Below are 115,343 nucleotides of genomic sequence, written 5' to 3' on the forward strand. Positions count from 1 at the left end.
TGTTTGTTACCATAAAACTGATGAATGGGAAATATTTAATAGAAATAATAAAAAGTGTTTTGAGAAAAATCTGAAATCCCAAATATGAATTATTTATAATATTAAATGAACAAATATCGAAAAATATAAATATGGATAAATCAATGCAAACATCAAGGCAGCATAAATGGACGCTCATTATCACCATACTTCTATTCCTCGGAATCACAACCTGCCAAAACCTCGACCAATCGAAACACTCCCTAAGCTACTCTTCCTATCAGATCCCCTCCGACAAGATCGACACCCCAATCCGGATTTTGCAGCTGACGGATCTGCACAACAGCGAGTTTGGAGAAGATAATCAGGAGCTGATTGACTGGATAGCAAGTCAGTCCCCCGATCTGATCCTGCTTACGGGGGATCTGTTAAATTCCGGAGAGCCCGTCACAGAGATTGCTACCAATTTAATTTCTTCTCTATGCGAGATTGCTCCCGTCTATCTGTCCCTGGGAAATCATGAGATAGAATACCGGGACAATTTTGGCACAGACATCACACAATTGTATCAGGACGCCGGTGCAATCGTTCTGGAGCACCAATACCGGGATATCACCGTAAAAGGCCAGTCTCTTCGCATCGGCGGCATTTACGGTTACTGCCTGCCGGACAAATACCTGGAAACGGAGGAAGCGGATCTTAGCGAATGTATATTTCTGTGGGATTTTGAGAATACCGACCGTTACAAGATCCTGCTTAGTCATCTTCCGATTGCCTGGCTGAAAAATGATGCCCTGGAGGAATGGAACATGGACTGCGTGTTTTCCGGTCATCTTCACGGAGGGCAGGTCATTTTACCTGGGATCGGCGGTGTATATGCGCCGGATATGGGCTGGTTTCCGGGACGGCTGAAGGGTGTTTTTGATTCAAAGGATGGAAAACGGCATCTGGTGCTGTCTGCGGGGCTTGGAAATACAGAGGTGATTCCGCGGTTCAATAATATTCCGGAGATTGTCTGCGTGGATCTTGTACCGGAAGGAGGATGGTGAAAAAACTTGCACATGGATGAGGGCTGCGAATGTTACGGTTCGCTGGGAACCAGTGAACTGTAACTTAATCTGGGCATATTGGTTCACACCGTTCACAGTAACTTGCTATTTGCCTTGTCAGATGATAAAATGTAATTGTCTTTTGAACAGCTACGGTAAAATTTAAATATAGCAGGCATGGTGTACCATGCTGCCCGGGAAAGAAGCGTGATACATTATGGGAATGTTTGTTAATCCAGACAATTCTGCGTTCCAGGTTGCTTTGAATTCTGAAATTTATGTAGACAAAAGTGGACTCATTAAATATACAAACAAGGTGCTAAATACGTTACAAGGCTATATTTGCAACAGTCGTCCGAGAAGGTTTGGAAAGTCTGTTACAGCGAATATGCTAACGGCTTATTACAGCAGAGGCTGCAATTCAGAAGCAATGTTCGCTGATTTGGAAATCAGCAAAAGCACAGATTTTAAGAAGCATTTGAACCAGTATGACGTCATTCATCTTGACATTCAATGGTGTATGGAACCAGCTGGGGGATCAGAACAGGTAGTCCCTTATATTTCGGAGAGAACGATTGCAGAGCTTAAGGAGTACTATCCAGATGCTCTTCCGGTGGAGACAAAATCCCTGCCAGAAGCTTTATCGCAGATCAACGCCCTGACAGGGAAAAAGTTTATTATCATTATTGATGAATGGGATGTCCTTATTCGCGACGAAGCCTCTAATGCGAAGGCACAGGAAGACTATATCAACTTTCTCAGAGGAATGTTTAAAGGAACAGAACCAACAAAGTATATCCAGCTTGCGTACCTGACGGGCATTCTTCCGATAAAAAAGGAGAAAACACAGTCAGCACTGAATAATTTTGATGAGTTCACAATGCTAAGTCCGAGCAGACTGGCGCCGTATATTGGATTTACGGAGGAAGAAGTAAAAAGCTTAGCTGAAGAATATGATCAGGATTTTGAAGAAGTAAAACGCTGGTATGACGGCTATCTTCTGAGGGATCATCAAGTATATAATCCCAGAGCAGTTGTTAGCGTAATGCTAAGAGGAGAATATAAGAGTTATTGGTCTGAAACGGCCTCTTATGATACGGTTGTACCATTGATCAATATGAATTATGATGGTCTGAAAACCGCAATCATAGAAATGCTCTCCGGCTCAGAAGTGAAGGTGAACACGGCAACCTTTAAAAATGATACGATAAATATCAAGAGCAAGGACGATGTGTTGACCTACATGATTCACCTGGGATACCTGGGATATAATCAAAAATTGAAAACCGCTTTTGTGCCCAATGAGGAAATTCGGCAGGAACTAACGACAGCTGTCGAGAGCAAGCCCTGGAATGAGTTGCTGAAATTCCAGCAGGACTCAGAAAATTTACTGGATTCAACGCTCGACATGGATGGGGTGGCGGTTGCGGTTCAGATTGAAAAAATCCATAACGAGTATGCTTCTTCTATTCAGTATAACAATGAAAATTCACTTAGCAGTGTACTGACAATCGCATATTTGAGTGCGATGCAGTACTATTTCAAACCGATTCGGGAACTTCCGACAGGTAAAGGGTTTGCAGACTTTGTGTTTATACCGAAACCTGAGTACAAAAGTGACTATCCGGCATTGATTGTAGAACTCAAGTGGAATCAAAACGTGAGAACAGCTGTGCAACAGATCAAGGACAAAAAATATCCTTCCTCAATTCTGAGCTATAGTGGTGATATTCTGCTTGTGGGAATTAACTATGATAAGAGTACCAAGGAGCATCAGTGTTTGATTGAAAGATACGAGAAGGATTAATAGACCTGTCCACTTGTGCGGACAGCGATACAGCATTTAGGGGATTTATTTTCGGGATCGGCTGGCAGCTTGACATGCCGCCGGTCCTGTATTATAATAACGATGTTCACGAAAACGAAAGGAAAGATGTACATGAACAAACAGAAATCGGATATTTTGAACGTGATTCTGCAATACCACTGCCGGAACCAGCGTGCGCTGGCGGAGCGGTGTGGGTTTTCACTGGGAATGGTAAACCGTTCGGTGAAAGCGCTGCAGGGGCAGGGTTTTTTAACAACAGATATGGAGCTGACGGAAAAAGCCAGGCTTGAGATGGCAAAGCATCGCCCGAAAAACGCGGTGATTCTGGCTGCCGGATATGGAATGCGGATGGTGCCGATTAATATGGAAACGCCGAAAGGACTTTTGGAAGTAGAGGGGGAACCGCTGATCGAGCGGCTGATCCGTCAGCTTCATGCGGTAAAGGTGAAGGAAATTTATGTTGTCGTTGGTTTTAAAAAGGAACAGTACGATTATCTGGTTGACCGGTATGGCGTGAAGCTGGTTGTCAATATGGAGTATGCAGAGAAAAACAACCTGCATTCCCTGGCAAAGGTATTGCCGCAGCTTGGTGAAACGTATCTTATGCCGTGCGACCTCTGGTGCCGGGAAAATCCGTTTTCGGAGTATGAGTGGTATTCCTGGTATCTGGTGAGCGATGCAAAAGATCCAGACAGTACGGTTCGTGTGAGCCGGAAGTGGGAGCTTGTGCCTCAGGCGGGGAAAAAGAAGGAAATCATATGATCGGCATCAGCTATCTGACGGATTCTGTGGCACAGTCGATGGCGCGGCGAATCGAAACGATGGTACAGGATCGCCGGTATGACCATGTTTTCTGGGAGGATGCCCTTTTTGCGGAAAACGGAATGCCGGTGCAGGCAAAGCTTGTCCCGGAAGGAGCTGTGGTGGAGATCAATACCTACGAGCAGCTGCGGGAACTGGATGAAAATTCGGATCAGCTGAAGTCGGATGCGATGGCAGAAATTGAACGGGTGCTTTCGGTTTCCGGTGAGGAGATTACGGGAATTGAGGTCCTGAAAAAGGGAATGACAAACCGTTCGTTTTTATTCCGCTGTCGCGGCGGGCGGTATATTATGAGAATTCCGGGGGAAGGCACGAGTCTTCTGATCAACCGCAGGCAGGAGGCGACGGTATATCGGACACTGGACGGAAAGGGCATCTGCGATGAAATCGTGTCGATCAATCCGGAAAACGGCTATAAGATTACGAAATACCTGGAGGGTGCGCGTGTCTGCGATCCGGAAAACCCTGAGGATGTGCAGGCCTGTATGAAAAAGCTCCGTTCCTTCCATGAGGAGCATCTGAGCGTGGAGCATACGTTTTCGCTGTTTGACCAGATCGCATACTATGAAAGTCTGTGGGAGGGAGAACCGTCTGTTTATCGGGATTACAGCACGACGAAAGCGCATGTGCTGGAGCTTGAGGCTTATCTGGAAGCGCAGCCGAAGGTGTGGACGCTGACGCATATTGATGCGGTGCCGGACAATTTTCTGTTTGTGGAGAAAAACGGCGGAACGGAAATTCGTCTGATTGACTGGGAATATGCGGGCATGCAGGATGCACATGTGGATCTGGCGATGTTCTGCATTTACGCCATGTATGACCGTCCGCAGGTGGATGCGCTGATCGACAGTTATTTTACGGAAGGCTGTCCGCAGGAGGTGCGCACGAAAATTTATGCATACATTGCGGTGTGCGGGCTTTTATGGAGCAACTGGTGTGAGTATAAGAGCCGGTTAGGCGTGGAGTTTGGCGAGTATTCGCTGAAACAGTACCGATATGCTAAGGATTACTATAAACTTGTTAAGCAGGAGCTTGCCAAAAGCAAAGGTCAGGAAGAATAAGAGGGTGGAAGAATGAAAGCGATGGATGTGGGGCAGAGACCGGGAAGTGAAATTCAGCAGAAAAATCATGTAGAACGTGCAATTATCATGGCGGCGGGAACGGGAACGCGGATGCGGCCGGTAACGCTTACTACGCCGAAACCGCTGATCCGTGTGAAGGGTGTCCGCATGATTGATACGGTGATTCAGGCGCTGCATGAAAATGGAATTTATGAGATTTATGTAGTAGTGGGATATCGGAAAGAGCAGTTTGCGTGCCTTACCGCAGAATATAAAGGTGTGACACTGATCGAAAATCCATACTGGGATTCCTGCAATAATATTGCATCGCTCTATGTGGCGCGGGAACAGTTGGAAAATGCAATGATTCTGGATGGGGATCAGATTATATACAAAAAAGAAATTCTTGCACCGGAATTTACGCATTCTGGCTACAATGCTGTCTGGACGGACGAAAAGACGGATGAATGGCTGATGCAGGTGAAGGATGGAATCGTGTGTTCCTGTAGCCGGACCGGCGGTAAGGGCGGCTGGCAGCTCTTCAGTGTATCACGTTGGAACCGGGAGGACGGAAAGCGGCTGAAACGCCACCTGGAACTGGAATTTGAAAAAAAACAGAACCGCCAGATTTACTGGGATGATGTGGCGATGTTCTGTCATTTTGAAGAATATGAGCTTGGCATTTATCCTATGCAGGAAGGCGATATGCCATACTTGTTCGTGAAGAGTTCAGTTGCCTTGAATTTATCATGAACAGGGACACGATCAACTGGATTCTGAAATAACTGAATACAGGAGGTCGAACATGGAGCATTTACCAAAGAAAATCCATCAAAACGGAATCAGCTACACGCTGGTGGGAGACTACTACATCCCCGATCTGGAGCTACCGGAGGAAAGCCGCCCCATTGGGCGGTGGGGCCGGATGCACAAAGCGTTTCTGCAAGAACACCGGCCCGGCCAGTACAATGCCCTGCTTCTGTCGGGAAAACTCTGGACATATCTTGCTGACCTGAACGAACAGGCCGCTGACCGGCTGGCGTGTATCGTCTCGCAGATGCAGGAGGCGGAGGGTGTCACCGAGGAACTGAAAGCCCGTGACCAGCTTGCGTGGGTCGGGGGCATGAACAGCATTCGCAGCCGAGCAGAGGAAATCATCCTCTCTGAGATGATTTTTGTTTAAGGAGGTGCCTGTCTATGAGATACCGTATCGAATACGCCGATGGGCGTTATTGTAACTTTGCCAACGGCAGGGCTGAGCTGCTGAAATGGCTGAAACTGCTGAAGCAAGAGGAAATCTCCGACATCCGCAAAGTATATAAAAGCGGTGTGTCAGATTCCGTCCTGGAAACATACCGGAATTATATCCGCCCAGCATAAGGAGGGGCGCTTATGGGTACAGATATAGAAAAATTGGTTGATTTGATGATTCAGGAGCGGATGCAGAGCCAGTTTGCTAAGTGGCGGGAGGCAGAAACCGGCACGGAGAAAAAAGAGGACTGCCTTCGCTTGGAAAACGAGTATGAAAAAGCAATCAGCGCATTGTCTGAGGAACAGAAGGACGCTGTAAGACACTACTGTGATTCTATTTTCGATTCTGGTGCAGAAAGCGAGTGCTTCTTTTACCGGCTGGGCCTCAAAGATGGCATCCGTCTCTGGAAGTTTATGAAAAAGCTGATGAAAACGGTCAGCTAACGGATGTATAACCACATATTTTATTCCGCCCACAAACGGGTCGAAAGCCGTCCAACGGTACAGATTGGGCGGCTTTCCTGTTATCTGCGTTTCTTCCGCTTGGGCGCATAGTACGGCTGCGGCTTGGCCTTTCCTCTCATGTTGTTGGGATTTTTGAGCATTTTGGACAGGCTCAGTATCCGCAAAAATGCAGAGAAGTCCTCTGAGGAAATCTTCTCGAAGGGTATCTGCATTCTGTCGCAAAATTCGTGGATTACCACTTCCTCTTGGCTGCCCTGTTCGAGCGCCTGTTCAAACTTTTCCTTGACGTCATCCAGCGTGGGCTGCGGGTCGGCGGTGGTCTTGTCCTTGCGGTGTGCTTCCCGGATGTCCCGGACGATGCTGTCCAGATCATCGTGCATGACATGGCTGTAAAAATCGCTTTCCTGCACCTGCCCCAGTTCCAGCGTCCGCATATAGAGGTCATCTTCTCCGGGCGCATACTTGCTCATGACGGTCTGCCGGGTGGCCTCCAACACCAGATTCATCTGCTCCACCCGCATATTGGCGATCTGGTCGATGCAGATTTCCATATCTATCATCAGCCGCCGGAAATTCGGGTGGGCAGCCAGTTCGCAGAGAAGCCGGTTGTTGATTTTGCCGCTGCTCAAAAGTTCCACCATATCATCACTCAGATGCAGAGATTGAAGTTCTGTGTTTGGGTGATTTTTATTTTCCGTCAGCCCCATCAGATAGTCGGTGGACACGCCGTAAAAGTCCGCCAGCGTTGCAATCGCAAACGGGCTGATGTCCTTGTAGTCATCGGTTTCGTATTTTCCCAGCGCGGATTTAGACAGGCCGGTCTGCTCCGCCAGTTGTTCCAGCGTCAGGTGCTTGTCCACCACCCGCAGGTCTTTGAGCCGCTCCGGGATTGTCAGCTTTGCGTACATCCAAAGCCCCCTCTCTCGTTATCTTTTTCAGTGATTACACCCATTATAGCACGATTCCATAAGCGTGGAAATATGCGGATTTCGAGCGTTTTTCCGACGTTTTGGATATACGGGAAAGGGCCTCTTTTTTCGGTAAACTGGTTCTTGCAGACAGGCACAGAACCTTGAAAATCGAATGACCGGCTGCAAGGGGTATGGCCTCCGGGGAAGTGACGCCAGGACAGAAATCGAGCACACCAAAGAGGCCGATACGCCGGGAGAAATTCCGGGCAGGAGCGGCTTGCAGGCAGACCGGCGGACAGGAAACAAGTTTATCATGCGGGGCGCATGGCTCCGCAGCAAAGAAATGGAGGAAATCATTATGACACTGAGTATGAAAGAAAAGAAGATTCTCTACGCTTACGGCTGTCTCAGCCACCACAATACGGTGACACGGCTGAAATGGCTGACGGCTCTGACGGTTGACCCGGAGGCCAAACGCCGGATGCTGGGGCTGGCCCGGAAGGTGGAGACGGAGATGAACGAAAGCTGGTACGAGGATTTTTATCACCATCTGCGCATGGAGATGGACGAGTACCGCCGTCTCAAGCGCAACCTGCGTGTGCTGAAATCTTACACCGATTATGAGGAGGATCTGTATGAAGAAGCTGTCTAAGTATGAGAAAGAAACCATCATCAACTGGAACGAGGCGGAGAACCTTGCCAGCGTCTACACCTTCAACGCCAGCTTGAAGCGCAGGCTGGCTGATTTCAGCCGGAAGTACCCACTGTTGTGCCGGTTGGAGCGCAGCACGCCGGAGGGCAGCGTGACCTATGTGCTGGACAAGTCCCGGCTGTCGATCCGGCTGGTGCCTCCGTACAGCGAAGAACGGAAAGCCGCCGCAAGGGAGTACGCAAAGGAGCATGGCTTTCAGGTGGTGGTAACGGAAGAAAAAATCGCCTAAAATCGGGGTGTTTACGGGAAAAATGACGGGTCTGCACCCGATGTTTTGACCGGCAATCCCCGCAGGCGTATTCCGTATCCACTCCCCGCCTATGGGCGCAAATGTGTGGATACGGAGCCGGTGAAACTGGCAAACACCGTCCTGCGGTGGAAGCCAGCTTCGCCGGTGCGGAAGTACAGAGGGCGGCCAGCCCTTTGTGGCGGGGTGCAGGGGCGGCAGCGCACTGCTGGGGTCAAGGGGCAACGCCCATTGGCAGGTTAAGGGCGGCAGCCATTATCGGGTCAAGGACGAAGTGCTTGGCAGTTGAGGGCAGCCGCCCCATCGGGTCAAGGGTGAAACGCCTTGCCCAGGGAAAGTTGATGCCTGCGTCAACTTGTATTGGGTATTACCTGACGCAAAATTCGCAGGATTTGCGGCTTCGCCGCCCCTTCCCCGGCCCCAGAACATCTTCGCAGGAAGGAGGAAATCTGTTTGAAACTGACACGACACAATGGACGCTCCGGCAAGCATGGCACCTATAATCCCCGCCACAATGACCGCCGGTTCGATGTGGAGAACAGCGAACACATTGACGCAGAACGGGCAAGGCAAAATGTCTACTGGGACTGCTACCGGGGCTTTACCACCCATGAGTTCCGGGAGAACCCGGAGCAGCCGGATTTCAGCTTTGAGGAAATCGAGCGGATGTATTACTACGAGCATTACGGCGGCTATGTGGAAGCTCAGAACGCCCGGAATGAGAAAACCCGGCACACCGAGCGCAACCGCACTGTGGAGGACTTGCTGAAAAACAACAAGACCTGCCCGGAGGAAAGTATCTACCAGATCGGCACGATGGGAGAATCCGTCTCGCCGGATACGCTCTTTTCCATCGTCAATGAGTTTTATCAGGAATTTGAGCGCCGCTTCGGTTCCCATATCCACATCCTGGACTGGGCGCTCCATCTGGACGAGGGGACGCCCCACATCCATGAGCGGCACGTCTTTGACTGTGAGAACCGCTATGGGGAACTGTGCCCCCAGCAGGAAAAGGCGCTGGAAGAACTTGGCATCCCTCTCCCCAACCCGGAGAAGCCCAAAGGCCGGAACAACAACCGCAAGCAGACCTTTGATGCGGTCTGCCGGACGATCCTGTTTGACATCGCCAGACGGCATGGGCTGCATCTGGATCAGGAGCCGTCCTACGGCGGGCGGGACTATCTGGAAAAACAGGATTATATCCTGATGAAGCAGAAGGAGCAGCTTGCGGCGCAGGAGCAGAAGCTGGAAGAACTGACGCTCAAAATCGAGGACGTGGAGACGCTGTTAGATGATGTTTCCGATGCGGCCTATGACAAGGCGGTGGAGGTGGTGACCGATACCGTCCGGCAGGAGACACACAAAGAAGATATTCGTCTGATCGAGGAAACGAAAAAGTGGGTGCTTTCGCCGGAGCGGAAGGCCCCGAAGAAGGAGCGTGACTACGCTGCCGCCCGTCTGGATGGAGTGATTACCAAAATCAAACGGGTCATGCAGAACGCCCTGGCAAAAATCCAGAAAACTCTCATGCAGCCGGAGGTCAAGAAGGCCGGTAAGGAGCAGATTAAGGAGAAGGCCAGAGAATCCATCCGGGAGAAGCTGGCGAAAGGCAGGCTGAACGCTGACCGAGATAACCGGGAACGCTGGGAACGTGAGGGGCGGATTGCTCCGAAAAAGAAACACGATATGGAGTTATGAGGCACCTGATTTTCTGCGGAAACGGGTGCTTTTTTCTCTGCCTGGAGGTGAGAAAATCGAATATATTTGAAGCGGTGAAGGAGTCTGTCACCACAAGGCAGGCTGCGGAATATTACGGGGTGCAGGTTGGCAGGAATGGCATGGCCTGCTGTCCCTTCCATGATGACAAACATCCCAGTATGAAGATTGACCATCGGTTCCACTGCTTTGGCTGTCAGGCAGATGGGGATGTGATTGATTTTACCGCCCGTCTGTTTAGTCTGAGCAGTAAGGAGGCGGCGCTGAAGCTGGCGGAGGATTTCTCTGTCCACTATGACGCCAAAGGCCATGACCCGCCCCGCAGGAGGCCGGTCAAGCGAAAAATCAGCGAGGAACTGCGTTACCGGCAGGCGGAGCAGAAATGTTTCCGGGTGCTGTGCAATTACCTGCATCTGCTGGAACGCTGGGAGAAGGAATACGCCCCGCAGACGCCGGATGAAGCGTGGAATCCGCTGTTCGTGGAGGCCCTGCAAAAGAAACCGTACACGGAATATCTGCTGGATATTCTCTTGTCCGGCAGCATGGAGGAACGTGCTTCCGTGGTCGCTGAGTATGGAAAAGAGGTGAGGAAGATTGAGCAGCGAATATCAGAGTTTACCGCTAGCCACCCGGCAGGCCGCCATGAGCGCAGCCGAAGCCTTAGCGCCGGAGCGGAGCGTTGATGAGGTGCGGGAAAGCCTGTCCGTCACCGAGAAGGGCCAGCCCGCCAACACCATCGGCAACTGCCGGACGGTGTTCTGCCATGACCCTCTCCTGCGTGGGGCGATCCGCCTGAACCTTTTGACTGACCGGGTGGACATTGTACAGGATTTAGGCTGGCGCAGGAATACCAGTGCCCTGACGGATACGGACGTGAAATATCTGCTTCTCTATTTTGAGCAGACCTATGGCCTGACCAGTGAGAAAAAGATGACGGCGGCGCTCTCCATCGTGGCGAATGAGAACTGCTACCATCCCATACAGGACGTGCTAAACGGCCTTGTCTGGGACGGGACGCCCCGCATCCGCTCCTGTCTCCATCATTTCTTAGGTGCGGACGAGAGCGACTATGTGGAGGAAATGCTGAAACACTTTTTGCTGGGGGCTATCCGGCGGGTATTCCGCCCCGGCTCCAAATATGAGGAAATGCTCTGTCTGGTGGGCGGTCAGGGGGCTGGCAAGTCCAGCTTCTTCCGCTTGCTGGCGATCCGGGACGAGTGGTTCAGTGACGACCTGAAAAAACTGGACGATGACAGGGTGTATCTGAAGCTGCAAGGACACTGGATTATCGAAATGTCGGAGATGCTGGCTACCAGCAGCGCCAAAAGCATTGAAGAAATCCGCTCCTTTATCAGCCGCCAGAAGGAAACCTACCGGACGCCCTACGAGGCCCAGCCCAAAGACCGGCTGCGGCAGTGTGTGTTCGGCGGTTCGTCCAACACACTGGACTTCCTGCCCCTTGACCGGGCCGGAAATCGGCGCTTTTTGCCGATCATGATTTACCCGGAGAATGCAGAGGTTCACATTTTGGAGGACGAGGACGCCTCCAGAGCCTATCTTTTACAGGTCTGGGCGGAGGCCATGACGATTTACCGCAGCGGCCACTACTCTATGAAGTTCAGCAAGTCCATCCAGCGCCAGCTGGTGGAGGTGCAGAAGGATTTCATGCCGGAGGACACCGAGGCCGGACAGATACAGGGCTTTCTGGAACACTACACCGGCAGCATGGTCTGCTCCAAACAGCTGTTCAAGGAGGCGCTGGGCCACACCTACGATGAGCCGAAGCGGTGGCAGCTGCACAATATCAACGAGATCATGAACACGGTGGTGACGGGCTGGAAACCATTCTCCAATCCCCGGATGTTCACCGGATATGGCAGGCAGAGGGGCTGGGAACGGGACGTTTCCGGCAACGAACTGCCCGGCAACGAAGATGGATTTGTGGAGCTGACCGAGGAAGAATGCTGCCAGCTGGAACTGCCGAAGGAGTGGATCGCATAAAATTAGCGGTCTGTTGCCGGGATGGTTGCCACTTGGTTGCCGGGTTTGTTGCCGGGGATTCTCCGGTCTGGATACGGAAAAAGCCTGTAAATAAGGTATTTTCTAATATCTATCTCTATCTCCGGCAACGAAAACAACGAGATTTTTCAAGAAAATTGATAAAGTAAGATTTGCAGGTCAGACGGTAGTTTACAGGTTTTCAGAGGTTCGTTGCCGGACTTCGTTGCCAGTGCTGCCGTCTGGCCTGCTACTCTATGGAGGTAGCCTATGGAAAAAAGCAAACAGCAGAAAAATAAAGTCCGTTTTGTGGTGGTGCGGGAGTTCTCCGGGGAGAAGTCCATGCGGGAAGCCTTTGAGCAGCTGATCGAGCGCCAGACCTGCGAACACTTCGAGGAATGGCTGGAACAGCGGGAAATGGCCGAAAACGCTGCGTAAAAACGGTTGATTCAGGGGCAGGGACATGGTACTATAATGGTATCGTGTCCCTGTTCATAGAAGGAGAACGCTATGAGCAGGAAAAAACAAGTCTATGAGAAAATCACCGCTCTCTACTGCCGCATCTCTCTGGATGACGGCGGCGACAACGAGAGTATGAGCATCAGCAACCAGAAAATCATGCTTCGGGACTTTGCTGAAAAGCATGGAATGTTCCAGTATGAATATTATGTGGATGACGGCTATACGGGCCGCAATTTCAACCGCCCTGCCTTCCAGCGCATGATCGCTGACATTGAGGCGGGGAAGATCGGCTGCGTCATCACCAAAGACCTATCCAGGCTTGGTAGGAACTATATTGAAGCTGGCAGCTATATCGAAATCTTTTTCCCCAAACACAATGTACGCTATATCGCCATCACGGACGGCGTGGACAGCCTGACCCGTCAGGAGATGGACATTACGCCCTTTAAGAATATCCTGAACGATATGTACAGCCGGGATATTTCTAAAAAGGTGCTGGCAGGCATCACCACCCGCTCCCGGCAGGGGAAGTTCTGCGGAGGGACGCCGCCCTTCGGCCTGATGCGTGACCCGGAGGACAAGGGGCATCTCATCATTGACCCTGAGACAGCGCCAATCATCCGCAAAATCTATGACTATGCCCTTGACGGGCTGGGCTGCATGAGGATTTCCAAACGTCTGATGGAAGAAAAAATCCCAATCACCCATGTCAAAGCCAACACGGAGTTTGACGCCAACTATTATTTCTGGGGCGGAGCCAGAATCAGTCACATCCTGAGAAATCCATTCTATAAGGGCGCACATTTGGTCTTTCGGACGCATCAGAAAGGCATCCGCTCCAACACCTATGACATTATTCCCCGTGACCAGTGGGAAGTGATCGAGGCTGCCATGAGGCCATTGTGACGCCGGAGGAATGGGAACAGGTGCAGGAACTCATTGACCGCAGGCCGACCATTCAGGGGAATTCCTGCCCCTTTTATAATCTGTTCCACGGTCTGGTCTACTGCGCCACCTGCGGGAAGTCCATGCAGGTGCGGTATGAGAAAGTGGGCCGAACCGGGAAGAACCGCTTCACCGGCGAAATGCGGGAGCCGATTGACAAGGCGTACTATATCTGCCAGACCTACAACCGCATGGGCTGCAAGGTCTGTTCCAGCCACAAGATCGAGGCCAGGGATTTATACAATCTGGTGCTGAAAGACATTCAGGAACTGGCGGCGCAGGCTATGAAGGATGCCGATGCGTTCTACCAGCGGCTCAGCCGCCGGATGGAGCACCGGTATCTGGTGGACGCCTCCCAGACAGAAAAGGAACGCCTGCGGCTGGAAGCCCGAAATCAGGAAATTGACGGGATGTTCCTGAGCCTGTACACCGATAAGGCCAAAGGCATCCTGACCGAGCAGCGGTTTGTGAAGCTGACGGCGGCGCTGGAACAGGAGCAGGAATCCAACCAGAAACGCCTGCATGACCTGGCAATGATGCAAGGTCGTGCCGATGCGCAAGAAAGCGAAGTCCGCACTTTTATCAAGGAAATCCGGCGCTATGCCGCCATCGAGGAACTGGACGAGGCGGTGCTGAACCGGCTCATTAGCCGGATTCTGATTGGAGAAATCAAGAAGATTGATGGTCAGAGGACACAGGAGGTTAAGATTATTTACAATTTTGTTGGGGAAATGTCAAGGTAGAATTTAGACGCTAAATACTTTTAATTTATATCAAAAGTGATACAACAATTTTCTTTTAATGCTATCAGGCAATAAAGTTATTCCTTTGGCCAGAGTAAAAGGGATAACTTTATTTTGCTAAAGCATACTAAAAAGGGCGCGTTGCAGAAAATTATCCGCAACACGCCCTCTTCTATAAGTCCTTATGTCAAAATCAAATTATTGGTAATCTTGAATATTGGGATAAGCGGCACCGTTATTATGCGCGTAAGCTGCTTCAAAGTAGTCGAGGCTTTCAAAAGTAATGCCTGATAGTTTCCGACATTCAACACATCAAAAGTTAGATTCAGAACATCACCAGCGGAATATTGGTCAAGAAGATTTCCTGCAAATTTCCATCCTATGTTTTCCTCATAAGTATCCTCGGTAAAATAAAATGTAGTCGCATCCTCAGTCGCATCATAACTAATGTCAATAATTATATCAGAGAAATGAACTTGATCTCCAGCATTAAAGTCTTTGAGATAATCTACAGTTTTTCCATCAGCAGGATTAATAAATTGAGCATTAAGTTGTGTCATATCAACAACCTCTGGAGGAAGAGAATTAAGTCTGTAAGATTCTGCAACAGAGAATTGATAAACTCTGTTATTATCCCCAAAGTAAAATCCATCTTCCGTCATAGGAACACTTGAACGAGCATTGGCATTGTAATAATGGGCATAATACAACTGCCATTTGTATGTCTCAGTTGAAACAAACTGTGCTTTCCATGTACCAGAACTGTCTCCTGCTTTCTTTGTATAAAACATATACTGATTTGTACCAGTAGTTGCTTGACTTACCGTATCACCAGAGGCATCTGACAAGATGAGTGCAATCTGTGTAAAAATATCGACAAAGATAATCCTATGTCCATGCATACGGATAGAACCAACGCTGTTATCTACTTCTGGACGAAAATAAACCTCAGGCCCCATATCACCCGTGTTATATTCTATGCTAGGTGAAACAAGATAGGCCCAACTACTATCCTTTTCACTCTGTCCATCGAGATCGATAAGCTTTTCCACATAATCTGAAAGGATAATCCAGCCAATCTTCCACCAATTCACTTTGCTTGCTTCAGCAGAAGAACTGATATTCTCGTTGTCGGCATAAGCAAAAGTAGTGTTAGAAAAACTTATGCACATAACCAAGGAAAGAGTAAGTGCAACAATCTTACGTGTTAGCTTTTTCATTAAAAGCCCCCCTTCTCTTATAAAACCAAAACAATAATGCAAATGATGGATGCAATAAAAAAGAATACTCCAGCAACCCGCATCAAACCAAGATATAAATCTGTAGGTTCACCGCCTTTTACAGAAAAGAAGTGTCAATTTTCCATAAAAGTTCCGGCTTAAAAATCATAAAAAAACTTAATAGAAGCAAAAGGATAAGCCATATGTTATCTATGTATAACACTTCCTTTCTGCTAATACTGAAAATTCAAATAAAAAAGCGCATAAGTAGACAAATAATCATGCCTAACTTATGCGCAAATAGAAACAATTTTAATTCTAAGCCTCCAAAGCTGGCAGCGTCGGTAAAAATGCTCCATTATTAAGTTAGGCAACTTAACCTTAAAACAAATCATCGGTCTTACCTCCCAACAATATAAATTTCGACTTTTCACTTTTATTTTATCACCTAAAGCAGAACTTGTCAATGAATTTGTCTAAAATAAGTCGATTTTCTTTTTTGATTATGTGCATTTTTAACTAATAGAAAGAAAGTTGTATTGAGGGCGATTGGTGTTCCTTATTCCATATGTCGGAACTGTATGAAGTGAAAATAGTTTATCCGTTGAAGAGTCACTCCACAGGTTATGCTTGATTCTTTCAAAGTTATGTTTCTATAATATGCATCCGTACTGTCATATTATAATTCACATTATTGGATAATATAAATTGACAAGTATAAGATAAACAGACAAGGAGTCGCTGCCACCCGTAAAACGGGTGGCTCGGGACGCAGGCTTTAAGCCCACTCTACTTGGCCGCGCCTCAAGGCGCTAGCTTTCTCTTTTAGGCTATACTAAAGTTTTTATTTCCCTGGTACAACCGGGGATTTTTTTGCTTCAAGCCGCCAATTAGAACGGCAGCCACAAAGATTTTTCTTTGCGGCTGCCGTTTTCTTGAATTCATCACTTGACAATGTGGCAAAGATCTGATTGAGATTGATGATTTCTCGGAACTCTGCGATCTGGATCCGTCTTACTGCGGATATGAGGCACAGGGGCAGGAAAAATCAGAAGAAAAATAAGCTGGATCGGGCAGTATAGCAGAAAGGAACAGAAAACATGAATACAGTTGATGAAAACAGAGTGGCGAAAAAGAAACAGAGCGGAAAAATACGGAAAAAAGGTCAGATTGACTGGATGATCACGCTGCTGCCGCTGGGACTGATTGCAGCGCTCAGCATTTTGTTTTTCCTCCTGCCGGAACAGTCCAACACAGTTCTTGCGAAGGTACGCTTCTTCTTGGGAGATACCTTTGGAGTCTATTATCTTGCAATTGGCCTTGGCGTTTTTCTGCTCTCTTTGTATCTGGCATTTTCAAAATATGGCGATATTGTGTTAGGAGAGCAGGATGAGAAACCGAAATATTCTTTTTTTGCCTGGGGATCCATGATGTTTACGTGCGGCCTTGCGGCAGACATTCTGTTTTATTCTTTTGCAGAATGGGTGATGTATGCTGCTGATCCGCAGATTGAAAAGATGGGCGGAATCCAGGAGTGGGCGGGCGTGTACCCGCTGTTTCACTGGAGTCTGATTCCGTGGGGCTTTTATCTCGTTCTCGCTGCCGCATTTGGGTTTATGCTGCACGTGCGGAAACGGAACCGGCAGCGGTATTCAGAAGCCTGCCGTCCGATTATGGGAAAACAGACGGACGGCATCGGCGGACGGCTGATTGATCTGCTGGCGGTATTTGCACTCCTTGCAGGAACGGCAACGACATTCAGCGTGGCAACGCCGCTGATGGCAAGTGCAATCAATGCATTGTTTCATATCAATCTGGACCGGAACGCAGTGACAATTGTGATTCTGCTGATTACGTGTTTTGTGTACACGTATTCGCTGCTTCACGGCTTCCGCGGAATCGGTTTTCTGGCAAAGCTCTGCATCTATCTGTTTTTCGGGCTACTGGCGTACGTGCTGCTGTTCGGCGGACAGACGCGGTATATTATCGAGACGGGATTTTCATCGCTGGGACGGATGATTCAGTATTTCCCGACGTTGGCGACCGATACCGATCCGCTGCGCGAGACGCATTTTCCGCAGAACTGGACTATTTATTACTGGGCATACTGGATGGTATGGTGCGTGGCGGCGCCATTTTTTATCGGAAGTATTTCCCGGGGAAGAACGGTGCGGCAGACAATCCTTGGCGGATATGGATTCGGCGTTGGCTCCACGATTTTAAGCTTTATCATCCTGGGAAATGAATCGATGGGGATGCAGATGGCGGGAAAAGCGGATTTTATCGCGCGGTATGCCAAAGACGGTGATCTCTATGGAATGATTATCGCCATGATCCAGAAGATCCCGTGTGCATCGCTGGTTCTTGTCGTTCTGCTGCTCACGATGATTGCCTTTTATGCGACCTCGTTTGATTCGATTGCGCTGACGGTTTCCTGCTACAGCTACCGCCGTCTGGAAGAGGGACAGCAGCCATCGAAAGCGATTCAGCTTATGTGGTGCCTTCTGCTGATTCTGCTTCCGATTGCACTGGTCTTTTCCGAAAGCTCTATGAGCAATCTGCAGTCGGTCAGTATCGTGGCAGCGTTTCCGATCGGATGGTAATTCTTCTGATTGTGGCGGGATTCCTAAAGGATGCCGGAGCATATCTGAAAGAAATAAAGAAGAAATGATTTTTTATGCAGCATGAAAATAGAGCCGGATTTCTATTTGGCGGAAATCCGGCTGTGTGCATTTCAGACAGTGTAGGTCTATACAAACAGTGTACACCCCTGTCGCTTGAACTGTTCGATCTTTTCGTCAATGAGCTCCGGCGTTACACCGAGATGCTCGGCAAGACACTGCTTGCAGAAAAACTGTTCTGCGCCGCGGTTGATAAATTTACGGTGGGCGCCGATCTCGTTATGTGTGAGTTCTTTGCCGCACTGCATACAGCGTGCCATCAGAGTTTTACGACCTTTGCACGGTATACTTTTGATGCAAACGGCTCGAGTTCTGTGACAAGGGATGCATTGTTTGCACACAGGTTCTCGCAGGTCCAGACCTCAGTAAGTTCCAGAGTACGGCCGGTGGAGAACGGAAGGCCGATTTCATCGAGATTCATGGCTGCACGTGATTTTTCATCACTGAGATTGAACATACCGATGGCGAGATCTCCGTCTGCGAGTGCCTTCACATAGATCAGAACGTTGTCATTCCATGCATGGTTTTTCACTTTATACGGCTGACGGCAGAGCGGATCCTGGTTGATGCGGATCATTTCGTCATTCATGAGAATGCGGCGGGTTTCGTCGCTCATCTCGCGGATGTCGCAGCCGATCATCAGCGGGGAGCCAAGGAATGCCCACAGTGCATAGTGTGTCTGATACTGGACATCGCTGCAGCCGGCCAGTCCAACATTTCCTTTTCCATGCATGCCGACGATCAGCATGTCCATATCGTTGAAGCAGCCGACGCCGTTGTACGGATGCAGTTTTTCCTGCTGTGCCACGAGATCTTTGACAGAATCCCAGGTATCAAAGATGTCGCCGGTGGAACGCCACATGGAAGCGCCGGTTTCTTTGATCCACTCATGCGTTTCATCAGCACCCCAGGAGCAGGCAGAGAAGAGAATGTCGCGGCCGCAGTTCTCGAGTGCCAGTCCCATGCGGCGGTACAGATATTTTCCGTGCAGGATCGGGCTGTGGTAGCAGTAGTCGTATTTTAAGAAATCAACATCCCAGGATGCGAAAGTTTCCGCATCGACAAATTCGTGCTCATAGCTGCCAGGGTAGCCGGCACACGTCATGTTTCCGGCGCAGGAATACATACCGAATTTCAGCCCTTTGGAATGAACGTAATCGGCAACGGCTTTCATACCATGCGGAAATTTTTCCGGATCCGGCACAAGACGGCCGTTTTCATCGCGTTCACGTAAAGACCAGCAGTCGTCGATGACAAGATATTCGTATCCTTTATCGCGCAGGCCGCTCTCGGCCATGACATCAGCAGTTTCAAAAATCATTTTTTCATTGATATTTTCTCCGAAGGTGTTCCAGGAATTCCAGCCCATCGGCGGTGTAAGTTTGATCATAGTATTGACCTCCCGTAAGTTTTGATGTACTTTGAGTATAGATGGATTTCCAGAGCGAAACCATGGAATTTTAAGACAAAAGCATGGATTTTTGCTTCATAAAGAATAAAATACGGGAAAAGGAAAGAATATGCTTGTATCAGAAATGAACGGGATCCGGCCTGTCGATGCCGGGCGGCAGGACTGCCATGATCTGCATTCCTGGGGGCCGGGTGTACGGCAGTGCTATATTATACATTATATTATAAGCGGAAAGGGAACGTTTACCTGCGGGAAAAAGACGTACACACTTACCGCCGGACAGAGCTTTTTAATCTGTCCAGAGCAGGTGGTGCAGTACGCGCCGGATGAGAACGAGCCGTGGGAATATGTGTGGGTTGATTTTGTCGGGGAACAATGCCGGCAGATTCTGGCACGGTCGGTACTGAACCCACAGCAGCCGGCGGCGCCGCCTCTCCGTCAGGAAAGGCTTCTGCCGTATTTTGAGCGTCTCTGCCAGATGGAACTCTATCGCCGGAACAGCCAGGAGGCCGTCGGTGTGCTGCTTGCGCTTCTGGGCGTGTACCAGGATCTGGCGGAGCCGCAGCGGGAGGAGAGAAAGAAGGAAGATCCGCGGATCATGGAGCGATGGCTCTGATTGCCGCAGGGTATCACAGGAGTGAGTTCTGCGCGGAGACAATTGCGCGGAAAATGGCGGTCAGCCGCACAACGCTGAACCGTCTGTTTCAGAAGAAAATCGGCTGGTCACCAGGACAGTATCTGCTGGAATATCGGCTGCAGCAGTCAGAAAAGCTGCTGCAGATGGGGATGACGGTCAAACAGACGGCGCTGTCGTGCGGATTTGAAGATCCCTTTTACTATTCCCGTGTGTTCCGGAAACACTATGGAATGCCGCCGTCGGATTACCGGCTGGAGTTTGCAGAAATTCAGTGAACGGCGGGCGTTACCGCTCGTCGGAGAGATAATTCCGCATAGAGCGCAGGGCGGACTTTTCCAGCCGGCTGACCTGCGCCTGCGAGATGCCGATTTCCCGGGCAACCTCCATCTGGGTCTGCCCTCATAGAAACGCATGCGGATGATCTGGCGTTCGCGCTCATTGAGACGGGCGACCGCGTCCTGCAGGGCGAGGTTCTGCACCCAGTTTTCTTCTTTATTTTTCTTATCACTTAACTGATCCATGACATACAGGGTATCGCCGCCTTCCGTGTAGACGGGCTCATACAGACTCATTGGGCTTTGGATTGCATCGAGGGCATAGACGATATCCTCTTTTCCAATGCCGATTTCAGCGGCGATTTCCTCGATCGAAGGCTCTTTCTGGTTCTGCTTGAGATAAAGTTCGCGGGCGCAGATGGCGCGGTAGGCAGTATCCCTGAGGGAACGGCTGACGCGGATCGCATTGTTGTCACGCAGATACCGCCGGATTTCACCGATGATCATCGGCACGGCATAGGTGGAGAAACGGACGTTTAAGGTCGTGTCGAAGTTATCAATCGCCTTAATCAGGCCGATACAGCCGATCTGAAAGAGATCGTCGGCGTTTTCACTGCTGTTGGAGAAGCGCTTGATCACGCTTAAGACAAGGCGCAGATTGCCCTGAATGTAGCGTTCGCGGGCAGCAGCATCTCCTTCGCGGGCCTTTTTCAGCAGAGTCTCTTTTTCTTCGGCATTCAGTACGGGAAGGCGTGATGTATTGACTCCGCACAGTTCAACTTTATTGATCGCCATGGTATGCATCCTCCTGAAACATGGAACGTATGGTTACCGTTCGTTACTGTTATACGTTCATGATTGGCAGTTGGCGGGACGAATATACGAGAGCCCGGAAAATTTCATAAAGTTTTAGTCCTTGACAAAGCTTTTGGAAAATGATTTCCTGCTATTGTAGAAACGGCGGAAAGTGTGATAAGATAAGGGAAGTGTACGAAATGCGAGGTCTTGTTTTATGATGAGTGGAAAGGAACGAAGAGAAGAGATTCTTCAAAGAATAACAAACAGTAAGACGCCGGTCTCCGGTGCAGCGCTGGCGAAGAGCTGTGAAGTCAGCCGTCAGGTGATTGTCCAGGACATTGCCCTGATCCGCGCTGCCGGATACGATGTGATTGCGACAAACCGCGGCTACATCTGCAGCAGCCCGGTGAGAGAGACGCGGGTCTTTGAGGTGAATCACACGGATGAGCAGATGCAGGACGAGCTGAATACAATTGTGGATTTCGGCGGCGTTGTGCTGGATGTGATTGTGCGTCACGAGGTTTACGGAGAACTGCGGGCGGAACTTAATATCAGTTCACGAAATAAGGTGGCACTGTTTATGGAAGAAATCCGGCAGGGAAAATCACGGCCGCTGAAGAATATCACATCAGGGGAACATTTTCATACCGTATCGGCAGACTCTGCGCAGACCCTGGATCTGATTGAAGAGGAACTGCGAAAGAAAGACTACCTGGTGCGGACTGTGAAATAGGGGAAAAAGCCCTTATTTTCACAAAAAACTGTTATTCGAAAAAATTTTAAATTTTTTTCAAAAAGGTGTTGACTTTTCTCTTAGGATAGTGTAATATACATGATGTCAGCGGGAACGAGTGATAAACAAAGAGTTCTAAAGCGACAAAGAAATGTGCGTTTAGCTCAGCTGGATAGAGCGTTTGGCTACGGACCAAAAGGTCGGGGGTTCGAATCCTCTAACGCACGGACGGTAACCGTCCTGGTGAAAACCAGGGCGGTTTTTTTGTATGCAGAATGAAAAATAAAACAAGCGGCCTTTTGGTCAGCAGCCAGACGGCCGCACTTTTTGAAAAAATCATGGGGAAACAACTTGTACGCTCATTGACACAAGTGAGATACATCTCCTATAATAAAGCCAAATTTAAGATCTCGAAAGGGGACAAGTTATGGCTAAGTTAGTAATTGATGCGAACAGAAAGCTTTCAAAAATCAATAAGGAAATCCAGGGACAGTTTTCGGAGCATCTGGGAAGATGTATTTATGAAGGACTCTATGTAGGAGAAAATTCCGATATTCCGAACGTGAACGGAATGCGTACCGATGTTGTTGAAGCACTGAAAAATATCAAAGTTCCGGTACTGCGCTGGCCGGGCGGATGTTTTGCAGATGAATATCACTGGAAAGACGGTATCGGACCGAAAGAAAGCCGCAAAAAAATGATCAACACCAACTGGGGCGGTGTTGTCGAGGACAACAGCTTCGGTACCCACGAGTTTTTTGAACTCTGCCGTCAGATCGGATGTGAAACCTATATCAACGGAAATATGGGAAGCGGTACTGTACAGGAGATGTCGGAGTGGGTTGAATATATGACATTTGACGGGGTATCTCCGATGGCAGACCTTCGTGCGGAAAATGGCCACGAAAAGCCGTGGACCGTCGATTTCTTCGGCATCGGCAATGAGAACTGGGGCTGCGGCGGAAATATGAATCCGGAATTCTACGGAAATATGTACCGCAGATATCAGACCTTTGTGCGTGATTACGATGGAAACAAAAAGATCCGGAAGATTGCCTGCGGCGCCAATTCGGATGATTATGAGTGGACGCAGGAAGTGATGAAAGCATGCTTCCGCAGAATCTCCCCACAGCAGCATGGCATGATGGATGGCCTGTCGCTTCATTACTATACGGTGCCGGAAACCTGGGATCACAAGGGAAGTGCAACGGAGTTTGCGGAAAAAGACTGGTATAAGACCATGAAAAAGACGATGTATATGGAAGAGCTGATCCGTCGCCACAGCGCCATTATGGATCAGTATGACCCGGACAAAAAGGTCGGCATGATCGTGGATGAGTGGGGTACCTGGTATGATGTAGAGCCTGGAACAAATCCGGGATTTCTGTATCAGCAGAATACCATGCGTGATGCACTGGTCGCAGGTATCAACCTGAATCTTTTCAACAAACACAGCGACCGTGTCAAGATGGCAAATATCGCACAGATGGTCAATGTTCTGCAGTCGATGATCCTGACCGAGGGGGAAAAGCTGGTCAAAACTCCGACGTATCATGTTTTCGATCTGTATCAGGTACATCAGGAAAATGACCTTCTGGCAAGCTCTCTGGAAACGGAGCAGGTTGGTCTGGAAGACGAATACATGGTTCCGAATCTGACAGAATCTGTTTCGATAGATGCCAACGGTGTACTTCATATCACGATGACGAATGTGGATCTGGAGAAAGCATATCCGGTAGAAGCGGTAATTCTTGGAAAAAAAGCCGACGAGATCAAAGCCGAGATCGTAACCGGCCATATGCAGGATAAGAACACCTTTGAAGCGCCGGAGACGGTTGGCGTTCAGACCTTTGACGGTGTACAGGCAACCAAAGAGGGAATTTCCTTTACCATTCCGGCATGCAGTGTGCTTCATATCGCCGTAAAATAGGGAAACCATAAAAACCAGAAGATATCTGGGATGAAAAAAGATTCGGTTCCGGAGGAGTTTGATGGACGGAAATACCAGGATCTGTAAAAAATGCCTGCTTCGTGAGATGGACGAGGCAGGCTTTTTTCAGAATATGTACGATTATATTGCAAGAATTCCGGCGGACGATAAAACGCCGGGGGAGGAATACGAGCGGCGGCTTTCGATCTGTAAGGAATGCGAAAAGCTGCTGTCCGGCATGTGCCGCATGTGCGGCTGCTACGTGGAGATGCGGGCAGCGATTGCACTGCGGGACTGCCCGGGGAAAAAATGGTGACCGAAACGGATTGTAATCAAGCCGGAGCAGAGGCGATTGCACTGCGGGACTGCCGGGGAAAAAAGTGGTAGCAAAAGAGAAACCCCGCACAGCGGATCCGGTGAAAAACGGATCCCTGTGCGGGGTTTTGTGAATCAATTTGTTTTTGTCTCCGTTGCGACTTTCGGATCCTTGAAATAGCGGGACAGCTTCGGCACGGAGATGAACAGCGTCAGAAACTCAGCGACCGGAATTGACAGCCACACACCGTTGGTGCCAAGCACGAGCGGCAGAAGCAGCGCGGAGAGAACGATAAAGACGAAGGTTCGCAAAAAGGAAATCAAAGCAGAGGTCTTTCCGTCTGACAGTGCCGTAAAAATGCCGGAGGCGACGATATTCGTACCGCAGAACAGATAGGCGATAGAGAACAGGTAACCACCGTGGCGGGTCAGTTCAAAGCCATAGGTGCCTTTCTGCATGAAAACAGCGGAAATAACAGGAGAACCGAAGGCAGCCACAAGTGCAATGATCACAGAGCTTACCACAACGAAACGGATACTGATGCGGTAAAGCCGGATCAGCCGCTGTTTGTTCCGGCTGCCGTAGTTGAAGCTGAACACAGGTGCAACGCCGATACTGTAGCCGAGGTACAGCGCAACAAAGAGAAACTGTCCGTACAGAATCGCCGTGATGGCGGCAACACCGATTTCGCCCTCAAATTTCAGCATCAGCATGTTGAAAAGGTAAGTGACAACGGCTGCAGAAAGATTGCTGACCATCTCGGAGGAACCGTTGAAGCAGCTTGTGGAGAGCAGGCCTTTGGAAAATTCCGGACGGGTGAAGCGAAGGCCTTTGCGGGCAAAGGTAAAGTATAAAATGCCGGCAACGGCCGGAATGCACTGGCCAAGGCCGGTGGCAAGGGCAGCTCCGGCAACACCAAGATGGAGCGGAACGACAAACAGATAGTCCAGAAGCATGTTGGTAATGCCGGCGGACACCGTAAGGGAAAGTCCGAGTCCCGGGCGCCCTGCTGTTACAAAGAAGGACTGGAATAGCGCCTGGAGAAGACAGACCGGGGCAAAGGAAAGGATCGTCCGCAGATAGGCGGTACCGTAATCCATCAGCACCGGCGTTGCACCGAGCAGACTGCAGATCTGACGGCAAAACAGGTTGCCGAGCACTGCGCCCAGAATACCGATGATCAGTGTGGTAAGGGTAAGGGCCGAAAAGTTGCGGTTGGCTTCCGCCTGTTTTCCCTGTCCGATCTTTGCAGCGACGACGGCGCTGCCTCCGGTACCGAACATGATGCCGACGGCAAGAAGAATGCTGACGGCAGGATAGACGATATTGGCGGCGGAAAGCGCCATGCTGTCCACGTACTGTGCGATGAAAAAGCCATCCACAATACTGTAGAGAGACATAAAGATCATCATGATGATCGATGGAAACGCAAACTTCAGCAGAGAGCGGAAGTTGAAATCCTTGGCGAGTGACTGGCTCATAATCAAAAACCTCCTTTTTATGTGTGAAAAGCCTTTTTCAGACACGCTTTAGATGGGAAAGATTTCTTGTGAAAATTTGAATCGTTTGCTATTATAAAGGATAGGGTAACCCTATAGTCAAGTGCAAAAAAGGTGAAAAACAGGAAAAATTCCGAGAGCACATATTCAGGAAAAGGAGTCAGAAATGGGAAAACAGGAGTATTTAAGCGCGGGGCGATTTGCAACGCTGGTAGGCACGACAAAGGAAACGCTCTTCCATTATGATGAGATTGGGCTGTTCGTACCAAAAAGAAGAGGGACAAACGGCTACCGGTATTATGCGATGGATCAGATGGAAACGTTTGATGTGATCGGAATGCTGCGGGAGCTGGGCATGCCGCTGGCAGAGATTCGAAATTATCTGGAACAGCGAAGTCCTGAAAAATTCGGAGTACTGCTGGAACAGGAGGAGAAGGTGGTGCGCGAAAAAATGCAGCGGCTCCGCGAGATGCAGCGCTGGATTGGGGAAAAGAAGCGGTTTTTGGCACAGGCATCGGTGGAATGCCGTGAGGCGTTTGAAAAAGATCCCTTCTGTCCTGTGGGAATTCATACCCTGCCGTTGCAGTATCTTGTCACAAACCACAGCGAGTCAGCGGATAATCTGGCAGTCAATCAGAAAATCGGAGAGCTCTATGCTTACTGTGGGCAATACGGAAATCGAAGTTCGTATAATGTTGGGTTTGTTCAGAAACGGGAAACACTGGAAACGGGGAATTTTCTGGATTACCGTGATTTTTATCTGATTTTTGATCGTGTGCCGGCGAAAGTGCGATACACGGTTCGGCCGGAGGGAGAGTATCTTTGCTATTATTATAAAGGACCATGGCAGGGAATTGAAGCGGCGTACCGGAAGCTGTTCTGGTATGCCACGGAACAGAGACTTTTGCTGGACGACCGCTTTTATGAGGAATATATGGTGGACGCGCTGACCAGTAAGAAAATGGAACAGTATATTACGAGAATCGCCGTAAAAATTCTAAGATAGACAGGGAGGAGGGGAAAAAACAAGATTTTCACAAACTTTTTTCATTCTCCTCTTGACCATGACGCAACGTCACCCATTATAGTGAGAGTACAACAAGTTGAATTGACATAAAACTGAGAAGATAAACACACCAAAAAGGAGAAAAAGCATGAAAGTATTAGTAACAGGCGGAGCCGGATTTATCGGCGGAAACTTCGTACATCATATGGTAAACAAATACCCGGATTATCAGATCGTAAACCTGGACCTGCTGACCTATGCAGGAACCTGGAGACTCTGAAACCGGTTGAGGACAAACCAAACTACAAATTTGTAAAAGGTGATATCGCAGACGAAGCTTTCATCATGGATCTGTTTGAAAAAGAGAAATTTGACGTTGTTGTCAACTTCGCAGCAGAGAGCCATGTAGACCGTTCCATTGAGGATCCTGGCATCTTTGTTCAGACCAACGTAATGGGAACCCGTGTACTGCTGGATGCTTCCAGAAAATTCGGCGTAAAGAGATATCATCAGGTATCTACCGATGAGGTTTACGGAGACCTTCCGCTGGATCGCCCGGACCTGTTCTTTACAGAGAATACTCCGATCCACACCTCCAGTCCGTACTCTGCATCCAAAGCAAGCGCAGACCTGTTTGTACTGGCTTACCACAGAACCTTCGGTACCCCGGTTACCGTTTCCAGATGCTCCAACAACTACGGCCCGTATCACTTCCCGGAAAAGCTGATTCCGCTTATGATCAGCCGCGCACTGGCAGACGAAGAGCTTCCGGTATACGGAAACGGTGAGAATGTCAGAGACTGGCTGCACGTATCCGATCATTGCGAAGCAATCGACCTGATTATCCATAAAGGTAAAGTAGGCGAGGTTTACAACATTGGCGGACACAACGAGAGAACAAACCTTCAGGTAGTACAGACTATCCTGAAAGCTCTGGACAAACCGGAATCTCTGATCAAATACGTAAAAGACCGCCCGGGCCATGACAGAAGATATGCAATCGACCCGACCAAGATCGAGACTGAGCTTGGATGGAAACCAAAATACAACTTCGATACAGGAATTGCACAGACAATTCAGTGGTATCTGGATAACGAAGACTGGTGGAAACACATCATCAGCGGTGAGTATCAGAACTACTTCGCTGAGATGTACAAAGACCGTCTGTAAGAGAGAAAAGTGAAATGCAAAGGCCGCAAAAAAGCGGCTTTTGCGAAGGAGTGGTGGATATGGATCAATATTATACCACTGGTGAATTTGCCCGGATGGCCCATGTGACCATTCGGACAATTCGCTATTACGACAAAAAAGGGCTGCTGAAGCCAAGCTTTATCAACGAGTCCGGTTATCGGATGTATTCGGATGAGGATTTTCTGAAGCTGCAGAAAATTTTATCGCTGAAATATCTCGGATTTTCCCTGAATGAGATCGGAAATATGACGATTCACGATACGAGTGCGGATATTCTGAAATCATTGAAAATGCAGATCGGACTTGTGCACAAGAAGATGGAAAATCTGGAGCAGATGGAAAAGGCACTGCAGAATACGACACAGATTCTGGAGGAGACGAACCAGATCGACTGGACCGGCATTCTGAACCTGATTCATCTGACCGATATGGAAAAGATGCTGGTGGAGCAGTACAAAAACGGGGAAAACCTGAATATCCGTATTTCGCTGCACGAGCAGTATTCCCAAAATAAAAAGGGATGGTTCCCGTGGCTTCTGGAACAGATGGATTTTGACGGTGCGCGCCGGATTCTGGAGATTGGCTGCGGAAACGGACAGCTCTGGAAAAAAGCGGAGCCATCCGTGCTGAAAGGAAAGTATATCTGTCTGTCTGACCTGTCAGACGGCATGATCCGGGATGCGGCGGAAAATCTGGGAGAAGAAAAGGCATCCTGTTTTGATTTCCGGACACTGGACTGCCAGAAGCTTCCGTTTCCGGATGCGGAATACGACCGGATTATTGCAAATCATGTTTTGTTCTATGTCCAGAATCTGTCCCGCGGTCTGCAGGAAATCAGCCGTGTGCTTTCAGATGACGGCGTGTTCTACTGCAGTACGTATGGAAAAGGCCATATGAAAGAGATTACCGATCTGGTACAGGAGTTTGATCCGCAGATCAATCTTTCGGAGGTGGCGCTGTATACTATTTTTGGTCTGGATCACGGAGAAAAGCAGTTAAAGCCTTATTTTGGCAGCGTAGAGAAAAGAATCTACGAGGACAGTCTTTGGGTCGACCGGCCGGAGCCGCTTCTGGACTATATCCTTTCCTGCCATGGAAATCAGAATGAGTATCTGTATCCGAGACAGCGGGAATTCAAAGAATTTCTGGAAAAGAAAATTCAGAAACACGGCGGAATTGCGATCACAAAAGAGGCAGGGGTTTTCATCTGCAGAAAATAACGGGAGAGGCCGACATGAAAATGGAGGTCTCTTTTTTATCCCTCATTTTAGGCAAGTTTGACAAAAATGTTAAAAAATAAATACAGAGTATGTTTTTTGTATTGCCAGAGATCACAAAAGGATGTATACTAAAGTAGAATGTCTAAGTATGCGTGACTTGAAGAAAGAACACAAAAAGAGGGATAAGGTATGAAGGAATTATTTGATGTACACTGCCATATGGTCCCGGGGGTAGACGACGGTGCAGCTGACCTGGAAGAGTCGCTGGCGATGCTGAAAATGCAGCACGAGGACGGGGTCAGGAAGATTATCATCACACCGCATTATCGGCGGCGGATGTTTGAAACACCGGCAAAAAAGGTACATGAGCAGTTTCTGAAACTGCAGGAAGCGGCAAAAAAGGAATATCCGGATATGTCGCTTTATCTCGGGTGTGAACTTCACTCGAACATGGATCTTCAGGATATCCTGGAAAAACGGAAATATGTGACCATGGCCGGTTCATCCTATGTTCTGTTGGAATTTTCCGAGGGAGATTCCGCACAGCATATCCGTGAGAGAGTCTACAATGTACTGTCCTGCGGTTATGAACCGATTATCGCGCATGTGGAGCGCTATCAGGCAACGGTAAAGAGCGTCGGATTTTCCAGCGATCTGGTGGATATGGGCGCAAGACTGCAGGTGAATGTGGAAAGTATACTTGGAAAGTATACGTGGGGGGCAAAACGCTACTGCAGAAAACTGATGAAGGAAGATCTGCTCGGTTTTGTCGGCAGCGATTCCCACAACACAAAAACACGTATTCCCAACATAGGAGCAGGCGCTGCCTATGTTTCAAAAAAAATGGGAGAGGCATATGCCGAAAGGATTTTCCACGATAATCCGATGGAAATCTTAAGGGATGCCGGAGAAATCTAAAAAAAGTCAGGAGAAGAAGATGGAAACGAATCAACAGAATCAGGATGAAATTGAAATCGATTTACTGGAACTGCTTCGTGTGCTCTGGAGCAAAATTGGCTATGTGATTTTAGCTGCATTGGCACTTGGCCTTCTGATGGTACTGGTCAGCAAAGTATTTATGAAGCCGCAGTATGAATCGACGACAAAAATGTATGTACTGTCAAAACAGGACAGTAGCAGTACTGTAACAAGTGGAGATCTGCAGGCAAGTTCTCTTTTAACCAAAGACTATGCGGAGCTGATTCAGAGCCGTCAGGTTGTTGAAACCGTTATTGCACAGTTAAATCTGGATCTTACCTATGAGGAGTTTTTGAACAAAATTACTGTTACTACACAGAACGATACGCGTATCCTTTCGATTACAGTAAAAGACGAAGATCCGTATGTAGCAAGCCAGATGGCGGATGCAATCCGTGTAGCAGCATCAGATCATATTCAGAACGTTATGAACACAGAAGCTGTAAATGTGGTAGATGAGGCGAATATTCCAGATGAGCCGGTAAGCCCAAGTATTAAGAAAAACGGGCTGATCGGTGCAATAGCAGGGGCATTTATCGCGATTGTCATCATCATTATTGTTTATCTGACAAATGACACCATCCAGACCTCCGAAGATGTAGAACGTTATCTGGGTGTCAGTACACTCGGCATAATTCCTCTTGCAGAAGGACAGAAAAAGAGCAAGAAGAAAAACAAAAACGGCCGTGGAAGAAAGAAATAAGGGAGGATACGGAACGTGAATCAGGTAGTAGTAAAACAGGAAAAATCAGGCTATCAGATTGTGGAAGCCTACAAATCTCTTCGGACCAACCTTCAGTTCTGCGGAGAAGATAAGAAAGTAATCGCGGTTACAAGCTGTACACCAAATGAGGGAAAGAGCAGTGTTTCTATGCAGCTCGGCATTTCTCTTGCAGAGAGCGGAAAAAGAGTGATTTTGATCGATGCCGATCTTCGGAAATCGGTTCTTCTTGGAAGAACGAAAACACAGAAATCTGTTCGCGGACTGGCACACTTCCTGTCCGGTCAGGCAACTCTGGAGGATGTCATCTGTTCTACCAATGTAAAGAACTTTTACATGATTTATTCCGGCCCGTTTCCGCCGAATCCGGCAGAGCTTCTGGGGGGAAAGAACTTCCGAAGTCTTTTAAATGCACTTCGTAAAGTTTACGATTATGTGATTGTGGATACTCCTCCGCTTGGAAGCGTTATCGACAGTGCAATCGTTGCAGAAATCTGTGATGGTTCAATCATGGTCATTGAGTCCGGTGTGATCAGCTATCGTTTTGCACAGGAAGTAAAGAGCCAGCTCGAGAGAAGTAACTGCCCGCTGCTTGGCGTTGTCCTGAACAAGGTGGATATGCAGAAACAGGCGTATGGTAAATACGGAAAATACGGTCAGTACAAATATGGAGATTACGGCCAGGAGGAGGACGATTAACTGCCATGAAAAAAGGGATTGTTGCAGGTTTGATTGTCCTGTGCGTGGCGCTAGGAGCCGGTACAGCAGCTGTCGTAGTGACGGACGACCGAAAAGGCCCGGAAATCGAGCTTCCAGCTGATGGGGATGTAACGTATGAGGAAGGCAGTGATACAGCGCCTTTGCTGGAAGGCGCTACTGCAACGGATGAGAAAGACGGAGATGTGACAGATTCGCTGGTGATTGAAAACATTTTCCCGAACGATGACCATACCAGTGCATCGGTTGTCTATGCGGCAAAGGACAGTCACAATAATGTATCAAAAGCAACACGCCGCGTGAATTATAAAGCTGCAGCGGAAGATACCCCGGCGGAAAATGAGGCTACGCAGGAAACGGATAACAGTGGGGCGGCAGATGAGTCTGCACCGGCAGCAGAGGAGCCGCAGCAGAATGACACAGAGGGCACAAAAAATGAGACAGATGCGCAGATGGAAATCGAAGCACTGCCGGCGGAAAGCCCAAAACTGTACCTGAATACGTATGAAGTAACAGTGGAAGCCGGAAACGATCTGGACAAAACCAGCTATATCAAAGAGATGACCGATGATGCAGACAGCCAGGAGTCACTCTTTAACCAGATTGAGATCGACGGCGATGTGGATACTGCAGTGCCGGGAGATTACACGCTGACGTATCATGTGACGGACAGCGATGGAAACAGATCAAATGCGGCGGTGCTTACCGTACACGTTCAGTAAGAATAGAAGAACTGCTCTGATGGGGATGCCCGATCGGGGCAGTTCTTTTTTCAAGTTTTTTCGGCGTGAGTAAAATTTGACAGCCCAAAATGAGTATGGTAGAGTGAGAAAGAAAGACGGCAGAAGGGGGCAGAGGAGATGCTTCGAATCTGGCAGAAAACAGAAAAACAGAAGCTGGAGCCGGTAGGAATGGGAACGGCGTTCCCCTTTTTAAAGGAAAAGAACCATGTAGTTTCTATCATCGGCGGCGGCGGAAAAACGACGCTGCTGTACGAGATGGCAGGCTTTTGTGTAAAAAACGATCAGAAGGTACTGGTGACAACTTCGACGCACATTTACCGTCCGCCGAAGGAATGGCATGACCAGAGTCTGGAAGCGGTCGAAAGAAAATTTCGCACAGGCCGCGCAGCGATTATCGGGAGTGCCTGCCGGGATCCGGAAAAGCTTTCCATGCCGGAAACGGAACTATTTGAAGCGGCACGCAAAAAGGCCGATCTGACGCTGATCGAGGCGGACGGCGCGAGGCACCTGCCGTGCAAGGCACCGGCGGAACATGAACCGGCGCTGCTTTCCTCTTCAGATCTTGTGATTGGTGTGACAGGTCTTTCGGCACTGGGACAGCCGCTTGGCAAGGGCTGCTTTCGGGCAGAACGGGCGGCGGAACTGCTTGGCTGTACGATGGAACACCATATCACGGAAGAAGATCTGGCACGGCTGATCGCATCGGAACAGGGACAGCAGAAGGATTTGAAAGGCAGAACGTTTTATGCGGTACTGCACCAGTATGAGGAAAAAGAACACCGGGCGGCCGCAGAGAAACTTGTGGAGCTGCTGCGCAGGCAGGGGATCGAGCATATTCTGGTTACGTGCGCGACAGGAAACAGAAGACAAAGCGGTGAGAACACGAATCCCTGGTATGGGAGAGCAGAGCTTCCCGTGCGTGAAGCGGAAGAAGAGTGGGAACCCGGAGAATAAAACGGAAATAGAACGGAGGAGACGGATGGCGGAATTTACCCATTTTAAGAAAGACGGCAGCGCGTCATGGTCGATGTCCATGAGAAGCCGGACACGTACCGGGCAGCATCGGCGACGGGAACCATACAGGTAAGCCCGGAGGTATTTGCAGCCGTGCGGGACCATACGGCGAAAAAAGGCGATGTGCTCGGCGTTGCACGGCTGGCAGGAATCATGGGGGCGAAGAAGAATGCGGAGTTGATTCCGCTGTGCCACATTGTGCCGCTGACGAACTGCGAAGTGACATTTACCACGGACGAGAATACAAATTCTATTACAGCCGTGTGCACCACATCATGTGTCGGAAAGACCGGCGTGGAGATGGAGGCGCTGACTGGTGTTTCCACAGCGCTGCTCACGATCTACGATATGTGCAAGGCGATGGACCGCGGCATGGTGATTCGTGATATCCACATTCTGGAAAAGGACGGCGGAAAGAGCGGTCATTATATCTATCAGAAAGAGGAAAAATAAAGCATGGCAGAAAAGAAAGATTTCCCGGTTTTCCGGGTGGGAATTGTAACGTTAAGTGACAAAGGCTATCAGGGCGAGCGCGAGGATAAGAGCGGCCCAAAGATCAAAGAGCTGCTTCCGGCGGAGCAGTATGAGGTCGTTTCGATGCGCCTTCTGCCGGATGAGCGGGCGATGATCGAGGAGGAACTGATCCGGCTTGCCGATCTGGAGCAGTGCGATCTTGTCCTCACGACAGGCGGCACGGGATTTTCCATGCGGGATGTGACACCGGAGGCAACTCTGGCGGTATCCGGCCGTGTGGCACCTGGCATCGCGGAGGCGATCCGCGCGGGCAGCATGGCGATCACAAAACGGGCGATGCTGAGCCGGGCAGTGAGTGCAATCCGTCATCGGACGCTGATTATCAATCTGCCGGGAAGCCCGAAGGCGGTGGAAGAGAGTCTTGGATTTGTACTTGATACCCTGCCGCATGCGCTGGGACTTCTGCGCGGAACGGACGGAGAGTGCGGAAGAAGCTGAAAAAAGAGGGAACAGGTAACGATGGAAGAAGAAAAAATTATTTTCTGTAAGAGCGGCGGCTGTACGGCAAAGCTCGGGGCAGGCGTGCTCGAACATATTTTGGAGAAGCTGCCGAAAGGGGAAAAGGATCCGAATCTGCTGGTGGGCTATGACAGCAAAGACGATGCATCCGTCTACCGGCTGACGGACGACCTTGCGATGGTCCAGACGCTGGATTTCTTTCCGCCGGTGGTGGAGGATCCGTACACGTTTGGAAAAATTGCGGCGGCGAATGCCTTAAGCGACATCTATGCGATGGGCGGAGAGGTGCGGACAGCCTGAATATCGTCTGCTTTCCGGACAGATGGATCTGAATGTCCTCGGAGAAATCATGCGCGGCGGCGCGGAAAAGGTGCAGGAGGCGGGCGGATCGCTCTCCGGCGGTCATTCGATTGCGGATGACAGTGTAAAATACGGCCTTTCTGTCACGGGAACCGTGCATCCGGACCGGATCTGGCAGAACAATACGGGCCGCGTGGGTGATCTGCTCATTCTGACGAAACCGCTCGGAACCGGCATTCTCTGTGCGGCGCACCGCGTCGGGGAGGAAAACCCGGGGGGATTTCAAAAGGCAGTGGAATCGATGATGACGCTGAATAAGTACACCTCGGAGACGGCACGGAAGTATAACATTCATGCCTGTACCGATGTAACGGGCTTTAGTTTCCTAGGACATCTGCATGAGATGATGGAGTCGGGCGTGTCCTGCCATATCTGGGCGGATCAGATTCCGGTGTTCCCGGGGGCTGTGGAAGCGGCGGAGGAGTTTCTGATCACTGCGGCAGGCCAGCGGAACCGGAATCATCTGGAGCAGTATGTGACCTTTAAGGATATACCGTTCGGCATGCAGGAGGTGCTGTTTGACCCGCAGACATCGGGAGGGCTTCTGATGGCCGTGGATGCCGTGGATGCAGAAAAAATGCAGAGAAAACTGCTGGAGCAGGGGATTCCGGCAGCAATCGTTGGAAAAATCACAGAGCCGGCAGGAACCGAAATTTATGTGACACAGAGCAGGAAATGGTAAGGCAGGGAGGATGAAAAATGGCAGAGATGGAGAAAAAGACAGTAAACGCAATGGGTGATGTGTGCCCGGTACCGCTGGTAAAGGCAAAAAATGCGATTGCAGAACTTGCGGGAAGCGGAAAAGTGGAGGTTCTGGTGGATAATGAAATCGCCGTGCAGAACCTGGAAAAATGGCGCAGCAGAAAGGATATGGCTTTCTGGTAAAAGAGAAGAAAGAAAAAGAGTATCATGTGGAGTTCACCGTATCGGAAACAGAGCCGGCTGAAACAGAAGAGAAAACCGTATGCCTCGTACCGGCGGCAAAGAAAACAAAACTCGTTGTTCTTTCTGCAGACATATGGGCGAAGGAGCCGAGGAGCTGGGTAAAATTCTGATGAAGAGCTTCCTTTATGCACTGACCCAGCAGGATGAGCTGCCGGATACGATTCTGTGCTACAACGGCGGTGCAAAGTTGACCTGCGAGGGTTCCGAGTCCCTGGAGGATCTGAAAGATCTGGCAGCGCGCGGCGTTGAAATTCTGACCTGTGGAACATGCCTGAACTTCTACGGCATCACCGAAAAGCTGCAGGTCGGCAGTGTGACCAACATGTATGACATCGTGGAGCGCATGAGCAGCGCAGACCGCGTGATTAAGCCATGATTTACCTCGATTCGGCGGCAACGTCGCTGTGGCATCCAAAAGAAGCAGAGGAGCGTATGATCCAGGCACTGCGCGGCTGTGGAAATGCAGGCCGCGGTGCACACGATGCGACACTGGATGCGGGCCGCATCGTCTTTGAGACGAGAATGCGGCTGGCAGAGTTGTTTCACGCGGAGAGCCCGGAGCGGATTGCATTTACGTGCAACGATACGGAGGCACTGAACACGGCAATTTTCGGACTCTTCGGGCCGGGGGATCATGTGATCACGACAGTCTGCGAGCATAATTCCGTTCTGCGCCCGCTGTATGCACTGGAAAAACAGGGACTGGAGCTTTCCGTGATCCCGGCGGATGTATCTGGAAGGATCAATTACGATCAGATGGAAGCGGCAGTGCGGAAAAACACGAAAGCGTTTGTCGTTACGCATGCCTCCAACCTGACCGGAAATATCACGGATCTTGCGCGGGTGTGCGAAATTGCGGAACACCATTCCCTGCTTCTGATCGTCGATGCGGCGCAGACAGCGGGGATTCTGCCGATTGATGTACAGAAAAGCGGGATCGACGTGCTCTGTTTTTCCGGCCACAAGGGACTATTAGGGCCGCAGGGAACCGGCGGAATCTACGTTCGTCCCAAACTTTCGATCCGGCCGCTCAAAATGGGCGGAAGCGGAATCCGAAGCTATGAAAAAGAACAGCCTGCGGCGATGCCGGAGCACCTGGAAGCTGGAACTTTAAATGTCCACGGAATTGCGGGACTTCTGGGAGCGCTGGAATATCTGGAGAAGACGGGGATTGAAATGATTTACAAAAGAGAGAGGGAGCTGATGCACCTCTTTCTGGAGGAAATTCAGGGAATCCCGGGACTTACTTTATATGGAACAGACGATCTGCAGCAGCGGGTACCAACGGCGGCATTAAACATCGGCTCCTGTGATTCGGGATATGTCAGCGACTGGCTGTATGAGAACTATGGTATTGCAGTCCGAAGCGGGGCACACTGCGCGCCGTTGATGCACGAAGCACTCGGGACACGGGAGCAGGGAGCCGTGCGGTTCAGCTTTTCCCATGTACTGACGGAAGAAGAAGTCCGGATTGCCGCGCAGGCACTGCGGGAGTTTGCCGAAGAAGAAATGCAGCAGTGAGAGAGGCGGCAGCCGGCATCCGGGATACAAAAGAAGCCGGAAAAAGGAAGAAACGATATGAGACAGCGAAAAGAAACCTGGATTCTGACGTTTGCGGGGACAACGCAGGCGATGCAGATGGAGCAGTATGCGAGAGCGCACGGCCTGCCGGGAAGGATGATCCCCGTTCCGCGGGAAATTACGGCGGGCTGCGGCCTTTCCTGGAAAGCAGCGCCGGAAGAGGGAAAAGAAATCCTTGCGGCACTTCAGACGGCGGGACTTGCCTATGAGGCGGAGTACCGTGTGCTGCTGTAGAGGTGTGAGGTGGAGATGGAAGAAAAAGAAGAAACATTACGACAGAAGCTGCGGTACGACATGCGGCTGCGCGTCAGCCGGACGGATCATGCCTTCGGTCCCGGTGTGGCGGAGCTGATGGAGCATGTGGAGGCAACCGGCTCCCTTTCGAAGGGCTGCAAATGCATGCAGATGGCGTACTCGAAGGGATGGAAAATCTTAAAGCGCGCCGAGGAGGATCTCGGCATCCCGCTGGTACAGGGCAACCGGGGCGGCAGCAACGGCGGCCAGACGGTACTGACCCCGGAGGGAAAAGAATTCCTGAAGCGGTACCGGAAGTTTGAACAAGAAGTCCGCGCAGGCACCGATGCGTCGTTTCAGAAGTGGTTTGGAACAGAAGAAAAATAACATTTTTTACGGGGACACGTTGACAAAACGGGTCCTTTCCTGTATTTTTATTAATGGAAAAAGCGTTATTCTTGCACGAGAATAACGAGGCAGACCGCGGAAGACGGAAGAAAACGGCGGCTGCTGAAACGAAAGAAGGAAGACAGCGAAGATGAAAAAGAAAGATCTGATCGTGGTACGGGGAGCAGGAGATCTTGCAACCGGTACGATCCATCGTCTGAAAAAAGCGGGCTTTCGTCTGCTGGTTCTGGAAGCAGAGCACCCGGCGGCGATCCGGCGGCAGGTGGCTTTGAGCGAAGCGGTATATGCCGGCAGTGCAGGGTAGAGGACGTGGAAGCCGTGCGCATGGACGTGGATCTCGCAGAGAAAAAGAACCGGAAAGAACTTCTGGAACAGGAAATGGAGCGGATCTGGAAGAAAGATGGTGTTCCGGTGCTCGTGGATCCGGCGGGACTAAGCATTGCAGCACTTCGCCCGGCCGTCGTGGTCGATGCGATTCTGGCGAAGAAAAATCTCGGGACGACAAAAGAGATGGCGCCGCTTGTGATTGCCCTCGGACCGGGCTTTACGGCAGGAGAAGATGTGGATGTTGTAATTGAGACGAAGCGCGGTCATAATCTTGGACGCGTGATCCGAAGCGGAAGCGCGGTTCCGAACACTGGCATTCCGGGCATCATCGGCGGGTACGGAAAAGAGCGTGTGATGCATGCACAGGCGGAAGGTATTCTGCGGAATGCGGCTTCGATCGGAGACATTGTGGAAGCCAGGGCTGTGATTGCAGAGATTGAGACAGAAAACGGGACGGTACCTGTGGAAGCATCTCTCTCCGGTCTGCTGCGCGGGCTGATCCGCGACGGCTATCCGGTGACAAAGGGATTTAAGATTGCGGACATCGATCCGCGGAAAGAAGAACTGCAGAACTGCTTCACGATTTCCGATAAGGCGCGGTGCATCGCCGGAAGCGTGCTGGAAGTGATCTGCGGGGAACTGGAATAGATTCAAATAGAAAAAGTGAGGCGTTTCAGATGAAACTGATGAAAACAGAAGACGCGGTAGGCCAGGTGCTCTGCCACGATATTACACAGATTATCAAAGGTGTGACAAAAGATGCGGTATTCCGCAAAGGCCACATCATTACAGAAGAAGATATTCCGGTGCTGTTAAGTGTCGGAAAGGACAACATTTACATCTGGGAAAAGGACGATACAATGCTGCATGAAAATGAGGCGGCACAGATTCTTTACGATATGTGTAAAAACGATCACATGCATCCGTCCGATGTCAAAGAAGGAAAAATTGAACTGATCGCGGACTGCGACGGTCTTTTGAAAGTGGACCGCGAGAAGCTGAAAAAAGTAAACAGCCTCGGCGAGATGATGATTGCGACGCGCCACGGTGATACATACGTGAAAAAAGGCGACAAACTGGCGGGAACGAGAATTATTCCGCTCGTCATCAAAAAAGAGAAGATGGAGACGGCACAGGCAGTCTGTTCCGACGGGCCGATCCTGACCTTAAAGCCGTTCCACAAGAAAAAATTTGCGGTTCTGACAACGGGAAATGAAGTGTATTACCATCGGATCGAGGACACCTTCACACCGGTTATCCAGGAAAAGCTGGCAGAATTCGGCGCGGAGATGATCTTTCATGAGGTTTACGATGATGATGCATCGAAGATCACAGACGGATGCCGCCGCGCGATGGAAGCGGGTGCCGATCTTGTCTTCTGCACCGGAGGAATGAGTGTGGATCCGGACGACAAGACGCCGCTGGCGATCAAAAATACCGGAGCACGCATCGTTTCCTACGGCGCGCCGGTGCTGCCGGGAGCCATGTTCCTTCTGGCGTATGCCGAAAACGGAACACCGATCGTCGGCCTGCCGGGATGCGTCATGTATTCGAAACGGACGATTTTCGATCTTGTCCTGCCGCGCCTCATTGCAGATGATGAGGTGACAGCGGAGGAGCTGGCCGGTCTTGGCGAGGGCGGTCTCTGCCTGAACTGCAAGGTCTGCACCTTCCCGAACTGCGGTTTTGGAAAAGGAAGATAAACGATGAAGGATCAGTATGGCAGAACGATAGATTACCTGCGGATTTCCATCACGGACGCGTGCAATTTGAGATGCCGGTACTGTATGCCGGAGAGTGCGGCGGGCTGTGCACTGGAGCAGGCGGAACAGAATCCGCCGCTTACCGTCGAAGAGATGCTGAAGATTGTGCACGCCGCGGCTGGGCTTGGCATCACGCATTACCGGATTACCGGAGGGGAACCGCTGGTAAGAAAAGAGTGCGTGGAGCTGGTGCAGAAAATAAAAGCAGTGCCGGGCACCGCATCCGTTGGGATCACGACGAATGGCGTGCGCCTGGCATCGTGTGCGAGGGATCTGAAGGCGGCCGGCTGTGACAGTGTGAATGTGAGCCTGGATACAGTGGATGCGGCAGAGTTTGCGGCGATTACCGGACGCGATGCGCTGGAGCAGGTAAAGCAGGGCATCTGCGCGGCCAAAGAGGCGGGTCTTTTAGTGAAGCTGAATGCGGTGCATCGAAAAGAACTGCATGCGCAGGAACTGATTGAATTTGCAGAGCAGGAAAAAGTCCCGGTGCGGTTCATCGAGGTGATGCCGGTGGGCGCCGGAAAATCGTACGTGGGTCCGTCGAATGAGGCGCTGAAAACAGAGCTGGAACAGTGGTATGGGGCATGTACGCCGGACCAGGAAAAAGAAGGAAACGGTCCTGCGGCTTATGTGCGGTACGAAAAGCTGTCGATGCCCGTCGGCTTTATCAGCGCGATCCACGGAAAGTTCTGCGGAAGCTGCAACCGCGTACGGCTGACAAGCCGCGGCTTTTTAAAGCTCTGTCTCTGTTATGAGAACGGTGTGGATCTGCGGGAGGTTCTGCAGAACGGAACGGCGGCGGATCTGCGGGATGTGATGGCACAGGCAATCTTAAAAAAGCCGATGGAACACTGCTTTGAGCGGCCGAAGGATATGACAGAGCACCACCTGATGTCCGGCATCGGCGGATGAAATGACGGCGGTTCGAAAAGAAGAGGAAACAAAAGAAATGGGAAAAATCATAGGAATCTGTATCAGTGAAAAACGGGGAACGGCAAAGCACGAGGTGGAAACGGCGAAGCTGGTGGAAGACTGGGGCATCGAGGGCGATGCACACGCCGGGCACTGGCACCGCCAGGTGAGCCTTTTGTCGTATGAAAAAATAGAAGCCTTCCGTGCAAAGGGGGCGGATATTCCGCTCGGCGCCTTCGGGGAAAACCTGATCGTGGAAGGATATGATTTCCGGAATCTGCCGGTCGGCACGCGGTTTTCCTGCGGGGATGCGCTGCTTGAGATGACGCAGATCGGAAAGGAGTGCCACAGCCACTGCGAGATTTTCAAACGCATGGGCGAATGCATCATGCCGCGGGAGGGCGTTTTCGCGGTGGTGCTGCGCGGCGGCACGATTCAAAAGGGTGACACCATCGAACTGGTGACGGAAAAGTAGACCGGAGATCAGACACAAGGAGAGGAAACATGGACGAACTTTACCGGAAACTGCTTGCACAGCTGGAAGAGGGACAGGACACGGTTCTTGCCTTTATCACCGAAGGGGACGGCTCCATTCCGCGCACGACGGGCGCCTATATGCTGGTCGGCCGGGAAGGACGGGTTTTCGGAACTATCGGCGGCGGAAATCTGGAATATCAAGCGGTTCTGCATGCGCAGGAGCTGGTGCAGGAGAAGAAAAGTGAATACAGAGAATACGATCTCGGAACCGGAGAGGGGAAGGGGCTTGGCATGGTCTGCGGCGGCAGAGTGAAGGTGTGCTTCTATTTTATGAATGGAGCGCACGGCGAAGCAGAAAGCCTGGCGCAGGCGCTTGCGGCGCAGGAGCAGTACTGCAGTTACTGGATTTTTTTTGCGCTGGACGGAACCGGCATCCGCGTGCTGGAAAAAGAAGCGTGGGAAATGCTTCCGGCGGCACAGGAAAAAGCGGGCCACTGCCGGATTCTGGAACTGGACGGGAAAACGTATTACGCCGAGGAATTCTGCTACGACGGAAAGGTTTATCTGTTCGGCGGCGGCCATCTGGCCCAGGAACTCGTTCCGGTGCTGCATCATCTGGATTTCTGCTGTATCGTACTCGATGACCGGGAGGAATATGTGGACAAAGCATTGTTCCCGGACGCCGGGCAGACCATGCTGGTGGATTTTACGAAACTGGACGAGATTCTTTCGATCCGGAAAAATGATTATCTCGTGATTGTGACACGCGGCCACCGGTGCGATGCGGATGCCGAGGCGTTTGCGCTTCGCACCGGCGCGTCGTACATCGGTGTGGTGGGAAGCCGCAGAAAGACAAAGTATGTGCGCGAAAAACTGGAAGCGCAGGGTTTTACCGGAGAACAGCTCGACAGTGTCTATGCCCCGATCGGAATCGAGATTGGAAGCGAGACGCCGGCGGAGATTGCAATCAGCATTGCCGCACAGCTCATTCAGATCCGGTCAGCAAAAACCGGAAAACGAAAAGGTGCACATCCGGCGCTTCATACGTAAATATACAAAATGAGGAGTCAATTATCATGAAAAAGAAAACAGTATCCATTCTTCTGACAGCAGCTATGGCACTTTCTCTTGCCGCATGCGGATCTTCCAATTCCACAGATTCTTCCAGTAAGAGCAGCTCCAAGGCAGAGAGCACATCTGCATCCAGCGCTTCTTCGGAAGCAGAGAGCGCATCCAGCGCCGAGAGCACAGCAGACGGCGAAGTATTTGACGATACTACTGTCACCGTATTTGCCGCAAAGAGCCTGAACTCCGTAATGGAGACTCTGATCAGCGAGTACAATAAGACCCAGCCGAATGTCAAACTGGTTGGAAGCTATGACAGCTCAGGAACCCTGATGACACAAATCGAAGAGGGTGCATCCTGCGACGTATTCTTCTCCGCAGCAGCAAAACAGATGGATCAGCTTGAGAAAGAGAATCTTCTGGTTGAGGGAACCCGTCACAACATCGTAAACAATCAGGTCTGCGTTGTAACCTATGAGGGAAGCAATACAGAAGTTACGGGCCTGGAGGATCTGAACAAGGCATCCAGCATCGCACTGGCAGATGGCTCCGTTCCGGTTGGAAAATACACAAGAGAAGCACTGGTCAATGCAGGCATTCTGGAGAAAGCAGACGACGTATCGGCCATCACAACCCAGCAGGTTTCCGAAGCGCTCGGCGGCGTGGAAATCAATGAATGCGCAAACGTAGGAGCCGTTACTTCCGCAGTTGCAGAGGGATCCAACGAGGTTGGTACGGTTTACTATTCTGATACCTACGGTCTGGAAGACTGCCTGAAGGTTCTGCAGGTCGTTCCGTACGATCTGACCGGAAATGTCATCTACCCGGCAGCACAGGTTGTCAACAAAGAGGCAGATGAGACCGAGCAGGCAGCAGCGAAAGACTTCGTAGAGTTTCTGACTTCCGATGAGGCAGCCGCCATCTTCCGGAATTATTACTTTGATACAGAGGTAGAATAAAAAGAAGATCCCACAAAAAACAGCAGGGATTTGAAATCACCGTCCGAAAAAGAAAGATTTCGTTTCTGCGGACGGTGGTTTTGCATCAGAGAAAATCCGGGCAGGATGCGTGATGCAGGTATGCAGGGCTGCCGTGGATAGAAAGGAAATGTTATGCAGGAAATACTGGATTTTTTACAGTCACTGGACTGGAGCCCGCTTGTCATTTCGATCAAGACCGGTATTGTGGCGACGATTCTGTCCTTTTTCTTTGGTATTTTTGCCGCGCGTGCGGTGATGAAGCTGCGTCCCGGCGCGCGTGCCGTGATTGACGGCTTTCTGACACTTCCGATGATTCTGCCGCCGACCGTTGCAGGCTTTTTCCTGCTTCTGATTTTCAGCCTCCGCCGTCCGTTTGGCGCTGCACTGTATGAGAATTTCAGTATCAAGGCAGTACAGACATGGCTTGGCTGTATTCTGGCGGCAACGATTATCGCGTTTCCGCTGATGTACCGCAATACGAGAGCGGCATTTGAGCAGGTGGATACGAACCTGATCTATGCGGCGCGGACGCTTGGTATGTCGGAGTGGAAGATTTTCTGGAAAGTGGTCATCCCATCGGCAGGTCCCGGCGTGCTCTCCGGTACGGTGCTGGCATTTGCAAGGGCGCTCGGTGAGTACGGCGCGACGTCGATGCTGGCCGGAAATATTCCGGGAAAGACGGGTACCGTTTCCCAGAAAATCGCAATGGTGATTCAGGACGGGGATTATAAAACGGCGGGTTTTTGGTCTGTTGTCGTACTGCTCGTCGGATTCTTTACGATGACAGCGATGAATCTTCTCGGCAACCGGAGAAAGAAAAATCAGAAACAGTGGTAGAGAGGATAAATCATGGCACTTGAAGTAGATATTACGAAAAAACTGGACGGCTTTTTATGCATATGCAGTTCCGGGCGGAGCAGGAGATTTTTGCGATTCTCGGCGCGTCGGGCTGTGGAAAAAGCATGACCTTAAAGTGTATCGCCGGAATCGAAAAGCCGGATGAGGGGCGGATTGTCCTTGACGGCAAGGTGCTGTTTGATTCGGAGAAAAAAATAAATCTGCCGCCGCAGAAGCGGAAAGTCGGCTATATGTTCCAGGATTACGCCCTGTTTCCGCATATGAATGTTGTGCAGAATATTGAGGCAGGCATGGGAAAACGGCCGGACCGGAGCCGGACGGAATCGTTGATCCGCCAGTTTCAGCTGGAAGGGCTGGAGAAAAAGATCCCGGGACAGCTTTCCGGCGGACAGAAACAGCGCGTCGCGATGGCACGGATGCTCGCAGCAGAGCCGGAGCTGATTCTGCTCGACGAGCCGTTTTCAGCGCTCGATACCTATCTGAAATGGCAGTTGGAGCAGGAGATGTACAAACATCTGAAGGAGGCCGGAAAACCGGTCATCTTCGTATCACACAACCGCGATGAGGTGTACCGCCTCTGCGATACGGTGAGCTGTATGAACCGGGGAAAGATGGAAGTCATGGAACCGCTGAAGGAATTTTTCCAGAATCCGAAGACGCGCACAGCGGCAATTTTGTCGGGCTGCAAGAACATTTCGGCGGCCGAGCGGGTGGATGCGCACACGCTGCGGGCCGTGGACTGGGGCGTGACGCTGCACGTAAAGGAGCGGGAAATTGCAGACGATATCCGCGCAGTCGGCATCCGGGCACATTTTCTGGCCACAGTAGAAAGGCCGGGTGAGGAAAATGTATTTCCGGTCAACGAATCCGAAATCTGGGAAGATCCGTTTGAATGGAACATTTCGTTCCGGAAGAATGCCGAATGCAGCTGGCTGCAGTGGAAGATCGCAAAAACAGACTGGAGCCCGGAAATGGGGATTCCAAAGGAGCTGTATCTGAAGGAGGAAGATATTTTGCTGCTGACGGATTCCTGATGCTGGTGTGACAGATTTGGATAAAAAAAGATTGTTTTCGAAATCGTGATCGTGTTTCGAAAACAATCTTTTTTCATCGTTTACAGATTCATTACATGGTGATCCAGCCGAATGCATTTGCCACGGAGCTGAACAGAATGATCAGTGCAAACACCGGGCAGAGATACTGGATCATGACAAGAAAGATTTTCTTTCTGCGGAAGCGGCTCTCACCGTGGATGATTTCTTCCTCGATTTTCGCCACACCAATGACTCTCGAAACGAGAAGACAGGTGGCAATGGCAGCAATTGGCATCATCACGGAGTTTGTCAGGAAGTCGAAGAAATCCAGGAACTGCATGCCAAGAATGGTGACGGAGGAAAGCGGTCCGTAGCCAAGGCAGGAGAGCGTTCCGAGCGCAATCATGATAACGCCGATCAGAATGGTCGATTTTTTACGGCCCCAGCCGAGCTCATCCTCAAAGGTGGAAACGGCACTTTCTGTCAGTGCGATGGAGCTGGTCAGTGCGGCAAACAGCACCAGAAGGAAAAACAGAATACCGATCACAGTGCCGAAGCCCATATTGGCGAATACCTTCGGGATGGTGATAAACATCAGGGAAGGTCCTGCCTGCAGGGTATCCGGATCTCCGCCGGAGAAGGCAAAGACGGCAGGAATGATCATGAGACCTGCCATGATTGCAATTGCGGTGTCGAAAACTTCGACGTTCCGGGTGGAATCCTCAATCGCGGTCTCCTTTTTCATGTAGGAACCGAAGGTGATCAGAATACCCATCGCGATCGAGAGGGAGTAGAACATCTGTCCCATGGCGGCAACAACGGACATCCATGAAAAGTTTTTGAGGTTCGGAACAAGGAAATACTTCACGCCTGCCAGTGCGCCCGGTCTTGTTACGGAATAAACGGCAATGATAACGGAAAGGACGATCAGAATCGGCATCATCACCTTGGAAACGCGTTCAATGCCGTTTCGCACACCGGCGTAGATGATGGCGACCGTAATAAGGCAGAAAACGGCAAAACAGAGCTCTGTGGAACTCCGTTTGAGATGAAGCCGGAAAAATAGCCGTCCTCTGCGAGCAGGGTACTGTTGCCCTTCACGTATTCGATCAGATATTTGATGACCCATCCTCCGATGACAGAGTAGTATGGAACGATCAGAATCGGGATAATGGCGTTGATCCAGCCCCCGGCGGAAAGCCATTTCGATTTGCCGAACGACTGGAAAGCGCCGACCGGGCTTTTTCGTGTCATGCGTCCGATGGCGGACTCGGCAACGATCATGGAGTAGCCGAAGGTGAGCGCCAGCAGGATATAAATGAGGAGGAAAATTCCTCCGCCGTATTTTGCTGCGAGGTAGGGAAAACGCCAGATATTTCCAAGTCCGACGGAAGCGCCTGCTGCAGCCAGCACGTAACCGATTTTGCCGGAAAACGAGCTGCGGGATTTGTTGTGTTTGTTCATAGAGTTCCTTCCTTTTGTGTGTTACAAAAATTTTGGGTTTATGGTCAGTTCTTGAAGACTTTTTATGCTGACACCATAAAGAAGATTGTAACATTATTGGGAAGGAAAGTCACTACTAAATTTTTTATTTTTTGCTGTCCGGCAGGTATTCCCCGGCCAGCTCCGCCATCAGCTCCGGCACGGTGGTCATGTGATCGAGACGCCATGCATTTTCTCCGCAGAAAAGGAGAGCGTTGTCGGTATCGCCATCGGCAGCGCGGGCCAGGGCTGTGGTAATACAGTAGGGAATGGAGGCTTTGTCGCATTTTTTGAGGCACTGGTAGCAGTGTGAAATTTTTTCCCGTTCCTGTTCGCGTTCCGTCAGAAACGGATTGCGGATTGCGCGGCCCGGCATGCCGACCGGACTGTGTATGATCGTGATATCTTCTTTTTTTGCATTCAGGTATGCCTGCTTGTAGCGCGGATCGGCGTCGCATTCTTCCGTGACAACGAAACGGGTAGCCATCTGGACACCTGCGCAGCCAAGCGACAGATAGTGGAGGATATCCTCGTGGGTGTAGACGCCTCCGGCAAAGACGACGGGGATGGTACAGGCGTATTTTTCTTCGTAGCCATGTACGATCTGCAGAATTTCCCGGATTTCGTCATCGTAGCCGCGTCGTGCTGTTTCTTCCACGGTTTCGGCGGAGTAGCCCAGATGGCCGCCGGCCGCGGGACCTTCGATGACAACAAGGTCAGGGACGCGGTGATAGTGATTATCCCAAAGCTTCAGAAGAACCTTGGCGGTCCGGGGCGGGGAAACGATAGGGGCGAGCTTGATGGAGCTTCCCGCTGTGTATTTTGGCAGATCAGTCGGGAGACCAGCCCCGGAAATGATGAGATCGGCTCCGTTTTCGATACAGCAGCGGACGTATTCCTCGTAGTGGGTCAGGGCGCACATGATATTGACGCCGATGATGCCGCCGTTTGAGATTTCTTTGGCACGGCGGATGTGGAAGGCGAGTGCGCGGAGATTGGCGCTTAAGGGATCACGCGCGAATTCCGGATCGCGCCAGCCGGGCTGGGCGGCGGAGATGACGCCGATTCCGCCGGATTTGGCGACGGCGCCGGCGAGGGATGAGAGGCTGATGCCGACGCCCATTCCGCCTTGGATGATGGGGTATCTGGCAACTAAATTTCCTATTTTTAATTCTGGCAGCATATAAATTCTCCTTTTTTGATAAATGGACGATCCAGTGGCTGCCGCCGCGCCGTGGATGTTCCTCCAGATGGGCGCGGTTTCGGAGGCCGGGAAACTCTAAGGCTCTGAAATTTACGCGAGCAACGAGCCAAAGTCCGTGCTCGCACGAGACCTTGGCGACTGCCGCGATAACTAGAGAAACTCGCAAAGCGTGTTTCTCTAGTTTTGCTAAAAGCGCTTTCGAAAACGGCAAACTCGCTGCGCTCAGACAGTGCCGTTTTTGAAAGCAACACAAAATCCCATAGCCTAAGAGTTTGCGGGCCTCCTGCAAATGCGCTCACCTGGAGGAACATCCACGGCGCGGCGGCAGCCATTGGATCTGGTTATTGGCGACGAATAAATAGAATAAATATGTGATGTAAAATACTTTAGCATGTGGTTTTTAAAACTAGATATATAATACTTTGAATATCAAAGTATGTCAAGAGGGAAAATGAAAAAGGTGATTGCGGGGGGTGGGGAGGTGTGGTAGAGTGGGTGGTAGAAAGTAAATTTGAGACAGGAGGATATGGGACATGTTAAGAAATCTGGTGTTGAAGAACAGGAGTTATCGTGGATTTGATGAGTCGGTGCGGATTTCGCGGGAGACGTTGGAAGGGTTTGTGGATTGCGCGCGGCTTTGTCCTTCGAGTGTGAATAAGCAGCCGTTGAAGTATTTTCTGGCGTGGGAGCCGGAAGAAGTGGAGAAGGTGCAGGGGCTGACGAAGTGGGCGCGGGCGTTGCCGAATATGGTACTGCCGCATCCGGGAAAACGGCCGACGGGTTTTGTTGTGATCTGCCAGGATAAGAGGATTGATGAGAATCTGAACCGGTATCAGAAGGATGTCGGGATTGTGGCGCAAACGATGCTGCTTGCGGCTGTGGAGCAGGGACTTGGCGGCTGCATGATCGGGAATTTTCAGGCGGGCGAGGTGATGGAAGTGCTTGGACTGCCAGAGGAGATCCGGCCGCTTTTGATTGTGGCGTTTGGAAAACCGGAGGAGGAGATTCATCTGGTGGATGTGCCGGAGGATGGGAATACGAATTATTACCGGGATGAGAACGATGTGCACTATGTGCCGAAGAGAACGCTGGCGGATGAGCTGCTGAACTGAAGATAGAAACTGAAGATAGAGCCGGAAAATTCCGGAAAAATGTCGGATGAACCGTCCTAAAAAGTTAGATCTAAAAAATCTGATTTCTTGGGGCGGTTCAAAGAATCCGGCATTTTTTTACTTTACAGGAAACTTCGTTGAATTTTCCTGTAAAGTAAAAAGCCCTCCGGGCAGGATCGCACTGCGGCGGAGGGGAAAGGAAAGCACAGGCTCTTATTAGTTTCGGTGTAGCCCGAAAAAGGGAAAATGTCCCATACTTTCTGGCAATCCGGGGAGATGTCTGGTGGGCAGGAAATGGTGCAAATAAAGATGTTTTTTCCTGCAAAACAGAACCTTTTTTCTCGAAAGGGATCATGATAAAATGAGAAAAAATGGGGGAATTTTCAAAAATAAGATGGAGGAGGATATTGAAATGAAAATTTATCACGCACAGGTGAATCATCTGGAAAATCCAATGGGGTTCCGAATGGAGAGAACGGTCTTTTCCTGGAAAGTGAAAGACGCAGAAGGAAAAAAACAGAGCTATGCGAGAATCCGTGTAGCATCGGATGCAGCGATGGAGCATCTGCTGTTTGATTCCGGAGAGGATGATAAGGCGAGCAGTCTTTTCTATCCGGTGAAGCTGGATCTGGAGCCGAGAACGCGGTATTACTGGAACGTGGAAGCGGGCAGTGATGCCGGGGAGACGGCGGTGAGTGAGGTACAGTTTTTTGAGACCGGAAAACGGAATGAAGCATGGACAGGAAAATGGATTTCCTGTGACAGTAAGGAGAACCGTCATCCATATTTTGAAAAAGAAATTGTTCCGGCAAAAGAGGTAGCGAAGGCCAGGCTGTATGTCTGCGGACTTGGACTGTATGAGGTGTATGTGGATGAGAAGCGTGTCGGGGATGAGTACCTGACGCCGTACAGCAATGATTACAATGAATGGGTACAGTATCAGACGTATGATGTGACAGAGGAGGTTTCAAAACAGGGAATGCTCCGTGTGCTGCTTGGAAACGGCTGGTACAAGGCGCGGTTTGGATTCAGTGCGTTTGAGGACAAGGGATTTTACGGCAATGAGTGGAAGCTGATTGCGGAGCTGCATCTGACGTATGCGGACGGTTCGGAAGAGGTGATTGGCACGGATGAATCGTGGCAGGTGCGGCGCAGTAAAATTGCATTCTCGAATCTTTACGACGGTGAGCACCGGGACGACACGCTGTCGGAACTGCCATTGGAGAAGGCGGTTTTTTGTGAGGCACCAAAAGGAGAACTGACGGAACGCATGAGCCTTCCGGTGACGATTCATGAGACGTTTGAACCTAAAGAACTGCTTCATACTCCGGCCGGCGAGCTGGTCTTCGATATGGGGCAGGAGTTTACGGGAATTTTCAAGCTGCATGTCAACGTGTCGGCAGGAACCAAAGTTCATGTTCAGACAGGTGAGATTTTGCAGCGCGGCAATTTCTACAATGACAATCTGCGGAGTGCAAAATCCGAATACATTTATATTTCGGATGGAACGGAAATAGATCTTGTGCCGCATTTTACCTTCTATGGATACCGTTATGTAAAAATCGATGGTATTCCGGATCTGAAAAAGGAGGATTTCACCGGACTTGCTTACTACAGCAATATCACCGCGACAGGCTGGATGAAAACAGGAAGTGATTTGGTCAACCAACTCATCAGTAATGTGCGCTGGGGATTAAAGTGCAACTTTGTAGATGTTCCGACCGACTGCCCGCAGCGTGATGAGCGTATGGGATGGACGGGTGATGCACAGGTGTTCTCGCCGACGGCAATGTATCTTGAAGATACGTATGCATTCTATGCAAAATACCTGTACGACATGGCAAAAGAGCAGAGCGTGCTCGGCGGAAAGGTGCCGTACGTGGTGCCGTCGTGCGGCGTCGAGGATGCAGCGTGTGTCTGGGGCGATGCGGCGTGCATCATTCCGTGGAATCTGTATCTGTTTTACGGGGATAAGAGTATTCTGGAAGATCAGTTTGTGAGCATGAAATCGTGGGTGGATTACATCACGAAAGTGGATGGGGATAACCACGGCTGGCGGTATATTTTCCACTTCGGCGACTGGCTTGCGTTGGACAATCCGGTACAGGGAGCGGAGCAGGTCATGGGTGCAACGGACGAGGAGTTTATTGCAAACCTGTATTATGCGATCAGCGCAGGAATCGTGGCAAAAGCAGCCGGTGTGCTGGGATACCGCGAGGAGCAGGAGAAGTATCAGAAGCTGTCCGAGGAGCAGTTTGCTGTGGTACAGGAAGAATATTACAGCGCAACAGGCCGCTGCTGCATCAAAACACAGACGGCGCTGCTGCTGACGCTGAAATACCATCTGTCAAAGAACGAAGAGCTGACAAAACGGCAGCTTCTGAAGCTGTTTGAGCAGAGTAACCACAAACTGAAAACAGGATTTGTCGGAACACCGCTGCTGAATAACGTGCTGACAGACAACGGCATGAACGATCTCGCCTACGAACTGTTGCTGAACGAGGAATTTCCGGGTTGGCTTTATGAGGTTAAGCTTGGTGCAACTACCGTCTGGGAACGCTGGAATTCCCTTCTTACGGACGGTACGATTTCCGGCATCAGCATGAACAGTATGAACCATTATGCTTACGGCTCCATCCAGGAATGGATGTTCCGTCACGTTGCCGGCATCAACACGATGGAATCCCATCCGGGTGCCAGGACCGTACAGTTTGCACCGACGCTGAACTGGGATTTGAGGTATGCAGAGGCAAAATATGATTCTGCATCGGGAATGTACAGCATTCGCTGGGAGCTTTCCGACAAAGAGCACGTGACCATCACCATGGATGTTCCGTTCGACTGTACCGCAGAGGCCGTACTTCCAATGGTTGCCAAAAGTGAAAAAGAAGCGGTTGCAGAAGTGCTCGGATCAGAAGAAAACGGCAGATACCTGCTGGAGCCGGGACACTATGAGGTAAGCTATCAGCTTTCCGGTTGGAAAGAAAAAACGGCAGTATGTGTGGAATAAAACCGCAGTTTTTTTCAAAAAATAAGAAGCGAGGTGAACGCTGCAATTTTACAATGGGACAAAATGAGAAAATTGTTCCAATTATTATGAAAAGAATGTAAATAAAAATAAATAATTTGGAAAATATACAAATTCATTTGTCTTATGAAAACGTTTATGGTACAATCTGACTAAGTGGTTACAAAAATGGAAGTGTGTTTTGGGGAAAATGAAACAAGACACAGATCCGAGGGTCTGACAAAAAGAGGCGGCAGAAAGGGACAGGATATGAAGAAGTGGACGGGGATGATTACCAATCTCACAATGTTGACACAATTCGGACTGTCCCTTGTGACGCCTCTTTTTCTTTGTCTGGCACTTTGCTGGTGGCTTTGCGACCGCTTTTCGGTTGGAACATGGATTTATCTGATCGGCTTTTTCTTTGGGATCGGAGGCGGTGCCGTGACAGCCTGGAAATTCGGGCAGAGCGTTCTGCGGCATCAGAAACGCATTGAGACGGAGCCGGACGGAAAAAAGAAGAAAAAGAGGGTGTCTTTCAACCGACATATTTAGAACGTGTCTGAAAAAGTTTCACAGTTGACGAAGATCAAGAGGTAGAGAAAAGATTTCAGACTGATTTTAAGGGGAAAATCCCTTAGAAAGGAAACAAGGCGATATGAGCAATTTCAGAGACAAGGTCCAACCGGCCGTAAAAAAGGAGACGAAAAATGTTGCCATCTATACTGTTGTCGGCGTGGTTGTGATGTGGGTCGGGTTTCTGATCCTGCACCTGATCTGGCCGGAAAAAATCCCATTTGACTATCGGGTGATCCTTGGGGGAATCGGAGGCGGTGCCGTTGCGGTGCTGAACTTTTTCCTGATGGGTATGGCAGTACAAAAAGCAGTGTCTGAGACAGACGAGGCGGGAGCAAAGCGACGGATGCAGGCAAGCTATTCGCAGAGAAATCTGATGCAGATGCTCTGGGCAGTTCTGGCGATTGTGCTTCCATGCTTCCAGTTTGCTGCAGGAATCCTGCCGCTTTTAATTCCGGGAACGGCCATCAAGCTGATGGGCATAAAAAACAGCATAAAGCGCTGAACCTGATCTCAGGCGAAAGCCGCAAAGACGGGACGGCGTTTTAAAACCGAAACTGCGAAGCAGCGATTCGGTTATAAGCAAGCAGCGAAGCGGATTGTGAAGATCCGCTTTGACAAAAGGTTCAAATTTTTTATTTTATTTCATACAGAGGAGGTGAGAAAAGAGAATGGAGGTTGATATCTCCGGTGCAAAAGTCTTTTTTACGATCCCGATCGATTTTCCGCTGTTCGGGAAAATTCAGATCAGCGAAACGCTGGTGGTAAGCTGGATTGTAATGGCACTCATTACCGGACTTTGCATCTGGCTTACAAGAGATTTGAAGGTGCGGAACATCTCCAAACGCCAGGCGGTGGCAGAAATGATTGTGGAGACCGCAAACAAATTTGTCATCGGCAACATGGGAGAAAAATTCCGCTATCTGATTCCTTTTGTGTCGGCGCTTTTCGCGACCAGCGTTGTCTCGAACCTGATCAGCCTGATCGGACTTCGAAGTCCGACAGCAGATCTTTCCACCGAGGCGGCCTGGGCTGTTGTGGTTTTCATCATGATCACCACACAGAAGATCAAAACCAACGGTTTTGGCGGATATCTGAAGGGCTTCACGACTCCGATTGCGGTTATGACACCGTTTAACGTTTTGTCGGAGCTCGCAACGCCGATCAGTATGGCGTGCCGTCACTTTGGAAACATCCTTTCCGGCGTTGTTATCAATGCCCTGATCTACGGATCTCTGGCACTGGCAAGCGGAAAGCTGCTGGGACTGCTTCCCGGCGTGCTCGGAAGAACTCTTTCACAGATCCCGATTCTGGACGTCGGTGTTCCGGCTGTTCTGTCGGTCTACTTTGACTGGTTTTCCGGCGTGATGCAGGCCTTTATTTTCTGTATGCTGACTGTCATGTACATTGCGAATGCAGCAGAGGAAGGCTAAAGAAATTAAAAAATGAGGTTTACAAAAAGAAAATACAGGAGGAAAACAAGATGGATTTTCAGATTTTAGCAAAAGGTATCGCTCTCGCAGGATGCGCAATCGGCGCAGGATGCTCCTTGATCGCAGGTATCGGACCTGGTATCGGTGAAGGTAACGCCGTAGCAAAGGCACTTGAGGCAATCGGACGTCAGCCGGAATGCAAAGGTGATGTAACAAGTACGATGCTTCTTGGCTGTGCAATCGCAGAGACCACAGGTATTTACGGTTTCGTAACTGGCCTGCTTCTGATCTTCGTAGCACCGGGAATGTTCATGAACTTCCTGAAATAGTTGCAAGGAGTAAATGATTGCTAGGAGGAAAGAAACTATGCAGGTTCAGGAACTGGTAGGAATTGTCCCCTGGACTTTTATCGCACAGATCTGCAACCTCTTCATCCAGATGTATCTGATCAAACGGTTCCTTTTCAAACCGATCAATGAAATGCTGGAAAAACGGCGTGCGGCAGCCGATGCGGAGATTACAGACGCAGAGGCGGCAAAAAAAGAAGCCAACGCCATCAAAGAGGAATATGAGCAGAATATGCAGGAGGCAAAGGCAAAGGCCAACGAGATTCTCGAAAGCGCCAGAAAGACAGCAACGCTGCAGAGCGAGAAAATCGTAAAAGAGGCTTCCGAACAGGCAGCTGCCCTGAAAAACAAGGCAGAAAAAGAGATTGCCCAGGAGAAAAAGAAAGCGGTCAATGAAGTCAAAGGCGAGATCGGCGGCATTGCCATGGATATTGCCGGAAAGGTCATTGAACGTGAGATTAATGAAAAAGACCATGAGAAGCTGATAGATGAATTTATATCGAATGTAGGTGAAGCATCATGACAGAAACTGCCAGAGTATACGGTGGGAGCCTGTATGAGCTGGCCCAGGAAGAGCATCTCGAAGAGGAAATCCTTTCCGAGATGAAGGAGATCCGAGCTCTATTCCGGGAAAATCCGGAGTATCCGCGCCTTTTATCGGAGCCTTCGATTCCGCGAAAAGAGCGGATCGGGCTGATCGACGCGGCATTTGGCAGCCAGGCGGAACCGTATTTGGTCAATTTTATCAAACTGCTGTGTGAAAAAAATCTTCTCCGGGAATTCGGCGGATGCCAGGAAGCGTTTCAGCGCAGATACTTTGCGGCGCACAACATTGCCGAGGCAGTTGTGACGAGTGCAGCATCTCTGTCGAAGGAACAGGAAGAGCTTCTGAAGAAAAAACTGGAAACGATGAGCGGAAAAACGGTCGTGATGGAACTGAAAACCGATCCGTCCGTTCTGGCGGGTGTCCGCGTGGAGCTCGACGGAAAGCTGTTTGACGGAACCGTAAAGGGACGTTTGGCCGAGCTTTCCAGAAGAATCAGCGATACAGTGGTGTAGGAGGAAAAAATGCAACTGAAACCAGAAGAAATATCCAAGGTCATCCGCAGCCAGATCAAATATTATGAAAATGCGATCCGGCAGGATGAGACAGGCACCGTTCTGATGGTCGGAGACGGAATCGCAAGAGCCAGCGGTCTTTCGAACTGCATGGCAGGCGAGCTGCTGGAATTTGAGGATGGAAGCTATGGAATGGCACAGAACCTCGAGGAAAACAGCGTATCTGTCGTTTTATTCGGTTCCGGCGAGAACATCAGCGAGGGACAGCTTGTAAAAAGAACGGGAAAGGTTGTTTCGGTTCCGGTCGGAGAAGGCATGATCGGACGCGTTGTCAACGCGCTCGGCCAGCCAATCGACGGCGCAGGCCCGATTACGGCAGCAGAGTACCGTCCGATTGAAAGCCCGGCACCGGGCATCTGTGAGAGAAAAGGTGTTAATCAGCCGCTGCAGACCGGTATTAAAGCGATCGATTCCATGGTTCCGATCGGAAGAGGCCAGCGAGAGCTGATCATCGGAGACCGTCAGACCGGAAAGACAACGATCGCAACCGATACCATTCTGAACCAGAAAGGCAAGGATGTGATCTGTATCTATGTTGCCATCGGACAGAAACGTTCGACAGTAGCGTCCTTAGTAGAAAATCTTGAGAAGAACGGCGCAATGGCGTACACCATCGTCGTGGCAGCGACGGCATCCGAAGCGAGCCCGCTGCAGTATATCGTACCGTATTCCGGCTGTGCCATGGGCGAGTACTTTATGTATCAGGGAAAAGATGTGCTGATTATTTATGATGACTTAAGTAAGCACGCGGTTGCATACCGTGCACTCTCCCTGCTGATCCGCCGTCCGCCGGGACGTGAGGCTTATCCGGGAGATGTTTTCTATCTCCATTCCAGACTTCTGGAGCGTGCCGCAAAGCTGGACGATGAACACGGCGGCGGATCCATGACGGCCCTGCCGATCATTGAGACCCAGGCAGGCGATATTTCCGCCTATATTCCGACGAACGTCATCTCCATCACAGACGGCCAGATTTTCCTTGAGACAGAGCTGTTCCACTCGGGCGTTATGCCGGCGGTAAACCCTGGCGTATCCGTATCCCGTGTCGGTGGAAATGCGCAGATTAAGGCGATGAAGAAGGTAGCCGGAACTCTGAAACTGATCTATTCCCAGTACCGCGAGCTGGCAAGCTTTGCACAGTTCGGATCCGACCTGGATGCCGATACAAAGGCGCGTCTGGAGCAGGGTGTGCGTATCGTGGAAGTATTAAAACAGAACCAGAATGCACCGGTTCCGGTAGAAAAACAGGTTGCCATTCTCTATGCGGTAACGAAAGGAATTCTGTCAAAGGTTGCAGCTGAGGATGTCCGCGCCTATGAGGACGGACTGTATACCTGGCTTGATACCGATGCAGAGGGTGCTGCCGTGATGCAGGAGATTTCCGCAACCGGAAAACTCGAGGCAGATACCGAAGAGAAGCTGAAAAGTGCACTCGAATCGTACACCGAAAACTTTATCAATACAAGACCTGCAAAATAAGGAAAGAAGGAGGAGCCTATGGCTGCAAACATGAAAGCCGTAAAGCTGCGGATCAAAAGTGTCGAAAGCACGATGCAGATTACCAAGGCGATGGAACTTGTAGCGTCCTCCAAGCTGCGAAAAGCGAAGGAGCGGGCTGATACCTGCCGTCCGTATTTTCAGGAGCTGTACCGCACTTTGCAGGATATTGCAAAAGGAAACACGGAATTTTATTCCATTTATGCAAAAGAGGCAAAAAACGAGAAATGCTGCTACGTGCTGGTTGCCGGAGACCGCGGTCTTGCGGGCGGATACAACGCCAATCTGTTCCGATGCTTTGAGGCAGATGCCAAAGGAAAAGAGATCTGTGTGGTTCCGGTCGGCAAAAAGGCAGTGGAGTATGCAAAATCCCGGAAGCTGGACATTCTGACGGACAGCTTTGCCGAGATCGCAAATCTTTCCGTGGCAGACAGCTTTGAGATCGCGCGCGCGCTGTGCCGTGAGTTCCGGAAAGGGACCTTCGGACATGTGGAGCTTTGTTACACAAAATTCGTGTCGATGCTGTCGCAGATGCCGGTTTCCGTGCCGATCCTGCCTCTGATTGACATTGCAAAAGAGGACGGAGAGGATCCGGAAGCGAAAAAAATCCGGAATCTGATCCTGTATGAGCCAAACGGTGTCGAGGTATTCGAAGCGATTGTGCCGGAATACTTAGGCGGCCTGATCTACGGCGGTATCTGTGAGAGTGTGGCAAGTGAGCTTGCGGCACGCCGTACCGCAATGGAGGCGGCAACGGGAAATGCAGAGGAGATGATTGAACAGCTCAATCTGTATTACAACCGTGCCCGTCAGGCAAGCATTACGCAGGAGATCACGGAGATCGTCGGCGGTGCGGAAGGCGTGTAAGAGTGGAAACAAGAAAAGTGAGGAGAAGTCGTTAAATGAGTGAAAAACACATTGGCGAGGTTGTGCAGGTAACGGGTCCTGTTCTGGACATCCGTTTTCCGGAAGGAGAGCTGCCGGCACTTCTGAATGCCATCGAGATAGACAACCACGGCGAGAAGCTGGTTGTGGAAGTGGCGCAGCAGACAGGCGACAACATGGTTCGCTGCATTGCCATGAAGTCCACAGACGGACTTGTCCGCGGAACGAAAGCAGTCGACACGGGCGGCCCGATCGCCGTTCCGGTCGGAGAGGAGTGCTTAGGCCGCGTGTTCAACCTGCTCGGTGAGACCGTAGACAATAAGCCGGCACCGGAAACAGCAGAAAAATGGCCGATCCACCGCGATCCGCCGTCCTATGAGGAACAGGTTCCGGCAACGGAAATCCTCGAAACCGGAATCAAGGTCGTTGACCTGATCTGCCCGTATGCCAAGGGCGGAAAAATCGGTCTGTTCGGCGGTGCCGGCGTTGGAAAAACAGTCCTTATCATGGAGCTGATCCACAACGTGGCAACGGCGCACGGCGGACTTTCCGTTTTCACCGGTGTCGGAGAGCGTACCCGTGAAGGAAATGACCTTTACAACGAGATGAAAGAGAGCGGTGTTATCGATAAAACAGCACTGGTCTATGGACAGATGAACGAGCCGCCGGGAGCGCGTATGCGTGTCGGACTTTCCGGCCTTACCATGGCAGAATACTTCCGTGATGTGAAAAATCAGGACGTGCTGCTGTTCATCGATAATATTTTCCGATTTACGCAGGCAGGTTCCGAGGTTTCGGCTCTGCTTGGCCGTATGCCGTCCGCAGTAGGATACCAGCCGACGCTGGCAACCGAGATGGGCGCACTGCAGGAGCGTATTACTTCCACAAGAAAGGGATCCATCACATCGGTACAGGCTGTTTACGTGCCGGCCGATGACCTGACCGACCCGGCTCCGGCAACAACGTTTACCCATCTGGATGCCACGACGGTACTTTCACGTGAAATCTCCAGCCAGGGTATTTACCCGGCTGTTGATCCGCTCGATTCTACCAGCCGTATTCTGACACCGGAAATCGTAGGTCATGAGCATTATGAGGTAGCGCGTGCCGTACAGCAGGTGCTGCAGAGATACAAAGAGCTGCAGGATATCATCGCCATCATGGGTATGGACGAGCTGTCCGAGGAGGATAAGCTGACGGTCAGCCGTGCCCGTAAGGTACAGCGTTTCCTGTCCCAGAGCTTCTCGGTAGCGGAGCAGTTTACCGGTATGGAAGGAAAATACGTGCCGTTAAAAGAAACCCTGCGCGGATTCCGCATGATCCTCGACGGCGAGTGCGACGATCTTCCGGAGAGCTGCTTCCTGTTTGCAGGTACCATCGACGAGGTATTTGAAAAAGCAAAAGCACTGAATCAGTAAAGGAGGAATGACGTATGAGTACATTTCCTTTACGTGTCGGCACGCCGGACGGACTTCTCTATGAGGGTGACGTAGCGCGCGTTGTCTGCAGAACCATCAGCGGCGACCTGGCAATTCTGCCTGGGCACTGCAATTACTGCACTGCACTCGGTATGGGCGAGGCGCATATTGTGCTGGAGGACGGAACGAGAAGAAATGCCGCCTGCATCGGCGGAATGCTTTCCATGATGAACGGGGTCTGCCGTGTCCTGGCAACGACCTGGGAGTGGGAAGAGGATATTGATGCAGAGCGCGCCGAGGCTGCCAAACACAGGGCCGAGCAGGCGCTGGCAAACGGCGGTCTGACGGACAAAGAATACCGTATTGCCGAAGCCAAGCTGCAGCGTGCGCTGGTGCGGTTGAGTGTAAAAGAATAAAAAAACAAAAAAAGCCTTCGACGAATTCAGAAAAATCCTATCGTCGGAGGCTTTTTTAATTTACAGGAAACTTCGTTGAAATTTCCTGTGTGTCTTTAAAGAGCAAAAATTCCGCAGATTAAGAATCCCGATACGGCGAGAGCAGCACTGATCAGGACGTAAGGAAACTGCGACACGGCATGTGACATATTGTCAATCTCGCAGGTCGCGGAGGAAAGAACCGTTGCGTCGGAATAGAAGCATGCATGGCTTCCGAAAACACCGCCGGATACGACAGCGCCAAGTGCCAGAAGTACATTAGCATCAAGGGCGATGGCAAGCGGAACAACGATGGAAACGGCTACGGCCTCAATTCCCCAGAAAGAGCTGGTGACAAAGGTCAGAACTGCAATGACAACAAAAATAATAGCTGCCAGTGTTTTGGCATTCATATACGGAACACACAGGTTGATGACGTATTCCGAGAGTCCCATTTCGCCGCAGGCAGTCTTGATCATAAAGGATGCAAGAAGAATGGCGAGAACCGGAAGAATATCTGCAAAGCCGGCAAAGAACAGTTCCACGTACCGCGTAAAGGTCATTTTTTTCCGCGGAAGATAAAGAATCATACAGGAAGCAAGAGCAAGAATAATCGCCTGCATCATATCCTGTGTGGCTACTGTCACACCGATCAGAATTCCGATGGGGATCAGAAAATCCAGTATATTTCCGGCATTGGTATTTTCGGGCGGGTAATCAACGCTCATTCCGGCCATGGCAATGTCAACGGAAGGGGCATTGTGCATTTTTGGATGCTCCGGTGTCTGCTCTTTCTTTTCCAGATCGGTATAGGCATCTTTCATTTTTCCGAGCTTTGGCATCAGTTTGCAGGCAAACAGAATGACAACCAGAAGTGCAGCCATGGGATAAAACATATAAGGAAGCACTTTTAAGTAAACACTCATACCGGTGGAAAAGCCCATATTGAGAATGCCCGGTTCCTGAATAAAAACACCGGAATAAAAAACTACCCAGGTGGAAAAGGGAATCAGTGCACAGACAGGTGCACCGGTTGAGTCAATGATATAGGCAAGGGCCTGGCGTGGGACTTTTCGTTTATCACAGACATCCTTCATACAGGTTCCAACGGTCATGATGTTGAGATAATCATCGACAAAAATAATGATTCCGAGAAATACCGACATCATCATGGTGATCCGTTCATTTTTACAGAAGCGGCTTAACAGGTTGGAAAAACCAAGTGTTCCTTTTGCCTCGCGGAGCAGGAAGATGAAGCCTCCGAACAGTCCGCAGAGAAGAAGAATATACTGGTTATCTGCGTTGCTGATCTCCGAAAGCAGCAGATCACACCAGGGTCCGATAAAAGCCGTTTTATACATGATGAGATAGGCAACCAGGGTTCCGAAAATCAGAGCTTCGAAAGATTTTTTCGTTTTTAATGCAAAAATCAGCATCGCCGCAGGCGGCAGCAGACATAAAATTCCATATTGCATAGCGGTTCTCCTTTGTAGTTAGAATATGTGATGCAGCGCACCGCTGTAGGAAGAGTTACAACAGGAAGAGACAGAGCTTTACTGTTTCGTCATGATACGATAAGTTTCCGGCCGCCGGTCACGGAAAAGCCCCCAGGAAAAACGTTCTTCGCGCAGGGCATCCAGATCGAAGGAGGCGTACAGGATTTCCTCGGTATCTCTTCCGGCAGATGCTACGAGTTCACCGGTTGCATCGGCAATAAAGGAAGAACCGTAGAAAGTAAGAGAAGAGGACTGGCCGCCATTTTCTTCACAGGGCGTTACGGTTTCGGTACCAATCCGGTTTGCAGCAGCAACCGGAACAAGATTTGCGGCAGCATGTCCCTGCATGACGCGCCGCCAGTGCCCGCTGCTGTCTACATTCAGGATCGGCTCACTTCCGATCGCGGTAGGATAGAGCAGGATTTCAGCCCCCTGCACAGCCATACATCGTGCTGTTTCCGGAAACCACTGATCCCAGCAGATGCCGACGCCGACGGCTCCGAAACGTGTTTCAAAGACCTTGAATCCCGTATCTCCCGGAGTGAAATAGAATTTTTCCTGATAAAAATGATCGTCCGGGATATGGGTCTTGCGGTAAACGCCAAGAATGGATCCGTCTGCATCGATCATGGCAATGGAATTAAACAGGCGCTGAACATCCCTTTCATAAAAGCTGACTGGAATCACGACCCCAAGTTCTCTGGCAACGGCCTGAAAACGCCGGACAGCGGGATTTTCTGTCAAAGGCAGGGCATAATCATAATAATCGTATCGCTTTTCCTGACAAAAATACGGTCTTTCAAATAATTCAGGAAGAAGGATGAGATTGGCGCCGTTGGAAGCGGCTTCACGGACCATGGTCTCTGCTTTGTCTATATTTTCCTGTACCTGGCCGCAGCATGAAAACTGCAGTGCGGCAATTTTTATATTTCTCATAATCTGTTTCCTCTTTTCTTTGCCGGAATCTGCTGGGTAATACAGTGAATGTTGCCTCCGCCGGTCAGAATGACGCGTGCATCGACAGGGAGGATCCGTCGATCCGGGAAGCATTTTCCGAGAATTTCTGCAGCCACGGTATCGTTTTCATCGCCGAAACGGGGAAGAAGGACACAGTGATTGGCAAGATAAAAATTGATATAGCTGGCGGCAAGGCGTTCCCCGGCTTCCCGCTGATCTTCGCCAGCTTCAAAATCATAGCCGAGAAGATCTTCTTCTGTAATACAGATGGGATGCTTTGGAATGGGCAGCTTGTGAATTACAAAGCTTCGTCCCTTCGCGTCAACGGTATGGGAGAGAAGATCAAAAGCGGCCCTGCTTCTGGCATACTGAGGATCGTTTTCGTCATCTGTCCAGGCAAGAAGTACTTCTCCTGGCTTTACAAAGCAGCACATATTATCGATATGGCCGTTGGTTTCATCGTTGTAAATACCAAAAGGCAGCCAGATGATTTTCTCGACCGAAAGATACTGACACAGCTTTTCTTCAATTTCCGCTCTTGTAAGAGAAGGATTGCGCCCCGGACTCAGCAGACATTCTTCGGTCGTAAGCAGGGTTCCTTCCCCGTCAACATGGATGGAGCCGCCTTCCAGAACAAAGGGGCGGGCATTATAGAAGGAATCTCCGAGAAAATTGCAGATTCGTTCCGGAACCTCACGGTCATGTTCAAAGTGGGAGTACAGACCGTCATACTGGCCGCCCCAGGCGTTGAATTCCCATTGAATGCCTCTTCGCCCACCCTGATCGTTGACCACAAACGTAGCGCCGGTATCTCTTGCCCAGGCATCCTCTGTCGAGGCTTCGATCAGATGAATCCGGTCGGAGGAAAGCAGTTCCTGTGCCGATGCTTTATCCTGTGGCCGGACGAAAAGATAAACCTGCTCATAGGCGGCAATTGCTTCTGCAATTTCTGCAAATGCAGCTCTTGCCGCTTTTGCCCCGTAATTCCAGGAACCGGGGCGCCACGGCCAGATCATCAGCGTGCCTTCGTGGGGCTCAAATTCGCCCGGCATGTAAAAGCCATCGGCTTTTGGGGTTCTAAGACAATCGGTTTTTGAAATCTTCATATCCAAACTCCTTTATCATTCGGCAGTTTCCAGCTTTGTCCATCACCGCGATGGAAGGGAGTGGGATTCCGTTAAAGGTATTGGTTTTTACCATCGAATAAATCGCCATATCTTCAAAATACAGTCTGTCACCGATCCGGATTTGGGAATCGAAGGAATACTCGCCGATTACGTCGCCCGCCAGGCAGGTATTGCAGGAAAGGCGGTAGGTATAAGGCTTTTCCCCGGGCAGTCCGCTGTCTTTGAGCGGAGGGCGGTACGGCATCTCAAGCACATCCGGCATATGGCAGGCAGCGGAAGTGTCAAGAATTAAAATTTTTCCGTTATTTTCAACAATATCGAGAACTTCCGTGACATTGTAGCCTGCGTTTAAGGCAACTGCTTCCCCGGGTTCCAGGTAAATCTGAAGACCATACGTTTCTTTCATATGGTTGATACAGGAAATCAGGCGTTCGATATCGTAATCCTCACGGGTGATATGATGTCCGCCTCCCATGTTAAGCCAGTTCATTTTAAAAAGCCACTTGCCGAATTTTTCTTCCACGGCGCGCAGCGTGGTTTCCAGATCATCCGAATTCTGTTCACAGAGGGTATGAAAATGAAGACCGTCCACAAGATCGGCCAGTTCGTCTGTAAAATCGCAGGCGCGGATGCCCATGCGGGAGCCGGGCGCACAGGGATCATAAATCGCATGGCCTTCCTGCGTGGAGCATTCCGGGTTGATGCGAAGTCCGGCTTTTGCGGTTCCGGAAGCCTTAAGTACGGGGAGGTACGTTCGGAGCTGCTTTTCTGAATTGAAAATAATGTGATCGCAGATCTGTGCGAGCTCTTCCATATCCTGCGGGCGGTAGGCCGGAGAATACACATGATTCTCCAGCCCCATTTCTTCCTTGCCAAGCCGCGCCTCATAGAGTCCGCTGGCAGTCGTTCCGCTGATATATTTTCCAATCAGCGGATATTCCGAAAAGCAGGAAAAGCATTTCTGAGCCAGCAGAATTTTTGCACCGGTGCGTTCTTCTACCTGGTGCAGGAGCTTTAAGTTTTCTTCCAGTTTGCCTTCATCAATGACAAAACAGGGAGTTGGCAGTTCGTTTATCTTATACATAGGCTTAATCTACTAAAACAGGATTTTCTACGACCTTCCACGGAAGACCCCACTTGTTGAGTGCTTCCATATACGGATCCGGATCAAATTCATCTGTGGTGTAGACACCCGGCTTGTTCCAGAGGCCGTTCACGACCATCATGGTTCCGATCATAGCCGGAACTCCGGTTGTGTAGGAAATCGCCTGAGACTCTACTTCCCGGTAGCATTCCTGGTGGTCACAGACATTGTAAATGTAAATGCTTCTTTCTTTTCCGTCCTTGATGCCGGTAAAAATACAGCCGATGTTGGTTTTACCCACGGTGCGCGGACCAAGAGTGGAAGGATCCGGGAGAAGCTCTTTTAAAAACTGGATCGGTACAATCTGCTGTCCGTTGAAGGTAATCGGAGTGGTGGAGAGAAGTCCTACATTTTCCAGACATTTCATATGGGTCAGATAGCTCTGGCCGAAGGTCATGAAGAAGCGGATTCTTTTTACGCCCGGGATATTTTTTGCAAGAGCCTCAATTTCTTCATGGTGAAGAAGGTACATATCCTTCTCGCCTACCTCATCGAAGTTATATTCCCGTTTGATCGACATTGGCGGAATTTCCACCCAGTGGCCGTTTTCCCAGTAAGAACCGGGAGCGGATACCTCGCGGAGGTTGATTTCCGGATTGAAGTTGGTTGCAAACGGATATCCATGATCGCCGCCGTTGCAGTCCAGAATATCAATCGTGTGAATTTCATCGAAATAGTGTTTCTGTGCATAGGCTGCAAAAACGCTGGTGACACCAGGGTCAAAGCCGGTTCCGAGAAGACCGGTGATGCCGGCTTCCTTGAAACGGTCCATATAGGCCCACTGCCAGGAGTAATCAAAGTAAGCAGAAAAGCCAAGCTCTTCGCATCTCTTTTCGTAGATCGCACGCCATGCCGGATCATCCGTGTTTTCTGCTTCGTAATTTGCAGTATCAATGTAAGGAACCTTACATGCAAGGCAGGCATCCATAATGGTAAGATCCTGATAAGGAAGAGCCAGATTTAATACGGCATCCGGCTGATACTGTTTGATTAAGGCGATTAATTCTTCTGTGCAGTCGGCATCCACCTTTGCTGTTGTGATAATGGTTTTTGTGGTCGGAGCCAGCTTTTCTTTTAAAGCATCGCACTTGGAAAGGGTGCGGCTTGCAATCATAATTTCAGAAAATACTTCACTGTTCTGGCAGCATTTGTGAATGGCTACGGATGCAACACCGCCGCATCCGATGATCATAACTTTTGACATTGTTTGGTTCTCCTTTTTCAGAAAATGGTGTTGGGTTCATCTTTGGCTATAAGCACGAAAAAAAGACAGATGACGTGCATCATCTGTCTAAAAATCGAAATTTATACATGATCGTATTGTGCAAACTTCAGGGGATGGACAAAAATCCAGGCTTCTCCCTGTTTTCCTATGCAGAAATATATAGTCACGTACTCTTATTGACCGTTTCATAAGATGATGTGCTCGTCGTAGAGCATCGATTATAAAGTAATCAACTCATAAAATTTGCGCTTTTAACGCAATCAATAATGTGGCTCTTAACCACGCTCGGCAACTACCCCTGCCTGTCCGTCGGTTTTTTACCAGGGGCATATATTTTGCATAAGAACAGAATTGTTCGCTTGCAGTTCCAAATTATAAAGTGAAATGACATGGATGTCAAGAAAAATTTGTGAAACTATTCAGAGCCATGCGAAATGGAAGATTAAAAATCACAGGGTGATCCAGTAACGCTCCAGTGTTTTGTTTTCATCGGCACGATAAGCGGTGCCGTCGAACCGGCCGCCATTTTTCAGGATCGTTCTGCGGCTTCCTTCGTTGGTATCCAGGCAGCAGACCAGAATTTCGGAAAGACCGAGGCTTTTGCAGTACGGCTGCACATTTTTCAGCATCCAGGAGGCATAGCCTTTTCTGCGTTCCGACGGGCGGACGGAGTAGCCGATGTGGCCGCCCAAGGTGCGCAGAAAATCGTTCAGGTAGTGGCGCACCTGAATCATGCCGACAAGGCGGTTGTCTGATTTGCGGATGCACAGAAACTGTGTTGCGAGAACCATGCCCTCCGGCAGAGTCTCCTCTCTGGTATACCGCATGGTATCTTCAAGATACGCCTTCATATCATCAAACCGGCGAAGCGGTCCGCAGCGTCCATGGAATCGCTGTTTTCCAGAAAATCGTTCCGGTAGGCGGCGAGCTCGGCGAAGTATTCCTCCGACGGTTCAACTAACATCAGTTCATCGTTCATCCTTAGCATTTCTCCGGTTCCGGATACTCGACGCCGAAGGTTTCAACGGTAACGGTAGCCATTCTCTGCGGCTGCAGCGGTTTGTCGCTGTAGTCGGTGTTGACAGATGCGATTTTATCTACGACTTCCAGGCCTTCTGTTACTTTTCCGAAAGCAGCGTATGCGCCGTCCAGATGCGGAGCAGCTTTGTGCATGATGAAGAACTGGCTTCCTGCGCTGTCCGGGAACATGGTACGTGCCATGGAGAGAACGCCTGGGGTGTGTGCGAGGTTGTTCTCAAATCCGTTCTGGGAGAACTCACCCTTGATGCAGTAATCCGGGCCGCCGGCGCCTGTGCCAGCAGGATCTCCGCCCTGGATCATGAATCCCGGGATGACGCGGTGGAAGATCAGGCCGTTATAGAAGCCTTTTTTTACCAGACTGATGAAGTTGTTTACGGTGTTCGGCGCGATTTCCGGGTAAAGCTCTGCTTTCATCACATCGCCGTTTTCCATAGTAATTGTAACGATTGGGTTAGACATCATTGTTTTCCTCCTGATTTTTTTACGATTTTTTGATAAGACGTAAGTAGCCATTTTTCGAAGAAAAATGAGCGGATTACGAATGTTTTTGATGATTGCTGGAGTGCAAAGCACGTAGCGATCTGGTATCAAAGGGGGCAAACCCCTTTTTTCAGATCATTACTCCAGGAATGTCTCATGGATCGCACGCATCGCCTGATCTGCGTATGCTTCGTCGATCAGGGCAGTGATGCGGATTTCCGAGGTGGTAATCATCTCGGTATTGATTCCTGCATTGGCGAGCGCGCCGAACATTTTGGCAGCCACGCCCGAATGGGAGCGGACACCGGCTCCGATGACGGAAATCTTTGCCACGTTCTCATCATAATCCAGCTTTTTGATGCCGAGCGAATCCTTATTGTCGTTCAGCACATCGATCGTGCGCAGCATATCCGGCTTTGCAACGGTAAAGGAAACGGACTTTGTGCCGTCCTTTCCGAGTGACTGGATCATGACATCGATGTTCAGATTGTTCCGATCCAGTAAATTTAAGAGGCGGAACGTGCTCTCCGGATCGTTGCCAAGGCCTGCAACACGGATTTTTGCCACATTTTTGTCGGCAGCCACGCCGCTGATTAACATTTTTTCCATTTTGGTTTTCTCCCTTACCATCGTTCCGGAATTCCGGTTCAGACTGGAGCAGACCAGAAGTTCCACGCCGTATTTTTTTGCGATTTCCACGCATCTGCTGTGAAGGACTTTTGCGCCGAGCGAAGCCATCTCCAGCATTTCATCGTAAGTTACCTCTTCCATCTTGCGCGCATTCGGTACAATCCGCGGATCTGCGGTGTAGACGCCGTCTACATCCGTGTAGATTTCACAGACATCCGCGTGCAGCTCTGCAGCGAGGGCAACCGCAGTCGTATCGGAGCCGCCGCGTCCGAGCGTTGTGATATCATCGTATTTGTTGATCCCCTGGAAGCCGGTGACAATGACAATTTTGTTGTCATCCAGCTCTTTACGGATGCGCTCGGTGTCGATCCGTTTGAAGCGCGCATTCTGATAATCGGAGGTCGTGTGCATCGGTACCTGCCAGGCATTTAAAGAAACAGCACTGACGCCCATCTGAATCATGGTTATGGCCATCAGGGAAACGGAAACCTGTTCACCGGTGGCAAGAAGCATATCCATCTCGCGGCGGGACGGTTTTTCCGTAATCTGTTTTGCGGTTGCAATCAGTCCGTCCGTCGTTTTTCCCATCGCGGAGAGAACGACAACGACCTGGCTTCCGGCCTGCTGTTTTTCGATGCAGCGCTGTGCTACATTGCGGATGTGCGCAAGATCTGCGACGGAGCTTCCGCCAAATTTCATTACAGTCAGCATAACAGTTTTGATCTCTTTCCTTTTTGATTTACGCGGACAAAAGCGCAGAGCGTGTTTTACCGCGTTTTCCGGGCCGAAAAAACAGGAGTGGGACGTTTTTGGGCCGCGAAACTCTGATACATAGTATAGCGAAAACAGATAGAAAAAGCAAGGAAAAGCACAAGGAAAAGCGGTTTCGTTCTGCGGTTGTATTACCTTTTTGTTTGTGTTAAAATGATAGGCAGAAAAAGAGGAGAAGAAAGCATATGATCATAGAAACAAATTCTGCGTCGGAGACGCTTGCCCTTGGCGAAAAGCTGGGAAAAGCGGCGAAGCCTGGCCAGATTTATACATTAAACGGAGACCTTGGTGTTGGAAAAACCGTTCTGACGCAGGGCTTTGCAAAAGGACTTGGCATCACAGAGGCAGTCAACAGTCCCACATTTACCATTATTCAGGAATATACTGAAGGACGTCTGCCATTTTATCATTTCGATGTTTATCGGATTGGTGATATAGAAGAAATGGAAGAAATCGGATACGATGATTACTTTTTCGGTGAGGGTGTCTGCCTGATCGAATGGGCAGAACTGATTGAAGAGCTGATCCCGGAGGGTGCGATTTCGATTACGATAGAAAAAGACCTCGAAAAAGGGTTTGATTACCGGAAAATTACGGTGGAATAAAAGAAAAAATCCTGAATGTGGTGGAAAAACAAAAGGAAATCGTAAAGATTCCTGTTTCCGGCAGACTGCCAAAATGAGTTGCACAGGAAGGAAATATCGGAAAGGAAACAAAAAATTATGAAAATACTTGCACTGGACAGCTCCGGCCTGGTGGCTTCGGTGGCTGTTGTTGAAAATGACACACTGCTTGCGGAATACACCGTAAATTATAAAAAAACACATTCCCAGACTCTGCTTCCGATGCTGGATGAAATCTCAAACATGACAGAGCTGGATCTTTCAACGATCGATGCGATTGCAGTTGCCGGAGGTCCGGGCTCGTTTACCGGTCTTCGCATCGGTTCTGCAACAGCCAAGGGACTTGGTCTGGCACTTGAAAAACCACTAATTTCCATTCCAACGACGGCGGCAATCGCGTACAATATCTGGGATACTAACAAATTTGTCTGCCCGATCATGGATGCGAGAAGAAACCAGGTCTATACCGGAGTTTACTGCTACACGGATCATCGTCTCGATACGGTCTGGGAACAGGATACGATGAGCATTGAGGCACTGGCGGAGGGCCTGAACTGCCTCGACCACGAAGTGATTTTCCTCGGGGACGGCGTTGCGGTTTACCGGGAAAAATTGCAGGAGCTTCTTACGATTCCGTTTTCGTTTGCACCGGCGCACGTGAACCGCCAGAGAGCGGCAGCCGTCGGAGCACTGGCTGAGGTTTATTACAAAGAAGGTAAGATTCAGACGGCAGAAGAGCACGAGCCGGAATACCTGAGAAAATCGCAGGCGGAGCGTGAAAGAGCGGAGCGGGAATCTGTGAAGCATGCCGATGTGGTGAAAAAACAGGAGAACGGAGAAAAAAGCGAATGATCACAATCCGTGAAATGCAGATCGATGATCTGGAGCAGGTGATGCCGATTGAGGAGGCCAACTTTTCGATTCCGTGGACAGAAACCGGATTTTTTACATTTCTGATCCGTGATGACGCACTGTTTCTTGTAGCAGAGGAGGACGGTGAAATTTTAGGATATCTCGGAATCCTGATTTCCTTTGAGGAAAGTGAGATCACAAATGTCTGCGTGGCAGAAAAAGCGAGAAGACGCGGCATCGGCCGTGCACTGATGGAAGAGCTGTTCCGTCGGATGCAGGAGAGAAAGGTGCGCGTCATTCATCTGGATGTGCGCATCGGCAATACGCCGGCACGGAATCTGTACGAGAGCCTCGGCTTTGTACAGGACGGCATGCGGAAGGGGTACTACGATCTCCCGAAGGAGGACGCAGTGCTGATGAGCCGGACGGATGAATCGGTTCCGAAGCGGTAGAGAGAAATTGTTATCGTATACGCATTTGGCGCACGGGACTTTCCTTTCATTCCCAGTAGGAATGGCGGGAAAGGTGTGTTACAATCGACAGGACACAGGAGGATCTGATTTCTGTTTTGTGTCAGGAACGAAGAAAGAAACGTTTTTTGATACACGGGAGGAAGAAAAATGCGGAAATACAACAAAAACACAAATGAGCTGGAAGCGGCGGTGTGTAACTGCTGCGGAAAAAGCATGAAAATACAGAATGGAATGCTGCTGGAGGGGATCTGCTCGGTCGACACGACGTGGGGGTACTTTTCCGGGAAGGACCTGGAAAAGCATGAGTTTGATCTGTGCGAGGAGTGCTACGATCGGATTACATTGTCGTTTGCGGTTCCGCCGGAAATTTCGGAGGACACGGAGGTTTAGAATTTCGGGCAGTTCGGCATCGTTCTGGAAGAAAGGGGAAGGTGCAATGCAAAGAGGTTTTACGATTCAGTCGAAGGTGGATGGACTGATGCTTGACGGGCTTGTGGTGGAACCGGAGGAGGGCGTACAGCGGACGGCGCTTCTGCAGCTCAGCCATGGAATGAGCGAATACAAGGAGCGGTATCTGCCGTTTATGGAGTTTATGGCGGAACACGGTATAGTGTGTGTGATTCATGATCACCGCGGGCACGGAAAGAGTGTGAAGTCGGAGCAGGATCTCGGATTTATGTACGGCGCAGGCGGCGCAGGGCTTGTGGAGGATCTGTTTCAGGTTACGGTATGGGCAAAAAAAGAGTACCCGGATCTGCCGTTTATTCTGATGGGACACAGTATGGGATCCCTGGTTGTGCGCACGTATGCGAAGGAACATGATAGGGAGCTGGATGCGTTGATTGTGTGCGGTTCACCGAGCAAGAATTATCTGCGGCCGCTGGGTGCGGCTGTAGGACACGCAGAAGCGGCGGTGCTCGGGGATGAGCATCGGAGCAATCTTCTGGAGGCGATGTCGTTTGGATCGTTTGCGGCGCGGTTTGCGGATGAGAAGAGCCGGTTCGCCTGGTGCTGTTCGGACCCGGAGGTGGTGCGGGAGTATGAAGAAAACCCACTCTGTGGCTTTACGTTTTCGGATGATGCTTTTTTTGCGCTGAATGACCTGCTGAAGGAGACGTATGGATTCCATGGATGGCATTGCACAAACCGGAAGCTGCCGGTGCTGTTTTTGTCCGGCGGGGATGATCCGTGTTATGTGAATGTGCGGCGCTTTAAAAAATCCATTGACCATATGCGGCTGATCGGGTACCGCAATGTCAGAGGAAAGCTGTATCCGGGAATGCGGCATGAAATACTGAATGAGAAAGAGAAGTACCGCGTGTATGGCGATGTCTGGAAGTGGTTGAAGAGAGAGAAAGTGGTGGAGAATGTGGAGGGGGGAAGCACACCCCCGCAGACCCAGGATGGCGCTCTGGCAGGGAGCGGCGGTGTTTGATTATTTTTTGAAAAAAACGCTCATCAGCAAAAAACTGATGAGCGTTTTTTTCAATGTAAGTAAATTTTTGACGATCACATGATCCATCCAAATACGGTGGAAAGGACGATCATAATCATAGAAAAGACAAACGAGTTCACCGACATCAGCGTCGCCCGCTGCCTGGACGGGATCATGTCATTGAGCAGAATATCGGTCCGGACTTCAAGAAAATCATCGGAAAAGGATCCGATAAATCCGCCGAAGACCATAAGGGCCGGCAGTCCGGTAAAGCTCATAAGAAAGGCGAAAAGTACACCGATCGTGCCAAACAGCAGAATCGCGCGGTAGCGGTATTTGTGAAAGTATGCCGTCATCCGCGATCCCAGTGCCGCGCCGAGTCCCATCACGAAGAGGGCAGGTCCAAGCAGCGCGTTGTTCATGCCGGTGAGTGGCAGCTTCGCCTGTAAAAAGAAGAGAACCAGCGTGGAAACGGCACCGATGAGTGCGTTCACCAGCATAATATTTCTTGCTTTTTTCTCACGGACAAGAAACTGCCAGCTTTCCTGCACAACCGAAACGATTTCCTGTCCAACAGGATAATGAACTGGTGTTGCGTCCGTTTTTATTTCCGCAAGGCGGAATGAAATGCCAAGCGCAATCAGCCCGAAGAAGAGATCAATCGCATACGCGCGCCGGTATCCCAGCCACAGGGCAAGGCCTGCGCAGAGCGTTGCGGTGGAATTGGTGATACGGTACAGCATCATTTCGGTAGAAGAAAAACGGGCATAAAACCATTCGTCCCCGTTCTGCTTCAGACTGTCATACGCAAGTGCCTCCCGTGTGCCGGATGCAAGGTTATAGCTGAGCGCACTGCATCCAAGCGCAAGCGCCGTTGTAGCAAAGCCGGTGGAAAAAATCATCAGCGTACCGGAAATCAGGGAGGCCATCTGACTTGCAATCAGCGTTTTCCGTCGCCCGAAAACATCGGCGACAACGCCGGAGGGGAGTTCAAAGCAGAGGCTCACGATATGGAAAATACTTTCGAGCATCCCGATCTGCAGCAGCGAAAATCCACGGAGTGCGAGCAGTGCAACCCACGAAGCCGCCGCAATCTGAAAATAGCCGACCGTGGTCATAAGATATAAAGTTCGTATTTGTTTTCTGATAGTTTTCTCAGACATAAAAAAATCTCCTTGTCAAAATATAGTAAAATTTTGATTGGGAGATATGTGCGTTTTCTATAGAATTTTAAGAACTCAAAAAGTGAAGTTTACTTAAAAAAGAGCGCACTATCCCCATAAACAGCTGAAACATCGCCATTTGTGAGGTGAAGAAACTGGTTTTTCCAGATCATAGTGCTACTCCTTTTGTAATCATAATTTTTTATCAGAATACCACCGGAAACGGAAAAAGTCAAAGAAAAATTTTGACGAAAATAAAAAAAACTATTGACTTTCAAGTATACTTTAATGCTACAATTTTCTCAACAATACTGAGGAAACGAAGGTTTCCGCGGAAAGAAAGGGGATTTTACCATGAGTGTAGATGTAACAAAAATGCCGAAATTAGGATTTGGCATGATGCGCCTTCCGGAGAAGGACGGAGAACTGGATCTGGAGCAGATCTGTAAAATGGTTGATGCGTACCTTGCCTCCGGAATGAACTATTTTGACACCGCCTATATGTACTGCGGCGGAAAATCGGAGAGCATCGTGAAAAAAGCGCTGGTAGAGCGTCATCCGAGAGAAAGTTTTACTCTGACAACCAAACTTCCGCAGTGGATGATGGACGAGGGCATCGAGGGGCGTGACCGCATTTTCAACGATCAGCTCGCGCGCACCGGAGCAGGCTACTTTGATTATTACCTGCTGCACAGTGTCGAGGACGGCGCAAACTATGAAGGCTATGTGAAATACGACTGTTTTAACTGGGCCAAGAAGAAAAAAGAAGAGGGACTGATCAAACACTTTGGTTTCTCCTTCCACGGAACGCCGGAGCTGCTTGACAAGATTCTCTCCGAGCATCCGGAGGTCGAAATTGTCCAGATCCAGATGAACTATGCTGACTGGGACAATCCGCTGATCCAGTCCGGACGTCTGTATGAGGTGCTTCGGAAATACAATATGCCATTCCTTGTTATGGAGCCGGTAAAAGGCGGTTCCCTTGCATCGGCAGGCAAAGAGATTGAAGCAGAGATGAAACGTGTTCATCCGGATGCATCGATTGCGTCCTGGGCACTCCGCTTTGCGGCTTCCCTCCCGGGTGTTGCAACCGTGCTCTCCGGTATGTCAAACGAGGAACAGATGGAGGATAATATCAAAACCTTCCGAAATTTTGTACCGCTAAACGAGGAAGAAAAAGCAGTGATCGCCAAAGCACAGGAAGCGCTGAAAAAGAGTCCGGCAGTTCCATGTACCGCCTGTCGTTACTGCTGCGACGGATGTCCGATGGGAATCGCGATTCCGGATGTATTCAAGGCATTGAATACCATCCGCCTGTATGGAGAAGAAGACCGCGCGAAAAATTATTATAAAAAACTGCTGGAAACATCGGGAAAAGCAGAAGACTGCGTGCAGTGCGGCCAGTGCGAGAGCGTATGTCCGCAGCATCTGCCGATCATTGATCTGTTAAAAGAAGCGTCCGAAAAGCTTGACGTGCCGATGACGGAATAAGCGGATTGCGAATATCCGCTTTGGCACATGCTTTAGAAAAAGGCTCCCCGGAATACTCTGAAAAAAGAGTATTCCGGGGAGCCTTTTTTCTATGGGAAATCTTGTTGAAAGTTTCTGCGGAGAAAAAGGACCCTTCGGGCAGGATCGCACTGCGCGGAAAAAATGTGCCACTTGCGAGAGATGTGACGGAGCGGTTTACGACCGGAAAAATGGAATGTAAAAAAGGAAAAACTCATGTTTTACATAAACTTAACATCTCTGAGATTTTGCATTTTACACGCCGTTGTTATGATGATACCTGTAAAAACGAAATGTAAAAAACATCGGGATTGCGATTTTACAAAATAGAAATCACAAAAATCCCGTGTGAAAAGAGGAGAAAAGAATATTATGAAGAGAAAAGTAATTGCAATCACCTTAACCACAATGATGGCTGCAGGAATGCTTGTAGGATGTGGAAGCAGCGACAGCAGCAGTTCTTTGGCAGCAGACACTACAAAAGAGGCTTCTGCAACAGAGGCAGCCGGCAGCACAGACGGTGACAGCACCGCAGCAGGCGGAGATTTCTCCGGACAGATCAGCGTGATCTCCCGTGAGGATGGTTCCGGTACCAGAGGTGCATTCATCGAGCTGTTCGGTGTAGAAGAGAAAAACGATGCAGGTGAGAAAGTAGACAACACCACCGTTGATGCACAGATCACCAACAATACTTCCGTTATGATGAGCACGGTGCAGGTAACCAGTACTCAATCGGTTATATCTCCCTTGGATCCTTAAATGATGAAGTCAAAGCGCTGAAAATCGACGGAGCAGAGGCAAGCGCAGAGAACGTAGAAAACGGTTCCTATAAAGTAAGCCGTCCGTTCAACATTGTAACAAAAGACGGTCTTTCCGTAGATGCGCAGGATTTCATGGACTACATCTTAAGCACCGACGGACAGCAGGTTGTTTCAGATGACGGATATATTGCAATCAAAGATACCAAAGCCTACGAAGGAAGCTGCAGCGGTGAAAAGGTTGTGGTAGCAGGATCTTCCTCTGTAACACCACTGATGGAAAAATTAAAAGAGGCTTATACAAAAGTAAATTCAAACGCTAACATCGAAGTACAGCAGAGCGATTCCACAACAGGTATCACTTCCGCAAGCGACGGTCTCTGCGACATCGGTATGGCATCCCGTGACTTAAAGGATGAAGAGAAATCCTTAGGGCTTACCGCAACCGTAATCGCAACCGACGGTATTGCTGTCATCGTAAACAAAGAGAACCCGACCGATGGGCTGACCAGCGCTCAGGTAAAGAGCATCTATGTTGGCGACATAACCGACTGGGCAGATGTAAAATAAAGAATGTATAAAGCAATGGAAAAAGAAGTAAGGGCGAACAATGGAAAATCGCTCTTACTTCCGTATCCGAAAATGTTCAGAAAAAGAAGCTGTCTTTCGGAACGTGCTTGAAAAAGCAGTTCGTAAGAAAAAAACGAAAGTCTTTTTCAAACACGCTCCGCGAAACAATGAAAGGATTTATCTTATGAAACTAAGAGAAACGATCATGAAACTTGTATTCCTGATTGCGGCGTGCTGCTCCGTACTGGCTGTTGCACTGATCTGCATTTTCCTGTTCATGAATGGCGTTCCTGCCATTTTTAAAATCGGACCGCTGAAATTTTTGACCGGTACCGTGTGGAAACCGGGAAACAACATTTTCGGTATCCTGCCGATGATTGTCGGCAGTATCTGCGTGACCGGCCTTGCAATCCTGATGGGTGTGCCGGTTGCCATTCTTACTTCGGTGTTTCTTTCCCGTTACTGTCCGAAAAAGTTTTACGGCATCTGCAAAACAGGTATTAACCTGATGGCCGGTATTCCGTCTATCGTATATGGATTTTTCGGACTGGTTGTGATCGTCCCGTTGATGGCACAGCTGACCGGCAAAAATGGAAACACAATGCTGACGGCATCTATTCTTCTGGCCGTTATGATTCTTCCGACCGTGGTCGGTGTAACAGAATCCGCCATTACAAGCGTTCCGGAATCCTACTATGAAGCAAGCCTTGGCCTTGGTGCCACGCATTCCCAGAGCGTTTTCTTTGCAGTTGTTCCGGCGGCAAAATCCGGAATCCTGGCAGGTATCGTGCTTGGCATCGGACGTGCCATCGGAGAGACAATGGCAGTGATTATGATTGCCGGAAACCAGCCTCGTATGCCAAAAGGAATCACAGAAGGCCTTCGTACCATGACAGCCAATATTGTACTGGAGATGGGATATGCATCTGGACTTCACCGGGAGGCGCTGATTGCAACGGGTGTTGTGTTGTTTGTCTTTATCCTGCTGATCAATTTATCGGTGTCTATGCTGAACCGGAGGGTACCTTATGATGATTAAAGGAAATGGAGCTGTAAATACAATGGAAGCTGTAAAAATAAATACAAAAGAAAAAGAAAGAACAAAGGTTACGTATCACAAAAGTGTTTTTTCCTCCGTGCTGACCGGAATTACCTGGGGAGCAGCTATTCTTGCACTTGCCGTTCTGGTTTTCCTGGTTGGATTCATTCTGATTCGTGGCGTGAAAAACCTGACACTGGAGCAGTTTGCCTGGACCTATAATACAGAGAATGTTACGATGCTTCCGGCGATCATCAACACTGTTACGATGACAGTACTTTCCCTGCTGCTTGCTGCGCCGCTTGGCATTTTCTCGGCGATTTATCTGGTTGAATATGCCAACAAACGCGGAAAACTGGTTGGCCTGATCCGGATTACGGCAGAGACCCTTTCCGGTATCCCATCGATTGTTTACGGTCTGTTCGGTATGCTGTTTTTTACGAAAACCCTGAAAATGGGATATTCGATGATGTCCGGTGCCTGTACACTTGCCATCATGATTCTTCCGCTGATTATGCGAACAGCAGAAGAAGCCTTAAAATCGGTTCCGGATTCTTATCGGGAAGCAAGCTTTGGATTGGGAGCCGGAAAGCTTCGTACGATTTTTAAAATTGTTCTTCCATCTGCCGTACCCGGCATTCTTTCCGGTGTCATTCTTGCGACAGGCCGTGTCGTAGGAGAGACGGCAGCGCTTCTTTTCACAGCAGGAACGATTGCAAAGGTGGCAGGCCTTATGGATTCCGGCCGTACCCTTGCCGTTCATATGTATGCACTTTCCAGTGAAGGCCTCTATATGAATCAGATGTATGCAACCGGCGTCATCCTGATGCTGATTGTCCTTCTGATCAACGGCTGTTCCGGAATGATTGCGAAGAAAATTGCAAAGAAATAAAAGAGAGACGAGGAAAAAACATGAGTAAAATAGATGTATCCAATATGGATCTTTATTACGGAGACTTTCATGCCTTAAAAAATATCAATCTGAGCATTGATGTCAATGAGGTGACGGCTTTTATCGGACCTTCCGGCTGTGGTAAATCGACCCTGTTAAAATCCATCAACAGAATGAACGATCTCGTTCCGGGCTGCCGGATCACCGGTGAAATGCTGCTGGACGGAGAAAACATCTACAGCGGAAAAATGGATGTCAACGGACTCCGCAAACGGGTCGGCATGGTATTTCAGAAACCAAATCCGTTTCCGATGAGCATTTACGACAACATTGCCTATGGACCGAGAACCCATGGTGTCCGTTCCAAAGCAAAGCTGGATGATATTGTGGAGCAGTCTCTTCGACAGGCAGCAATCTGGGATGAGGTGAAGGACCGTTTGAAGAAAAGCGCACTTGGCATGTCCGGCGGACAGCAGCAGCGTCTTTGCATTGCGCGTGCCCTTGCCGTACAGCCGGAGGTTCTTCTGATGGACGAACCAACCTCAGCACTGGATCCGATTTCTACTTCCAAAATCGAAGATCTTGCGGTAGAACTGAAAAAAGATTATACTATTGTCATGGTAACACACAATATGCAGCAGGCAGCCAGAATTTCTGACAAAACCGCATTTTTCCTGTTAGGAGAGGTAGTAGAATACGGAGAGACCGAACAGATCTTCTCCATGCCGAAGGATAAACGGACAGAGGATTATATTACAGGGAGGTTTGGCTGATATGCGGGAAAGATTTGAGCAGCAGATGGAAATTCTGCACACGGAGCTGATTGAGCTTGGCGCACTCTGCGAGCAGGCAATCGGACGGACATATGAGGTTCTGCTGGAGGGAAACCAGAGAGCGGCAGAAGAGATTATCAAAAAAGACCAGGTTGTCGATGCGAAAGAACGGGAGATCGAGGATCTCTGCTTCCGCATCATTTTACAGCAGCAGCCGGTAGCACGTGATCTGCGTCAGGTATCTGCGGCATTAAAAATGATTACCGATATGGAGCGGATCGGAGACCAGGCAGCGGATATTGCGGATATCGTAAAAGTAACGAGTCTTGGTGTGCCGGATGCAAGCATCCGTCTGAAGGATATGGCGAAAGCAACAGCTTCTATGGTAACAAAATGCATCGATGCATACGTTAAGCAGGATCTGAAGCTTGCACGGGAGGTTATCGATTTCGATGATATCGTGGATGATCTTTTTGATGAGGTCAAGGATGAAATTCTGCAGGGTATGCGAAAGGGAATTACCACAGATGTCCAGTCTCTGGACTATCTGATGATTGCAAAATATTATGAAAGAATCGGTGACCATGCAACAAACATTGCGGAATGGGTTGTGTACTCCATTAACGGTCACCATAAAGGGGAATAACAGATGATATACTGCGTGGAAGATGAAAGAAATATACGGGAACTGATCGTATACACACTGGAATCGAGCGGTTTTACCGCAAGAGGCCTGGAAAGCGGAAAAGAGCTGAATGCAGCTATTGCAGAACAGCTTCCGGATCTGATTCTCCTGGATATCATGCTTCCGGGGGAGGATGGTCTTGAAATTCTTTCACGCCTCAAGGCATCGGAAGTAACAAAAGAAATTCCGGTCATTATGGTAACGGCAAAGGGCGCTGAGTATGATAAGGTCATGGGCCTTGACTGCGGAGCCGATGACTATATTACCAAGCCGTTCGGCATGATGGAATTTATCGCAAGGGTACGTGCCGTGCTGCGCCGTGCCGGAAAAGAAGAGAAGGAAAACGATGTGCTGGAGACCGGGGATCTGCAGATCCAGGTGAAACAGCATCAGGTTCTGGCCAAAGGGGAGAAGGTTACCCTGACTTTAAAAGAGTTTGAACTGCTGAAATTTTTAATGGAAAATAAAGGAATTGTCCTTACGAGAGACCGTCTGCTCGGCCATGTCTGGGGCTATGATTTTGACGGAGAAACCCGTACGGTAGACGTTCATGTGCGTACACTCCGCCAGAAGCTGGGCGAATGCGGCGAGCTGATCGAGACGGTCCGCGGCGTGGGATACCGGATAGGAGGCTGAGAAAGTAAGATGCGTAAAAAAGTCTTTCAACATGCGGGAGCGTTGATTATCGCTGCGATTATCCTGACTTTTTTCACCATGAGCTGGGCAATGTACAACAATACGGCGGAGCAGCTTCGTGTTTCGGTGAGAAATGAATGTGAGTATTACAGGTATTTTCTGGACAAGATGGGTGATGACAGTCTGGATAAACCGGCCGGCAAGATTACGGCAAGCCGGGTTACCCTGATTGACACGGACGGAACCGTTCTGTTTGATTCGGTCGAGGATGAGAACATGATGGGAAACCATTCCGGGCGGCCGGAGGTGATTGAGGCGGAAAAGACCGGGGAAAGCAATATTTCCCGTTATTCCGAGACCCTGCGGAGCAAAACATATTATACGGCATTGCGCCTGGACAATAGAAAAATCATCCGTGTTTCCCTGACGACAGACAGTGTGTTCGGTGTGATGCTGCGGAATATATGGCTGGTGGTTGTACTGATTGCGGCAGTCCTTGTCGTGGAGCTGCTGATGGTCAGCCATATGACAAAGGCGCTTGTAAAGCCGATCAATGAGATTGATCTGAATCATCCGCTGGACAACAAAGCGTATGAGGAATTGAGTCCGCTGCTTGGAAGAATTCATCAGCAGCAGAAGCAGATTCAGCAGCAGATGGAGGAGCTCCGCCATAATCAGGAGGAGTATCTTGCAATCACGGAATATATGAAGGATGGTCTGATCGTGACAAACCAGTCGGTCGTACTTTCCATCAACCGTTCGGCACAGAATCTGTTTGATGTGACAGCGGAGGAGTGCATCAACCACAATATCGTGACAGTCAGCCGCAACGAGCAGCTGAAGGAGGCACTGGATCATGCGCTGGAGGGCAGTTCCGAGGAACGGATGCTGGAGATAAATGGAAGAGTCTATCAGCTTCTTGCAAATCCGGTGCGTGTGGACCGTGTTGTATCCGGTGCGGTAATCCTGGTGCTGGATGTGACGGAAAAACAGAAAGCCGAGGTGATGCGCCGTGAGTTTTCAGCCAATGTGTCACATGAGCTGAAAACACCGCTGATGTCGATTTCCGGATATGCGGAGATCATCGAAAACAACATGGTAAAACCGGAGGATATTCCCAAATTTGCGGGCAGAATCCACAGTGAGGCGAGCCGGTTAAGCTCTCTTGTCGAGGATATTATCAAGCTGTCCAGACTGGACGAAAACGACCAGTCAATCCCGATGGAGGAAGTGGATCTGATGCAGATCTGCCGTGATGTCGAGGGACATCTTTCCATACGTGCAAAGGAGCAGCAGGTGAAGATGACACTGAGAGGAGAGAGCTGCCGGATCAAAGGTGCAAGACAGGTTCTCTATGAGATGATCTACAATCTCTGCGACAATGCGATCAAGTACAACCGCAAGGACGGTGAAGTTGAAGTGACGGTTTCACGCGGAAGAAACGGACGGGCAGTGGTATCTGTGGCAGATACCGGAATCGGAATTGCAAAGGAAGATCAGGAGCGGATCTTTGAACGGTTCTATCGTGTGGATAAGAGTCATTCCCGCGAAACGGGAGGTACCGGACTTGGACTTTCCATTGTGAAGCATGGAGCAATTCTTCATGATGCGAAGATTAAAATTGAGAGTACGCTTGGAACCGGAACAAAGATTATTCTGGAGTTTTAAGTGAAAAACAGATACCGCAAAAGACAGCATGCGGAGGAAGAATCTATGCGGGAGGCCTGGAATATTCATGATTTCCAAGCCTCCAAAGTGGTTCCGTCCCCGCATGCTGTCTTTTGCGGTATGGTTTTGCATCGTTACAAAAATGCAAATTCGTTGTTTTGAATAAACAGAGGATTCAATATTTGGTAAATATGATAAGGGGTTTGGGGGTTGTTTTTTGATGCAGAGTATGGTATTGTAAATATAACGAGTTCCGGAAACGTTACCGACACCGTTTCCGGAAATACAGACGAGATACAGGCAGCCCTGTTTTTACGAAACAAAATGAGCTGGCTAGAAGGGCTGTATAAGTTACAATTTGCTGCGTATCCGTGAACAGGAATTATGTATTTGTGGGGTCGGATGGATAGAAAAAACGACAAGGAGAAAGGGTTTAAAAATGAGAACAAGTGGTATTTTACTTCCGGTAGCTTCGCTGCCGTCCCGATATGGAATCGGATGTTTTTCGAAAGAAGCGTATGAATTTGTGGATCGCCTGGAGGAGGCCGGCCAGAGCTACTGGCAGATTCTTCCACTTGGACCGACGGGATATGGAGATTCGCCGTACCAGTCGTTCTCTACTTTTGCAGGAAATCCATATTTTATTGATCTGGAGACCCTGGTAAAAGAGGGACTTCTGACAGAAGAAGAGTGTGATGCGTGCGATTTCGGTGACAATGCGGAGTATATTGATTACGAAAAGATTTATCTGTCCCGTTTCAAAGTACTCAGAAAAGCATTTGAAAGATTTGCGGCAGATGACGTATATGATGCATTTGTATCGGAAAATGGTTACTGGCTGGAGGATTATGCGCTGTATATGGCGATTAAGGATGCACTCGGCGGAATCAGCTGGAGTGAGTGGCCGGCAGAATTAAAGGACAGAGAAGAAGCAGCACTGAATCAGAAACGGGAAGAACTTGCCGGGGAGGTTGCATTTTACAAATTCCAGCAGTTTATGTTCCTGAAACAGTGGAAAGCATTGAAAGCATACGCAAATGAAAAGGGTATCCGTATCATCGGTGATATTCCGATTTATGTGGCATTTGACAGCGCTGACACCTGGGCAAATCCGGTTCTGTTCCAGTTTGATGAGGACAACCAGCCAAAAGCAGTTGCCGGATGCCCGCCGGATGCGTTCTCCGCAACCGGACAGCTCTGGGGCAACCCGTTATACAAATGGGACTATCATAAGAGCACAGGTTATGCATGGTGGCTGTTACGTCTGGCTCACGTGTTTAAACTGTACGATACTGTCCGCATCGACCATTTCCGCGGATTTGATGAATATTATTCCATCCCGTTCGGTGATCAGACGGCAGAGCGCGGCCACTGGGAAAAAGGACCGGGCATGGATCTGTTCAACACCGTCAAAGAAAAGCTCGGCGATGTGGATGTCATCGCAGAAGACCTGGGATATCTTACCGAAAGCGTGATCGAAATGGTGAAAGAATCCGGCTATCCGGGTATGAAGGTGCTGCAGTTTGCTTTTGACTCCCGTGAGGAGAGTGATTATCTGCCGCACAATTACGAGAGAAACTGTGTTGTCTACACCGGAACGCACGACAATGATACCATTCTTGGATGGTATTATGTCATGAGTGAGGAAGACCGCGAATTCTCCAAAGAGTATATGGGAAATGCAAAGAGTACCGACGAGGAACTCCCGTGGGATTTCATTCGCATGTCAATGGAGAGCGTGGCAAATCTGGCTGTCACTCCGATGCAGGAATTTTTAGGTCTTGGAACGGAGGCGAGAATTAACTATCCGTCTACACTTGGAAATAACTGGAAATGGCGCCTGCTTCCGGGACAGTTTACACCGGAGCTGGCAAAGAGAATTCATCGGCTGACACAGATTACAGCACGTATTGCAAAATAAAAATACGCGCCGGAGAGAAAGCAAAACAGGCCGGGAAAACAAGCCGGAAGAGATTCCGGCAGAACAGGTACAGAGTTTAAAGGAGAGGCCTGCAGAATATGGAACAGGTAACAATCAGGGACATTGCCCGCAAATGTAAGGTAGGCGTGAGTACCGTATCGAGAGCGATGAACAATCATCCGGACATCAATCCGGAAACAAAAGAGATGATCTTAAAGGTGATTGCCGAATCGAATTACGTACCGAACAACAGTGCCAGAAACCTGAAGCGGTCGAATGCCAAAGCGATTGCCATTCTGGTAAAAGGCATGGACAACATGTTCTTCAACAACATGATCAGTGTGATTGAAGAGGTTGTGCGAAAAAAGAAATACGCCTGCATTATTGAGCGAGTAGAGGAAAAGGCAAATGAGGTAGACTCCGCGATCGAGATCGTCAAAGAAAAACGGCTGCGCGGCATCATTTTCCTCGGCGGAAACTTTACGCATCCGCATGAGAAAATGGCGCAGATCCCGGTTCCGTACGTGATCAGTACAATCGGGGCGGTTTCAGACGGAGGAAAACCGTGCGCGAGCGTATCGGTCGATGACTACAGGGAAAGCTATAAGATGGTAGATTATCTCTGTGGTCTCGGGCACCGGCGCATTGCCATCATTACCGCCTGCGAGGACGACATCAGTATCGGACGCCTCCGTCTGAATGCGTACCGCCAGGCTTTACTAGATCATGGGATACCTTATGACCCTGATCTGGTATTTCATATGACGAAGGACGACACGTATTCTTTCGCCACAGGGTACAAGATAACAAAAGAAATTCTGGAAAAAAAGACGGAGTTTTCCGCGCTGTATGCCACCGCGGATACGCTGGCAATCGGTGCGTGCCGTGCCTTAAAAGAGGCCGGGCTTACCGTGCCGGATGATATTTCCGTTGCAGGATTTGACGGAATTGATGCGGGAGAGTATTATATACCCAGTATCACAACGATCCGCCAGCCGGTGGAGCAGCTTGCTGCAGAGACGGCGAAGATGCTGTTTTCCTTAATTTCAGGGAAAGAAGAACCCTGCAGCAAAGTATACGATGGGGAACTCGTCGTAAGGGAATCCACAAAGTCGCGGATCGCGCAGCAGTAAAATATTTGCTGTTTCGCTGCCCCAAAAAGTGATGCAGAAGTGAACCGTCCCATTCAGGGAAAAGCTTTGCATGGAACTGCGAAAGCTGCCAATTGCAGGAAATCTGGAATGGCAGCGCAACTAAATGACACTGTGGGAATTTATCCACAGCAATACGAGGAGAAAAAAATGGAAGAAAGAATTCAGGCAATCTTAAAAGAGCGTTTTGGAAGAGATCTGGACAACTGCACAAAGAGCGAAATCTTTGAAGCCCTGATGGTTATCACCAAACAGGAGATGGCAGGTCGCAAAAGAAACACCGGAAGTAAGAAGCTGTATTATATTTCAGCAGAGTTTCTGATCGGAAAACTGCTGTCCAATAACCTGATCAACCTTGGCATGTACGAGGAAGTTGAAAAAGCACTTGCAGCTCACGGAAGAGAGCTGACGGAGATCGAGGAGATGGAAATGGAGCCGTCCCTTGGAAACGGAGGTCTCGGCCGTCTGGCAGCATGCTTCCTTGATTCTATCGCAACGCTTGGCCTGCCGGGAGACGGTATCGGCCTTAATTATCACTTCGGTCTGTTCCGCCAGCTTCTGGTCGACCACAAACAGAAAGAAGTGAAAAATCCATGGATCACAAATGAGAGCTGGCTCGTCAGACAGCCGGTATCCTTTGCAGTTCCGTATAAAAACTTCACGATGCATTCTACCCTGTATGATATCGACGTACCGGGTTACAACAATGGCTGTAACCGTCTGCATCTGTTCGATGTAGATACGGTAGACGAGAGTATCGTTCCATCAGACAGCATCAACTTTGACAAGCATCAGATCCAGAAAAACCTGACACTGTTCCTCTACCCGGATGACAGCGACCGTGCCGGACAGCTGCTTCGTATCTACCAGCAGTATTTCATGGTCAGCAACGGCGCACAGTTCATCCTGATGGAGTGCGAGCAGAAGGGCTACGATCTGCATAAGCTGTATGATCACGTTGTGATCCAGATCAACGATACTCATCCGTCCATGGTCATTCCGGAGCTGATCCGTCTGCTGCAGGAGAGAGGCTTTACCATGCAGGAAGCCATCGATGTTGTAAGCAAGACCTGTGCTTACACCAACCACACCATTCTGGCAGAGGCACTGGAAAAATGGCCGATCGATTACCTCGAGGAGGTTGTTCCGCACCTGATGCCGATTATCCACGAGCTGGACGCACAGGCAAAGAAGAAATACAAAGATGAGAAAGTAGCGATCATCGATAAGGATCAGCGCGTCCACATGGCACACATGGATATCCACTACGGATTTTCTGTTAACGGCGTTGCAGCACTGCACACCGAGATCCTGAAAAACTCCGAGCTGAAACCGTTCTACGATATTTATCCGGAGAAATTCAACAACAAGACAAACGGAATCACTTTCCGCCGCTGGCTGCTGCACTGCAACCGTGAACTGGCACAGTATATCGAGAGCCTGATCGGACCGGGATTCAAAAAAGATGCCGACGAGCTGGAAAAACTGCTCAAATACAAAGACAACAAGAAGGTTCTTGCAAAACTTGAGGAGATCAAACACAACCGCAAACTGGATCTCAAACAGTTCCTGTATGAGACACAGAATATCGCGCTGGATGAAAATTCCATCATCGATGTACAGGTAAAACGTCTTCATGAGTACAAACGCCAGCAGATGAACGCCCTGTACGCTATTTACAAATACATGGATATCAAGAGCGGCAACAAGCCGAAAACCCCGATCACCATGGTATTCGGTGCAAAGGCTGCACCGGCTTATATCATCGCAAAAGATATCATCCATCTGATCCTGTGCCTGCAGGAGCTGATTGATAACGATCCTGAGGTAAGCCCGTACTTCAAAGTGATTATGCTTGAGAACTACAACGTATCAAAAGCTGCAAAGGTGATCCCGGCAGCAGATATCTCCGAGCAGATCTCCCTGGCATCCAAAGAGGCTTCCGGAACCGGAAACATGAAATTCATGCTGAACGGTGCCCTGACGCTTGGAACAGAAGACGGTGCAAACGTTGAGATTGGCGATCTTGTCGGAAAAGAAAACATCTACATCTTCGGAAAGAAACCGCAGGATGTCATTGATCTGTACGCAGATGCTGCTTACTGCTCAAAAGACATCTATGACGAAGATCCGGAGATTGCAAAGCTGGTTGATTTCATCGTCAGCGATGAGCTTCTTGCTATCGGCGACAAGGTTTGCCTGGAGAGACTCTACAAAGAGATCTTGAACAAAGACTGGTTCATGACGCTGCTCGACCTGAAAGAGTACATCAAGACAAAAGAAAGAGTATACAAAGACTACGAGAACAAAGATGCATGGAACAAGAAGTGCCTGATCAACATCGCAAAAGCAGGCTTCTTTTCCTCCGACCGTACCATTGCACAGTACAACGAGGATATCTGGCATCTGGCATAAGTGCAGAACATGCATACAAAACGCCGCCGCAGACGATTCGGTTCGTCCGCGGCGGCGCTTTTTAATGCAATTTTTATGAAAGATTCAGCCGTCTGCTTAAGATATAGCGGCAGATCAGGAACAGAACAACGCAGAGCACCACGGTGATGATAAGGGTGGAAACCGAGGATGTGGTAACCACAGCAGTCGGTGTGGAGTCCTGGAAAACACGGACGATGCTGATTCCGCCGAAGATCTGGATCACGGTAGTCATGCCGATGTAAGAGAGGACAGCCGTCAGAATTTTGTGGCTGGATACCAGGCTTCCGATGCTGATGGCGGCATAGAACAGAAGAATGCCAAAGAACAGCGAAGCGAAGAAGCCAACGATGGAAAACAGTGCCATACCGATGTGGTTCGTGATGCCGATCAGGGAAAAAGCAGCATCGGCAACACCGGTAATCTGTGCCCAGAGATAGGACAGAAAATCGGAAAAGGTCATGGTCTTGTTGTAAAAAAGCAGGGTGTTTGCGGTAAAATACCGGATTGCGGACGGCAGAAGCAAAAAAGCGAAGGAAGCGAGAACGGAAAGTGCGTTTAAGATGCTCCATGCGCCGAAAACCAGCATTTTGGAGAGAATATGATCCGTTGCCGATACCGGAAGGACGTTGGTCAGATACCCTTCGTCGGTAAAAAGATTTTTATAGTAGCGCTGGATCATCAGCACCTGTGTCATGACGGATGCGGCGATCACAATCAAAACGTACGCAAACAGATAGAGGACGATCAGCAGATCCGGCAGCTCAGAAATCTGGGAAAAGAGGAATCCGAAGCCTCCGAGAGCGCCCATGAAAATGGCGGCACCGTTCAGCAGCGCCATGTTTTTCCAGCATGCTTTCCACTCATGTTTCAGACATTTTTTTAACATTTGAATACCTCCCTGAAATAAGAATCAATCGATTCACCCTCCTGCATCCGGATATCCTCAACCGAGGCGTGTAGTTTTAACTGGCCCTCCTGGATAAAGATGACCTCATCGAGAATATTTTCGACGTCGGAAATCAGATGTGTTGAGATGAGGATGGATGCGTCTGGTTCGTAGTTGTTTAAAATCGTAGATAAAATGTAATCGCGTGCTGCCGGATCGACGCCTGCAATCGGCTCGTCGAGGCAGTAGAGCTTTGCGCGGCGGCTCATCGTGAGGATGAGCTGGACTTTCTCTTTCGTTCCCTTCGACATCGTTTTCAAACGGTCCTTCGGGCTGATTTTTAAGGATTCCAGCATGGCATTGGCGCGGGACATGTCAAAGTCCTCAAAGAAATCGCTGTAATACGTTAAAAGATCCGAGACGCGCATCCAGCTGCCGAGATACATTTTATCCGGCAGATAGGAGACGATCCGTTTTGTCTCAATACCGGGATGATTTCCGGCGATGAGGACTTCACCCTCACTCGGGGTCAGCAGTCCGTTCAGCAGCTTTAAGAGCGTCGTCTTTCCGCTTCCGTTGGGCCCCAGCAGTCCGATAATTTTCCCGGAATCCAGGGAAAGGTTGAGATGATCGAGCGCGGTGTGGTTTCCGAAGCGCTTCGTCAGGTCTTTACACGTTACAAGTTCACTCATGATTTTCTTCCTCCTCAATCGTTTCGGCAAGTAGCTGCCGGATTTCCTCCGGGGTTATGCCGAGCTGTTTCATGTGGGCAACAAAAGCAGATACTTCTGCGGCGGCAAGTTCTTTTTTCATCTGATGAATCAACTCCTTATCTTCGGTAATAAAGCGTCCGCTGGTCCGCTGGGAATAGATCAGTCCGCTGCGTTCCAGTTCGGAAAGCGCTTTCTGCATTGTGTTCGGGTTGACGGCGGCCTCCTGCGCGAGATCGCGGACGGACGGAAGCTTATCGCCCGGCTGATAGCGCCCGGTGATGATGTCCATCTGTACCCGCTCGATGATCTGCAGATAGATCGGCCGCGAGGAATCAAGATTCCATGGCATATGGCATTCACTCCTTTTGTACTACTGTATTAACTTGATAGTACAATCATACAATCGGTTTATGGATTTGTCAAGAAAATTAAGAAAAAATTTTAGATTTAGAGGTTAAATTGTGGTAAACTAAGCGTAAGTGCGGCACATTAGTATTAGAAGAAAAACCGCAGAAATAGTTCCGTCTAAAAAGATGGATGAAGGGAGAAATATGGCAGAAATTAAACTGAAAAAAAGAGAAGAGATGGATCCGGCGTACTGCTGGGATCTTTCGAGTTTGTTTGGTAGTGATGAAGAATTTGAGAAAACAGAGCAGGAGCTTGCGAAGAAAATAGAAGCGTTCCGCGCAAAACAGGGAACAATGAAAGAGAGTGCAGAAGCGCTGTATGACGTTCTTTCCGGTCTTGATGACATCAGCCGCGTCTTTTCCAGCCTGTATGTCTATGCAAGCCAGAAATATCACCAGGATATGGGAAATCAGAAGTATCAGGGCTATGCCGGAAAGATGGACAGCATGATGGCTGTTCTTGCGGATGCCTCTTCTTTCGTAGAGCCGGAGATCCTGGAGCTTGACGAGGAGACGGTTACAGAATTTGAAAAAGCATATGAGCCGCTCCGTCTGTACGATCGCATATTAAAAGAAAACTTCCGCAAGAAAGAGCACATTCTCTCGCCGGAGATGGAGGCGGTTCTTGCAAAAGCCGGAGAGATGGCATCCAGCCCGGATCAGATTTTCTCGGCATTTTCGAACGCAGACCTCAGATTCCAGCCGGTCACGGATGAAGAGGAAAATCAGGTTCCACTGAGCCACGGCACCTTCGTCGGATTTTTACAGTCGAAGGACCGCCGGGTCAGAAAAGAAGCGTTTGAGAAGTATTATGCGGAGTATGAAAAACACAAAAACATGCTCGCCGCAACGTTCGGTGCCAATCTGAAACAGGCCGCATTCTTTGCAGATGTAAGAAAATATCCATCTGCACTGGCTGCATCGCTGGATGGCGGAAATATCCCGGTTTCGGTTTACGACAAGCTGCTCGAGGCGATTCATGCAAAAATGCCGGCGATGTACCGCTACGTGGCACTGCGTAAGAAGCTGCTCGGTGTGGATGAACTTCATATGTATGATGTTTACGTTTCTCTGACGAAAGAGTACGAGCAGAAATATACGTATGAGCAGGCGATCGAGATCGTGAAGAAAGCGCTTGCCGTGCTCGGGGATGATTATGTGGCACTGCTGGACAAGGGCTTTTCGGAGCGCTGGGTGGATGTTTATGAGAACGAAGGAAAAAAGAGCGGTGCTTACTCCTGGGGTTCTTACGATTCCCATCCGTATGTGCTGATGAGCTTTAACGGAAATATCGATTCGGTCTTCACACTGGCGCATGAAATGGGCCATTCGCTGCATACCTGGTATTCGAACCATACACAGCCGTTTACGTATGCAGAGTACCGCCTCTTTGTCGCAGAGGTGGCTTCCACCTGCAATGAGGCGCTGCTGATCCGCTATCTGCTGGAGCATGCAAAAGAGAAAGAGGAGAAGATCTTCCTGCTCAATTATTTCCTGGATCAGTTCAAGGGAACGGTGTTCCGCCAGACGATGTTTGCGGAGTTTGAGAAGCGGATTCATGAGAAGATGGCAGAAGACGGTACGCTGACGGCGGACGGCATTTCAGAGCTGTATCTGTCGATCAACAAGGAGTACTTCGGGCCGGATATGGTTTCGGATCCGCAGATTGCACTGGAGTGGGCGAGAATTCCGCATTTCTATACACCATTCTATGTATATCAGTATGCAACCGGTTTTTCGGCGGCTATTGCAATCAGCAGCAAGATTCTGGCAGGGGAGCCGGGTATCGTGAAGAAGTACAAACAGTTCTTAAGCGGCGGCTGCTCGATGGATCCGATCGACCTTTTGAAGATCTGCGGCGTCGATATGACGAAGCCGGAGCCGGTGGAAGAGGCGCTGGATGTGTTTGCTTCTTATGTGGAGGAGTTGGAGAAGCTGACCGCGGAAGCGTAAGCACAGGTTTTAAAGTTGCATAAATTTGATGGGAAATATGTGTGAAAAATATACAAAATTTGGCGCGTTTTTCCCTTGAAAAAGTTTTTGAATATGTTACAATATTATTACAGAGTAAAAATGGATGAGCTGGAAATTGAAAAATATTTGCGATTAAGAGGGAGAATTTCCGTATTTCTGTCGAATGCGGAAGATTAAACGTAAATTTTTCGGAATGCGGCTTTGCTCCTGTAAAAATGGGGAGCGGGCCGCGGCCGGCTATGAAAGAAATATTACTGTTCATTCAGCAGTGAACTGTAACAAAAACAGACGGATAGCAGATGAAGTAAGGGTGAGAGTATGAATTTATATGAGGCTATTTTTGTTAGAAAATCAGTAAGGAATTATTGTTTTGATACGCTTCCGCCGCAGACTTTGGATAAGATTTGGGAGCATTATAAGGAGATGCCGGCACTGTTTTCGGGCATCGGTGTGGATATGGCGATTCTGGACAACAGAAAAGGGCAGGAGAGAATGCTCAGTATGTTCAGTGTGAAGGCGCCGTATTATATGGCTTTTTATTCGGAGGAGTCAGAACGATATCTGATGAACGTGGGTTATATTATGGAACAGATGGTGCTGTATCTGTGCAGTATCGGACTGGGAACCTGCTTTATCGGAAGTAATCGTGTGAAAAAGGCGGAGCTTGAGAAGAACGGAAAGCGGCTGGTGGGGATCGTCGCTTTTGGTAAGAGTCATGGTTCGCATACGAGACGGCAAAGTGAAGCAAAGAGACTGCCGCTGGAGGATCTTTGTGTGTTCAAAGAGGTGCCGCGGCAGTGGATGACGCAGATGCTGGAAGCGGCGAGACTGTCGCCATCCAGTATGAACAGCCAGCCGTGGAGATTTGTGGTGTATGATAACAGAATTCATATTTTCTCGAAGAAGCACAGTGTGGAGAAGCTTCGGAAGTGGGATGAGGTGAATTTCGGGATTATGTTTGCAAATATGATGGTGGCAGCAGAGGAGCTGTGGCTGGATGTTGACCTGATCAGACTCGGGGATATTTCGCAGAAAAACTTCTCAAATAATCAGTATGTGCTGAGCGCGATTCTGAAGGCGTAGAGGTGAATACGGACGACCTCGTGCGGCTTCGTACCTGCGGTGCAGCGGGCGAGAAAAAGAGGGCGGAACTTGTGGCGCGGAAGGGGCCCGGAAAAATGGGAATCAACGCAATTCGTCAGGAAACCTGATGGTTTCCCGACTCAGTGCGTTTTGACCTCTGGTGTTGTGCACCAGAGGTCATCCCATTTTTCCGGGCCCCTTCTGCGCTCACAGTTCTTGCCCTCTTTTTCTATGCCCGCTGCACCGCAGGTACGAAGCCACGCGAGGTCTGACGGTGGGGACGGGGGTAAAGCGTCTGGATCCGCCAGGAGGCGGATCGGCGTGAGCATGTGGGGTTGGGAGGACGGATGGAAAGGAGTCTGGATTCGTCAGGAGGGTGGTTCGGTGTGAATTTGTGGGGGGAAGACAGCTGTGCGGGTGTCTGATGGAGAGCGAAAATTGAGGGAATCGTAGATACTTTTGATTTTTTTTGAAAAAAATTGAAAATAGGTATTGACAAATGAGGGGAGTTCCTGTATAGTATCATTTGTAAGGTGCAGCGAGCACTTAGCAAGATAAAAATTAATAAATGCGCGAGTGGCTCAGGGGTGGAGTACAACCTTGCCAAGGTTGGGGTCGCGGGTTCGAATCCCGTCTCGCGCTCTGCTGGAAACCGGAATGTGTAAGCATTCCGGTTTTTGCGTTGTGGAAAAATAGATGAAAAAGAAATCTTATTTTTAAAACTTAAGAATATTGCATTTTAAATTTTCATATGCTATAATGCCGATAGGCAATGAAATGAATGGCTTGCAAAGTCAACAAAAGCCCCACGAGCTGCAACTCGTGGGGCTTTCTGTGCCTTTTGGGCAAGGCGGCTTAAACCTTAGGCTGGCTGCCAGTTATTTCTTACCGTCCAGCCATTTGCAGATATAGTAGCTACTATACTTGCCATAACGGAAAGAAAAAATGAAATGAATAGTTCTTGCACTGTCAACCCTCCCTTCTCTGCCTGTCTGGGAGTGGCAACGTTCATTAGTATAACATACAATTCTTATTTCTAAAATAAAAAAATTCCCTGTTTTTATAAAATTCAAGGCTTCGAAAAAAAGTTCTTGCCCGGTAGTTACTACCGTACGGTATGCTAAGGATAACAAAGCAAATCAGCGAAAGGGGAATGTAGTATGAACATTACGATGGAGAATTTTAAAACCGCAAAGTATGATGTGTTTTCTATTTTTGATGACCGCTGGGGTTTGTGTACTGCGGGTACGCCAAGGGAGTATAATACGATGACGATCGGATGGGGTACGATGGGGACGATCTGGGGACCGCCAAAGAAAGGAAAGCAGATCATTACCGTATTTATCCGGGAAAGCCGCCGGACGCATCAGATTCTGCAGAAGGAAGACGAGTTTACGGTCTGCTTTTTTCCAGAGAAATATCGGAAGGATCTTGGAATCCTGGGATCAAAATCGGGAAATGATGTGCCGGATAAGATCAGTCTGACCAGTCTGACACCGAAGATGCTGGGAAATGCGGTTGGATTTGAAGAGGCAGAGCTGACCTTTGTCTGCAAAAAAATCTATGCGGTCAGAATGGAGAAAGAAGATCTGCCGGAATTTACGCGCGATACTTTATATAAAGATGGCGATCTCCATTATCTGTATATGGGCGAGATTGAAGATGTCTTTGGCATGATTGAGGAATGAAACAGGAAAATTGGCGTGATGTATCAGTATTTCTTATCACAATCTTGTATGTACTGCACCGGGCAGAAAGGCATCAGACTGCGTGAAATGCGGGAAATGTGAGAAAGTATGTCTGCAGCACCTGCAGATCAGAAACCTGCTGGAGGATGTGGTGAAAGAGTTTGAAGCGGAGCGTGCTTGAAAAAATTTCCGAAATTTACAAAAAGTACATCTGATCAGGGAGTAACCTGATCAGATGTACTTTTTTGTACGCAGTATATCAGAGTTTGATCCAAGGGGACCATTCTGCTGCAGAATAATTGGATTAATAGTTGGCTTTATAAGAATTTCTCTTTTCCGCCGTTACGCGGTGCATCCGCTCTGCCATTACAACCATCAGAATCAAAATGGCCATCAGGAATACCGGATACAGTCCGAAGGAAATATGCTGGCCGAGAACGCCGAAAACCGGCGGCATCAGGCAGGTTCCGATGTAAGCAAAGGCCATCTGGATGCCGATGATTCCCTGGCTTAAGTCGGCACCGAAGTTTGCCGGTGTCTCGTGAATGATGGAAGGATAAATCGGCGCACAGCCAAGTCCGATCAGGATCAGGCCGATAAACAGAAGGGAATCGCCAAACGGCAGCAGCATCAGAACCGCACCAACGGCGATGAAAAACTGTCCCAGACGAATCATATTCTGATCGTTCAGCTTCATGGTAACGAAACCGCAGATAAAACGTCCGATGGTAATACCAATGTAAAACAGGCTGGCCCAGCTTGCGGCACGCTGTGCATCAATACCGCGGAACAGCGTACAGTAACTTGCAGCCCACATGCCAGCAGTAGATTCCACTGCACAATAACAGAAAAAGCAGATCAGCACCTCTTTGACACCAGGAACACGGATCAGACTGGAAAAACTCCGCTCCGCCGGAACAGAGGTATCCTCTTCGGCAGCTCCGGCAGGTTTCTGCCAAAGAGGAAGGCTTAAGAACAAAACCAATGTCAGCACAATCTGGAAAATGGAAATGATAAGATATCCTTTGTTCCAGTTCAGGTGACTGATTGCCCAGCTCATCACAACAGGGCCGGTACTGCAGCCAACACCCCACATGCAGTGCAGCCAGCTCATATGGCGCGCCTTATAATGAAGCGCAACGTAGTTATTCAAAGCGGCATCGACGCTTCCGGCGCCGAGACCGTAGGGAATTCCCCAGAGGCACAGGGCCCAGAAAGAATGGCTGATGGAAAAACCAAACAGTGCCACAGCGGTTGTCAGAACACTGACAGCGGTGACCTTTCCGGTGCCAAACCGTGTGTTCAGCCGGTCACTGTTCAGACTGGAAACAATTGTTCCGGCAGAGATAATCATGGAAATGATACCGGCTGCGGAAACGGAAGTTCCCAGTTCCTGGTACATGACCGGCCACGCAGAGCCGAGCAGAGAATCCGGCAGTCCAAGACTGATGAATGCCAGATAAATGACAGGCAGCAAAAGTGAAACCATAGTAAAACCCTCCTGATACAAAAAATTATCATAGGAAATCAGAGAAAAATGCGCGTGTTTCTGATTTCTGTGGATAGCAAACAGGTACAGAAAATTTGCGTTAAGTTTAACGCAGAACCTCTGTACGCAACAATTTCAAAGTATCATACTTGAAAAAAAGAATCAATACTTTCTTTTCAGAAAACAAAAAAAGCGATATAGTAGAAGAAAGAAAATTCTTTCTGAAAAACAGGAAGGAAAAGAAATAAAGAGCAAAATAAAACAAAGACCAGAAATAAAATGAGAGAAAAACGAGAGGGAGACATATGGAAACAAGAGTACTTCGCTATTTTCTTGCCGTAGCACGGGAAGAAAACATCAGCCGTGCGGCAGAGATGCTGCATATTACGCAGCCAACCTTAAGCCGTCAGCTGTCCCAGATGGAAGAAGAACTGGGAGTGATCCTGTTTGAAAGGGGAACAAGGAGAATCCGGCTGACGGATGCGGGAATCCTGCTGCGCCGCAGGGCAGAAGAAATTATCGGGCTGATTGATAAGACAGAAAAAGAACTGGCAGAGCAGGAAGCACTGATCGACGGACATGTGACAATCGGATGCGGAGAGACAAGGTCTGTGAATGTTCTGGCAGATCTGATCGAAACCTTCAGCCAAAAATATCCGAACGTGACGTTTGATCTGGTGACGGGAACAGCAGATGTATTGAAAGAGCAGATGGATCGTGGTCTGATGGATGTTGCACTGCTTCTGGAGCCGGTTGATGTGGGAAAATATGAGTTTGTGCGTCTGAAAGAAGGAGAGCGGCAGCAGGTGCTGATGCGCCCGGATGATCCGCTGGCACAAAAAGAAGTCGTACATCCGGAAGATTTAAAAGATCTTCCGTTGATCCTGCCAAGAAGACAGGATGTGCAAAATGAGATTACCAACTGGTTCGGAGCATATTATCAGAAGCTGAATGTTCGATTTACCTGTAATATGCCGACGAATGGAGCAAAAATGGTTCGGAAGGGACTCGGGTATCTCATTACGGTGCAGGGAGTCTCCGAACTATGGAAGGAAGACGAGATTGTCGGACGATTCTTAGATCCGCCGATCATCTGCCGCAGTGTTTTTACCTGGAAAAGAGAACAGCCATTCAGCCTTGCCGCAACGAAGTTTATCGACCATATCCGGGAAAATTTGTGAAAACAGCCAGAAAATGATTTATTAACGTGAGTTATTTTCGTGAGCTAATTTATTAGAAAAACTTTACAATCCGGGAAAAATCGTGTTACACTATAACAGAAAAGAAAGTATGTGCAAATCGAAACGGTGTAAAAGGACCATGGCCCGAATTACCGATACGTTTCGCATCACAAGGGAGAAAAAATACAAAAGAGAGGTAAACGACAAATGGGAGGCTTTTTTGGAGTTGCATCAAGAGAAGACTGTACGCTGGAACTGTTTTATGGAGTAGATTATCATTCTCATCTCGGTACAAGACGAGGAGGAATGGCGACCTATGGAGCAAATGGTTTCAGCCGTGCAATCCACAATATAGAAAATTCCCCGTTTCGTACAAAATTTGAGCGCGATGTAGCAGAGATGGAAGGCCATCTTGGTATCGGATGCATTTCCGACTATGAACCGCAGCCGCTCCTGATCCAGTCACATCTTGGAAGCTTTGCGATTACAACCGTTGGAAAGATTAACAACATGGACAAGCTCCTGGAGAATGTTTATGGAAACGGACGGACGCATTTCCAGGAAATGAGCACCGGACAGATCAATGCCACAGAGCTGGCAGCATCTCTGATCTGCAGCGAAAAAACGATTACGGAAGGTATTCGTCATCTGCAGGATGTGGTGGATGGCTCCATGACGCTGCTTTTGATGACGAAAGACGGAATTTACGCCGCCCGTGATAAAAAAGGCCGTACGCCACTTGTCATTGGTAAAAAAGAGGGCGCTTACTGTGCCTCCTTTGAAAATTTTGCTTACCTGAATCTTGGCTATACCGATTATCATGAACTGGGACCTGGAGAGATCGACTTTATCACACCGGAGAGCGTGGAGATGCTTGTTCCGCCGCAGGAGGAGATGAAAATCTGCTCTTTCCTGTGGGTTTACTACGGCTATCCGACAGCATCGTACGAGGGGATTAACGTCGAGGAGATGCGATATCACTGTGGTGCCATGCTTGCAAAACGTGATGCGGGAAGTGATGTTCACCCGGATCTCATTGCCGGTGTGCCGGATTCCGGTATCGCCCATGCGATTGGCTACGCCAATGAGTCTAAAATTCCATTTGCAAGACCGTTTATCAAATACACTCCGACCTGGCCGCGTTCCTTTATGCCGACCAATCAGGAGCAGAGAAACCTGATCGCACGCATGAAACTGATTCCGGTACAGGCACTGATCGATCAGAAAAAGCTGCTTTTGATTGATGATTCCATTGTGCGCGGTACACAGCTTCGGGAGACGACTGAGTTTCTGTATCAGAGCGGTGCAAAAGAAGTTCATGTCCGCCCGGCATGCCCGCCGCTGCTGTATGGATGCAAGTTCCTGAACTTTTCCCGTTCCAAATCCGAGCTTGATCTGATTACCAGACGGATCATCCTCGAAAAAGAAGGAGAAAATGCAGAAAAAACACTGGAGGAATATGCAGATCCGAAGAGCGACCGCTACGAATCCATGTGCCAGGAAATCTGCCGCCGTCAGAACTTTACCAGCCTCCGGTATCACCGCCTCGATGATCTGGTAGAATCCATTGGACTGCCGAAGTGCAAAATGTGTACCTATTGCTTTGACGGAAAAGAATAAAAAGGATATAATAGTTTTTAAGCAGGCCAACTGGCAGAATATTCTATGTAAGTGGAATCTGCCGGCTGGCCTTAAAAAATATTGGGGGCTTTTTTATGGCAATTACTATTCTGATCGTGGATGATGATAAGCTGCTGGTCGATAAGCTGGAAGAGACTGTGAACTGGAGTAAAATCGGAATCGATATGGTTTTTACGGCAAACAATATCCGCCAGGCGCAAAAACTGCTGGAAGAATATCCAATCGAAATGCTTTTGTGTGACATCGACATGCCACAGGGAAACGGGCTGGAACTGCTCGAATGGATCCGATATAAAAAACTGGATATCGAATGTGCCTTCCTGAGCAGTTATGCAAATTTTGCCTATGCACAGATGGCGCTGAAACTTTCATCCAGAGAGTATCTTCTGAAACCGATTTCCAATACAGATCTGGAAATCGCGCTTCTTCGTTTGGTCGAGATTGTAAAGGAAAAACAGCAGAAGACAAAAGCACAGGAAAATACAGAACAGAAAGAAAAGAAACTATGGGAAGATCTTCTGATCCAGTGTATGCAGGAAGAATACTGGATCGAGCAGGCAAAAAAGAAATATGACGATCCGGAAGAAAAATTCTGCCTGATCCAGCTGCGTGTTCTGGAGATTCCTTCGAAAGAATATTATAAAAAAGAAATCAGTCTGGAGAATTTTGTGATTGAGAATGTCACGACAGAATTTTTTGAAACAAGAGGGCGGCGTGTGGAAGCCATTGTCCATGCCAGTGATCTGGAGTGGGCGATTGTACTGCGGAACGTGATCCGAAATGCAGGGGATGAAGAAAAGCTGGAGGAATGGAGAAAGTGTCTTTCCGGTGCGGTTCCGGCAAGATTCTGTACCTATATGGGAAAACCCGTTACGCTGGAAGAGATTCCAAAAAGCCGGGATAAACTGGAAGAAATCGAAAAATACGCCGTGCCGGATGAGACAGGAATTTTGTACGAAGACCGCTGGTACTTTGTGGAACGTGAATATCAAAAGCCATCCTGGAAAACGTATCTTGCAGAAATGGAGCAGACGGACTCTGTGCAGCAGGTAAGGAAATCTCTGCAGGGCTATATTACACAGCGCCGGGCTGCGGGTGGAATGCGAAAAGATTTTACCGTTCGTTTTATCGGAGAACTGGTTCAGACGGTTTATGGCTATTTAAAAGACCGTGGAATCGCTTTTGAACAGATTTTTGAAAGAGAAGAATTCGAGCACAGAAGACGAGAAGCCTGTCTTTCTGTAGTTGGAAGCCGGGAATTTATCGAATATCTGTTTGCTGTACTGGAGGGACAGAAAAAGAGCGAAACACACAGCGACAATGTGGTGGATCAGCTGAAAAAATATATTGAACAGAATCTGGGAGAAGATCTCTCACGGCCGGTGCTGGCAGGAAAAGTCTTTCTTTCGGAAGATTATGTTTCCAAACTTTTTATGAAAACGACGGGAATGTCGTTGCCAAATTATATCGCCGAGCGCAGAATTGAACGGGCAAAAGAATATTTGCGCACATCATCCCTGCCGATTAGCAAAATTGCGATGGAAGTCGGGTACGGAAATTTTTCCTATTTCAGTAAAACGTTCCGGGAGCTGGTTGGATGTACGCCAAATGAATACCGGAGCCGTCAGAAATAACAAAAAAATGGTGTCAATAACAAAAAAACGTGATAGATAACAAAAAACAGATTTTACTTAAAAAAAGACGTTGCGAAAACGTCTTTTTTTTAATATACAGACTGCCGGAAAATGTTAGAAAAATGAGGCGAGTTTTTGTATAATATGTTCATCGGTTGAGACGAGAAAAAGAAATCTAAAGGAAAGAAGGGATGATATGTGAGCGCCAACCATAGTAAAACCAAAAAGAAGAGTTCCATAGGATTTGTAGAGGGAGTGAGAAGAAGCAGGCCATTATATTTACTGATGCTTCCTTCCATTATCATTTTTGCACTGTTTACGTACTATCCGATGTACGGAATTGTGATTGCATTTAAAAACTTTACACCTGCGGAAGGAATTATGGGAAGCAGCTGGGCTGGGCTGAAATACTTCAAACAGTACTTTAACTCCTATCAGTTCGGTCTGACCATTAAAAACACAATTATCATCAGTCTTTACACCATCGCGGTAACATTCCCGCTTCCGGTTATCATGGGACTGCTGGTTAACCAGATGAAGGCACAGAAGTTTAAAAAATTCTTCCAGGTATCAACCTATCTGCCGCACTTCATCTCCACCGTTGTTATGGCCGGAATGCTGATCCTGTTTCTTTCCCCAAGTACAGGTATTATCGCAAAGCTGGTGGGACTGCTTGGATTCAAGCTCCCGAACCTGATGGGAAGTGCAAAAGCATTCCCGCACATTTATGTATGGTCTGAGGCATGGCAGCATGTAGGATGGGACAGTATCCTCTATATCGCAACACTTTCCTCTGTAGACCCGACCCTGTATGAAGCGGCAACAATGGACGGTGCCAACAAATGGCACAAAATGATCCACATCGACGTTCCGGCTCTGCTGCCGACGGCAACCATCATGTTTATCATGAGAATGGGAAGCGTTATGAGCATTGGATTTGAGAAGGTTTACCTGCTGCAGAATACACTGAACAGTACTTCAAGTGAGATCATTTCCACCTATGTGTATAAGATGGGTCTTGTGAGCAGCCAGTACAGCCTTTCCGCTGCAATTGGCCTGTTCAACAACATTATCAACCTGATTCTTCTTCTGGCAGTCAACTTCATTTCCAGTAAAATGAGTGATACCTCACTGATCTGACAGAATTTTGAGCCTACATAGGAATGGAGAGCAAAAATATGAGTAAAGCAAAAGCAGTATCAACAAATAAAGTAAAGAAATCCAGAGAAGACTGGATTTTCGATATCATCCTGTATACGATCGGCGTGCTTCTGATCATCATCACCCTGTATCCGATGTACTTCATCATCATTGCATCGTTCAGTGATCCGGCAGCCGTATCCAACGGACAGATTATGTTCCTTCCGAAAGGAGTTAACTTCAAAGGATACAAACAGCTGGCGAGCTATGCAAAGCTGTGGACCGGCTACCGTAACACGATTGCTTACGTAATTATGGGAACACTTGTGACAATTGTTGTCAATATTCCGGCTTCCTACGCGCTTTCCAGAAAGCATTTATATGGAAGAAAATTCTTCACGGCATTTTATCTGATCCCGATGTTCTTCACCGGTGGTCTGATCCCGACCTACCTGGCAGTACAGAGATTTCATCTGCTGGATACCTTCTGGGTTATGGTTGTTCCGTTCTCCGTTGTAACGTATTACATCATCGTAGGACGAACGTTCTTCAACAACAGTATCCCGGAGGATCTCTGGGAGGCGGCGCAGCTGGATGGATGTGGATACCTTGGATTCTTCTTCAAGATTGTGCTTCCGCTTTCCAAAGCCGTTATCGCTGTTATTGCCCTGTGGGCAGCAGTAGGACAGTGGAACTCCTACTTTAATGCATTGATTTATATCCGAAGCGAAAGTCTGCAGCCGCTGCAGATTGTCCTTCGAAGCATTCTGGTCGGCAATCAGACCATGAGTGCCATGAGTACCGGCGCTGCAGCCGTTGAGGCAAAGCAGATGGCCGATCTTATCAAATACGCGATCATCGTGGTTTCCTCCGCGCCGATCATGTGTATGTACCCGTTAGTGCAGAAATACTTCAATCAGGGTGTTATGCTCGGATCCCTGAAAGGCTGATCCTGCGGACAGGAGAGAAGTATTGCAAATAAAAAAATCATAAAGGAGAGATGATGATGAGAAAGAAAACGAAAATGGCCTGGAGCGTTGCTCTTTCGGCCGCAATGGCAGCCGGACTGCTTGCAGGATGTGGAAGTAATGGAGGAGCGGAAAGTACGAGTGGAAGCACTGCAGCAAGTTCTGCCAAGACAGAATCTTCTGCCAGTGACACGACAGATACCAGTGACCGCCCAACCTATAAGATTGCAACGGTAAGATGGACCGATACCTGGCCGACCGATTTCCTGCATGAAGGCGTCATGAAAGAAATCGAGGACAAGATGAATATCAACATCGACTGGCAGGTTTATTACAACAGTGACTGGTCCGAGCAGAAATCTCTGCTGCTGGCTTCCGGAGACCTCCCGGATGCATTTCTTGGCTCCATCTGCTTAACACAGGCAGATATGGCACAGAACAAATCGGCATTCCTGGATCTGACAGATCTGATCGAAAAAGATATGCCGAACCTGAAAGCAGCCTTTGAGGCTGATCCGGAACTGAAAGCAGTCTGCACCAGCCGTGACGGAAGAATCTACAGCTTACCGAAGAAGCTTCCGCTTCGTCCGAAGGTTTGCGGCGATGTTATGTGCATCAACCAGGAATGGCTGGATAACTTAGGACTGGAAACACCGAAGACCTATAAAGAGCTGGAAGAGGTTCTTGTTAAATTTGCAACAGAAGATGCTGATGGTGACGGGGATCCGACCAACGAAATCGGTATCACAAATTCAGCAGGCAGCGGACTGTTAAGCGGTGATCTGCGCCACATTCTTTCCCCGTTCGGAACCATGGTAAGCCGTGACGGAAACTACATGGGACTGAATGGCGAAGGAAAACCGGTCTTCATGCCGATGGAAGAAAATTACAAAGAAGCAGTAAAATGGATGCGTCAGTTATGGGAAGAGGGCGTTGTTGACCCTGAGTACTTCACACAGGATGGTTCCATGAAGACAGCAAAACAGCAGGCAGATGGAGGTTCTCAGGTAGGTCTTATCTTTGGATGGACTGCAGATGCTGAGGTTGGCCCGAACGTAAATCAGTTTAAGACCCTTGAGGCAGTAGAAGGCTACGATGGAAACCACTACGTAGAAGCAGCAACCAATTACCTTGATATCTCCGACCGTGAGCTCATGATCTCCAAAGACTGTAAAGATCCTGACACCCTGCTGAAATGGGCGGATGAATTTTACACCGATCTTGCATCGTTACAGACCTTCTATGGTACGATCGGAAGCCAGATCACAGACAATGGCGACGGAACCTACAATGTAGATGTGCCAAGCGATGGATCTTCTCTGGATACTTCCGCATGGTCCAACTCCTTACGTGACTTCGGACCAAAATACATGAACGGGGATTTCTATGACAAAGTTTCTCTTCCGGAAGATCAGGGTGATGGTATCAAACTGGCAGACGATGCAATCAACGAGAAATATGTTGATACTGAGAAAAACTGCGGATTCCCGATGGTTCAGTATACCGACGAAGACCTTTCCAGAATCACGGCAATCGGAACCGATATCTATAAATATGTAGAAGCACAGTATGCACACTGGGTAGTAGACGGCGGCATCGATGATGAATGGGATTCCTACATCGATCAGCTGAAAGCTATGGGTATTGACGAGTTCCTCCAGATTCAGACAGATGCTTACAATGCATACAAAGAAAATCTGGCAAAATAAACAGAAAATAACATTACCTGTAAGAAGCAGGCGTTGATCCGGCGGATCAATGTCTGAGGTGCAAAACAGCAGGAGAAACGGCAGGCCAGAAATGACCTGCCGTTTTTGACAAAAGGAGGATTTTTACATGTTTTTGGAAAAAGAGGGTAAGTTAATTTATTCCTACGATGGCGAGACCGTCTGCATCGAAGCGTGGGGGAAAGATGCACTGCGTGTACGCGCGACAAAAAATCGAGCTTTACCGGCCGTGACTGGGCGCTGGAAGCAAAGGACGCGCATGCGGGAGAGGTTGAAATCTTTGAGGATCCATCAGCAAAAGGCGGAGCCTTTGCCAATATGTATGAGGGAACGGATACTTCCTACGGAAAAATCACAAATGGAAAGCTTCATGCAGTGATCGATTCCGGCAGCGTCATTACGTTCTATCATGAGGATGGAAGAGTTCTGTTAAAGGAGCATTTCCGCCGTCTGCGCGATGAGGAAAGCATGCCGCTCAACATCATGGGACGCGAGTACAGCAACGGCGTCGGGGATAATTTCCGTATTGTAGCGCGGTTTGTAGCAAGAAAAGGTGAGAAAATCTTCGGAATGGGACAGTATCAGCAGCATGAGCTGGATCTGAAGGGCTGTATGCTGGAGCTGGCACAGAGAAACTCACAGGTCAGTGTTCCGTTCTATCTTTCCAGTATCGGCTACGGCTTCTTATGGAACAATCCGGGCGTCGGACAGGTGATGTTTGCGAATAATGGAACGGAATGGGTAACGGAATCCGGGAAAGAAATCGATTATCTTGTGATTGCAGGTGATATGCCTGCCGAGATCGAGGAGAATTATATGACGCTGACCGGAAAACCGCCGATGATGCCGGAATATGGCATGGGCTTCTGGCAGTGTAGCTCCGCTACTGGAACCAGGAACAGCTTCTGTCTGTAGCAAGAAAATACAAAGAACTCGGTGTACCGCTTGATGTGATTGTCGTCGATTTCTTCCACTGGACGAAGCAGGGCGAGTTCAAATTTGATCCGAAATACTGGCCGGATGTGCCGGGTATGTGCCGCGAATTAAAGGAGATGGGAATTCAGGTTGTTGTATCGGTATGGCCGACCGTCGACATTTATTCCGAAAACTTTGAGGAGATGAAAGAGAAGGGCTATCTGGTTCGCACGGAGCACGGTGTACCGCTGACGATGCTCTGCGGTGGAAATGAAGTCTTCTTCGATGCAACCAACCCGGATGCAAGAACGTATGTCTGGGAAAAAATCAAGAAAAATTATTACGATCAGGGTGCAAAACTCTTCTGGCTGGATGTGGCAGAGCCGGAATACAGCGTTTACGATTTCAAGAACTACCGCTATCAGCTCGGAAGCGTACAGGAGGTCGGAAATATTTATCCGAAATATTATCTGAAAGCGTTCTATGATGGCATGACGGCAGAAGGCGATACTATGCCAATCAGCCTGATCCGTTCTGCCTGGGCAGGCAGCGCGAAATATGGTGCGCTCGTATGGTCAGGCGATATTGTAAGTACCTTCGAGTGCTTCCGGCGCCAGGTACAGGCAGGGCTTAACATGGCGATTGCCGGTATTCCGTGGTGGACCACCGATATTGGCGGTTTCCACGGCGCCAGAACCGACGACCCGGATTTCCATCGTCTGTACATCCGCTGGTTTGAGTACGGATGCTTCTGTCCTGTCATGCGTCTGCATGGAAACCGCAATCCACAGGAGGGCTACGGTGCAGAGCAGATCGGCTCCGGCAGCGATAATGAGATCTGGAGTTTTGGCGATAAGGCATATGAAATTTCAAAGAAATATATTTTCCTGCGTGAGCGCCTGAGAGATTATATCCGGACACAGATGAAGAAAGCACATGAGGACGGAACTCCGATGATGCGGCCTGTTTTCTATGATTTCCCGACAGATCAGGAAAGCTGGAATGTGGAGGATGCTTATCTGTTCGGACCGGATCTCTATGTTGCACCTGTGATGGAGGATCACGTAACGGAGCGCGAGGTTTATCTCCCGGATGGAACAGCATGGTTTAACGCATGGACCGGAGAAAAGTATGAGGGAGGACAGAACGTAACGGTTGCTGCACCGCTGGATACTATTCCGGTATTCGTAAAAGAAGGAGCGGATGCAGAAAAGCTGCTGAACATTTTCTCTGAATAAGAGAATGTTACCGCTCACCGGTAGCAGGCGAACGGCAACAAAGAATCCTGTTCTCACCATGTGAAACACGGACTTTGCATGCACAAAGCGAAAAAATGTGATATAATGGGCTGTGTTACAAAGAACATAGCTGCAAATATATTCCGTGAGTGTAAAATGACTGCCGGAGCTGCGCGGTAAGGTGCGGCGTCCGGCAGTTGCTCTGTAGAAAAAAAAGAGGGGTGGATGTGCTTATGAATCTCTGGCAGAAAGGAAAACGAAGGATGCTGCATAGCGTTCGAATACGCAGTATGAAGGATACGTCACTGCGGCTTGGAACTCCGGTTTTTCTGGTCCTGATGGGGCTTGTTGTCTGCCTGCTCTGGGGCGTTTGGGAAAACCGCAAGCTGGCAGATAAATATATTGCCGATACGGCAAAGCTCTATGTCGATCAGATCAACCGTGATATGTCGCAGATCAACAGTGAACTGATCTATCTGCTGGATTCTGACAGCAATATCAAAGAAATCCCGGATCAGATAACATCGACAGATGCTCAGTATTATGAAATGGAGCAGACGCTGCGGGAGCGAAACCGTGTGCTGAAAATCCGTTACCATGAGGTACAGACCTTCTTCGTCTACGGTCAGAAAGCCAATGTTCTGATTACGGACAGCGGAACTATGTTTACCGAGAGTAAGGGAATGACAACGCTGAATCAGATGCTGATGTCCTATCTGCAGATTATGACATCAAAGGATTCGATCAGCACACAATGGACTGTGATTACGTTTGGCGACGACGACTATATTGTCGGCTGGTACGCGAAAAACAAAAAAGTCATAGGCTGCGTCATCAATCTGAATCTGATTTTCCGGACCATCCGCGCCAAAACAGAGGAGTATGATGTCATTCCGTTTATGGTAGATGCCAGAGGGCGCGTGATGACGCAGGCAGACACATCGGAAAAATATAAAAATGAGATTATCGATTTTTCCAAAGCGGGAGAGAAAAAAGAGAAAAATGCGACGGTCTATTCCTACCAGCTTGGCACGGTCGGAAAAATCAATCTCATGGTTCTGCCGGGAGGCGGTATTCTTGAGAATGTACTGATTATGCAGATTGCATTCGTCGTCCTGATCGCGGTTCTTCTGATTGTCTGCGCATTGGAAATTACAGCATATTACCACCGGATTCTGGAACCGCTGGAAAAATTCGGACAAAAACTGGAGGAGCTGGAAAAAGAGCAGAGTCTGAATGACGATGGAAGCAACAATCTGTTAGAGCTGGAGTCTGTGAGCGGCAAATTCAAGGAACTGCTGCGGAAAATACAGGGATTGAAAATTGCGATCTACGAAAAAGAGCTTGCCGAACAGAAAGCCGAGCTGGAATACACGCAGGAACAGATCAAGCCACACTTCTTTCTGAACTGCCTGAGCCTGATCCATGGCATTGCGGATAAGAATAACGAAGGCGAGATCGTTGAGATCACAACGGTGCTGTCCGACTATATGCGCTACATTTTCCAGGATTCCAAGAAGCAGCGCGATGTGGAGGAAGAGCTGGAACACATTGAGGCATATATCCGCATCCAGAAGCTGCGGTACGGAGAAGAAGCCTTTTCCTTTGAAGCAACGACGGATGGTGATATCGGAGAATGGAAGGTTCCGTCTCTTCTGCTGCAGACACTGGTGGAAAACTCCGTAGTACACGGTGTATCCCTGGACCGGAAGAGTGAGATTTCCCTATATCTCACAAACGAGACGTACGAGGACGGTGAGTACCTCTACATCTGTATTTCCGACACCGGAAACGGATTTTCGAAAGAGGCACTGGATGCAATCGAAAACGACACGCCTATCATCTACCACGGCCGTCACCATGTCGGCATCTCCAATATAAAACGCCGCCTGGCGCTGATGTACGGCGAACGGGCGAGCATTACGTGCTCCAATATGGATGAAAATTACGGAGCCGTCGTAGAGGTGCGGCTGCCTAAAACAGAATAAAGCGAAAAGAAAAAAGCGGACCCGGAGAAACATAGAGGGTTCCCGCCTTTTTGCGTGAAAAACTGCAGGAGCTTCCGGAACCTGATGGCTCCGGGAAGCTCCTGCAAAGGGGGAGATGATTCAAAAACTGTTTTCTGTATCAGATACGGGAAACTCCGTCATCGGTATAACGCTCGTAGGAAGCGCCTTCGTATCCGACCATGCGGATGCTTTCCTCTTTGATATCCGGTATGGATTCTGCAAAATCAGCAACCGGGATTGCGCAGCCTTTGCGGATGAAGAGCGGAACCTCATTCAGGGCAACTTCTACATAGTGGATACCTTTTGGAAGAACCTCCTGGAACATGTTTCCATTGCCGAGGAATTTTACAAACATCATTTCTTCCGGCAGATATACGTAACGGCCGATGGCATTCTGGGTGTAAACCGGTGCGATCATGATCTCATTACCGATCATCAACTGATCTTCTGTATTTCTTGCCAGTTTGTCGTCCGGATAAACGAAGGCAAGCGGTTTGAAGTACATATCGTCGTTTAAAGCAGCCTTCATGTACTCGCTGTACAGATACGGAACGAGGCGGTAGCGGACGCCGATGACGTTGCGGAAGTCCTCGATATGCTCAAACTGGTAAGGTTCCTGCTCACGTGTTCCGAGTGCGGCATGGTTTCTCATCAGAGGAGTGAAAACACCAAGTGCCAGCCAGCGGAGCAGCAGGTCTCTTGTGGTATTTGCACCGAATCCGCCGAGGTCGGCTCCGGTATAGAGGAAACCGCACATGTTGAGGGACGGCATCATCTTCAGGTTCAGCAGGATGTGTGACCACCACGAGCAGTTGTCTCCGGTCCAGATTCCGCCGTAACGGTGCATGCCGATGTAGGAAGAACGGGAGAACATCAGGATTCGCTTATCCGGGGAAATTCGTTCAAAAGCTTCACCGGCAGAACGTGTCATGTTGTAGCCAAACAGATTGTGTACCTTGTCATGGCGGACCTGTTCGCCGTTTACGTTGTGATAGAAGCGTTTATAGTCCTCATGGTTGTTTGCCAGTGCCTGAAGCTTTCCGCCTACCATGTAGTGCGGAACCTCCGGGTCACCTTCCACATATTTCTTTGCAGTCTCCTTGAAATCAGCAAGGCCTTCCTGGGAATAGAAGATGGATGGCTCGTTCATGTCATTCCAGAAGGCATCGATTCCCTTGGAAACGAGAACATCGTATTTGTCACCAAACCATTTTCTGGCATCTGCATTTAAGACATCCGGGAAATGAGTCCAGCCCGGCCATACAGTAGCTTCGAAGTAGGAGCCATCCTCACGGCGGCAGAAGTAGCCTTTTTCACAGCCCTCTTCGTAAATGTCATAACCCTCTTCGACTTTCACACCGGCATCGATGATCGGAACGAGATGGATCTTTTCTTTTTTCATATCCTGTACAAATCCCTCGAAATCCGGGAAACGTTCTTCATTTACGGTGAAGTCCTTGTAATCCTGCATGTAGTCAATATCCATGTAAACCATATCGAGCGGCACATGGTTTTCGCGGTATTTTTTCACTACCGTGCGGAAATCATCCTCTGTTTTGTAGCCCCAGCGGCTCTGACCGTAACCGAAAGCAAACTTCGGAGCAATGTAGCTGCGTCCGATGATGCCGCGGAACTGTTTTACGATATCAAGATCGGAATCACCGGTGATCATGTAAACGTAGAGATCTGCGTTTTCGCAGGAAACAGTCATTGTATCGGAAGTCGTGTAGCCGATATCGAAACGCAGGGTGCCCGGATAATCGAAGAAGAATCCTACGTGTGTCTTGCCGGAGATGATGATGAAGTTGTGTGCTGCATACAGAGAGGTTTTGCTCTCTACGTGGTTTGGATCATCAGCGCAGTCACTGATGTAAAGAAAACCGCGTTTGTTGATGCCGCGGTTGGCTTCGCCAAGTCCGAATACCATGTCCTCGTCAGCAAGCTTTGTAGTGAAGGAGAAGCCGTTCTCGGTGGAGAAGGTACCGTAATCCGGGTTTCCTTCGGAAGAGGGGATCTCTTTTACGACAGCTTCGGTTTCAAATGGGGTTCCGTAGACAAATTTTTTTACCATGTCATCCTCCTTGTAAAATAAATGGAAAATATAGTGTTTTGGTTAGGTTTAGCGCAACACCTTTGTAATTTTATTATAACAGGGATCGGAAAAATGTCTAGCAAAATTCTTCCTTTTTTTAACAAAAAAACGTGTACAGAAAAAAATCAGGTTATGTTGGCAGGCCTTCTGCGCGTTTCCGGAAATCTCTCGGCGTACAATGGTAAGTACGCAGAAAAATTTTGGAATAATAACTCTGATGATTGAAACCGCATGCGGTACAGATTTCCGCGATGGACATTTTGGTTGTGTTTAGCAGATGACAGCTTACTTCCAGACGGTAATGATTCAGAAAATCAATTGGGCTCTGGCAAAGATAGCGGCGGAAAATCTGACAGCATTTATTGCGGCAGACTTTTCCGGCGGCGGCGATCTCTTCCAGATTGATGGATTCATTGTAGTGGCTGTAAATATAGGAAACCATATCGCGCTGGATCAGAAGATCTGGATCCTGTGAGACGGCGGTGTTGCCGTCCGGCATCATCGGATGCGTGCGCAAAAGACGGCACCACAAAAGGGAAAGCAGAGCAGCAGCCTCGATTTCGTAGGCGGTTGGCTGTTCCTTCTTCAGCCGGAGAATTTCCGGGAGGGTCTGCAGCGCTTCAGTATCTTCCGGATTTTCCGGCTTCAGATGAAGATATTCCAGAGCCGGATTCGAAAGAACCGGCGTAATATAAGACTGGTACAGAACGCTGTTCGCGGTGAGGATTTTCGGATGGCACAGGATACAGATAAAGTCACATTCCTGGCCGTTTTCAGAATATCCGTAGTGCATCTGGCGGGAATTGACGATAATCGCCTCCCCGGCGTTTAAAAGGACTCTTTTTCCATTGATATAGTAGTTCATCTGACCGGAGCGGATCTGTACCCATTCGATATCCTCATGCCAGTGGCAGAGCGCCCGGTGATCTGGATAGGAAGAAAGCAGTCCTTCCCGGATATAAAGCGGAATGCCGACTTCATCGTAGCGGACGATCTCGGATGCGTCCTGCATGACTTTTGTAATTGGGTCATTTATCATAAAAACCTCCGTGAAAAAGTACAATTATTATAAAAAATAAGGAATATTGTCGTAGAAAAAACGCAAAACCTAAGATAATATGATTATAACATATACGTGTATGGAATAAAACAGAAAAAAGGAAAAAGAAATGAAAAATCAGAGGGAAATCAAGAAAAAAGATCCAGAATTCTACCGGAAACTTCTTGCACTGCTGATCCCGATGGTTGTACAGAATCTGATGAATGCACTGGTAAGTGCGTCCGATGCGTTAATGGTCGGTACGCTGGACCAGAATTCCCTGTCTGCAGTTTCGCTTGCCACACAGATTTCTTTTGTCCTGAATCTCTTTTATGCGGCGATTACGATCGGAACAACGGTCATGGTCGTTTATTTCCTGCTGAATCTGGATGAAATGATTAAGCTTCCTGCCGTTTACAGACACTATAAAAAATATCAGTGGGTGAATAATATTACCAGGGAGGATACAGAACAATGAAAAACGTAGAGAGAAGAGACAGACAGTTACCGTACATTTCCGATGCAGAGGTCATGGAGCAGCAGATGAATGCGAGAAGACTGACGCAGAAACTGAACACCATCGACCGTTCGGATTTTGACGGAATCGCAGCCATTGTAAAAGAACTGTTTGGAAAATCCGAGGGTGCATTTGTCAATCCGCCATTTTACTGTGACTATGGCTTTCATATTGAGGTTGGAAAAAATTTCTTTGCAAATTATAACTGCACCATTCTCGATGTGGCAAAGGTAAAAATCGGAGACAACTGCCAGATGGCGCCGAACGTTGCCATCTATACTGCAGGTCATCCGGTGCATTCGGCGGCAAGAAACAGTGCGTATGAATACGGCATTGAAGTTACCATCGGAGATAATGTCTGGATTGGCGGAAATACCGTTATTTTACCAGGTGTACATATCGGAGATAACGTTGTTATCGGCGGCGGAAGTGTTGTAACAAAGGACATTCCGGACTGGTCGATTGCAGCAGGAAATCCGTGTAAAGTCATTCGGAAGATTACCGAAGAAGATAAACAGTACTATTTCAGAGATAGAAAATTTGATGATGAAGCATGGGAGGTAATCAAAAATCTGTAAAAACGAAATGTTTTCTTGGGCAGTTATGCGACGAAAAAAACTCTGTACCGTATCCATCCGGGAATTTCCGGGGATGCGGTGCAGAGTTTTTTTGCGATAGGAGACAGGAGATTCTGCCGGATTTTGCTGTGGCAAAAAATGTGAATCCTGCTTTTGTGCAGCAAAAAATGCCCAGAGCCGGAATCGAACCAGCGACACGAGGATTTTCAGTCCTCTGCTCTACCAACTGAGCTATCTGGGCATTTTGATTTCCTGTTGGAAACCTCTGTTAATATAACATGGATTCGCGAAAATTGCAACTGTTTTATCGAAAATCGCGAAAAAATTGTGCTTTTGGAGGAATGGCGGTGTATTTTCGTTCGAGAATGTGGTAGTATAAAAGATATGCAAAGAGGAACCAAGGAGAAGTATTAGAAAGATTATGAAAATTATTCTGACTGCGGTCAACGCAAAATATATTCATTCCAATCTCGCAGTTTATACGCTGCAGGCAAGCGCGGAGAAAGCCGGCGTGTTCCCGGAGATCCGCGAATTTACGATCAATCAGTCAAAGGATTCCATGCTGCGAAGCCTGTTTCTGGCGCGTGCAGACGTTGTCTGCGTTTCCTGCTACATCTGGAATATATCAATCGTAGAGGATCTGATTACAGAATATCATAAAATCAGTCCGAAAACAAAGATCTGGCTTGGCGGGCCGGAGGTTTCGTACCATGCAGAGGAGATGCTGGAGCAGTATCCGTTCCTTGCCGGAATTATGAAAGGCGAGGGAGAAGTGACTTTCCGGGAAATAGCAGTTTATTATCAGAACCAGGAGAATGGGATGGAGGGGAAAACGCTGGAGGAGATCCATGGCATTACATACCGTGATGCAGACGGTGCAGTCAAAAGCAACCCGTGGCGTCCGGTTATGGAGCTGTCCGAGGTGGATTTTCCCTATGCAAACCTGAAAAAATTTGAGAACCGCATCATTTATTATGAGTCGAGCCGTGGCTGTCCGTTCTCGTGCAGCTACTGCCTTTCTTCCATTGATAAAAGGCTCCGGTTCCGAAATCTCGATCTCGTAAAAAAGGAGCTTGCCTTCTTTTTGGAGCAGAAGGTACCGCAGGTTAAATTTGTAGATCGTACCTTCAACTGCAAAAAAGATCATGCAATGGCGATCTGGAAATTCATCGCAGAACATGATAATGGTGTGACAAATTTCCATTTTGAAATTGCTGCCGATCTGATTACGGAAGAAGAGCTGGAACTTTTGAATACGCTGCGGCCGGGACTCGTACAGCTCGAGATCGGCGTGCAGTCTACGAATCCGCAGACGATCGAAGCAATTCACCGGAAGATGGATTTTGGAAAAGTGACAGAGATTGTCAATCGGATTGCGAAAGGAAGAAACATCCACCAGCATCTGGACCTGATTGCGGGACTTCCCTACGAGGACTATGCAAGTTTCCGCCGTTCTTTTGCGGATGTCTATGCGCTCCGGCCGCAGCAGCTGCAGCTCGGATTTTTAAAAGTGCTTCGAGGCTCCTTTATGTATGAGCATACGAAAGAATATGACTGCCATTATCAGGAACGGGAGCCGTATGAGGTGCTTTATACAAAATGGCTGCCGTATGATGATGTGCTGAAACTGAAAGACGTGGAAGAGATGGTAGAAGTCTATTACAACAGCGGTCAGTTTGTCCACACGCTGCCGATGATCGAGCGGTTGTATGAGAACCCGTTCGACTTCTTCCAGGAACTCGGTGATTTCTACCGGGCGAAGGGCTACAGTGAGGCGGCGCATAACCGGATCCAGCGGTATGAAATTCTGCTCGAGTTTTTACGGGACGAAAAACAGCAGGACGAAGCATTCTTCCGCCAGATGATGGTACTCGATCTGTATGCGCGGGAAAATATGAAGACGCGGCCGCATTTTGCAAAGGATCCGTCGGAATGGAAAAACGAATCGCGTGATTTTTACCAGAAGGAAGCCGAAACGAGAACGCTTCTGCCGTCGTATACGACATACGATTGGAAGCAGCTGCAGCGCATGACGCATGTGGAAGTTTTTGATTACGATGTGCTCGGAAACGGGGAAAAGGCGCGTACGGTACTCCTGTTTGATTATCAGAAGCGCGATCCGCTGACGGGAAATGCGGAGATGATCGACTGTAGTGAGCTTTTTTACGCTTGACATTTCAAAAGAACATGAGATACTAGAAAAGGTAATAAAAGATGAAAATACAAGATTTTGTAGTGCTCGATCTTGAGACAACGGGTCTTTCTGTAAAGGAAGACCAGATTCTGGAGATCGGTGCAGTAAAAGTGCAGGGCGGAGAGGTCACGGCATCGTATGAGACTTTCGTCAATCCGGGCAGAAAAGTGCCGGAGCGGATCACGGAACTCACCGGAATCCGGGATGAGATGATTGCGAATGCGCCCGATGTGGAGACTGCTGTCCGCGGCTTTCTGGATTTCTGCGGCGGCCTGCCGCTTCTGGGGCACAATATTCTGTTCGATTACAGCTTCATCAAGCAGGCAGCGATAAATGCCCGTCTGGACTTTGAAAAAGAAGCGTGGGATACGTTGAAAATTGCACGGAAAGCCCTCCCGGATCTGGAGAGCAGAAGCCTTGAAGCACTCTGCGGCTACTATCAGATCCCGCGGGAACACGCACACCGTGCAATGGACGATGTGCTGGAAACGCTGGCACTGTTCCGAAAACTGGAAGAAGGATTTTCGGAAGATCACCCGGAATGGTTTGCCGCAGCGCCTCTGAAGGCCAAAATGAAACGTGAGGTTCCGGCGACGGAGGCACAGAAAAAATATCTGGCGGATCTGATCCGGTACCATGAGCTGGATCTCGAACCGGAGTGGGGAGCACTCACAAAAAGCCGTGCATCCCGCATGATCGATCAGATTATTCTGGCACATGGAAGAATGGAAAAACGACAGAGAACTGAGAAAAAATAGAAGAGAAAAAGAAAGGATGGAACGATGAGTAATAAAGTCAATCGAAAAGCCCCGACAGAGGCACAGAAAAAGAAGAAAGATCCGCTGGCAAAGAAGAGAAATGCAGCAAAGATACTGGCATTGATTCTTGCAGTGGTTATGGTGCTTGGTATGGTTCTTCCAGCACTTTTATGGCTGGTGTAAAGAGATTCTGTAAAAGACAGAGTGAAATGGGAAACGGATCAAGAAGAGGCACAGTATGAAAAACAGCAGAAAAATGAGAGGCCTGCAGGTGATGCTTATCG

Annotated in this window: 105 protein-coding genes, 3 tRNA genes and 10 pseudogenes (1 of these 118 running past the window's edge); 94 read left to right on the top strand and 24 right to left on the bottom strand. The window is 49.1% G+C overall.

The features are described from left to right. Positions 1 to 131 precede the first annotated feature (131 nt). The 8 genes from DXA55_RS08330 (at position 132) to DXA55_RS17690 (ending at position 6,434) form a co-directional block, all read left to right on the top strand. Entirely contained in the window at positions 132 to 1,028 is an 897-nt protein-coding gene (locus DXA55_RS08330) for a metallophosphoesterase (protein WP_117813722.1), read from the top strand. Between the two features lie 217 nt (positions 1,029 to 1,245). Further along, the gene (locus DXA55_RS08335) at positions 1,246 to 2,835 is read left to right on the top strand and encodes an AAA family ATPase (RefSeq protein WP_117813724.1); all 1,590 of its coding nucleotides are present in this window, start codon (positions 1,246 to 1,248) and stop codon (positions 2,833 to 2,835) included. A 132-nt stretch (positions 2,836 to 2,967) separates the two neighbouring features. Further along, complete coding sequence (locus DXA55_RS18615; RefSeq protein ID WP_330415176.1) at positions 2,968 to 3,618, top strand: NTP transferase domain-containing protein; 651 nt, start codon at positions 2,968 to 2,970, stop codon at positions 3,616 to 3,618. Then, complete coding sequence (locus DXA55_RS18620; protein WP_330415177.1) at positions 3,615 to 4,739, top strand: choline/ethanolamine kinase family protein; 1,125 nt, start codon at positions 3,615 to 3,617, stop codon at positions 4,737 to 4,739. The genes DXA55_RS18615 and DXA55_RS18620 overlap by 4 nt, the downstream gene beginning before the upstream one ends. Before the next feature lie 12 nt (positions 4,740 to 4,751). Then, positions 4,752 to 5,492, top strand: a complete 741-nt coding sequence (locus tag DXA55_RS08345; RefSeq protein WP_242998424.1) for an NTP transferase domain-containing protein — start codon at positions 4,752 to 4,754, stop codon at positions 5,490 to 5,492. Positions 5,493 to 5,544: 52 nt separating this feature from the next. After that, complete coding sequence (locus DXA55_RS08350) at positions 5,545 to 5,922, top strand: TnpV protein (protein ID WP_055219871.1); 378 nt, start codon at positions 5,545 to 5,547, stop codon at positions 5,920 to 5,922. Positions 5,923 to 5,936: 14 nt separating this feature from the next. After that, positions 5,937 to 6,119: a hypothetical protein gene (locus DXA55_RS08355; protein ID WP_055219873.1), complete on the top strand. Its 183-nt coding sequence runs from the start codon at positions 5,937 to 5,939 to the stop codon at positions 6,117 to 6,119. A gap of 12 nt (positions 6,120 to 6,131) precedes the next feature. After that, positions 6,132 to 6,434 carry a hypothetical protein gene (locus DXA55_RS17690; protein WP_055219875.1) on the top strand — a complete coding sequence of 101 codons (303 nt, stop codon included), beginning with the start codon at positions 6,132 to 6,134 and terminating at the stop codon, positions 6,432 to 6,434. Between the two features lie 80 nt (positions 6,435 to 6,514). Here the strand turns inward: DXA55_RS17690 and DXA55_RS08365 are convergent, their stop codons facing one another. Beyond that, a complete protein-coding gene (locus DXA55_RS08365) occupies positions 6,515 to 7,363 on the bottom strand; it encodes a helix-turn-helix domain-containing protein (RefSeq protein WP_055266762.1) in 849 nt (282 codons plus the stop codon). 175 nt (positions 7,364 to 7,538) lie between these two features. Between DXA55_RS08365 and DXA55_RS17695 the strand changes: the two genes are divergently transcribed. The 7 genes and pseudogenes from DXA55_RS17695 to DXA55_RS19245 all read left to right on the top strand — a co-directional run bounded on the left by DXA55_RS17695 (position 7,539) and on the right by DXA55_RS19245 (position 14,189). Next, on the top strand, positions 7,539 to 8,018 hold the full coding sequence (locus tag DXA55_RS17695; RefSeq protein ID WP_226906287.1) for a hypothetical protein: 480 nt from the start codon (positions 7,539 to 7,541) through the stop codon (positions 8,016 to 8,018). Continuing rightward, positions 8,002 to 8,307, top strand: coding sequence for a hypothetical protein (locus DXA55_RS08375; protein ID WP_055222220.1), 306 nt, complete (start codon positions 8,002 to 8,004; stop codon positions 8,305 to 8,307). The genes DXA55_RS17695 and DXA55_RS08375 overlap by 17 nt, the downstream gene beginning before the upstream one ends. Positions 8,308 to 8,778: 471 nt before the next feature. After that, positions 8,779 to 10,023, top strand: coding sequence for a hypothetical protein (locus tag DXA55_RS08380; protein ID WP_055266764.1), 1,245 nt, complete (start codon positions 8,779 to 8,781; stop codon positions 10,021 to 10,023). Next, on the top strand, positions 10,020 to 10,724 hold the full coding sequence (locus tag DXA55_RS08385) for a CHC2 zinc finger domain-containing protein (RefSeq protein ID WP_055266766.1): 705 nt from the start codon (positions 10,020 to 10,022) through the stop codon (positions 10,722 to 10,724). Before DXA55_RS08380 ends, DXA55_RS08385 begins: the two co-directional genes overlap by 4 nt. Beyond that, positions 10,684 to 12,042 (top strand): virulence-associated E family protein, encoded by a 1,359-nt coding sequence (locus tag DXA55_RS08390; RefSeq protein WP_055221981.1) that lies wholly within the window; start codon positions 10,684 to 10,686, stop codon positions 12,040 to 12,042. Before DXA55_RS08385 ends, DXA55_RS08390 begins: the two co-directional genes overlap by 41 nt. A gap of 267 nt (positions 12,043 to 12,309) precedes the next feature. After that, positions 12,310 to 12,477 (top strand): hypothetical protein, encoded by a 168-nt coding sequence (locus tag DXA55_RS17290; protein WP_164468434.1) that lies wholly within the window; start codon positions 12,310 to 12,312, stop codon positions 12,475 to 12,477. Positions 12,478 to 12,549: 72 nt separating this feature from the next. Further along, positions 12,550 to 14,189: pseudogene (locus DXA55_RS19245) on the top strand (recombinase family protein). Between the two features lie 182 nt (positions 14,190 to 14,371). On the opposite strand, the gene DXA55_RS08405 reads toward DXA55_RS19245, so the two are convergent. Then, positions 14,372 to 15,409: a hypothetical protein gene (locus DXA55_RS08405; protein WP_117813726.1), complete on the bottom strand. Its 1,038-nt coding sequence runs from the start codon at positions 15,407 to 15,409 to the stop codon at positions 14,372 to 14,374. Positions 15,410 to 16,509: 1,100 nt separating this feature from the next. Here DXA55_RS08405 and DXA55_RS08415 point away from each other — a divergent pair. After that, positions 16,510 to 18,080: pseudogene (locus DXA55_RS08415) on the top strand (BCCT family transporter). A gap of 78 nt (positions 18,081 to 18,158) precedes the next feature. Here DXA55_RS08415 and DXA55_RS08420 read toward each other — a convergent pair. Next, positions 18,159 to 18,350, bottom strand: a complete 192-nt coding sequence (locus tag DXA55_RS08420; RefSeq protein WP_022461561.1) for a hypothetical protein — start codon at positions 18,348 to 18,350, stop codon at positions 18,159 to 18,161. Then, positions 18,350 to 19,480 (bottom strand): glycoside hydrolase family 27 protein, encoded by a 1,131-nt coding sequence (locus tag DXA55_RS08425; protein ID WP_117813728.1) that lies wholly within the window; start codon positions 19,478 to 19,480, stop codon positions 18,350 to 18,352. Before DXA55_RS08425 ends, DXA55_RS08420 begins: the two co-directional genes overlap by 1 nt. Before the next feature lie 130 nt (positions 19,481 to 19,610). On the opposite strand from DXA55_RS08425, the gene DXA55_RS08430 reads away from it, so the two are divergent. Together DXA55_RS08430 and DXA55_RS19250 are read left to right on the top strand one after the other, a co-directional pair. After that, entirely contained in the window at positions 19,611 to 20,117 is a 507-nt protein-coding gene (locus DXA55_RS08430; protein ID WP_117813730.1) for an AraC family ligand binding domain-containing protein, read from the top strand. A gap of 53 nt (positions 20,118 to 20,170) precedes the next feature. Beyond that, the gene (locus DXA55_RS19250) at positions 20,171 to 20,413 is read left to right on the top strand and encodes a helix-turn-helix transcriptional regulator (protein ID WP_442857659.1); all 243 of its coding nucleotides are present in this window, start codon (positions 20,171 to 20,173) and stop codon (positions 20,411 to 20,413) included. 10 nt (positions 20,414 to 20,423) lie between these two features. Here DXA55_RS19250 and sigG read toward each other — a convergent pair. Continuing rightward, positions 20,424 to 21,208: pseudogene (gene sigG / locus DXA55_RS08440) on the bottom strand (RNA polymerase sporulation sigma factor SigG). A 220-nt stretch (positions 21,209 to 21,428) separates the two neighbouring features. On the opposite strand from sigG, the gene DXA55_RS08445 reads away from it, so the two are divergent. The 4 genes from DXA55_RS08445 to DXA55_RS08460 all read left to right on the top strand — a co-directional run bounded on the left by DXA55_RS08445 (position 21,429) and on the right by DXA55_RS08460 (position 24,190). Next, entirely contained in the window at positions 21,429 to 21,944 is a 516-nt protein-coding gene (locus DXA55_RS08445) for a transcription repressor NadR (RefSeq protein WP_055220692.1), read from the top strand. A gap of 153 nt (positions 21,945 to 22,097) precedes the next feature. Next, positions 22,098 to 22,171, top strand: a tRNA-Arg gene (locus tag DXA55_RS08450). Between the two features lie 200 nt (positions 22,172 to 22,371). Beyond that, positions 22,372 to 23,874 (top strand): alpha-N-arabinofuranosidase, encoded by a 1,503-nt coding sequence (locus DXA55_RS08455; RefSeq protein ID WP_117813734.1) that lies wholly within the window; start codon positions 22,372 to 22,374, stop codon positions 23,872 to 23,874. Positions 23,875 to 23,935: 61 nt separating this feature from the next. After that, complete coding sequence (locus tag DXA55_RS08460) at positions 23,936 to 24,190, top strand: DUF6171 family protein (RefSeq protein WP_117813736.1); 255 nt, start codon at positions 23,936 to 23,938, stop codon at positions 24,188 to 24,190. Between the two features lie 134 nt (positions 24,191 to 24,324). Here the strand turns inward: DXA55_RS08460 and DXA55_RS08465 are convergent, their stop codons facing one another. Further along, positions 24,325 to 25,671 (bottom strand): MATE family efflux transporter, encoded by a 1,347-nt coding sequence (locus tag DXA55_RS08465; RefSeq protein WP_117813738.1) that lies wholly within the window; start codon positions 25,669 to 25,671, stop codon positions 24,325 to 24,327. A 184-nt stretch (positions 25,672 to 25,855) separates the two neighbouring features. Here DXA55_RS08465 and DXA55_RS08470 point away from each other — a divergent pair, with 184 nt between their 5' ends. The 23 genes and pseudogenes from DXA55_RS08470 to DXA55_RS08585 all read left to right on the top strand — a co-directional run bounded on the left by DXA55_RS08470 (position 25,856) and on the right by DXA55_RS08585 (position 45,219). Continuing rightward, the gene (locus tag DXA55_RS08470) at positions 25,856 to 26,695 is read left to right on the top strand and encodes a MerR family transcriptional regulator (RefSeq protein WP_117813740.1); all 840 of its coding nucleotides are present in this window, start codon (positions 25,856 to 25,858) and stop codon (positions 26,693 to 26,695) included. 148 nt (positions 26,696 to 26,843) lie between these two features. Then, positions 26,844 to 27,865, top strand: a pseudogene (gene rfbB / locus DXA55_RS08475) (dTDP-glucose 4,6-dehydratase). A 59-nt stretch (positions 27,866 to 27,924) separates the two neighbouring features. Next, positions 27,925 to 29,106 (top strand): MerR family transcriptional regulator, encoded by a 1,182-nt coding sequence (locus DXA55_RS08480; RefSeq protein WP_117802055.1) that lies wholly within the window; start codon positions 27,925 to 27,927, stop codon positions 29,104 to 29,106. A 189-nt stretch (positions 29,107 to 29,295) separates the two neighbouring features. After that, positions 29,296 to 30,024 (top strand): CpsB/CapC family capsule biosynthesis tyrosine phosphatase, encoded by a 729-nt coding sequence (locus DXA55_RS08485; RefSeq protein ID WP_055227942.1) that lies wholly within the window; start codon positions 29,296 to 29,298, stop codon positions 30,022 to 30,024. A gap of 19 nt (positions 30,025 to 30,043) precedes the next feature. After that, positions 30,044 to 30,787 carry a YveK family protein gene (locus tag DXA55_RS08490; RefSeq protein ID WP_055228010.1) on the top strand — a complete coding sequence of 248 codons (744 nt, stop codon included), beginning with the start codon at positions 30,044 to 30,046 and terminating at the stop codon, positions 30,785 to 30,787. A 15-nt stretch (positions 30,788 to 30,802) separates the two neighbouring features. Next, positions 30,803 to 31,504: a polysaccharide biosynthesis tyrosine autokinase gene (locus tag DXA55_RS08495; protein WP_055227943.1), complete on the top strand. Its 702-nt coding sequence runs from the start codon at positions 30,803 to 30,805 to the stop codon at positions 31,502 to 31,504. A 5-nt stretch (positions 31,505 to 31,509) separates the two neighbouring features. Further along, on the top strand, positions 31,510 to 32,244 hold the full coding sequence (locus DXA55_RS08500; RefSeq protein WP_117813742.1) for an immunoglobulin-like domain-containing protein: 735 nt from the start codon (positions 31,510 to 31,512) through the stop codon (positions 32,242 to 32,244). A gap of 138 nt (positions 32,245 to 32,382) precedes the next feature. After that, the gene (gene yqeC, locus DXA55_RS08505) at positions 32,383 to 33,219 is read left to right on the top strand and encodes a selenium cofactor biosynthesis protein YqeC (RefSeq protein WP_117813744.1); all 837 of its coding nucleotides are present in this window, start codon (positions 32,383 to 32,385) and stop codon (positions 33,217 to 33,219) included. Between the two features lie 25 nt (positions 33,220 to 33,244). Further along, positions 33,245 to 33,732, top strand: a pseudogene (moaC, locus tag DXA55_RS08510) (cyclic pyranopterin monophosphate synthase MoaC). A gap of 3 nt (positions 33,733 to 33,735) precedes the next feature. Beyond that, positions 33,736 to 34,251 carry a MogA/MoaB family molybdenum cofactor biosynthesis protein gene (locus DXA55_RS08515; RefSeq protein WP_022462470.1) on the top strand — a complete coding sequence of 172 codons (516 nt, stop codon included), beginning with the start codon at positions 33,736 to 33,738 and terminating at the stop codon, positions 34,249 to 34,251. Between the two features lie 21 nt (positions 34,252 to 34,272). Next, positions 34,273 to 35,314, top strand: a pseudogene (gene selD, locus DXA55_RS08520) (selenide, water dikinase SelD). 26 nt (positions 35,315 to 35,340) lie between these two features. Then, positions 35,341 to 35,953 (top strand): annotated as a pseudogene (gene yedF, locus DXA55_RS19255) (sulfurtransferase-like selenium metabolism protein YedF). Further along, positions 35,950 to 37,098: an aminotransferase class V-fold PLP-dependent enzyme gene (locus DXA55_RS08535; RefSeq protein ID WP_117813746.1), complete on the top strand. Its 1,149-nt coding sequence runs from the start codon at positions 35,950 to 35,952 to the stop codon at positions 37,096 to 37,098. Before yedF ends, DXA55_RS08535 begins: the two are co-directional and overlap by 4 nt. 57 nt (positions 37,099 to 37,155) lie before the next feature. Continuing rightward, the gene (locus DXA55_RS08540) at positions 37,156 to 37,392 is read left to right on the top strand and encodes a DUF3343 domain-containing protein (protein ID WP_022462466.1); all 237 of its coding nucleotides are present in this window, start codon (positions 37,156 to 37,158) and stop codon (positions 37,390 to 37,392) included. 15 nt (positions 37,393 to 37,407) lie between these two features. Next, a complete protein-coding gene (locus DXA55_RS08545) occupies positions 37,408 to 37,779 on the top strand; it encodes a winged helix-turn-helix domain-containing protein (RefSeq protein WP_117813837.1) in 372 nt (123 codons plus the stop codon). A gap of 151 nt (positions 37,780 to 37,930) precedes the next feature. After that, positions 37,931 to 38,775 (top strand): annotated as a pseudogene (gene yqeB, locus DXA55_RS08550) (selenium-dependent molybdenum cofactor biosynthesis protein YqeB). A gap of 29 nt (positions 38,776 to 38,804) precedes the next feature. Beyond that, positions 38,805 to 39,830 carry a molybdopterin-binding protein gene (locus tag DXA55_RS08555; protein ID WP_117802062.1) on the top strand — a complete coding sequence of 342 codons (1,026 nt, stop codon included), beginning with the start codon at positions 38,805 to 38,807 and terminating at the stop codon, positions 39,828 to 39,830. A gap of 3 nt (positions 39,831 to 39,833) precedes the next feature. Continuing rightward, complete coding sequence (gene moaA / locus DXA55_RS08560) at positions 39,834 to 40,805, top strand: GTP 3',8-cyclase MoaA (protein WP_117813748.1); 972 nt, start codon at positions 39,834 to 39,836, stop codon at positions 40,803 to 40,805. A gap of 37 nt (positions 40,806 to 40,842) precedes the next feature. Next, positions 40,843 to 41,280 carry an MOSC domain-containing protein gene (locus DXA55_RS08565; protein WP_022462461.1) on the top strand — a complete coding sequence of 146 codons (438 nt, stop codon included), beginning with the start codon at positions 40,843 to 40,845 and terminating at the stop codon, positions 41,278 to 41,280. Between the two features lie 29 nt (positions 41,281 to 41,309). Next, positions 41,310 to 42,332: an XdhC family protein gene (locus DXA55_RS08570; RefSeq protein ID WP_117813750.1), complete on the top strand. Its 1,023-nt coding sequence runs from the start codon at positions 41,310 to 41,312 to the stop codon at positions 42,330 to 42,332. Between the two features lie 26 nt (positions 42,333 to 42,358). Beyond that, entirely contained in the window at positions 42,359 to 43,306 is a 948-nt protein-coding gene (modA, locus tag DXA55_RS08575; protein ID WP_199605760.1) for a molybdate ABC transporter substrate-binding protein, read from the top strand. A gap of 153 nt (positions 43,307 to 43,459) precedes the next feature. After that, on the top strand, positions 43,460 to 44,164 hold the full coding sequence (gene modB, locus DXA55_RS08580; RefSeq protein ID WP_117813752.1) for a molybdate ABC transporter permease subunit: 705 nt from the start codon (positions 43,460 to 43,462) through the stop codon (positions 44,162 to 44,164). Between the two features lie 56 nt (positions 44,165 to 44,220). Beyond that, entirely contained in the window at positions 44,221 to 45,219 is a 999-nt protein-coding gene (locus DXA55_RS08585; protein ID WP_242998425.1) for a sulfate/molybdate ABC transporter ATP-binding protein, read from the top strand. Between the two features lie 91 nt (positions 45,220 to 45,310). Here the strand turns inward: DXA55_RS08585 and DXA55_RS19260 are convergent. Both DXA55_RS19260 and DXA55_RS08595 read right to left on the bottom strand, forming a co-directional pair. Next, positions 45,311 to 46,683: pseudogene (locus tag DXA55_RS19260) on the bottom strand (sodium-dependent transporter). 124 nt (positions 46,684 to 46,807) lie between these two features. After that, positions 46,808 to 47,884 (bottom strand): NAD(P)H-dependent flavin oxidoreductase, encoded by a 1,077-nt coding sequence (locus tag DXA55_RS08595; RefSeq protein ID WP_117813754.1) that lies wholly within the window; start codon positions 47,882 to 47,884, stop codon positions 46,808 to 46,810. Positions 47,885 to 48,438: 554 nt separating this feature from the next. Between DXA55_RS08595 and DXA55_RS08600 the strand changes: the two genes are divergently transcribed. The 12 genes from DXA55_RS08600 to atpC all read left to right on the top strand — a co-directional run bounded on the left by DXA55_RS08600 (position 48,439) and on the right by atpC (position 59,715). Continuing rightward, on the top strand, positions 48,439 to 49,017 hold the full coding sequence (locus DXA55_RS08600; RefSeq protein WP_117813756.1) for a nitroreductase family protein: 579 nt from the start codon (positions 48,439 to 48,441) through the stop codon (positions 49,015 to 49,017). 412 nt (positions 49,018 to 49,429) lie between these two features. Next, the gene (locus DXA55_RS08605; RefSeq protein ID WP_117813841.1) at positions 49,430 to 52,027 is read left to right on the top strand and encodes an alpha-L-rhamnosidase; all 2,598 of its coding nucleotides are present in this window, start codon (positions 49,430 to 49,432) and stop codon (positions 52,025 to 52,027) included. A gap of 267 nt (positions 52,028 to 52,294) precedes the next feature. Continuing rightward, positions 52,295 to 52,579, top strand: coding sequence for an AtpZ/AtpI family protein (locus DXA55_RS08610; protein ID WP_055220696.1), 285 nt, complete (start codon positions 52,295 to 52,297; stop codon positions 52,577 to 52,579). Positions 52,580 to 52,682: 103 nt separating this feature from the next. Then, positions 52,683 to 53,105: a hypothetical protein gene (locus DXA55_RS08615; protein WP_022462451.1), complete on the top strand. Its 423-nt coding sequence runs from the start codon at positions 52,683 to 52,685 to the stop codon at positions 53,103 to 53,105. A gap of 166 nt (positions 53,106 to 53,271) precedes the next feature. Further along, positions 53,272 to 54,033: a F0F1 ATP synthase subunit A gene (locus tag DXA55_RS08620; RefSeq protein WP_055220541.1), complete on the top strand. Its 762-nt coding sequence runs from the start codon at positions 53,272 to 53,274 to the stop codon at positions 54,031 to 54,033. A gap of 50 nt (positions 54,034 to 54,083) precedes the next feature. Next, complete coding sequence (gene atpE / locus DXA55_RS08625; protein WP_022462449.1) at positions 54,084 to 54,362, top strand: ATP synthase F0 subunit C; 279 nt, start codon at positions 54,084 to 54,086, stop codon at positions 54,360 to 54,362. A 37-nt stretch (positions 54,363 to 54,399) separates the two neighbouring features. Continuing rightward, positions 54,400 to 54,903 carry a F0F1 ATP synthase subunit B gene (gene atpF / locus DXA55_RS08630; protein WP_022462448.1) on the top strand — a complete coding sequence of 168 codons (504 nt, stop codon included), beginning with the start codon at positions 54,400 to 54,402 and terminating at the stop codon, positions 54,901 to 54,903. Next, positions 54,900 to 55,439, top strand: coding sequence for an ATP synthase F1 subunit delta (gene atpH, locus DXA55_RS08635; protein ID WP_022462447.1), 540 nt, complete (start codon positions 54,900 to 54,902; stop codon positions 55,437 to 55,439). Before atpF ends, atpH begins: the two co-directional genes overlap by 4 nt. A 9-nt stretch (positions 55,440 to 55,448) precedes the next feature. Then, positions 55,449 to 56,978 carry a F0F1 ATP synthase subunit alpha gene (gene atpA, locus DXA55_RS08640; protein WP_055220549.1) on the top strand — a complete coding sequence of 510 codons (1,530 nt, stop codon included), beginning with the start codon at positions 55,449 to 55,451 and terminating at the stop codon, positions 56,976 to 56,978. 18 nt (positions 56,979 to 56,996) lie between these two features. Further along, positions 56,997 to 57,863, top strand: coding sequence for an ATP synthase F1 subunit gamma (atpG, locus tag DXA55_RS08645; RefSeq protein ID WP_055220552.1), 867 nt, complete (start codon positions 56,997 to 56,999; stop codon positions 57,861 to 57,863). A 35-nt stretch (positions 57,864 to 57,898) separates the two neighbouring features. Beyond that, a complete protein-coding gene (gene atpD / locus DXA55_RS08650) occupies positions 57,899 to 59,299 on the top strand; it encodes a F0F1 ATP synthase subunit beta (RefSeq protein ID WP_022462236.1) in 1,401 nt (466 codons plus the stop codon). A 14-nt stretch (positions 59,300 to 59,313) separates the two neighbouring features. After that, a complete protein-coding gene (gene atpC, locus DXA55_RS08655; protein WP_022462237.1) occupies positions 59,314 to 59,715 on the top strand; it encodes an ATP synthase F1 subunit epsilon in 402 nt (133 codons plus the stop codon). A 95-nt stretch (positions 59,716 to 59,810) separates the two neighbouring features. On the opposite strand, the gene DXA55_RS08660 is transcribed toward atpC, so the two are convergent. The 8 genes from DXA55_RS08660 to DXA55_RS08695 form a co-directional block, all read right to left on the bottom strand. After that, the gene (locus DXA55_RS08660) at positions 59,811 to 61,208 is read right to left on the bottom strand and encodes a Na+/H+ antiporter NhaC family protein (RefSeq protein WP_117813758.1); all 1,398 of its coding nucleotides are present in this window, start codon (positions 61,206 to 61,208) and stop codon (positions 59,811 to 59,813) included. 78 nt (positions 61,209 to 61,286) lie between these two features. Next, positions 61,287 to 62,165, bottom strand: a complete 879-nt coding sequence (gene aguB, locus DXA55_RS08665) for an N-carbamoylputrescine amidase (protein WP_117813760.1) — start codon at positions 62,163 to 62,165, stop codon at positions 61,287 to 61,289. Next, entirely contained in the window at positions 62,162 to 63,292 is a 1,131-nt protein-coding gene (gene aguA, locus DXA55_RS08670) for an agmatine deiminase (RefSeq protein WP_117813762.1), read from the bottom strand. Before aguA ends, aguB begins: the two co-directional genes overlap by 4 nt. Then, positions 63,264 to 64,397, bottom strand: a complete 1,134-nt coding sequence (gene nspC, locus DXA55_RS08675) for a carboxynorspermidine decarboxylase (RefSeq protein WP_117813764.1) — start codon at positions 64,395 to 64,397, stop codon at positions 63,264 to 63,266. Before nspC ends, aguA begins: the two co-directional genes overlap by 29 nt. 4 nt (positions 64,398 to 64,401) lie before the next feature. After that, positions 64,402 to 65,661, bottom strand: a complete 1,260-nt coding sequence (locus tag DXA55_RS08680; RefSeq protein WP_022462242.1) for a saccharopine dehydrogenase family protein — start codon at positions 65,659 to 65,661, stop codon at positions 64,402 to 64,404. A 470-nt stretch (positions 65,662 to 66,131) separates the two neighbouring features. After that, positions 66,132 to 66,533, bottom strand: coding sequence for a GNAT family N-acetyltransferase (locus DXA55_RS08685; RefSeq protein WP_117813766.1), 402 nt, complete (start codon positions 66,531 to 66,533; stop codon positions 66,132 to 66,134). Positions 66,534 to 66,663: 130 nt separating this feature from the next. Beyond that, a complete protein-coding gene (locus DXA55_RS08690) occupies positions 66,664 to 67,182 on the bottom strand; it encodes a peptidylprolyl isomerase (RefSeq protein WP_117813768.1) in 519 nt (172 codons plus the stop codon). 159 nt (positions 67,183 to 67,341) lie between these two features. Beyond that, positions 67,342 to 68,544 carry an aspartate kinase gene (locus DXA55_RS08695; protein ID WP_117813770.1) on the bottom strand — a complete coding sequence of 401 codons (1,203 nt, stop codon included), beginning with the start codon at positions 68,542 to 68,544 and terminating at the stop codon, positions 67,342 to 67,344. A gap of 245 nt (positions 68,545 to 68,789) precedes the next feature. Here DXA55_RS08695 and tsaE point away from each other — a divergent pair, with 245 nt between their 5' ends. The 5 genes from tsaE to DXA55_RS08720 all read left to right on the top strand — a co-directional run bounded on the left by tsaE (position 68,790) and on the right by DXA55_RS08720 (position 71,987). Next, on the top strand, positions 68,790 to 69,209 hold the full coding sequence (gene tsaE, locus DXA55_RS08700) for a tRNA (adenosine(37)-N6)-threonylcarbamoyltransferase complex ATPase subunit type 1 TsaE (RefSeq protein WP_022462246.1): 420 nt from the start codon (positions 68,790 to 68,792) through the stop codon (positions 69,207 to 69,209). Between the two features lie 117 nt (positions 69,210 to 69,326). Then, positions 69,327 to 70,079, top strand: coding sequence for a tRNA (adenosine(37)-N6)-threonylcarbamoyltransferase complex dimerization subunit type 1 TsaB (gene tsaB / locus DXA55_RS08705; RefSeq protein ID WP_055266392.1), 753 nt, complete (start codon positions 69,327 to 69,329; stop codon positions 70,077 to 70,079). Next, positions 70,076 to 70,531, top strand: coding sequence for a ribosomal protein S18-alanine N-acetyltransferase (gene rimI, locus DXA55_RS08710; RefSeq protein ID WP_242998427.1), 456 nt, complete (start codon positions 70,076 to 70,078; stop codon positions 70,529 to 70,531). The genes tsaB and rimI overlap by 4 nt, the downstream gene beginning before the upstream one ends. A gap of 168 nt (positions 70,532 to 70,699) precedes the next feature. Next, positions 70,700 to 70,942 (top strand): hypothetical protein, encoded by a 243-nt coding sequence (locus DXA55_RS08715; protein WP_022462249.1) that lies wholly within the window; start codon positions 70,700 to 70,702, stop codon positions 70,940 to 70,942. A 46-nt stretch (positions 70,943 to 70,988) separates the two neighbouring features. Next, on the top strand, positions 70,989 to 71,987 hold the full coding sequence (locus DXA55_RS08720) for an alpha/beta fold hydrolase (protein ID WP_117813772.1): 999 nt from the start codon (positions 70,989 to 70,991) through the stop codon (positions 71,985 to 71,987). 74 nt (positions 71,988 to 72,061) lie between these two features. Here the strand turns inward: DXA55_RS08720 and DXA55_RS08725 are convergent, their stop codons facing one another. Further along, positions 72,062 to 73,150, bottom strand: a complete 1,089-nt coding sequence (locus DXA55_RS08725; RefSeq protein WP_117813774.1) for an MFS transporter — start codon at positions 73,148 to 73,150, stop codon at positions 72,062 to 72,064. Between the two features lie 354 nt (positions 73,151 to 73,504). Between DXA55_RS08725 and DXA55_RS08730 the strand changes: the two genes are divergently transcribed. The 12 genes and pseudogenes from DXA55_RS08730 (at position 73,505) to DXA55_RS08785 (ending at position 87,167) form a co-directional block, all read left to right on the top strand. Further along, positions 73,505 to 74,641 (top strand): aldo/keto reductase, encoded by a 1,137-nt coding sequence (locus DXA55_RS08730; protein WP_242998429.1) that lies wholly within the window; start codon positions 73,505 to 73,507, stop codon positions 74,639 to 74,641. A gap of 5 nt (positions 74,642 to 74,646) precedes the next feature. Further along, entirely contained in the window at positions 74,647 to 74,958 is a 312-nt protein-coding gene (locus DXA55_RS08735; RefSeq protein ID WP_147342005.1) for a hypothetical protein, read from the top strand. 73 nt (positions 74,959 to 75,031) lie between these two features. Further along, positions 75,032 to 75,987 (top strand): annotated as a pseudogene (locus DXA55_RS19265) (substrate-binding domain-containing protein). Positions 75,988 to 76,171: 184 nt separating this feature from the next. Continuing rightward, positions 76,172 to 77,026 carry a phosphate ABC transporter permease subunit PstC gene (gene pstC, locus DXA55_RS08745; protein WP_242998431.1) on the top strand — a complete coding sequence of 285 codons (855 nt, stop codon included), beginning with the start codon at positions 76,172 to 76,174 and terminating at the stop codon, positions 77,024 to 77,026. Continuing rightward, positions 77,019 to 77,918 (top strand): phosphate ABC transporter permease PstA, encoded by a 900-nt coding sequence (pstA, locus tag DXA55_RS08750; RefSeq protein WP_442857660.1) that lies wholly within the window; start codon positions 77,019 to 77,021, stop codon positions 77,916 to 77,918. Before pstC ends, pstA begins: the two co-directional genes overlap by 8 nt. Before the next feature lie 20 nt (positions 77,919 to 77,938). Next, positions 77,939 to 78,691 carry a phosphate ABC transporter ATP-binding protein PstB gene (gene pstB, locus DXA55_RS08755; RefSeq protein WP_117813778.1) on the top strand — a complete coding sequence of 251 codons (753 nt, stop codon included), beginning with the start codon at positions 77,939 to 77,941 and terminating at the stop codon, positions 78,689 to 78,691. Between the two features lies 1 nt (position 78,692). Next, a complete protein-coding gene (gene phoU / locus DXA55_RS08760) occupies positions 78,693 to 79,337 on the top strand; it encodes a phosphate signaling complex protein PhoU (RefSeq protein ID WP_022462257.1) in 645 nt (214 codons plus the stop codon). A gap of 3 nt (positions 79,338 to 79,340) precedes the next feature. Next, on the top strand, positions 79,341 to 80,012 hold the full coding sequence (locus DXA55_RS08765; RefSeq protein ID WP_022462258.1) for a winged helix-turn-helix domain-containing protein: 672 nt from the start codon (positions 79,341 to 79,343) through the stop codon (positions 80,010 to 80,012). Positions 80,013 to 80,021: 9 nt separating this feature from the next. Beyond that, complete coding sequence (locus tag DXA55_RS08770) at positions 80,022 to 81,680, top strand: sensor histidine kinase (protein WP_055220580.1); 1,659 nt, start codon at positions 80,022 to 80,024, stop codon at positions 81,678 to 81,680. Between the two features lie 439 nt (positions 81,681 to 82,119). Next, positions 82,120 to 83,601, top strand: coding sequence for a 4-alpha-glucanotransferase (malQ, locus tag DXA55_RS08775; protein ID WP_117813780.1), 1,482 nt, complete (start codon positions 82,120 to 82,122; stop codon positions 83,599 to 83,601). Positions 83,602 to 83,699: 98 nt separating this feature from the next. After that, positions 83,700 to 84,734 carry a LacI family DNA-binding transcriptional regulator gene (locus tag DXA55_RS08780; protein ID WP_117802081.1) on the top strand — a complete coding sequence of 345 codons (1,035 nt, stop codon included), beginning with the start codon at positions 83,700 to 83,702 and terminating at the stop codon, positions 84,732 to 84,734. 168 nt (positions 84,735 to 84,902) lie between these two features. Next, entirely contained in the window at positions 84,903 to 87,167 is a 2,265-nt protein-coding gene (locus DXA55_RS08785; RefSeq protein WP_055227980.1) for a glycogen/starch/alpha-glucan phosphorylase, read from the top strand. A gap of 73 nt (positions 87,168 to 87,240) precedes the next feature. On the opposite strand, the gene DXA55_RS08790 is transcribed toward DXA55_RS08785, so the two are convergent. Genes DXA55_RS08790 through DXA55_RS08800 form a run of 3 tightly spaced genes read right to left on the bottom strand, consistent with a single transcriptional unit; the run spans position 87,241 to position 89,136 of the window. Continuing rightward, on the bottom strand, positions 87,241 to 88,074 hold the full coding sequence (locus DXA55_RS08790) for a hypothetical protein (protein WP_117760689.1): 834 nt from the start codon (positions 88,072 to 88,074) through the stop codon (positions 87,241 to 87,243). After that, the gene (locus DXA55_RS08795; RefSeq protein ID WP_055227982.1) at positions 88,068 to 88,766 is read right to left on the bottom strand and encodes an ATP-binding cassette domain-containing protein; all 699 of its coding nucleotides are present in this window, start codon (positions 88,764 to 88,766) and stop codon (positions 88,068 to 88,070) included. The genes DXA55_RS08790 and DXA55_RS08795 overlap by 7 nt, the downstream gene beginning before the upstream one ends. Beyond that, positions 88,759 to 89,136 (bottom strand): GntR family transcriptional regulator, encoded by a 378-nt coding sequence (locus tag DXA55_RS08800; RefSeq protein ID WP_022462266.1) that lies wholly within the window; start codon positions 89,134 to 89,136, stop codon positions 88,759 to 88,761. The genes DXA55_RS08795 and DXA55_RS08800 overlap by 8 nt, the downstream gene beginning before the upstream one ends. A gap of 202 nt (positions 89,137 to 89,338) precedes the next feature. Here DXA55_RS08800 and pepF point away from each other — a divergent pair, with 202 nt between their 5' ends. The 5 genes from pepF (at position 89,339) to DXA55_RS08820 (ending at position 93,939) form a co-directional block, all read left to right on the top strand. Next, a complete protein-coding gene (gene pepF, locus DXA55_RS08805; protein WP_242998435.1) occupies positions 89,339 to 91,147 on the top strand; it encodes an oligoendopeptidase F in 1,809 nt (602 codons plus the stop codon). Between the two features lie 339 nt (positions 91,148 to 91,486). Next, positions 91,487 to 92,251 carry a nitroreductase family protein gene (locus DXA55_RS08810; RefSeq protein ID WP_022462268.1) on the top strand — a complete coding sequence of 255 codons (765 nt, stop codon included), beginning with the start codon at positions 91,487 to 91,489 and terminating at the stop codon, positions 92,249 to 92,251. A gap of 2 nt (positions 92,252 to 92,253) precedes the next feature. After that, positions 92,254 to 92,379: a hypothetical protein gene (locus DXA55_RS18095; RefSeq protein ID WP_264466072.1), complete on the top strand. Its 126-nt coding sequence runs from the start codon at positions 92,254 to 92,256 to the stop codon at positions 92,377 to 92,379. Between the two features lie 442 nt (positions 92,380 to 92,821). After that, positions 92,822 to 92,893: transfer RNA gene (locus tag DXA55_RS08815), tRNA-Gly, on the top strand. A gap of 518 nt (positions 92,894 to 93,411) precedes the next feature. Further along, positions 93,412 to 93,939, top strand: a complete 528-nt coding sequence (locus DXA55_RS08820; RefSeq protein ID WP_117509337.1) for a flavin reductase — start codon at positions 93,412 to 93,414, stop codon at positions 93,937 to 93,939. A 304-nt stretch (positions 93,940 to 94,243) separates the two neighbouring features. Here DXA55_RS08820 and DXA55_RS08825 read toward each other — a convergent pair whose 3' ends face one another. After that, positions 94,244 to 95,428 carry an MFS transporter gene (locus DXA55_RS08825; RefSeq protein WP_117813784.1) on the bottom strand — a complete coding sequence of 395 codons (1,185 nt, stop codon included), beginning with the start codon at positions 95,426 to 95,428 and terminating at the stop codon, positions 94,244 to 94,246. Between the two features lie 305 nt (positions 95,429 to 95,733). Between DXA55_RS08825 and DXA55_RS08830 the strand changes: the two genes are divergently transcribed. From DXA55_RS08830 to DXA55_RS08865, 9 genes are all read left to right on the top strand, one after another. After that, positions 95,734 to 96,609: a LysR family transcriptional regulator gene (locus DXA55_RS08830; RefSeq protein WP_117813786.1), complete on the top strand. Its 876-nt coding sequence runs from the start codon at positions 95,734 to 95,736 to the stop codon at positions 96,607 to 96,609. Between the two features lie 207 nt (positions 96,610 to 96,816). After that, positions 96,817 to 98,229 (top strand): amidophosphoribosyltransferase, encoded by a 1,413-nt coding sequence (locus tag DXA55_RS08835; protein WP_117813789.1) that lies wholly within the window; start codon positions 96,817 to 96,819, stop codon positions 98,227 to 98,229. A 95-nt stretch (positions 98,230 to 98,324) separates the two neighbouring features. Beyond that, a complete protein-coding gene (locus tag DXA55_RS08840) occupies positions 98,325 to 99,884 on the top strand; it encodes a response regulator transcription factor (RefSeq protein ID WP_117813791.1) in 1,560 nt (519 codons plus the stop codon). A gap of 198 nt (positions 99,885 to 100,082) precedes the next feature. Next, the gene (locus DXA55_RS08845; protein WP_242998437.1) at positions 100,083 to 101,024 is read left to right on the top strand and encodes an ABC transporter permease; all 942 of its coding nucleotides are present in this window, start codon (positions 100,083 to 100,085) and stop codon (positions 101,022 to 101,024) included. 38 nt (positions 101,025 to 101,062) lie between these two features. Continuing rightward, positions 101,063 to 101,974, top strand: coding sequence for a carbohydrate ABC transporter permease (locus DXA55_RS08850; RefSeq protein ID WP_117760703.1), 912 nt, complete (start codon positions 101,063 to 101,065; stop codon positions 101,972 to 101,974). 56 nt (positions 101,975 to 102,030) lie between these two features. Continuing rightward, positions 102,031 to 103,701: an extracellular solute-binding protein gene (locus DXA55_RS08855; protein WP_158565063.1), complete on the top strand. Its 1,671-nt coding sequence runs from the start codon at positions 102,031 to 102,033 to the stop codon at positions 103,699 to 103,701. Between the two features lie 192 nt (positions 103,702 to 103,893). Further along, entirely contained in the window at positions 103,894 to 104,634 is a 741-nt protein-coding gene (locus DXA55_RS18680) for a hypothetical protein (protein WP_330415193.1), read from the top strand. After that, positions 104,625 to 105,872, top strand: a complete 1,248-nt coding sequence (locus DXA55_RS18685; RefSeq protein WP_243110705.1) for a TIM-barrel domain-containing protein — start codon at positions 104,625 to 104,627, stop codon at positions 105,870 to 105,872. Before DXA55_RS18680 ends, DXA55_RS18685 begins: the two co-directional genes overlap by 10 nt. 233 nt (positions 105,873 to 106,105) lie before the next feature. Next, positions 106,106 to 107,860: a sensor histidine kinase gene (locus DXA55_RS08865; protein WP_117813797.1), complete on the top strand. Its 1,755-nt coding sequence runs from the start codon at positions 106,106 to 106,108 to the stop codon at positions 107,858 to 107,860. Positions 107,861 to 107,999: 139 nt separating this feature from the next. Here DXA55_RS08865 and DXA55_RS08870 read toward each other — a convergent pair whose 3' ends face one another. Further along, positions 108,000 to 109,952 carry a glycoside hydrolase family 31 protein gene (locus DXA55_RS08870; RefSeq protein WP_117813798.1) on the bottom strand — a complete coding sequence of 651 codons (1,953 nt, stop codon included), beginning with the start codon at positions 109,950 to 109,952 and terminating at the stop codon, positions 108,000 to 108,002. Positions 109,953 to 110,103: 151 nt separating this feature from the next. After that, on the bottom strand, positions 110,104 to 111,012 hold the full coding sequence (locus tag DXA55_RS08875) for an AraC family transcriptional regulator (protein WP_117813801.1): 909 nt from the start codon (positions 111,010 to 111,012) through the stop codon (positions 110,104 to 110,106). 130 nt (positions 111,013 to 111,142) lie between these two features. Here DXA55_RS08875 and DXA55_RS08880 point away from each other — a divergent pair, with 130 nt between their 5' ends. Together DXA55_RS08880 and DXA55_RS08885 are read left to right on the top strand one after the other, a co-directional pair. Beyond that, a complete protein-coding gene (locus DXA55_RS08880) occupies positions 111,143 to 111,490 on the top strand; it encodes an MATE family efflux transporter (RefSeq protein ID WP_022462408.1) in 348 nt (115 codons plus the stop codon). Further along, a complete protein-coding gene (locus DXA55_RS08885; protein ID WP_117813803.1) occupies positions 111,487 to 112,107 on the top strand; it encodes a sugar O-acetyltransferase in 621 nt (206 codons plus the stop codon). The genes DXA55_RS08880 and DXA55_RS08885 overlap by 4 nt, the downstream gene beginning before the upstream one ends. A 168-nt stretch (positions 112,108 to 112,275) precedes the next feature. On the opposite strand, the gene DXA55_RS08890 is transcribed toward DXA55_RS08885, so the two are convergent. Next, positions 112,276 to 112,348: transfer RNA gene (locus tag DXA55_RS08890), tRNA-Phe, on the bottom strand. Between the two features lie 180 nt (positions 112,349 to 112,528). Here DXA55_RS08890 and DXA55_RS08895 point away from each other — a divergent pair. The 4 genes in view from DXA55_RS08895 to DXA55_RS08905 are tightly spaced (at most 55 nt apart) and all read left to right on the top strand, a layout consistent with a single transcriptional unit that may run on beyond the window. Next, a complete protein-coding gene (locus DXA55_RS08895) occupies positions 112,529 to 114,280 on the top strand; it encodes a B12-binding domain-containing radical SAM protein (protein ID WP_117813805.1) in 1,752 nt (583 codons plus the stop codon). A gap of 41 nt (positions 114,281 to 114,321) precedes the next feature. After that, positions 114,322 to 115,059 (top strand): 3'-5' exonuclease, encoded by a 738-nt coding sequence (locus DXA55_RS08900; RefSeq protein WP_055220616.1) that lies wholly within the window; start codon positions 114,322 to 114,324, stop codon positions 115,057 to 115,059. Positions 115,060 to 115,083: 24 nt separating this feature from the next. Beyond that, positions 115,084 to 115,242: a hypothetical protein gene (locus DXA55_RS17065; RefSeq protein ID WP_022462412.1), complete on the top strand. Its 159-nt coding sequence runs from the start codon at positions 115,084 to 115,086 to the stop codon at positions 115,240 to 115,242. A gap of 55 nt (positions 115,243 to 115,297) precedes the next feature. Next, positions 115,298 to 115,343 carry the 5' portion of a VanW family protein gene (locus DXA55_RS08905; protein WP_117813807.1) on the top strand. 1,463 nt of this gene lie beyond the right edge of the window, so the window shows 46 of its 1,509 coding nt (coding positions 1-46); it begins with the start codon at positions 115,298 to 115,300; the stop codon falls past the right edge of the window.

This window comes from Blautia sp. OF03-13 (genome assembly GCF_003460685.1).
GTDB lineage: Bacteria > Bacillota > Clostridia > Lachnospirales > Lachnospiraceae > Fusicatenibacter > Fusicatenibacter saccharivorans.

What these genes read in the sequence shown, in the direction of transcription:
- DXA55_RS08330 (WP_117813722.1), top strand. Translation starts at nt 132, where the DNA reads ATGGATAAATCAATGCAAACATCAAGGCAGCATAAATGGACGCTCATT.
- DXA55_RS08335 (WP_117813724.1), top strand. Translation starts at nt 1,246, where the DNA reads ATGGGAATGTTTGTTAATCCAGACAATTCTGCGTTCCAGGTTGCTTTG.
- DXA55_RS18615 (WP_330415176.1), top strand. Translation starts at nt 2,968, where the DNA reads ATGAACAAACAGAAATCGGATATTTTGAACGTGATTCTGCAATACCAC.
- DXA55_RS18620 (WP_330415177.1), top strand. Translation starts at nt 3,615, where the DNA reads ATGATCGGCATCAGCTATCTGACGGATTCTGTGGCACAGTCGATGGCG.
- DXA55_RS08345 (WP_242998424.1), top strand. Translation starts at nt 4,752, where the DNA reads ATGAAAGCGATGGATGTGGGGCAGAGACCGGGAAGTGAAATTCAGCAG.
- DXA55_RS08350 (WP_055219871.1), top strand. Translation starts at nt 5,545, where the DNA reads ATGGAGCATTTACCAAAGAAAATCCATCAAAACGGAATCAGCTACACG.
- DXA55_RS08355 (WP_055219873.1), top strand. Translation starts at nt 5,937, where the DNA reads ATGAGATACCGTATCGAATACGCCGATGGGCGTTATTGTAACTTTGCC.
- DXA55_RS17690 (WP_055219875.1), top strand. Translation starts at nt 6,132, where the DNA reads ATGGGTACAGATATAGAAAAATTGGTTGATTTGATGATTCAGGAGCGG.
- DXA55_RS08365 (WP_055266762.1), bottom strand. Translation starts at nt 7,363, where the DNA reads ATGTACGCAAAGCTGACAATCCCGGAGCGGCTCAAAGACCTGCGGGTG.
- DXA55_RS17695 (WP_226906287.1), top strand. Translation starts at nt 7,539, where the DNA reads ATGACCGGCTGCAAGGGGTATGGCCTCCGGGGAAGTGACGCCAGGACA.
- DXA55_RS08375 (WP_055222220.1), top strand. Translation starts at nt 8,002, where the DNA reads ATGAAGAAGCTGTCTAAGTATGAGAAAGAAACCATCATCAACTGGAAC.
- DXA55_RS08385 (WP_055266766.1), top strand. Translation starts at nt 10,020, where the DNA reads ATGAGGCACCTGATTTTCTGCGGAAACGGGTGCTTTTTTCTCTGCCTG.
- DXA55_RS08390 (WP_055221981.1), top strand. Translation starts at nt 10,684, where the DNA reads ATGAGCGCAGCCGAAGCCTTAGCGCCGGAGCGGAGCGTTGATGAGGTG.
- DXA55_RS17290 (WP_164468434.1), top strand. Translation starts at nt 12,310, where the DNA reads ATGGAAAAAAGCAAACAGCAGAAAAATAAAGTCCGTTTTGTGGTGGTG.
- DXA55_RS08405 (WP_117813726.1), bottom strand. Translation starts at nt 15,409, where the DNA reads ATGAAAAAGCTAACACGTAAGATTGTTGCACTTACTCTTTCCTTGGTT.
- DXA55_RS08420 (WP_022461561.1), bottom strand. Translation starts at nt 18,350, where the DNA reads ATGGCACGCTGTATGCAGTGCGGCAAAGAACTCACACATAACGAGATC.
- DXA55_RS08425 (WP_117813728.1), bottom strand. Translation starts at nt 19,480, where the DNA reads ATGATCAAACTTACACCGCCGATGGGCTGGAATTCCTGGAACACCTTC.
- DXA55_RS08430 (WP_117813730.1), top strand. Translation starts at nt 19,611, where the DNA reads ATGCTTGTATCAGAAATGAACGGGATCCGGCCTGTCGATGCCGGGCGG.
- DXA55_RS19250 (WP_442857659.1), top strand. Translation starts at nt 20,171, where the DNA reads ATGGCGGTCAGCCGCACAACGCTGAACCGTCTGTTTCAGAAGAAAATC.
- DXA55_RS08445 (WP_055220692.1), top strand. Translation starts at nt 21,429, where the DNA reads ATGAGTGGAAAGGAACGAAGAGAAGAGATTCTTCAAAGAATAACAAAC.
- DXA55_RS08455 (WP_117813734.1), top strand. Translation starts at nt 22,372, where the DNA reads ATGGCTAAGTTAGTAATTGATGCGAACAGAAAGCTTTCAAAAATCAAT.
- DXA55_RS08460 (WP_117813736.1), top strand. Translation starts at nt 23,936, where the DNA reads ATGGACGGAAATACCAGGATCTGTAAAAAATGCCTGCTTCGTGAGATG.
- DXA55_RS08465 (WP_117813738.1), bottom strand. Translation starts at nt 25,671, where the DNA reads ATGAGCCAGTCACTCGCCAAGGATTTCAACTTCCGCTCTCTGCTGAAG.
- DXA55_RS08470 (WP_117813740.1), top strand. Translation starts at nt 25,856, where the DNA reads ATGGGAAAACAGGAGTATTTAAGCGCGGGGCGATTTGCAACGCTGGTA.
- DXA55_RS08480 (WP_117802055.1), top strand. Translation starts at nt 27,925, where the DNA reads ATGGATCAATATTATACCACTGGTGAATTTGCCCGGATGGCCCATGTG.
- DXA55_RS08485 (WP_055227942.1), top strand. Translation starts at nt 29,296, where the DNA reads ATGAAGGAATTATTTGATGTACACTGCCATATGGTCCCGGGGGTAGAC.
- DXA55_RS08490 (WP_055228010.1), top strand. Translation starts at nt 30,044, where the DNA reads ATGGAAACGAATCAACAGAATCAGGATGAAATTGAAATCGATTTACTG.
- DXA55_RS08500 (WP_117813742.1), top strand. Translation starts at nt 31,510, where the DNA reads ATGAAAAAAGGGATTGTTGCAGGTTTGATTGTCCTGTGCGTGGCGCTA.
- yqeC (WP_117813744.1), top strand. Translation starts at nt 32,383, where the DNA reads ATGCTTCGAATCTGGCAGAAAACAGAAAAACAGAAGCTGGAGCCGGTA.
- DXA55_RS08515 (WP_022462470.1), top strand. Translation starts at nt 33,736, where the DNA reads ATGGCAGAAAAGAAAGATTTCCCGGTTTTCCGGGTGGGAATTGTAACG.
- DXA55_RS08535 (WP_117813746.1), top strand. Translation starts at nt 35,950, where the DNA reads ATGATTTACCTCGATTCGGCGGCAACGTCGCTGTGGCATCCAAAAGAA.
- DXA55_RS08540 (WP_022462466.1), top strand. Translation starts at nt 37,156, where the DNA reads ATGAGACAGCGAAAAGAAACCTGGATTCTGACGTTTGCGGGGACAACG.
- DXA55_RS08545 (WP_117813837.1), top strand. Translation starts at nt 37,408, where the DNA reads ATGGAAGAAAAAGAAGAAACATTACGACAGAAGCTGCGGTACGACATG.
- DXA55_RS08555 (WP_117802062.1), top strand. Translation starts at nt 38,805, where the DNA reads ATGAAACTGATGAAAACAGAAGACGCGGTAGGCCAGGTGCTCTGCCAC.
- moaA (WP_117813748.1), top strand. Translation starts at nt 39,834, where the DNA reads ATGAAGGATCAGTATGGCAGAACGATAGATTACCTGCGGATTTCCATC.
- DXA55_RS08565 (WP_022462461.1), top strand. Translation starts at nt 40,843, where the DNA reads ATGGGAAAAATCATAGGAATCTGTATCAGTGAAAAACGGGGAACGGCA.
- DXA55_RS08570 (WP_117813750.1), top strand. Translation starts at nt 41,310, where the DNA reads ATGGACGAACTTTACCGGAAACTGCTTGCACAGCTGGAAGAGGGACAG.
- modA (WP_199605760.1), top strand. Translation starts at nt 42,359, where the DNA reads ATGAAAAAGAAAACAGTATCCATTCTTCTGACAGCAGCTATGGCACTT.
- modB (WP_117813752.1), top strand. Translation starts at nt 43,460, where the DNA reads ATGCAGGAAATACTGGATTTTTTACAGTCACTGGACTGGAGCCCGCTT.
- DXA55_RS08585 (WP_242998425.1), top strand. Translation starts at nt 44,221, where the DNA reads ATGCATATGCAGTTCCGGGCGGAGCAGGAGATTTTTGCGATTCTCGGC.
- DXA55_RS08595 (WP_117813754.1), bottom strand. Translation starts at nt 47,884, where the DNA reads ATGCTGCCAGAATTAAAAATAGGAAATTTAGTTGCCAGATACCCCATC.
- DXA55_RS08600 (WP_117813756.1), top strand. Translation starts at nt 48,439, where the DNA reads ATGTTAAGAAATCTGGTGTTGAAGAACAGGAGTTATCGTGGATTTGAT.
- DXA55_RS08605 (WP_117813841.1), top strand. Translation starts at nt 49,430, where the DNA reads ATGAAAATTTATCACGCACAGGTGAATCATCTGGAAAATCCAATGGGG.
- DXA55_RS08610 (WP_055220696.1), top strand. Translation starts at nt 52,295, where the DNA reads ATGAAGAAGTGGACGGGGATGATTACCAATCTCACAATGTTGACACAA.
- DXA55_RS08615 (WP_022462451.1), top strand. Translation starts at nt 52,683, where the DNA reads ATGAGCAATTTCAGAGACAAGGTCCAACCGGCCGTAAAAAAGGAGACG.
- DXA55_RS08620 (WP_055220541.1), top strand. Translation starts at nt 53,272, where the DNA reads ATGGAGGTTGATATCTCCGGTGCAAAAGTCTTTTTTACGATCCCGATC.
- atpE (WP_022462449.1), top strand. Translation starts at nt 54,084, where the DNA reads ATGGATTTTCAGATTTTAGCAAAAGGTATCGCTCTCGCAGGATGCGCA.
- atpF (WP_022462448.1), top strand. Translation starts at nt 54,400, where the DNA reads ATGCAGGTTCAGGAACTGGTAGGAATTGTCCCCTGGACTTTTATCGCA.
- atpH (WP_022462447.1), top strand. Translation starts at nt 54,900, where the DNA reads ATGACAGAAACTGCCAGAGTATACGGTGGGAGCCTGTATGAGCTGGCC.
- atpA (WP_055220549.1), top strand. Translation starts at nt 55,449, where the DNA reads ATGCAACTGAAACCAGAAGAAATATCCAAGGTCATCCGCAGCCAGATC.
- atpG (WP_055220552.1), top strand. Translation starts at nt 56,997, where the DNA reads ATGGCTGCAAACATGAAAGCCGTAAAGCTGCGGATCAAAAGTGTCGAA.
- atpD (WP_022462236.1), top strand. Translation starts at nt 57,899, where the DNA reads ATGAGTGAAAAACACATTGGCGAGGTTGTGCAGGTAACGGGTCCTGTT.
- atpC (WP_022462237.1), top strand. Translation starts at nt 59,314, where the DNA reads ATGAGTACATTTCCTTTACGTGTCGGCACGCCGGACGGACTTCTCTAT.
- DXA55_RS08660 (WP_117813758.1), bottom strand. Translation starts at nt 61,208, where the DNA reads ATGCAATATGGAATTTTATGTCTGCTGCCGCCTGCGGCGATGCTGATT.
- aguB (WP_117813760.1), bottom strand. Translation starts at nt 62,165, where the DNA reads ATGAGAAATATAAAAATTGCCGCACTGCAGTTTTCATGCTGCGGCCAG.
- aguA (WP_117813762.1), bottom strand. Translation starts at nt 63,292, where the DNA reads ATGAAGATTTCAAAAACCGATTGTCTTAGAACCCCAAAAGCCGATGGC.
- nspC (WP_117813764.1), bottom strand. Translation starts at nt 64,397, where the DNA reads ATGTATAAGATAAACGAACTGCCAACTCCCTGTTTTGTCATTGATGAA.
- DXA55_RS08680 (WP_022462242.1), bottom strand. Translation starts at nt 65,661, where the DNA reads ATGTCAAAAGTTATGATCATCGGATGCGGCGGTGTTGCATCCGTAGCC.
- DXA55_RS08685 (WP_117813766.1), bottom strand. Translation starts at nt 66,533, where the DNA reads ATGAAGGCGTATCTTGAAGATACCATGCGGTATACCAGAGAGGAGACT.
- DXA55_RS08690 (WP_117813768.1), bottom strand. Translation starts at nt 67,182, where the DNA reads ATGTCTAACCCAATCGTTACAATTACTATGGAAAACGGCGATGTGATG.
- DXA55_RS08695 (WP_117813770.1), bottom strand. Translation starts at nt 68,544, where the DNA reads ATGCTGACTGTAATGAAATTTGGCGGAAGCTCCGTCGCAGATCTTGCG.
- tsaE (WP_022462246.1), top strand. Translation starts at nt 68,790, where the DNA reads ATGATCATAGAAACAAATTCTGCGTCGGAGACGCTTGCCCTTGGCGAA.
- tsaB (WP_055266392.1), top strand. Translation starts at nt 69,327, where the DNA reads ATGAAAATACTTGCACTGGACAGCTCCGGCCTGGTGGCTTCGGTGGCT.
- rimI (WP_242998427.1), top strand. Translation starts at nt 70,076, where the DNA reads ATGATCACAATCCGTGAAATGCAGATCGATGATCTGGAGCAGGTGATG.
- DXA55_RS08715 (WP_022462249.1), top strand. Translation starts at nt 70,700, where the DNA reads ATGCGGAAATACAACAAAAACACAAATGAGCTGGAAGCGGCGGTGTGT.
- DXA55_RS08720 (WP_117813772.1), top strand. Translation starts at nt 70,989, where the DNA reads ATGCAAAGAGGTTTTACGATTCAGTCGAAGGTGGATGGACTGATGCTT.
- DXA55_RS08725 (WP_117813774.1), bottom strand. Translation starts at nt 73,150, where the DNA reads ATGTCTGAGAAAACTATCAGAAAACAAATACGAACTTTATATCTTATG.
- DXA55_RS08730 (WP_242998429.1), top strand. Translation starts at nt 73,505, where the DNA reads ATGAGTGTAGATGTAACAAAAATGCCGAAATTAGGATTTGGCATGATG.
- pstC (WP_242998431.1), top strand. Translation starts at nt 76,172, where the DNA reads ATGAAACTAAGAGAAACGATCATGAAACTTGTATTCCTGATTGCGGCG.
- pstA (WP_442857660.1), top strand. Translation starts at nt 77,019, where the DNA reads ATGATTAAAGGAAATGGAGCTGTAAATACAATGGAAGCTGTAAAAATA.
- pstB (WP_117813778.1), top strand. Translation starts at nt 77,939, where the DNA reads ATGAGTAAAATAGATGTATCCAATATGGATCTTTATTACGGAGACTTT.
- phoU (WP_022462257.1), top strand. Translation starts at nt 78,693, where the DNA reads ATGCGGGAAAGATTTGAGCAGCAGATGGAAATTCTGCACACGGAGCTG.
- DXA55_RS08765 (WP_022462258.1), top strand. Translation starts at nt 79,341, where the DNA reads ATGATATACTGCGTGGAAGATGAAAGAAATATACGGGAACTGATCGTA.
- DXA55_RS08770 (WP_055220580.1), top strand. Translation starts at nt 80,022, where the DNA reads ATGCGTAAAAAAGTCTTTCAACATGCGGGAGCGTTGATTATCGCTGCG.
- malQ (WP_117813780.1), top strand. Translation starts at nt 82,120, where the DNA reads ATGAGAACAAGTGGTATTTTACTTCCGGTAGCTTCGCTGCCGTCCCGA.
- DXA55_RS08780 (WP_117802081.1), top strand. Translation starts at nt 83,700, where the DNA reads ATGGAACAGGTAACAATCAGGGACATTGCCCGCAAATGTAAGGTAGGC.
- DXA55_RS08785 (WP_055227980.1), top strand. Translation starts at nt 84,903, where the DNA reads ATGGAAGAAAGAATTCAGGCAATCTTAAAAGAGCGTTTTGGAAGAGAT.
- DXA55_RS08790 (WP_117760689.1), bottom strand. Translation starts at nt 88,074, where the DNA reads ATGTTAAAAAAATGTCTGAAACATGAGTGGAAAGCATGCTGGAAAAAC.
- DXA55_RS08795 (WP_055227982.1), bottom strand. Translation starts at nt 88,766, where the DNA reads ATGAGTGAACTTGTAACGTGTAAAGACCTGACGAAGCGCTTCGGAAAC.
- DXA55_RS08800 (WP_022462266.1), bottom strand. Translation starts at nt 89,136, where the DNA reads ATGCCATGGAATCTTGATTCCTCGCGGCCGATCTATCTGCAGATCATC.
- pepF (WP_242998435.1), top strand. Translation starts at nt 89,339, where the DNA reads ATGGCAGAAATTAAACTGAAAAAAAGAGAAGAGATGGATCCGGCGTAC.
- DXA55_RS08810 (WP_022462268.1), top strand. Translation starts at nt 91,487, where the DNA reads ATGAATTTATATGAGGCTATTTTTGTTAGAAAATCAGTAAGGAATTAT.
- DXA55_RS08820 (WP_117509337.1), top strand. Translation starts at nt 93,412, where the DNA reads ATGAACATTACGATGGAGAATTTTAAAACCGCAAAGTATGATGTGTTT.
- DXA55_RS08825 (WP_117813784.1), bottom strand. Translation starts at nt 95,428, where the DNA reads ATGGTTTCACTTTTGCTGCCTGTCATTTATCTGGCATTCATCAGTCTT.
- DXA55_RS08830 (WP_117813786.1), top strand. Translation starts at nt 95,734, where the DNA reads ATGGAAACAAGAGTACTTCGCTATTTTCTTGCCGTAGCACGGGAAGAA.
- DXA55_RS08835 (WP_117813789.1), top strand. Translation starts at nt 96,817, where the DNA reads ATGGGAGGCTTTTTTGGAGTTGCATCAAGAGAAGACTGTACGCTGGAA.
- DXA55_RS08840 (WP_117813791.1), top strand. Translation starts at nt 98,325, where the DNA reads ATGGCAATTACTATTCTGATCGTGGATGATGATAAGCTGCTGGTCGAT.
- DXA55_RS08850 (WP_117760703.1), top strand. Translation starts at nt 101,063, where the DNA reads ATGAGTAAAGCAAAAGCAGTATCAACAAATAAAGTAAAGAAATCCAGA.
- DXA55_RS08855 (WP_158565063.1), top strand. Translation starts at nt 102,031, where the DNA reads ATGAGAAAGAAAACGAAAATGGCCTGGAGCGTTGCTCTTTCGGCCGCA.
- DXA55_RS08865 (WP_117813797.1), top strand. Translation starts at nt 106,106, where the DNA reads ATGAATCTCTGGCAGAAAGGAAAACGAAGGATGCTGCATAGCGTTCGA.
- DXA55_RS08870 (WP_117813798.1), bottom strand. Translation starts at nt 109,952, where the DNA reads ATGGTAAAAAAATTTGTCTACGGAACCCCATTTGAAACCGAAGCTGTC.
- DXA55_RS08875 (WP_117813801.1), bottom strand. Translation starts at nt 111,012, where the DNA reads ATGATAAATGACCCAATTACAAAAGTCATGCAGGACGCATCCGAGATC.
- DXA55_RS08880 (WP_022462408.1), top strand. Translation starts at nt 111,143, where the DNA reads ATGAAAAATCAGAGGGAAATCAAGAAAAAAGATCCAGAATTCTACCGG.
- DXA55_RS08885 (WP_117813803.1), top strand. Translation starts at nt 111,487, where the DNA reads ATGAAAAACGTAGAGAGAAGAGACAGACAGTTACCGTACATTTCCGAT.
- DXA55_RS08895 (WP_117813805.1), top strand. Translation starts at nt 112,529, where the DNA reads ATGAAAATTATTCTGACTGCGGTCAACGCAAAATATATTCATTCCAAT.
- DXA55_RS08900 (WP_055220616.1), top strand. Translation starts at nt 114,322, where the DNA reads ATGAAAATACAAGATTTTGTAGTGCTCGATCTTGAGACAACGGGTCTT.
- DXA55_RS17065 (WP_022462412.1), top strand. Translation starts at nt 115,084, where the DNA reads ATGAGTAATAAAGTCAATCGAAAAGCCCCGACAGAGGCACAGAAAAAG.